This window comes from Sinorhizobium glycinis, assembly GCF_001651865.1.
In the GTDB taxonomy this organism is placed as follows: Bacteria; Pseudomonadota; Alphaproteobacteria; order Rhizobiales; family Rhizobiaceae; genus Sinorhizobium; species Sinorhizobium glycinis.
This window is the reverse complement of record NZ_LPUX01000068.1, coordinates 169,763-282,547: the sequence shown is the minus strand read 5'-3', so window position 1 is coordinate 282,547 and position 112,785 is coordinate 169,763. Positions and strand designations below refer to the sequence as shown.

The 112,785-nt window shown below is 61.3% G+C and carries 86 protein-coding genes, 7 tRNA genes and 3 pseudogenes (1 of these 96 running past the window's edge); 65 read left to right on the top strand and 31 right to left on the bottom strand.

Annotated features, from left to right (window positions below; translation table 11 throughout):
- Positions 1-535, top strand: a 535-nt coding sequence (locus tag AU381_RS27690) for an OsmC family protein (protein ID WP_162273473.1), incomplete at its 5' end; no start/stop codon positions are given.
- A 539-nt stretch (positions 536-1,074) separates the two neighbouring features.
- On the top strand, positions 1,075-1,530 hold the full coding sequence (locus tag AU381_RS27685; RefSeq protein WP_082910400.1) for a YybH family protein: 456 nt from the start codon (positions 1,075-1,077) through the stop codon (positions 1,528-1,530).
- A 655-nt stretch (positions 1,531-2,185) separates the two neighbouring features.
- Here the strand turns inward: AU381_RS27685 and AU381_RS27680 are convergent.
- On the bottom strand, positions 2,186-3,283 hold the full coding sequence (locus AU381_RS27680) for an extracellular catalytic domain type 1 short-chain-length polyhydroxyalkanoate depolymerase (RefSeq protein ID WP_064244782.1): 1,098 nt from the start codon (positions 3,281-3,283) through the stop codon (positions 2,186-2,188).
- Between the two features lie 287 nt (positions 3,284-3,570).
- On the opposite strand from AU381_RS27680, the gene AU381_RS27675 reads away from it, so the two are divergent.
- On the top strand, positions 3,571-4,386 hold the full coding sequence (locus AU381_RS27675; RefSeq protein WP_064244802.1) for a class I SAM-dependent methyltransferase: 816 nt from the start codon (positions 3,571-3,573) through the stop codon (positions 4,384-4,386).
- Positions 4,387-4,599: 213 nt separating this feature from the next.
- A complete protein-coding gene (locus AU381_RS27670; protein WP_064244781.1) occupies positions 4,600-6,417 on the top strand; it encodes a PHA/PHB synthase family protein in 1,818 nt (605 codons plus the stop codon).
- Positions 6,418-6,775: 358 nt separating this feature from the next.
- On the opposite strand, the gene AU381_RS27665 is transcribed toward AU381_RS27670, so the two are convergent.
- From AU381_RS27665 to AU381_RS27655, 3 genes are read right to left on the bottom strand one after another with little or no spacing between them, the layout of a single operon-like run.
- Complete coding sequence (locus tag AU381_RS27665; protein WP_064244780.1) at positions 6,776-9,241, bottom strand: ImcF-related family protein; 2,466 nt, start codon at positions 9,239-9,241, stop codon at positions 6,776-6,778.
- A gap of 32 nt (positions 9,242-9,273) precedes the next feature.
- Entirely contained in the window at positions 9,274-10,149 is an 876-nt protein-coding gene (locus AU381_RS27660; protein WP_082910399.1) for a M15 family metallopeptidase, read from the bottom strand.
- 5 nt (positions 10,150-10,154) lie between these two features.
- Positions 10,155-10,922, bottom strand: a complete 768-nt coding sequence (locus AU381_RS27655) for a PP2C family protein-serine/threonine phosphatase (protein ID WP_064244779.1) — start codon at positions 10,920-10,922, stop codon at positions 10,155-10,157.
- A 119-nt stretch (positions 10,923-11,041) separates the two neighbouring features.
- Here AU381_RS27655 and AU381_RS27650 point away from each other — a divergent pair, with 119 nt between their 5' ends.
- Positions 11,042-11,788 (top strand): OmpA family protein, encoded by a 747-nt coding sequence (locus AU381_RS27650; protein WP_064244778.1) that lies wholly within the window; start codon positions 11,042-11,044, stop codon positions 11,786-11,788.
- A 39-nt stretch (positions 11,789-11,827) separates the two neighbouring features.
- On the opposite strand, the gene tssH is transcribed toward AU381_RS27650, so the two are convergent.
- Positions 11,828-14,548, bottom strand: coding sequence for a type VI secretion system ATPase TssH (gene tssH, locus AU381_RS27645; protein ID WP_064244777.1), 2,721 nt, complete (start codon positions 14,546-14,548; stop codon positions 11,828-11,830).
- A gap of 161 nt (positions 14,549-14,709) precedes the next feature.
- Here tssH and AU381_RS27640 point away from each other — a divergent pair, with 161 nt between their 5' ends.
- From AU381_RS27640 to AU381_RS27555, 18 genes are all read left to right on the top strand, one after another.
- Entirely contained in the window at positions 14,710-16,803 is a 2,094-nt protein-coding gene (locus AU381_RS27640; RefSeq protein ID WP_064244776.1) for a serine/threonine-protein kinase, read from the top strand.
- Positions 16,804-16,903: 100 nt separating this feature from the next.
- Positions 16,904-18,058: a type VI secretion system protein TssA gene (locus AU381_RS27635; protein ID WP_064244775.1), complete on the top strand. Its 1,155-nt coding sequence runs from the start codon at positions 16,904-16,906 to the stop codon at positions 18,056-18,058.
- Positions 18,055-18,591, top strand: a complete 537-nt coding sequence (gene tssB / locus AU381_RS27630; protein WP_064244774.1) for a type VI secretion system contractile sheath small subunit — start codon at positions 18,055-18,057, stop codon at positions 18,589-18,591. The genes AU381_RS27635 and tssB overlap by 4 nt, the downstream gene beginning before the upstream one ends.
- A 3-nt stretch (positions 18,592-18,594) precedes the next feature.
- The gene (tssC, locus tag AU381_RS27625) at positions 18,595-20,103 is read left to right on the top strand and encodes a type VI secretion system contractile sheath large subunit (RefSeq protein ID WP_064244773.1); all 1,509 of its coding nucleotides are present in this window, start codon (positions 18,595-18,597) and stop codon (positions 20,101-20,103) included.
- A 29-nt stretch (positions 20,104-20,132) separates the two neighbouring features.
- Complete coding sequence (locus tag AU381_RS27620; RefSeq protein WP_037382687.1) at positions 20,133-20,582, top strand: Hcp family type VI secretion system effector; 450 nt, start codon at positions 20,133-20,135, stop codon at positions 20,580-20,582.
- Complete coding sequence (gene tssE / locus AU381_RS27615; RefSeq protein WP_064244772.1) at positions 20,569-21,333, top strand: type VI secretion system baseplate subunit TssE; 765 nt, start codon at positions 20,569-20,571, stop codon at positions 21,331-21,333. The genes AU381_RS27620 and tssE overlap by 14 nt, the downstream gene beginning before the upstream one ends.
- A gap of 1 nt (position 21,334) precedes the next feature.
- On the top strand, positions 21,335-23,209 hold the full coding sequence (gene tssF / locus AU381_RS27610) for a type VI secretion system baseplate subunit TssF (RefSeq protein WP_064244771.1): 1,875 nt from the start codon (positions 21,335-21,337) through the stop codon (positions 23,207-23,209).
- Complete coding sequence (tssG, locus tag AU381_RS27605; protein WP_064244770.1) at positions 23,173-24,240, top strand: type VI secretion system baseplate subunit TssG; 1,068 nt, start codon at positions 23,173-23,175, stop codon at positions 24,238-24,240. Before tssF ends, tssG begins: the two co-directional genes overlap by 37 nt.
- Positions 24,234-25,478 carry a type VI secretion system-associated FHA domain protein TagH gene (tagH, locus tag AU381_RS27600; protein ID WP_064244769.1) on the top strand — a complete coding sequence of 415 codons (1,245 nt, stop codon included), beginning with the start codon at positions 24,234-24,236 and terminating at the stop codon, positions 25,476-25,478. Before tssG ends, tagH begins: the two co-directional genes overlap by 7 nt.
- Complete coding sequence (gene tssJ / locus AU381_RS27595; RefSeq protein ID WP_064244768.1) at positions 25,478-25,936, top strand: type VI secretion system lipoprotein TssJ; 459 nt, start codon at positions 25,478-25,480, stop codon at positions 25,934-25,936. Before tagH ends, tssJ begins: the two co-directional genes overlap by 1 nt.
- 16 nt (positions 25,937-25,952) lie before the next feature.
- Positions 25,953-27,287, top strand: coding sequence for a type VI secretion system baseplate subunit TssK (tssK, locus tag AU381_RS27590; protein WP_064244767.1), 1,335 nt, complete (start codon positions 25,953-25,955; stop codon positions 27,285-27,287).
- A gap of 5 nt (positions 27,288-27,292) precedes the next feature.
- A complete protein-coding gene (gene icmH, locus AU381_RS27585) occupies positions 27,293-28,612 on the top strand; it encodes a type IVB secretion system protein IcmH/DotU (protein WP_064244766.1) in 1,320 nt (439 codons plus the stop codon).
- 1 nt (position 28,613) lies between these two features.
- Positions 28,614-32,141 (top strand): type VI secretion system membrane subunit TssM, encoded by a 3,528-nt coding sequence (gene tssM / locus AU381_RS27580; protein WP_064244765.1) that lies wholly within the window; start codon positions 28,614-28,616, stop codon positions 32,139-32,141.
- On the top strand, positions 32,123-32,680 hold the full coding sequence (gene tagF / locus AU381_RS27575; protein ID WP_064244764.1) for a type VI secretion system-associated protein TagF: 558 nt from the start codon (positions 32,123-32,125) through the stop codon (positions 32,678-32,680). Before tssM ends, tagF begins: the two co-directional genes overlap by 19 nt.
- Positions 32,680-33,780: a DUF2169 family type VI secretion system accessory protein gene (locus AU381_RS27570; RefSeq protein ID WP_064244763.1), complete on the top strand. Its 1,101-nt coding sequence runs from the start codon at positions 32,680-32,682 to the stop codon at positions 33,778-33,780. Before tagF ends, AU381_RS27570 begins: the two co-directional genes overlap by 1 nt.
- Positions 33,777-34,799: a beta-ketoacyl synthase N-terminal-like domain-containing protein gene (locus tag AU381_RS27565; protein ID WP_064244762.1), complete on the top strand. Its 1,023-nt coding sequence runs from the start codon at positions 33,777-33,779 to the stop codon at positions 34,797-34,799. The genes AU381_RS27570 and AU381_RS27565 overlap by 4 nt, the downstream gene beginning before the upstream one ends.
- Entirely contained in the window at positions 34,799-35,755 is a 957-nt protein-coding gene (locus tag AU381_RS27560; protein ID WP_064244761.1) for a DUF4150 domain-containing protein, read from the top strand. Before AU381_RS27565 ends, AU381_RS27560 begins: the two co-directional genes overlap by 1 nt.
- Positions 35,755-36,687 carry a hypothetical protein gene (locus tag AU381_RS27555; protein ID WP_064244760.1) on the top strand — a complete coding sequence of 311 codons (933 nt, stop codon included), beginning with the start codon at positions 35,755-35,757 and terminating at the stop codon, positions 36,685-36,687. The genes AU381_RS27560 and AU381_RS27555 overlap by 1 nt, the downstream gene beginning before the upstream one ends.
- A 22-nt stretch (positions 36,688-36,709) precedes the next feature.
- Here the strand turns inward: AU381_RS27555 and AU381_RS27550 are convergent, their stop codons facing one another.
- From AU381_RS27550 to AU381_RS29310, 4 genes are all read right to left on the bottom strand, one after another.
- Entirely contained in the window at positions 36,710-37,060 is a 351-nt protein-coding gene (locus tag AU381_RS27550; protein ID WP_064244759.1) for a hypothetical protein, read from the bottom strand.
- The gene (locus AU381_RS27545) at positions 37,060-37,485 is read right to left on the bottom strand and encodes a DUF6484 domain-containing protein (RefSeq protein ID WP_064244758.1); all 426 of its coding nucleotides are present in this window, start codon (positions 37,483-37,485) and stop codon (positions 37,060-37,062) included. Before AU381_RS27545 ends, AU381_RS27550 begins: the two co-directional genes overlap by 1 nt.
- A gap of 10 nt (positions 37,486-37,495) precedes the next feature.
- Positions 37,496-39,802 (bottom strand): type VI secretion system Vgr family protein, encoded by a 2,307-nt coding sequence (locus AU381_RS27540; protein WP_064244757.1) that lies wholly within the window; start codon positions 39,800-39,802, stop codon positions 37,496-37,498.
- 89 nt (positions 39,803-39,891) lie between these two features.
- Complete coding sequence (locus tag AU381_RS29310; protein WP_082910398.1) at positions 39,892-41,400, bottom strand: radical SAM/SPASM domain-containing protein; 1,509 nt, start codon at positions 41,398-41,400, stop codon at positions 39,892-39,894.
- Between the two features lie 135 nt (positions 41,401-41,535).
- On the opposite strand from AU381_RS29310, the gene AU381_RS27530 reads away from it, so the two are divergent.
- Positions 41,536-43,674, top strand: a complete 2,139-nt coding sequence (locus AU381_RS27530; protein WP_064244755.1) for a caspase family protein — start codon at positions 41,536-41,538, stop codon at positions 43,672-43,674.
- A gap of 28 nt (positions 43,675-43,702) precedes the next feature.
- The gene (locus AU381_RS29305; protein WP_082910397.1) at positions 43,703-44,221 is read left to right on the top strand and encodes a hypothetical protein; all 519 of its coding nucleotides are present in this window, start codon (positions 43,703-43,705) and stop codon (positions 44,219-44,221) included.
- On the opposite strand, the gene AU381_RS27525 is transcribed toward AU381_RS29305, so the two are convergent.
- Together AU381_RS27525 and AU381_RS27515 are read right to left on the bottom strand one after the other, a co-directional pair.
- Entirely contained in the window at positions 44,172-46,433 is a 2,262-nt protein-coding gene (locus AU381_RS27525) for a glycosyltransferase (protein WP_064244754.1), read from the bottom strand. The genes AU381_RS29305 and AU381_RS27525 overlap by 50 nt on opposite strands.
- Before the next feature lie 1,256 nt (positions 46,434-47,689).
- Positions 47,690-48,919: an ROK family transcriptional regulator gene (locus tag AU381_RS27515; RefSeq protein WP_064244752.1), complete on the bottom strand. Its 1,230-nt coding sequence runs from the start codon at positions 48,917-48,919 to the stop codon at positions 47,690-47,692.
- A 229-nt stretch (positions 48,920-49,148) separates the two neighbouring features.
- Between AU381_RS27515 and AU381_RS27510 the strand changes: the two genes are divergently transcribed.
- The 11 genes and pseudogenes from AU381_RS27510 (at position 49,149) to AU381_RS31305 (ending at position 58,035) form a co-directional block, all read left to right on the top strand.
- Positions 49,149-50,387 carry an extracellular solute-binding protein gene (locus AU381_RS27510; protein ID WP_064244751.1) on the top strand — a complete coding sequence of 413 codons (1,239 nt, stop codon included), beginning with the start codon at positions 49,149-49,151 and terminating at the stop codon, positions 50,385-50,387.
- 196 nt (positions 50,388-50,583) lie between these two features.
- The gene (locus tag AU381_RS27505; RefSeq protein ID WP_064244750.1) at positions 50,584-51,465 is read left to right on the top strand and encodes a carbohydrate ABC transporter permease; all 882 of its coding nucleotides are present in this window, start codon (positions 50,584-50,586) and stop codon (positions 51,463-51,465) included.
- Positions 51,465-52,310, top strand: a complete 846-nt coding sequence (locus AU381_RS27500; RefSeq protein ID WP_064244749.1) for a carbohydrate ABC transporter permease — start codon at positions 51,465-51,467, stop codon at positions 52,308-52,310. The genes AU381_RS27505 and AU381_RS27500 overlap by 1 nt, the downstream gene beginning before the upstream one ends.
- Positions 52,307-53,332 carry an SIS domain-containing protein gene (locus AU381_RS27495; RefSeq protein ID WP_064244748.1) on the top strand — a complete coding sequence of 342 codons (1,026 nt, stop codon included), beginning with the start codon at positions 52,307-52,309 and terminating at the stop codon, positions 53,330-53,332. The genes AU381_RS27500 and AU381_RS27495 overlap by 4 nt, the downstream gene beginning before the upstream one ends.
- A 3-nt stretch (positions 53,333-53,335) precedes the next feature.
- The gene (locus tag AU381_RS27490; protein WP_064244747.1) at positions 53,336-54,271 is read left to right on the top strand and encodes a carbohydrate kinase family protein; all 936 of its coding nucleotides are present in this window, start codon (positions 53,336-53,338) and stop codon (positions 54,269-54,271) included.
- Positions 54,268-55,353: an ABC transporter ATP-binding protein gene (locus AU381_RS27485; protein ID WP_064244746.1), complete on the top strand. Its 1,086-nt coding sequence runs from the start codon at positions 54,268-54,270 to the stop codon at positions 55,351-55,353. Before AU381_RS27490 ends, AU381_RS27485 begins: the two co-directional genes overlap by 4 nt.
- Positions 55,354-55,371: 18 nt before the next feature.
- Positions 55,372-55,461: pseudogene (locus AU381_RS31140) on the top strand (hypothetical protein); the annotation flags it as partial.
- Between the two features lie 49 nt (positions 55,462-55,510).
- Positions 55,511-55,712: pseudogene (locus AU381_RS30495) on the top strand (dihydroxy-acid dehydratase domain-containing protein); the annotation flags it as partial.
- 38 nt (positions 55,713-55,750) lie between these two features.
- Positions 55,751-56,725 carry a sulfate ABC transporter substrate-binding protein gene (locus AU381_RS27480; protein WP_199275330.1) on the top strand — a complete coding sequence of 325 codons (975 nt, stop codon included), beginning with the start codon at positions 55,751-55,753 and terminating at the stop codon, positions 56,723-56,725.
- 94 nt (positions 56,726-56,819) lie between these two features.
- Complete coding sequence (gene cysT / locus AU381_RS27475) at positions 56,820-57,512, top strand: sulfate ABC transporter permease subunit CysT (protein ID WP_064244744.1); 693 nt, start codon at positions 56,820-56,822, stop codon at positions 57,510-57,512.
- Between the two features lie 76 nt (positions 57,513-57,588).
- Positions 57,589-58,035 (top strand): TOBE-like domain-containing protein, encoded by a 447-nt coding sequence (locus tag AU381_RS31305; RefSeq protein ID WP_162273472.1) that lies wholly within the window; start codon positions 57,589-57,591, stop codon positions 58,033-58,035.
- 613 nt (positions 58,036-58,648) lie between these two features.
- On the opposite strand, the gene AU381_RS27470 is transcribed toward AU381_RS31305, so the two are convergent.
- On the bottom strand, positions 58,649-62,005 hold the full coding sequence (locus tag AU381_RS27470) for an AAA family ATPase (protein WP_064244743.1): 3,357 nt from the start codon (positions 62,003-62,005) through the stop codon (positions 58,649-58,651).
- A gap of 337 nt (positions 62,006-62,342) precedes the next feature.
- Between AU381_RS27470 and AU381_RS27465 the strand changes: the two are divergent.
- From AU381_RS27465 to AU381_RS27455, 3 genes and pseudogenes are all read left to right on the top strand, one after another.
- Positions 62,343-62,976: pseudogene (locus tag AU381_RS27465) on the top strand (tyrosine-type recombinase/integrase).
- A 476-nt stretch (positions 62,977-63,452) separates the two neighbouring features.
- Positions 63,453-64,433 (top strand): AraC family transcriptional regulator, encoded by a 981-nt coding sequence (locus AU381_RS27460; RefSeq protein ID WP_064244742.1) that lies wholly within the window; start codon positions 63,453-63,455, stop codon positions 64,431-64,433.
- 59 nt (positions 64,434-64,492) lie between these two features.
- Positions 64,493-65,701 (top strand): MFS transporter, encoded by a 1,209-nt coding sequence (locus AU381_RS27455; RefSeq protein WP_064244741.1) that lies wholly within the window; start codon positions 64,493-64,495, stop codon positions 65,699-65,701.
- A gap of 275 nt (positions 65,702-65,976) precedes the next feature.
- On the opposite strand, the gene AU381_RS27450 is transcribed toward AU381_RS27455, so the two are convergent.
- Entirely contained in the window at positions 65,977-66,756 is a 780-nt protein-coding gene (locus tag AU381_RS27450) for a class I SAM-dependent methyltransferase (protein WP_064244740.1), read from the bottom strand.
- Positions 66,757-66,842: 86 nt separating this feature from the next.
- Here AU381_RS27450 and AU381_RS27445 point away from each other — a divergent pair, with 86 nt between their 5' ends.
- Complete coding sequence (locus AU381_RS27445) at positions 66,843-67,298, top strand: Rrf2 family transcriptional regulator (protein ID WP_064244739.1); 456 nt, start codon at positions 66,843-66,845, stop codon at positions 67,296-67,298.
- A gap of 68 nt (positions 67,299-67,366) precedes the next feature.
- On the opposite strand, the gene AU381_RS27440 is transcribed toward AU381_RS27445, so the two are convergent.
- Positions 67,367-68,401 (bottom strand): AraC family transcriptional regulator, encoded by a 1,035-nt coding sequence (locus tag AU381_RS27440; protein WP_064244738.1) that lies wholly within the window; start codon positions 68,399-68,401, stop codon positions 67,367-67,369.
- 379 nt (positions 68,402-68,780) lie between these two features.
- Here AU381_RS27440 and AU381_RS27435 point away from each other — a divergent pair, with 379 nt between their 5' ends.
- From AU381_RS27435 to AU381_RS27410, 6 genes are all read left to right on the top strand, one after another.
- Positions 68,781-69,476, top strand: coding sequence for a glutathione S-transferase family protein (locus tag AU381_RS27435; RefSeq protein WP_199275328.1), 696 nt, complete (start codon positions 68,781-68,783; stop codon positions 69,474-69,476).
- 703 nt (positions 69,477-70,179) lie between these two features.
- A complete protein-coding gene (locus AU381_RS27430) occupies positions 70,180-71,319 on the top strand; it encodes an efflux RND transporter periplasmic adaptor subunit (protein WP_064244737.1) in 1,140 nt (379 codons plus the stop codon).
- Entirely contained in the window at positions 71,316-72,884 is a 1,569-nt protein-coding gene (locus AU381_RS27425) for an FAD-dependent monooxygenase (protein ID WP_064244736.1), read from the top strand. The genes AU381_RS27430 and AU381_RS27425 overlap by 4 nt, the downstream gene beginning before the upstream one ends.
- A gap of 25 nt (positions 72,885-72,909) precedes the next feature.
- Positions 72,910-76,008, top strand: a complete 3,099-nt coding sequence (locus AU381_RS27420; protein ID WP_064244735.1) for an efflux RND transporter permease subunit — start codon at positions 72,910-72,912, stop codon at positions 76,006-76,008.
- A 28-nt stretch (positions 76,009-76,036) separates the two neighbouring features.
- On the top strand, positions 76,037-76,441 hold the full coding sequence (locus tag AU381_RS27415) for a hypothetical protein (protein ID WP_064244799.1): 405 nt from the start codon (positions 76,037-76,039) through the stop codon (positions 76,439-76,441).
- A 65-nt stretch (positions 76,442-76,506) separates the two neighbouring features.
- Positions 76,507-76,833 (top strand): hypothetical protein, encoded by a 327-nt coding sequence (locus AU381_RS27410; protein ID WP_064244734.1) that lies wholly within the window; start codon positions 76,507-76,509, stop codon positions 76,831-76,833.
- A gap of 50 nt (positions 76,834-76,883) precedes the next feature.
- Here AU381_RS27410 and AU381_RS27405 read toward each other — a convergent pair whose 3' ends face one another.
- From AU381_RS27405 to AU381_RS27395, 3 genes are all read right to left on the bottom strand, one after another.
- On the bottom strand, positions 76,884-78,383 hold the full coding sequence (locus tag AU381_RS27405) for a winged helix-turn-helix domain-containing tetratricopeptide repeat protein (RefSeq protein WP_064244733.1): 1,500 nt from the start codon (positions 78,381-78,383) through the stop codon (positions 76,884-76,886).
- Positions 78,384-78,669: 286 nt separating this feature from the next.
- Positions 78,670-78,746 (bottom strand) — tRNA-Arg (locus AU381_RS27400).
- Positions 78,747-78,779: 33 nt separating this feature from the next.
- Positions 78,780-79,085 carry an ETC complex I subunit gene (locus tag AU381_RS27395; RefSeq protein WP_064244732.1) on the bottom strand — a complete coding sequence of 102 codons (306 nt, stop codon included), beginning with the start codon at positions 79,083-79,085 and terminating at the stop codon, positions 78,780-78,782.
- 526 nt (positions 79,086-79,611) lie between these two features.
- Between AU381_RS27395 and AU381_RS27390 the strand changes: the two genes are divergently transcribed.
- The 4 genes from AU381_RS27390 to AU381_RS27375 all read left to right on the top strand — a co-directional run bounded on the left by AU381_RS27390 (position 79,612) and on the right by AU381_RS27375 (position 85,828).
- Positions 79,612-82,221 (top strand): beta strand repeat-containing protein, encoded by a 2,610-nt coding sequence (locus tag AU381_RS27390; RefSeq protein WP_064244731.1) that lies wholly within the window; start codon positions 79,612-79,614, stop codon positions 82,219-82,221.
- 312 nt (positions 82,222-82,533) lie between these two features.
- Positions 82,534-83,289: a response regulator gene (locus tag AU381_RS27385; RefSeq protein ID WP_064244730.1), complete on the top strand. Its 756-nt coding sequence runs from the start codon at positions 82,534-82,536 to the stop codon at positions 83,287-83,289.
- A complete protein-coding gene (locus tag AU381_RS27380) occupies positions 83,286-85,304 on the top strand; it encodes a hybrid sensor histidine kinase/response regulator (RefSeq protein WP_082910394.1) in 2,019 nt (672 codons plus the stop codon). Before AU381_RS27385 ends, AU381_RS27380 begins: the two co-directional genes overlap by 4 nt.
- A gap of 95 nt (positions 85,305-85,399) precedes the next feature.
- Complete coding sequence (locus AU381_RS27375) at positions 85,400-85,828, top strand: globin family protein (RefSeq protein WP_064244729.1); 429 nt, start codon at positions 85,400-85,402, stop codon at positions 85,826-85,828.
- 128 nt (positions 85,829-85,956) lie between these two features.
- On the opposite strand, the gene AU381_RS27370 is transcribed toward AU381_RS27375, so the two are convergent.
- The 3 genes from AU381_RS27370 to AU381_RS27360 form a co-directional block, all read right to left on the bottom strand.
- Positions 85,957-86,033, bottom strand: a tRNA-Pro gene (locus AU381_RS27370).
- A gap of 76 nt (positions 86,034-86,109) precedes the next feature.
- Positions 86,110-86,595, bottom strand: coding sequence for a DUF192 domain-containing protein (locus tag AU381_RS27365; RefSeq protein ID WP_064244728.1), 486 nt, complete (start codon positions 86,593-86,595; stop codon positions 86,110-86,112).
- A complete protein-coding gene (locus AU381_RS27360) occupies positions 86,595-87,173 on the bottom strand; it encodes a cold-shock protein (protein WP_064244727.1) in 579 nt (192 codons plus the stop codon). The genes AU381_RS27365 and AU381_RS27360 overlap by 1 nt, the downstream gene beginning before the upstream one ends.
- Before the next feature lie 193 nt (positions 87,174-87,366).
- Here AU381_RS27360 and AU381_RS27355 point away from each other — a divergent pair, with 193 nt between their 5' ends.
- The 6 genes from AU381_RS27355 (at position 87,367) to AU381_RS27330 (ending at position 90,560) form a co-directional block, all read left to right on the top strand.
- Positions 87,367-87,807, top strand: a complete 441-nt coding sequence (locus AU381_RS27355) for a VOC family protein (protein WP_064244726.1) — start codon at positions 87,367-87,369, stop codon at positions 87,805-87,807.
- Between the two features lie 485 nt (positions 87,808-88,292).
- Complete coding sequence (locus AU381_RS27350; protein WP_064244797.1) at positions 88,293-89,609, top strand: D-Ala-D-Ala carboxypeptidase family metallohydrolase; 1,317 nt, start codon at positions 88,293-88,295, stop codon at positions 89,607-89,609.
- A 171-nt stretch (positions 89,610-89,780) separates the two neighbouring features.
- Positions 89,781-89,856, top strand: a tRNA-Glu gene (locus AU381_RS27345).
- A gap of 249 nt (positions 89,857-90,105) precedes the next feature.
- Positions 90,106-90,181: transfer RNA gene (locus tag AU381_RS27340), tRNA-Glu, on the top strand.
- A 59-nt stretch (positions 90,182-90,240) separates the two neighbouring features.
- Positions 90,241-90,315: transfer RNA gene (locus AU381_RS27335), tRNA-Glu, on the top strand.
- Between the two features lie 169 nt (positions 90,316-90,484).
- A tRNA-Glu gene (locus tag AU381_RS27330) sits at positions 90,485-90,560 on the top strand.
- A gap of 75 nt (positions 90,561-90,635) precedes the next feature.
- On the opposite strand, the gene recJ is transcribed toward AU381_RS27330, so the two are convergent.
- The 4 genes from recJ to AU381_RS27310 form a co-directional block, all read right to left on the bottom strand.
- Positions 90,636-92,438, bottom strand: a complete 1,803-nt coding sequence (recJ, locus tag AU381_RS27325; protein ID WP_064244725.1) for a single-stranded-DNA-specific exonuclease RecJ — start codon at positions 92,436-92,438, stop codon at positions 90,636-90,638.
- A gap of 122 nt (positions 92,439-92,560) precedes the next feature.
- Positions 92,561-93,883 carry a homoserine dehydrogenase gene (locus tag AU381_RS27320; RefSeq protein ID WP_064244724.1) on the bottom strand — a complete coding sequence of 441 codons (1,323 nt, stop codon included), beginning with the start codon at positions 93,881-93,883 and terminating at the stop codon, positions 92,561-92,563.
- A 73-nt stretch (positions 93,884-93,956) separates the two neighbouring features.
- Positions 93,957-95,174 carry an LL-diaminopimelate aminotransferase gene (locus AU381_RS27315; protein WP_064244723.1) on the bottom strand — a complete coding sequence of 406 codons (1,218 nt, stop codon included), beginning with the start codon at positions 95,172-95,174 and terminating at the stop codon, positions 93,957-93,959.
- Positions 95,175-95,297: 123 nt separating this feature from the next.
- Positions 95,298-95,603, bottom strand: coding sequence for an SHOCT domain-containing protein (locus tag AU381_RS27310; RefSeq protein ID WP_064244722.1), 306 nt, complete (start codon positions 95,601-95,603; stop codon positions 95,298-95,300).
- 109 nt (positions 95,604-95,712) lie between these two features.
- On the opposite strand from AU381_RS27310, the gene phaC reads away from it, so the two are divergent.
- The 4 genes from phaC to radC are packed head-to-tail and all read left to right on the top strand — an operon-like array spanning position 95,713 to position 99,950.
- Positions 95,713-97,557 (top strand): poly(3-hydroxyalkanoate) polymerase subunit PhaC, encoded by a 1,845-nt coding sequence (gene phaC, locus AU381_RS27305; protein ID WP_064244721.1) that lies wholly within the window; start codon positions 95,713-95,715, stop codon positions 97,555-97,557.
- A 16-nt stretch (positions 97,558-97,573) separates the two neighbouring features.
- Entirely contained in the window at positions 97,574-98,329 is a 756-nt protein-coding gene (sfsA, locus tag AU381_RS27300) for a DNA/RNA nuclease SfsA (protein WP_064244796.1), read from the top strand.
- Positions 98,323-99,162, top strand: coding sequence for a type I methionyl aminopeptidase (gene map / locus AU381_RS27295; protein ID WP_064244720.1), 840 nt, complete (start codon positions 98,323-98,325; stop codon positions 99,160-99,162). The genes sfsA and map overlap by 7 nt, the downstream gene beginning before the upstream one ends.
- Positions 99,159-99,950, top strand: coding sequence for a RadC family protein (radC, locus tag AU381_RS27290; RefSeq protein ID WP_064244719.1), 792 nt, complete (start codon positions 99,159-99,161; stop codon positions 99,948-99,950). The genes map and radC overlap by 4 nt, the downstream gene beginning before the upstream one ends.
- A 148-nt stretch (positions 99,951-100,098) precedes the next feature.
- Here the strand turns inward: radC and AU381_RS27285 are convergent, their stop codons facing one another.
- Positions 100,099-101,163 carry a magnesium and cobalt transport protein CorA gene (locus AU381_RS27285; protein WP_064244718.1) on the bottom strand — a complete coding sequence of 355 codons (1,065 nt, stop codon included), beginning with the start codon at positions 101,161-101,163 and terminating at the stop codon, positions 100,099-100,101.
- Between the two features lie 186 nt (positions 101,164-101,349).
- Here AU381_RS27285 and sthA point away from each other — a divergent pair, with 186 nt between their 5' ends.
- A complete protein-coding gene (gene sthA, locus AU381_RS27280; protein WP_064244717.1) occupies positions 101,350-102,753 on the top strand; it encodes a Si-specific NAD(P)(+) transhydrogenase in 1,404 nt (467 codons plus the stop codon).
- Between the two features lie 68 nt (positions 102,754-102,821).
- Here sthA and AU381_RS27275 read toward each other — a convergent pair whose 3' ends face one another.
- Both AU381_RS27275 and tig read right to left on the bottom strand, forming a co-directional pair.
- Positions 102,822-103,403 (bottom strand): dienelactone hydrolase family protein, encoded by a 582-nt coding sequence (locus AU381_RS27275; protein WP_064244716.1) that lies wholly within the window; start codon positions 103,401-103,403, stop codon positions 102,822-102,824.
- Between the two features lie 231 nt (positions 103,404-103,634).
- Positions 103,635-105,110: a trigger factor gene (gene tig, locus AU381_RS27270; RefSeq protein ID WP_064244715.1), complete on the bottom strand. Its 1,476-nt coding sequence runs from the start codon at positions 105,108-105,110 to the stop codon at positions 103,635-103,637.
- A 487-nt stretch (positions 105,111-105,597) separates the two neighbouring features.
- On the opposite strand from tig, the gene AU381_RS27265 reads away from it, so the two are divergent.
- From AU381_RS27265 to trmFO, 4 genes are all read left to right on the top strand, one after another.
- A tRNA-Leu gene (locus tag AU381_RS27265) sits at positions 105,598-105,680 on the top strand.
- 866 nt (positions 105,681-106,546) lie between these two features.
- On the top strand, positions 106,547-106,690 hold the full coding sequence (locus AU381_RS27730; RefSeq protein ID WP_064506658.1) for a DUF1127 domain-containing protein: 144 nt from the start codon (positions 106,547-106,549) through the stop codon (positions 106,688-106,690).
- A gap of 412 nt (positions 106,691-107,102) precedes the next feature.
- The gene (locus AU381_RS31300) at positions 107,103-107,246 is read left to right on the top strand and encodes a DUF1127 domain-containing protein (RefSeq protein WP_014328242.1); all 144 of its coding nucleotides are present in this window, start codon (positions 107,103-107,105) and stop codon (positions 107,244-107,246) included.
- An 86-nt stretch (positions 107,247-107,332) separates the two neighbouring features.
- Positions 107,333-108,754: a methylenetetrahydrofolate--tRNA-(uracil(54)-C(5))-methyltransferase (FADH(2)-oxidizing) TrmFO gene (trmFO, locus tag AU381_RS27260; protein ID WP_064244714.1), complete on the top strand. Its 1,422-nt coding sequence runs from the start codon at positions 107,333-107,335 to the stop codon at positions 108,752-108,754.
- Positions 108,755-108,759: 5 nt separating this feature from the next.
- Here the strand turns inward: trmFO and AU381_RS27255 are convergent, their stop codons facing one another.
- The 4 genes from AU381_RS27255 to secDF all read right to left on the bottom strand — a co-directional run.
- Positions 108,760-109,224, bottom strand: coding sequence for a hypothetical protein (locus AU381_RS27255; RefSeq protein WP_064244713.1), 465 nt, complete (start codon positions 109,222-109,224; stop codon positions 108,760-108,762).
- 85 nt (positions 109,225-109,309) lie between these two features.
- Positions 109,310-110,149, bottom strand: a complete 840-nt coding sequence (locus tag AU381_RS27250) for a phytoene/squalene synthase family protein (RefSeq protein ID WP_064244712.1) — start codon at positions 110,147-110,149, stop codon at positions 109,310-109,312.
- A gap of 23 nt (positions 110,150-110,172) precedes the next feature.
- Positions 110,173-110,559: an Mth938-like domain-containing protein gene (locus AU381_RS27245; RefSeq protein WP_064244711.1), complete on the bottom strand. Its 387-nt coding sequence runs from the start codon at positions 110,557-110,559 to the stop codon at positions 110,173-110,175.
- Positions 110,559-112,785, bottom strand: the 3' portion of a protein-coding gene (secDF, locus tag AU381_RS27240; protein WP_064244710.1) for a protein translocase subunit SecDF. Its footprint extends 341 nt past the window's final position; only the last 2,227 of its 2,568 coding nucleotides appear in the window; its start codon lies beyond the right edge, outside the window; the stop codon is at positions 110,559-110,561. Before secDF ends, AU381_RS27245 begins: the two co-directional genes overlap by 1 nt.

Here is a 112,785-nt window from a genome sequence, read left to right as displayed (position 1 = left end):
CTTCGCCGGTCGGATCATTTCGGGGTGGCTGACGCGTTATCTGGCCACCGACGCGCCGCAAGGGACTGCGCCTATCGAACACGTGCGCGTGACGGAAACGGGCGAAGGCAGGTTTCAAAACGCGGTCCAGGCCGGCAGCCATCGGCTATTCGCGGACGAATCCGAAAGCCTGGGCGGGCTCGATTCCGGACCATCGCCTTATGACTTCCTGTCGATCGCACTTGGCGCCTGCACGTCGATGACGTTGCGTCTATATGCCGACCACAAAAAGCTGACTCTCGGGCGCATCGGGGTCGACGTCTCGCACGCGAAGATCCATGCCAGGGACTGCGAAGAGTGTGCCGAATCGGAACGCAGCAGTGGCGCCCGGATCGATCGTTTCGAGCGCGTCATTTTCGTCGATGGCGAGGTCTCCGAGGAGCTTCGCGACAGGATTGCCGAGATTGCCGGCAAGTGCCCTGTGCATCGCACGCTCGAAGCTGTGGCGAAGATAAAAACCGTGGTGAAATCAGAATCTCGAGTGACAGAACGATAGCCTCGACGGCGTTGGCTAAGGACGTTTTACCGATATGTAATGAATATCTTGTGCGGTCTCCACAGAAAGAGAACGATCCCGTCAGAAGTGCCGGCTTCAGGCGTGCATTGCTGTCGCTCAGCAAGCTACTCACCAACTTCCGTTCCCCACCCAGAGCGGCCTACGACGCCGCTACCAAGCGTTGGATTTTAGCCAGTAGAGTGGTCGTTGAGCCGCGATCAGGCTGCTGATCGCCGGTGCGATCGGCTAGTCAATTGTCGAGCGGGTCAGCGAGAGCGCCCAGAAGGTCCCGACACCAATCTTGAGGCCAACACCCTGAAGGTGACCAGCCACATGGCGCCAAGCCTGCTTTTGTTCCATTCGTCGTCCGGCGCCAACTGGCATGGGCTCTGATCCCCCAGCAAAGGGTGCACCCCCCTGAATCTCCAGCAACTTTAGGATCTAACGGCGCCGCGTTGTTTGCTCTCACGAGACAGCCGGTATAAAGTTGTACCCATCGGCCAAGAACAAGTGCCGGAATCGCCCAGGGGAGGATTTCGATGCGCTACTTTCTAGCGTCTTTTTGTTTCATCGCACTCATTATTGGCGCTGGTGAACCTGCCGGTGCCCAGACAGCCCAAGCGAGCATAGAGGCGAACAATGCCGAATTCGTCGCCAAGTTTGCCGCTAAGGATGCGAAAGGCCTGGCTCAACACTATACCGAAGACGCAGTAGCGTTTCCTCCCAACGAGAATCGGGTCGCCGGCCGCGAAAGCGTTCAGAAGATGTGGCAGAGCTGGATTGATGCCGGATTGACCGATCTGACACTGAAAGCGGCGCAGGTCGAGGAGAGTGGCAATCTCGCGTATGAGGAGGGCACCTACTCTATCAAGATTCCCGGCAAGGACGGCAAGACCAGCGAGGAAATCGGCAAATACATTGTCGTATGGAAGAAGGGCGACGACGGCGAATGGCGACTGCATCGGGATATCTGGAATACGAACCCTGCTAAGTAGGGTTCGTGCTCGCGTTGCCGCTCGGCTGCGGCATGCAAACGCTTCCTGCGCGCTACGTCAAAGCGATTTAGAGAGGCGCTGCATCCAGCAGGTTAGAAAAGCGACAGTCTCGGCGTTTCACAAGGGCAGGGTCCGACCCACGCGGTCGCTCGGGTTCACCATCACTCTGGCGCAAGTTGGCGCTTTCTGCGCGTTCAGCTCGTCGCCAGCACTGTGAAAGTTCGGCGATTGTCCACGGGACAGCGGCAAGCCGACTGCAAATCCCTCGCCTTGAAGGGATATGAACCGCAGACCCGCTGAGCCCAACGACAACAGGCGCCGCTGAGTCCGGTTGCCGAGCCTCGTGGGTTCCGCCTCGTGATGCCGTCGAACTTCAAGCCGAAACGCGCGAGATATTTCACAAGACGGTCAGCATCGTTGCTGCTCTTCTTTTCCAGACGTGAGCTTGCGAACAGCGCTCTTCCGGCGGCACTCGCTGTCACATGCTCTCGACAGACCCGAAGAACAGCGCCCAGCTGGGCGACATGCAACCGATCGAGGCGCGCGGCTGCATTAGTGCCCAGAGCTCTTCGATGATCGCGTCAGCATCAGAAACGTCCGCCGACGGTTGCCTTACTGATGGCGAGGCACGGGTGGCTCCAGCAACGCGCCGCTGTCAGCGGATCAGTCCTGCCGAACGAAGTGCCCTTTCGATCACACTCTGAATGTCTCCCTGCCTATCCGGCTGTGATCGGCTGGCTGTATGAGCCGGTCGGGCGGACTTTACGTAGGCAGCTCTTTCCCGCCGGCGCTGGAACGACGGCGTCAGGCCCCATGAGCGCGCTATGTGCAGGGTAGAGGAAATTCCTGCGTCGAGCATATACGGCGCGGTGTGTCCGTAGCCGGATGCGACGTCGAGTGGTGTCCCATGGCCCATGCCGTCTATCCGGTAAAGCTCGATCGCGTCTCTGCCGGATCGATCTCGCCAGGCTAGCCTTTTATGCCTCCCGTCGACCGCTTCCACCAACGAGGGGCTGGAAGGGACGCCATGGACGCCGCTCCACTGAGCGATGACCGCATTGGCGTTCGCCTGTGCGACGGTCCTGTCATTCGTGCCGTGCCACACCGATATCGTCGGCCAGGGACCGGAATGAGGCGAGGCGCCGGACAGCCGCTTTTGCAGGCTTTCCGCATCGGGAATGCCGTGTCCGCGCATGCGATCGAAGGCTTCCGCTACTGATGTAGCCGCGGCATAGGGAAGGCCGGCGATGATTGCGCCGCCGGCAAAAATCTCGGGATGGGCGCAAAGCGCGGCATTCGCCATCGCGCCGCCCGCCGACAGTCCCGTGATGTAAACCCGGCGACGATCGATACCGTGGTCGGCGATCATGGTCTCCACCATCTGCCGTATCGAGTGGACCTCCCCCTGACCTCGGCGAATATCGCGCAGGTTGAACCAGTTGAAGCATAGGTTGGGGTTGTTGGCCTGGACCTGCTGCGGATAGAGGACCGCGAAACCGAAATCCTCAGCGAGTTTCGACCACCCGGATGCGTGATCATAACCGGCAGCATTCTGCGTACATCCGTGGAGGACCACGACCAATGCCGGAGCTTCGGTCAGCCCCTCAGGAACATGGTACCACGCTTCTAAAGCTCCGGGATTTGGACCGAAGCGTTGCAGCCGATACAGCGTGGAGGTTGCCGCAGTGGCGTCGCTGCTCTTACCTGTACGAAATCTGGCAAGTCGCTCTAGTGTATCGGAAAGGGATCGCATGTCGCCTCCTCGCTGTCGCCAGCAGGCGATCATGGGTGCTACGCGGCAGATTTGTCTCTTATTGCTGCATTGCACAATATTCTAGTTCCGCTGCCCTGTCCTTTAAAAATGACGTGTTTTGCACATTTCCGTCGAGACACGGAGGAATGGACACTGATTTCGCTAAGACGGTTTGTGAGTAGATTTTCACCTCAGCTCTCAATGATCGATGCCGAGGATAAGAAGTTCGTTGCTGCTGATGCGGCGGAGAGAGTACCCTCCTGATGCCGGGCACCTTGGAGGAAGCCATGCAACGGGAGCAAATCCGCCTCACCGGCGCGAGGGAAACCTTGCTGATCACACTCCAAGCCAAGGCAGCCGAAAGCGCGATGCCGGATTCGCTGCTGCGCGACCGCTTCGCCGCAGATGCGTTGCAACGTATCGATCAGGGCAGTCGGCATCTTGAGGTTGGTCACGACATGACCATCGGCATCGCGTTGCGCGCCTATACGCTTGATCGCTGGACGGAGGCATTCCTTCAGGGCTGCCCGGAGGCGACTGTTGTCCATCTCGGCTGTGGTCTCGACAGTCGCATCTTCCGGATAGATCCTGGGCCGGGAGTTCGCTGGTTCGAACTGGATTTCCCGGACGTCATCTCCTTGCGTCAGCAGATCTACCCCGACCGTGCGGACTGTGCGATGATTGCCTGCTCGATCCTCGAGCACAGCTGGATTGCGAAGCTTCCCGCGGACAGGCCGGCTATGATCGTTGCCGAGGGCGTTCTGCCGTATCTCAAGGAACACCAGGTTGCGCAGGTTCTGCGACGGATCGCCCGCCACTTTCCCTCGGGCGAGATAGCCTTCGACGCCTATAGCAGTTTCGCAATCCGACTGCTGCGCTTCAATCCGGCGATCCGCGCCACCGGTGCCTGTCTCCATTGGGCGCTCGACGACCCGACAGAGATGGAGCGGCAGATACCGGGCCTGAAGCTCATCGAAGATCGTTCGGATTGGGACGTCGGACAGGTGGCGCGGATGTCACCGCCCGCCCAGATCGCGCTACAACTCTTCAGCACCATCCTGACCCCCTACCGCATGGGGCGCCTGGTTCGATATGGCTTCTGAAACATTCGCACCATGGCCAGACAGCGCCGTGCGCCCACCACATTAAGGAAGCCCGAAAGGCTGACTTGCACGGACCTGACAAGCAGCGCACCATCACAAATAGTAGAACTTCCGTCTGCTGCTCCGATCAGGGACACTTCGTTATTCCACGTCGGCGATCGGGCAGAAAAGCGGCTTCCCGACTGCGGCGGCAAGGCTGAATGGAGTTTCGTGATGAAGAGGTGTGACAGACCAGGTTCGGCCGCAGACTGCGCGGTCAACTCGATAGCGGCTCAGTCGGCGCTGCCATACGACGACGAGATCTCGGGCGGCGAAGCATTCCGGGCGATCGATCGGATGCGTGAGGCTCTAAGCGCAATGGCGACGGGAGGTCTTTCCCCTGCCGCATTGACACTCGCCTTTTTTGACTGGTCGATCCACCTCGCATCGGCTCCGGGAAAGCGCATGGAACTCGCGGATAAGGCAGGGCAGAATTGGGGCCTTCTGCTGACTTACATGGCTGCAGCCGCCATGCGTCCGGACGCGCCGCCCTGCATCGAGGCGCTCCCGGGAGACAATCGGTTCCGCGCGGAAGGCTGGCAAAAGCAACCCTATACAGTCTGGGCGCAGGCTTTCTTGCTGTGCCAGCAGTGGTGGCACAATGTTACGCGCAACGTCCCGGGCATGACACCGCACCATGAGGACGTCGTCTCCTTCACCGCGCGCCAGCTGCTGGACATCTTCTCGCCGTCCAACAACCCCTTTGCCAATCCGGAAGTGATCCACAAGGCGATGGAAACGGGTGGGGCGAACTTCACGCAGGGATTCCGCAACTGGCTCGAAGATCTCGGCGGGATGGCCAGGAAGCACCCTCCGGTCGGTACGGAAGCGTTCCGCGTCGGCGGCGATGTCGCGGCCACGCCTGGAAAGGTCGTCTACCGTAACCACCTGATCGAGCTGATCCAGTATGCGCCGGCGACGGAGGACGTCCTGGCCGAGCCGATCCTGATCGTGCCAGCCTGGATCATGAAGTACTACATCCTCGACCTTTCACCGCATAATTCCCTGATCCGCTATCTCGTGGGGCGGGGCCACACGGTTTTCTGCATTTCCTGGCGCAATCCGACCGCGAAGGACCGTGACCTCACTCTCGACGATTACCGGCGATTGGGAATCCTGGCCGCGCTCGATGCGGTCAGCGCCATCGTTCCTGAACGCAAGATCCACGCAACGGGCTACTGTCTGGGAGGGACGCTGCTAGCGATCGCGGCGGCCGCGATGGCGCGCACTGAGGACCAGCGTTTGGCTTCGGTCACGCTGTTTGCCGCCCAGACGGACTTCTCCGAACCTGGCGAACTGGCGCTGTTCATCGATCACAGCCAGCTGCATTTTCTCGACAGCATGATGTGGCATAGTGGCTGTCTTTCCGCCGATCAGATGGCGGGGGCATTTCAACTGCTGCGCACCAACGATCTCGTTTGGTCGCGCCTCGTCCACGACTACCTGATCGGTACACGCACTCCGATGACCGATCTCATGGCGTGGAACGCGGACCCGACCCACATGCCCTACCGGATGCATGCGGAATATCTGCAGCGCCTCTATCTCGACAACGAACTTGCCGCCGGCCGCTTCATCGTCGATGGACGCCCGGCTCACCTCCAGGATATCTGCGTTCCCATGTTCGTCGTCGGGACGGAGCGAGACCACGTCGCACCGTGGCATTCCGTCTACAAGATACATTATCTCACCGACACCGACGTCACTTTTGTGCTGACAAGCGGGGGCCATAATGCCGGCATCATCTCCGAGCCAGGCCGCCCCGGTCGAGGTTTTCGCATCGGGTTGACACGTGAGATCGATTCCAGCGTCAGTGCGGATCAATGGGCCGCGGCAGCCACATCGAAGGACGGCTCATGGTGGCCGGACTGGGTCGAGTGGCTCGCCGCCCATTCAGCGCCTGACCGGGTGGCACCGCCGGTCATCGGCGCTCCCAAGAAAGGTTACCCCCCGATCGACGATGCCCCCGGCACCTACGTGCATCAGCGGTAAAGCCATCATGCGGTGGTGGATCGGCACCGCCCAAAGCAATCGAAGCTTAATCGCGCCGGTCGCAGTTGCGACCCTTTCTTTTTTTGCGGTTCCCGACGATGACGATACATTATGCGATCTTCTGAGCAAGAACGGAAACGCCGTAATAGGGCTTCTACGCGCCGCTAAGAAGGCAGTGAATTGGACGCACGCGAAGCTGGAGTCAAGATCGCCGTGGGCTGCGTCAGCTTGCCTAGACATCACTTCGATCTAGTCCCCGGAGGTCGATGGCCATGCAGCGGCACCGCCCCGAAATCAGCCGCGTCGTGAATGCCGTCGATCAAGCCGCACCGCAGGGTTAGACTAGGGTAACTCAAGCTCAGAGAGCGAGCGGACAGGTCAAGCCCCGCAGAAGTGCACGCGCGGCTACGGGATTTGCGGTTTTGGCGAAAGATATCTGAAGATAGGCCCGAGCGCCCTTCCCGCGCACATCGACCAGGAAGCGTCGGCCGCCCTCACGTGGGCGCAAACGAGTCCCGTCCAGGAACCGCAAGAGACCCCATGCACCGGGTGCGCCCTTCTTCTCGACCACGGTGCCGTTGTCGAAGGAAATCTCGAAGCCTCGCGTGGGTGAGGGCCCTGGCCAGTTCAACCTCACCGCGTCGCCGGACGTGACGACCGGAGCATGAGCACCGCCGATCGAAATAGTTGCTGCTCCTCTTTGAGCGAGCGCCTCCAGCGTTACCGGTACGTCGGGCGTCGCTCCCTGCTCAAAAAGAGCGTCGCCTACGGCAAGCGCCCTTTGGATAAAGACAGCGCTTTCGGGTGTGTAGCCAGACAGACGCGCTTCCGGCTTCCAGCGCCACGGGGTCGTCGACGTGTCCATCAATTGCGCCAGTTGCGCACGATAATAGCTCCACACGGAGCCGTCCGGCGCGAAGATTCGTGCCACGGCGGCAAGATCCGCGTCGGGGCCATCGAAGAAAGGATACCGGCCACTCACGGCCGCCTGACAGGCGCTCGCGATCTCGGAACCCCATGGTGTCTTCGGTTTCTCCTGTGGTCTCTCTTGGGCTTTCTCCTGAGGGACAGGGTCCGAAGTTGCCACAGGCTCTTTTGGAGCAGCCGTTTGGGCGATTATATCCTCGACTATCTGCACCACAAGAAGTGGAGCTTGCTGCAATGCTACAATCGAGTTGGCGCGCTCCTGAGCGTCCATGAGGGACTTCTTTCCAATTTCGGCATCTGCATCGAGGACGGACAGGGCCACGTTCAACGATAGGAAGAGATGGGAGATGTCCGACATCCGACCCTGTTCAACGAACTGTATGGCCGGCCCCAATGCGGCTGCTATCCGAAGCTGGTTGGCGTGGCTTCGATTGCGGTCATTGCCCCCAGCCTGGCGCCAGGCCTCTCGGATCAGCGCCGAAAGCGGCGAGTTGCTGGCGCTCAGCGCACCGCTGATTACTACGGCGGTAGGTTGATCGGAGAAAGGTCGGACGCGGAGATCACCGAGGTAGTGCGACCATTCTTCCAATGTGCGTTTTTGAAGGAGATCCATTACGGCCTCGGGCGTCGTCGTGTCCTTAGCCGCCAGCAGCGTTGCAGCCTGCGAGTTCGCCCGCTGGATCGCCTGCTTCGCGCCACCTGAGCGCGCATAATTCCATCCAGCCTCCGTAAATAGGCCCAGCACATCACGTTCGGTCGCCAGACCCGAACTGTGGATCAGAATCGAGTCAAGGCCGCCAGGGACTCCCTCTTCAATCGACCATGATGGGAGATCCGCCGTTTCCTCGGCTCGGGTCAGTTCCAGCAAGGCGCGCTCGCTGGCCAAACCTTCAGAAGCGAACAGCCGCGCCTGGGCGACCGTCTCGGGATCCGGAGATGGAATGGCAGGCGGGGCCCTGGACATGACGGCAACATGCTGGGCTAGATAAGCGAGTTCCGGGAAGGTCCGAGTCCGGTCGGCGACCCAGCCCTCCAGAAAACGCGGCTGCCAGTCCGATGTGCCCTTCAGTATCGACCATGCCCGTAGGGAATCGTAGAGCGCATTAGCCTCCCCTTCCGTGGCGAGAGCAACTGCAAGTGCCTCGGCGAGAGGCCCTGCAACGAGTGCATCCGCCGCCTCGCTGTAGCGGCGACGCGCAGTTGCACCAGGATCGATACTCTCAACGTAACGAATAATGCCGAGCGGTGAGCTTGACGCATCCTGTTCAACAAGGCGGACCGCCGCGGCGAAGGCATCGAGCTGAGCCGCGCGCACGGCCGGGGTTGCAGTGATGCCCGTTTCGATAACGCGTTCCACGTCGGGCAATTGCGCCAACAGTTGCTCGCGAAATTGCCATTCGGCCCATGCTGCCCAAGCCGCAATCATCGCGAAGAAGCAAGCAACTCCCAAAAAAACAACGCCGCGATCTGTTCGCGTTCTATGCTGCTCACCCGCCGAATGGGCGGCTTGAACAGCTTCGTTGCAGTGACAGAGGAAACGTGCGAGGTCGCGTTGCGCTGGACCGGCTTTCGTCGCCTCCGCCGCCCGTTCCGCGAGACGTTTTGGCCCAACGCTCCGGCTGATCGGAAACGCGGCGGCAAGCGCCCGCTCCCATCGTCGAATAGGCAGTGCCGGATTGTTGCGTGCACGGGCATCGAGCAAAGTGACGAGCGCGTCGCGTGCGTCCAGAAGCCAGTCCGCCGGGACGCTCCTTCGGCGCGCTTCAATCTCGAATGCAGCCACGAGTGTGCGTGCGGTGGCGGCCAGTTCATTTGGGTCCGGCCGTTTCTCGCTTTCGGCCCGCTTTGCCAGCGCAAGCAGCGGCTGCGCCAGTGCAGGAAGAACGTCCGCTCGCATTCCATCCTGACTGGGCGATCGGGCATGGTCTTTCACAGCTTGCCCTCTGCGGCCCATTTGCGAAGCAGCGCTTCGCCGACCTCGAAATGCATCGAATCTTCGCGACTATAGCCTGCACCCCAGTACCAGCCGGCATCGTTGAAAAACTCTGCAAGCACCACGAGTCCGAATTGGGTGCTGCCATCTCCCATCCGGTCGAGGTCCCTCTTGAGCGTCAGGTCGACGGCTGCCCCCCAGGCGTGCGAGGATACGGACTTGGCAGAACCGCGCACATAACGCGCGCAGAGCGCACCAGCCGTCCCGATCGCAGCATAGATGTCCGGTTCTTCCTTTTTCAGTCGCTCCAATACCTGGTCCAACGAGTCGAGCGCAGGTCTGATCATTGTCAGTCGGAAGTTTCCAAAATTGCGCGTCGCCAATGCTCTGACCAATTTCGGATTGGTGACCGGCTGGCAGGCGGTGGAATAACTGGTTCGCGGCTCGCCCAGGATTTCGCGGAGCACCCCCGGCTTCGGACGGAGGATGCCGTCATTGAAGCGCTTCTTTGCCAACTGCATGGGTTCCGTCAGGGCCTCAGTTTCCTGTGGCGGCGCCATGCCGCCGAATTGGTCCACCGAGAATGACTGCTCTGTCTGAGGTTGGTCGGGTGGCGGCGCTGGCTGCGTGGGCAGAGCAGGTTCAGGGCGGGGGGCGGCCGCCAGTTGTGAAAGCTCTCTCTTGAGTGCGTTCAGTTCGGTGCGCAGCGCCTGAACTTCTCCGTCCTGCCGGGCAAGCTGTTCAGTCAGTCGGTCGATCTTTGCAGCATTGGGATCCGGCTCCGCGTTGCGAAGAAGGTCAGTGACGAATGCAAATGTCGCCGCCGCAAGAATGATGCTCATGCCGATGACGACGGCTGCAATCGGATTCAAGGGCCTCAAGGCGCTGCAGCTCCGTCAATGCGAACCACAACCACGGAGACGTTGTCCGGAGCACCTCGATCGAGAGCGGCGGCGATCAGCCGCCGACAGGCAGCCTCAGGCGTCGATACCGATTTCACGCATGAGGTAATCTCCGCCTCCGCAACGCAGTCGGTCAAACCATCGGAACAAAGAATCAAAACGTCCCCTGGCTCCAGCGCGACCTCGGTCGTTTCCACATCCAGGCGATCGCCAGCTCCGATTGCCCGAGTTACTACGTGAGCTTGCGGATGCTGCCACACTGCGGCGGGCGTAAGGTGTCCGCCATCGATAAGTTCCTGCACAACCGAATGATCGCGTGTAAGCTGCGACAGCTCCCCTCCCCGCAAGCGATAGGCCCGGCTGTCTCCCACCCACGCGATTGTCGCTGCCTGGCCCTCGACGAGCGCGGCCACTGCTGTTGCGCCCATCTGCTCTACATTGGCCGAGGCCGCCCATCGCCGTATCGCGGAATTGGCTTCCTGGAGTGCTCCAACGAGATGAGCACACGAAATCGGTGTGTGCGGGAGCATTGCAAGCTGTTCGATGACCATGTCAGCAGCGACATCGCCATGACCGTATCCGCCCATTCCGTCGGCAACCGCCCAAAGTGTGCCCGAGGGATCAGTGAGAAGGGCGTCCTCGTTGCTGTTTCGCACTTGACCAGTGTGGCTCAGCCCCGCCCCTTCCGGCCTCAGCCGGTTAGGTACACGCGTCGATGAACCGTCCCGCGAATCCTGGGTCATGAGCAGATGAACCCTCTCACTCGCTCCATCGCGAAGCCGCTACCTGAACAGTTGCCCCCCAAGTTATCCTATAGTAATTTTGTAGAAGGCGAAACCTCCTCGTCAAAGGGAGCCTTAAGATGGTGCGCCTGCTGGCAGCGAATCTAACGGTGTTTCTTGCTCTATTCTTCGTCCAACAAAGTGACTTGGCGGCACAGGAACTCACCGATTCTACGCTGAAAGAACGTTTTCAGCGGCAAATCAAGTTGTTCAAGGCTGCAGGGGTTTCAAACCTCGGCGCCACGCGTGGCCTGGTTCTTACCAACCCTGGGACAGATGCAGCGGCCACGCCGGTGGCAATCGAGGCGGCCGGTGAAGCAAAAGTCACTCCGGCATCCCCGCCTGCCGCTCAGACCCAGAGCATCCAGTCCGCTCCCGATGAGAGCGAAGTAGCTCAGCCTCCGGCAACCGCAGCCAAGGAGCCGTCGCCGTCATCGGCAGTTTCGGCCGAGACGACTACCGATCCGCAGATCTATTGGAAGCTGCCGCCTTCTGACCAGATAAATGTGCGCGTGAACTTTGCCTTCGATTCCGCCGCCATCGCCATGGATCAGAAGCCGGCGCTGCGCCAGCTTTGCGGGATCATGAAAGAGATGGACATCAAGCTCGTTCGAGTCATAGGGCACACCGATGCCGTCGGAGGCACGGCCTACAACCAGCAGCTGTCCATGCTGCGGGCGAAGGAAGTGACACGGTTCTTCGCGGACGAATGCCACATCGCTCTCGAACGCCTCGAGGCAGTCGGCGTAGGCGAGCAGTTTCTTCTCAATTCCGAAAACCCGAAGGCTGACGAGAACAGGCGCGTGGAGTTCCAGGCAGTCAGCTGAGAATGCAGGTATAACAAAAGATCATCAGCAAGGCTGCCGCTATTCGAACGCGTAGGTGAAGCCCTCCGCAGATGCGCCGACCGTGACCTTTGTCAGGTGTTTGCCTTCGAGCGCTGAGTTCAAAATGCCTTTACTCAAAGCCGGCAAAAGCGAGTTGGTCAGGATTGCGTCGATCATGCGACCCCCAGATTCAACTTCGATACAACGCGCCTTGACCAATTCCAGAACGCCGTCCTCGATGATGAGCTCGGCGTCATGGCTGTCGCGCAACCGGCGTGCGATTTTAGTGAAGTGATGTCGCGTGATTGCTTCAATCATTGCGTCTGAGAGCGGATAATAGGGCACGACGATAACCCGGCCGAGGAATGCCGGCGGGAACACCTTCAGCAATTGAGGCCTCAGTACGGCATCAAGCTCTTCAGGCGGCCGCCGCATCCGGCCGCCGTCGGTAAGCTTCATGATGGCCTCCGAGCCGACGTTCGACGTCAAGAGGATGAGCGTGTTGCGGAAGTCGATCCGTCGACCCTCGCTGTCGTCCATCATGCCTTTGTCGAAAACCTGGAAGAAGATCTCATGCACATCCGGATGCGCTTTTTCGACCTCATCGAGCAAAATGACAGAATAGGGTCGTCGTCTGACGGCTTCGGTCAGAACGCCCCCTTTTCCATAGCCGACATAGCCGGGAGGCGCACCTTTGAGAGTTGAGACCGTGTGCGCCTCCTGAAACTCCGACATGTTGATGGTGATCAGATTCTGTTCGCCGCCGTAGAGCGCCTCGGCGAGGGCCAATGCCGTTTCAGTCTTACCGACCCCGGAGGGGCCGCAGAGCAGAAAGACGCCGACGGGCTTTTCGGGAGAGCCCAATCCGGCCCGGCTGGTCTGCACGCGCCGGGCGATCGCTTCCATTGCAAGGTCCTGCCCGACGACACGCCCTGCCAGAACGCTCGCTAGCTGTAGCGCCTTTTCGGTCTGGCTTGTCAGCATTCGGCCGACCGGTATGCCTGTCCAGTCCTGTACCACCGAAGCCACGGCATTCCTGTCGACGGAAAGCAGGATCAGCGGCGTTTCACCCTGTAGCTCGGAAAGTTCCGCCATCAGGGTCTTGAGCCGCACAAGATCTGAGTCCCGATCCGCAATCTCTTCATCGCTTCTTGCCCGCGCTGGCTGATCCACAGGGGTAGTTTCCGCAGCCGCGTCCTCGGCCAATGCATGATCGAGTTCAACTCCCTTTCCGCGCAGCCGCGCTCTGAGGTCGAGAATTTCTGAGACCATCGACTGTTCCCTTTCCCAGCGAGCCTTAGCGCCCAGCAAGGCGGATTCGGTTTCGGCGAGAGCGGCTGCGACCTTGTCCTGACGGTCCTCAGTTTCGATGCCGATAGCGCTCTCTCGCGCGATGATCCCTTCCTCGATCTCAAGAGATTGCTTGCGCCGCAGCAGGTCTTCGACTTCCGCCGGTGTGGAGTGCTGCGATACGGCCACGCGAGCGCAGGCGGTATCGAGGAGACTGACCGCCTTGTCTGGCAGCTGGCGGGCGGGGATATAACGATGTGAAAGGCTAACGGCCGTCTCGATAGCCTCGTCGAGAATCTGCACCTGATGGTGCTTCTCCAACACGCCGGCGACCCCGCGCAGCATCAAGACGGCGCCCACTTCATCGGGCTCTTCGACTTTGACCACCTGGAAACGTCGCGTCAGCGCGGGGTCTTTTTCAATGTACTGCTTGTACTCGGCCCAGGTTGTTGCGGCGACCGTGCGAAGCTCGCCGCGCGCCAATGCGGGCTTCAGAAGGTTTGCGGCATCTCCCGTTCCCGCCGTACCGCCTGCTCCGATCAGCGTGTGAGCTTCGTCGATGAAGAGGATAATGGGCGTTTCCGATGCCTGAACCTCATCGATAATTGTCTTCAGCCGCCGTTCGAACTCACCCTTGACGCTCGCCCCCGCCTGCATCAAGCCGATGTCGAGCATTTGGAGGGAAACCCCTTTCAGCGGCGGCGGCACATCGTCCGCTGCAAGGCGCAGAGCAAAGCCTTCGACCACAGCGGTTTTTCCGACGCCTGCTTCGCCCGTCAGGATCGGATTGTTCTGTCGCCGGCGCATGAGGATATCGACGATCTGCCGTATTTCTGGATCGCGACCCAGAACCGGGTCAATTTTTCCGTCGCGTGCACGTCGAGTGAGATCCACTGCATATTTCGCCAACGCAGAGTCACCGCCCGCCTGGCGTCTTTTCCGGGACGGTTCCGGCGTCTCTTCCTCGCGGGCGCTTTCAAGTGATCCAGCAAGCACGTCGTCGAGCCGAGCGACTACAGAATCCGCATCGATCCGATCGAATTCAACGCTAATCTTCGAGAGGAGCCCTTCAAGCACCGGCACCTTCCTGCAGGCTATGAGGACATAGGCGCCACGCACCTCTTCAGATCCGAACTGCAGGCTGGCCAGGCTCCAAGCCTCTTGGATCGCGTGGAAGATGTGATCGGAAAATTCCTCGATGGAGGTCGCGCCATAGGGTAGCTTGTCTATTGCTCTCGCCATCTCGGCCGCAAGACGGCCGAGGTCGACGCCAGCGTCCCTGAGGATCATCTGAAAGTCGTCGCGGTCGACAAGCGTCAGTTGTTCAATCCAGTGAACGAGTTCGACATAGGGATTGCCACGAAGCTTGGCCGCGTCCGCCGCCGCCTTGAATGCGCGCAGGCATATCGGGTTGAGCTTGCCGACCAGTTCCTTGCGCTTGACGCTTGGAGAAGACATGTTCTGCTGCATGTCGGTCGGGCTCCTGCCGGTGATTTTGAATAGGTGCCTCTAGTCTTGGATCACTAGTCACAGCGTGCCACATTATAGTATTCTTGACAAATAATCAGGCGGCGCGTTCTTGGTGAATATTGTGGTAGCTGGTTTCCGTTGGGTGCGTTTGGAGACACCATATGCTCGATCCACTGCCCGGGGACATCTTTCGCAAAGGCCAGGTGCTCAACAACACCTACGAGATTGAGGGCGTCCTGGGCCGAGGCGGGACGGGCGAGGTCTATCGAGCAAGCAACCGCATCACCGGCCGTGTAGTGGCGATCAAGGCATTGAAGCGCGAGTTGTCGGCCAATGCCAGTTATCTCGAGCTCATGAAGCGCGAGGAAGAGATGCGCAGCATCTCGCACGACGCAGTCGTTCGCTATACCGACTGCAGTCAGACCGGCGACGGCCACGTATATCTGGTGATGGACTACATAGCAGGCACCCCGCTCAGCGAATGGCTCGAACGCGGCGGGGCTTCTCCACGAGATCTACTGGTGGTGGCACACCGGGTTGCCGAGGGGTTGGTCGCGACGCATGAGCGCAAGATCGTCCACCGCGACCTTTCCCCGGACAACATCATCCTGCGAGACGGCAGACCGGAAGAAGCCGTCATTATCGACTTTGGCATAGCCAAGGACAGCACCGCAGGTGCCCGCACGATCGTCGGCAATGATTTTGCGGGCAAGTACGAATATGCCGCGCCAGAGCAGATGCATGGTCAGGCGGAGCCACGCTCCGACCTTTATGCCCTCGGAGCATCGCTGCTCGCAACGTTTCGCGGGAGGATCCCGGACGTCGGAAGGAGCCCGGGCGAGGTCATACGCCATAAGGAACGCCGGCTCGATTCCTCTGGCGTTCCAGAACCACTCAAGACCTTAATTGACGATCTTACTCAGCCCGAGCCAGCCCACCGACCGCCAAGCGCCACCGCCGTCGTCAAGGAAATCGCGCGGCTGCTGGAGCCCGGTCTCGGCGCTGCGCAGCAGAAGGGACGCTTCGAAAACGCCACCTGGAGCCCATGGCTCGTCATCCTGCCCCTCGGTGCGCTGTTAGCAATCGCTGGGCTTTGGCTTTTTGGGGCATTTGATGACCTGTCGACGACAACGTTGCCGATTGCTACGCCTTACAAGCTAGTTGCCGGTGTGGACGGACAAGGACGCGCCACGCTCAACGGCTTTGCCCCTGATGCCGACCAGCAAGAGGCAATCCTTTCGAACTTTGCCCAAACGGTGGGCCACGCGCCACCTGACGGCACCCTTACTCTTGCTGACGGCGCTCCGTCTGAACGATGGGCGCAGGACATGACTGCTTTTTTCGCGCTCGCCGCTCCGCTGGACGAGTGGAAGCTCGAAGTTGCTGATCGAACGGTTCGCCTTACCGGACTTGCGGGCGATACCAAAGGACGGGAAGCCGCGGCAGCCCGGTTTTCTGCGGCTGCCGAAGAGGCCGGCTATGAGCCTGTTCTACGTATCGCCGCCGGTCCGCGCGATCTGTCGCCGGATCAACTGAAACCCCTCCTGGTGCCGCTAGAGACCTGCGGGACACTTGCGCTTCTGCCTCCGCAGACGGGTACCTATCCTCTTGGAACGATGGTCTCGATCCGGGGAAATGTCGCCTCCAGCAAGGACGTCCAGGCCGTTCAACAGGCGCTTGCCCCGCATATCGGGGATCGCGAGCTGCGCTTCGACGCGACAGTACTCAACAGCCAGCTATGCGTCGTTCAGGAGCTGCTGCCGGATGCAAGCCAGGGTCCGATGACAATCGTGCTCGGATACGGGGACAGGGCCGAACCAAACATGTCAGGCATCTATTCGGTTGGCGATAACCCGGTTATCGACGTGCTGGCGCCAGCCACGCTTGACGAGGGCTATTTGTGGGTCGCAATCGCCGACGTCACCGGCAACCTTTTTAACATTCTTCCGAATATCAAGAGACCCGACCATGCACTTGCCGACCTCGGAACCGTGTCTGAAGGCATGCGAACCATCCGGGTTGCCTACCCGACGGCCGAAGGTGCAGTCGATCCAGCCAAACTCTCCTTCGCCGTCGACAGCACGTTCGGCAAAAGCCTGATCATCGTTCTGCAGACGAACGAACCGCTTTTCCCCGAGCTTCGGCCTACAACCGAGTCCACCAAGTCGTTTGCCGAAGACTTGCGCGCGGTGATAGCCGCAGGGCGTGTTTCGGTCCTCTCGACCGCCACCCGGCTGATCGATACCAGGAACTAGAACTTCAATCGCCATCGAGTGATGTGGAAATGGAACAGCTTGAAAAACTGTGGTAAAAGTACATTGTGAGGAGAACATTAGTTGGTAACGGGGGGATCTGTTGTTCGACTCCGCTCTCTGGCTAAGTCCACTGAATGACAGTAACCCCTCTGGCGAAAGCTTGCGGAATGACGGGCGATTCCACGAACTGGAACGCCTCATGCAACCTCAAATAGAAATCAGCCGGGACGAGCGGAACAACCCCGTAGCAAGGGCCGAAGTTCCTGTCGACTGGACAAACGTCCTTCGGAAATCGGAGGAACTACGTCAGCACGGGCGGGATCTTCGGCTCCTGGTGATCGTCACTCGAGCCCTTGCAAATGAACAGGGTTTTGCCGGCCTGGCCTCAGGACTTGGCCTGATCGCCCAAACCTTCGACCTGCATTGGGAGACGATGCATCCAGAACTTCGGCCGGACTCCACTCCTCGCGATGCGGCGCTTCGCCGGACCAATGCGCTTCTCCAGCTTCAAAACGACAAGGATGGGTTGTTGGGCGACCTTCGGAGGATGACGTTTTTTGCGCCCCACGGTGTTGGCCCATTCACCGGCCGGGATCTGGAGCGTGGATCGATCGACACCCGAACGGCTCTTGCCGAGGCTGCACCGGGACTAAGCGAGACTGAGAAATCGTCACTCGTGAGCGAGCATGACCGCTTATTGGATCGCATGAGAATTGGTTGCGCGGCATTTGCGGAGCAATCCTCGGCTGAAGCGGCCGAGCTTTTTACCAATGCACGTGCTGCGGCGGCTGCGTTGGGAGAGCTCGAAGCATCGCTCAACCGGCAAATGGGCGGTGATGTCCGCTTCACCTTGTCGGATTTGGGCCGGTTCCTTCAACGCGTGATTTCGACGCTCGAGCGGGCGAGGCCCGGCTCCCAACAGGAGGTCGCAAGCGAGGAAATCGTCGTTCGTGACAAGACACTCGCGCAAACGAGCCCCGTCGCGGAGTCGACCTACACCGGACCTGCGGCAGTCTTTCCGTCGCGACTTGCCTCGCGCGAGGAGGTCACAAGGTGCATCGACCTCGTCATTGACTTCTACGACCGCACCGAGCCGTCGAGCCCCATTCCTCATCTGGCGCGCAGGATCAAACGCATGGTGCCGATGAATTTCCTGGAACTGATGGAGGACCTGGCACCCTCCGGTCTGAAGGAATTCCGGCTCCTGGCCGGGGTGCCAGAAAACAAGAAATCTGGGACGAAAGGTGACCTATGAGCGAAACTAAGGCGAAGGTAATTGAGCGAAACCGGGCGCCTCGCGTCCAGATCGCCTATGAGGTGGAAACATACGGCAGCCCGACAACGATCGAATTGCCGTTTGTGATGGGCGTAATGGCCGATCTCGCCGGCGCCTCCGAGACGCCGGAGGCGCGCAAATCCATACGGGACCGCGCTTTTGTCGAGACAGACGCAAACCGGTTCGGCCGTTTTATGGAAGCGCTCAGCCCTCGCGTCAAAGCGCGAGTGAAGAACACTCTTCCTCAGCCTCCGGGCGAAGAACGCGATGAAGAGCTTGCGGTAGACCTGACCTTTACGAGCATTGCCGACTTCACGCCGGATCGCGTTGCCGAACAGGTTCCGCAGCTTGCCGAACTCTTGAGGATGCGCCGCCAGCTCGAGGAACTGCTCGGCTTCATGGATGGCCGCATCGACGCCGAAAAACGCATCGCCCAGCTCTTAAACAATGAGCCCCTGATAGCAAAGATCGCCGACCAGGCGATCGAAGATAGCAGCAAGTCGGAGGTCTGAGCCATGGCCGAACAGGAAAAAACCGCCGCTGCTGGTGTCGCGGAAGCGGAGGGCGTCGACCTCGGGGAATTCAGCGATCTTTTGGAAAAGGACTTCAAGGTCAAGAAGGATGATAGCGAGAAGCTTCAGGCCCTCGTTCGGAATCTGGCGCTTGCCGCGCGGTCCCGCTCGGATTCGGCTGTCATCTCGTCAAACGCAATCAAGTCAATCAAGTCCTTGATCTCCGGCATCGACAAGCTTCTGACCGAGCAGGTCAACCAGATTCTACATGCGCCCGAAGTGCTCCAGATGGAAGGGACGTGGCGCGGGTTGTGGTACCTCGTCAACAACACCGAGACGGATCAGAAGCTGAAGATCCGCGTCATGAACATTTCGAAGGAAGAACTGGCCGATACCCTTGAGGATTACGAAGGCCAGATGTGGGACCAAAGTCCCATCTTCAAGAAAGTCTACACCGACGAATACTCGATGCTTGGTGGCAACCCGTACGGATGCCTGATTGGCGCCTATGAGTTCTCAAATCATCCGAAGGATGTCGCTCTCCTTCGCAATATGTCCGGCATCTGCGCGTCGGCACACACGCCCTTCATAGCAGCAGCCTCCCCGCGTCTGTTCCGTATGGAGAGCTGGCAGGAACTGCCGAACCCGCAGGACCTGCAACAGATCGTGTCGTCTCCAGCCTATGCGTCATGGCAGTCACTGCGCGAGAGCGAGGACTCGCGCTACATCGGACTGACAATGCCCCGGGTGCTGGCGAGACTGCCTTATGGAGCAGAAACGGTTCCTGTGAAGGGCTTTGCCTTCGAAGAAGAGGTCCAGGGCGACCATCACCGATATGTCTGGATGAATGCGGCCTTCCCGATGGGAGTGAATATAAACCGCAGCCATAAGCTCTTCGGCTGGGGCACCCAAATCAGGGGTGTTGAAAACGGTGGCGCCGTCATCAATCTCCCGGTCCACACTTTTCCGACCGATGACGGCACCGTCGCGATGAAGTGCCCGACCGAGGTTGCGATCGACGATCGACGCGAGGCCGAGCTCGCCAAGCTCGGGTTAATGCCGATACTGCATCGCAAGAACACCGATATTGCCGCCTTCATCGGTGCCCATTCGCTGCAGGACGATGAGACGCGAGCGGGCCGGCTGGTCGACCCGGACGCTCAGGCCAATGAAAGGCTGAGCGCGAACCTGCCCTATCTGTTCCCGGTTTCCCGTTTTGCCCATTACCTGAAGGCGATCGCCAGGGACAAGATCGGATCATTCAAGGAACGCGCTGACATGCAAATCTGGCTGACGGAGTGGATCAATCGCTACGTCCTCGCCAATCCCGCCTTTGCCGATGAAAAGGCCCGCGCAAAGAGGCCGCTCGCGGCAGCCGAAGTCCAGGTTGACAGCGTTGAGGGCCGGCCGGGCTGGTACAATGCCCGGTTCTACCTGCGGCCACATTACCAGTTGGAAGGCATCAATGCTTCGCTCCGGCTCGTATCGGAGCTGCCGTCCATGAAGTCGTGAAAACACCAGAGAGCCGATGGAGGTTATTCATGAAAATTGATGGATTTCTCAAGGTCCCCGACATTACCGGGCCAAGCATCCGGGATGGCCACGAAGAAGAGATTGAAGTCCACGGCGTAGAGTTTGAAATGCAGGCTCCCTTCGATCCCAATTCGTTGTCGAGGAGGGGGCGCGTCAGTTTGGGCATGGTGAATTTCATCAAACACTACGACAAGTCATCGCCGTATCTGAAGAAGGCACTTTTCGACAACACACTCCTCGACGAAGTCAAGTTTTCGGCGCGAAGAACGATCGAAGGCGAGACAAGCGACTACCTGGTCATCACCTTAAAAGACGCATCGGTAACCAGCTATGTCATGAAGCCGAGCGAGGAAGAGCCAGACCTCATCGAGGAGCGCGTCGGCTTCGCTTACAAGAACATCAATTTCAATTACGACGATAAGGACGAGGTCGAGATGGATGTCTATGTCGGCAAGTGACAGCTGGCAAAAGAAAGGATTTGGAAGGGAAGCGAGACCGCCCGGGGGGAACCTTCGGGCGACACGCGAGGCGATCCAGCCATCCTTGTGGGATCGGCTGGTCAATGACCTGCCGGGGCTAAGCTCGGAAATCAAGCAGCTTCGGCAGGCTTTGCAGAACGAATTAGACGGCGAACGGCTTGAAGCGCTGATTGCCGCCGGCATTCGCCAGATCGACGCGGCGACAGATTTGAGCCCCGAGCAAAAGAAGAGCCTGCACCGACTGGTCTCGCTGGATTGGCGCCGGACAGAGCTGGAAAGCCGCGGCGTTGTCGTCTCGACCGATGTTTTGCGTGAAGCGGTTCGGCGAGACATCGAGGCGCTCTTTAATGCACAGCGCTTCGAATCCTCACCACTCTTGACGGAATTCGAGGTCGATCAGGCTGGGGACAACCCTCCTTCGCTCGAGGATTTTCCGGAGGTGCGCCGCAGCGTTGTCAACTATGGCGTGCCCCCCTTTTCCGGCCGCTCGTCTCGCGATTTTGACCGCGACGAACTGGCCACGGAAATCAGAAACGTGCTTGCGGCATTTGAACCTCGGCTAAAGGAAAGCGCGACAAAGGTGACCGTCAGTCTCGGCGACAGGTCCATCGGTCTCAGGATCGACATTGACGCGCTGCTGCTCACCTCGCCGGCGCCGGAACGGTTACGCCTTCGAACCGTGCTCGATCTCGAGAACGGTTCGGCACGCACCGAGCTCAAGGACACCTGACATGGACCGAGTCTTCCTGGAATATTATGAGGAAGAACTCACACATATCCGCGCTCTCGCCGCCGAGTTTGCGGACATGCATCCCTCGATCGCTCGTAATCTTTCCCTGGACACAGTCCCCTGCCCCGATCCCTATGTCGAACGCCTTCTCGACGGTGTGGCCTATCTCGCCGCTCGCACCCGCCAGAAAGTGGACGCGGAGAGCGCACGTTTCTCCCGAAGCGTGCTCGAGAATTTCTATCCCGATCTCGTCTGCCCGGCACCGGCAATCGGCATGGCTTTGCTGAAGCCCGGCCAGCAGGTCCAAACCATGACTGGGGGACATCTCGTCAAGCGTGGGACACGGCTGGTTTCGAGTGCCCGCCCCGGAATCTCGACACGGTGCATCTATACCACCGCACAGGACGTCGTGCTCTGGCCGCTGACGATCAGCTCGGCCACCTACATCCAGGATCGAAGCGCGCTCGCATCGGCGGGGATAGGCTCGATCGGCGGACAATCCGGCGTGGCCGCATTGAGCATCGTCTTCACACGAACCGGCAAAGGCAGGCTCAGCGATTTGTCGCTCGATCGCCTCGATCTTTGTTTCGCTGAAAAGAGCAAGGCACCCTCGCTCTTCGATACACTCTTCGGTGCCTGCTGTGCCACCGGCGCTCGCCCGGAAGGACGCGGTAATCCGCTGAGCGCACTCGCCGAGCCGGAGATGGTCGGAATCTCGGATGAGGAGGCGCTTCTGCCGCGCACGCGCGAAACTTTCGAGGGGTACAGGCTGTTGCGCGAATACTTCGTCGCGCCAGAGAGATTCCACTTCGTGCGGGTCAGAGGGCTGCAGCCGGTCGTCCGTCGCTGTGAAGCTGGGCTCGAACTGGTGTTTGTCCTGCGGCGTACCGCCCCCGAGCTCGCTAATATCGCAGCAACTGATCTCGAGCTTTTCGCGACGCCGATCATCAATCTGTTCGAGCGTAACTGCAACGTCATCGAACTCGATCCGAGGCGCACACGGCAGGTGCTCCATGCCGATCGGACCCGCCCAAGCGATTTCGAGATCTATCGCCCGATCCGGGTCGAAGATGCTGACGTCGGTGGGGCGGACGCCGAGATACCGGCGCTCTTCAGCCTGGGCCAGAATCGGGGGAACGGCTATGTATATTTTACCGAACGCCGCCCGCGGCGACCGAACGAAGACGAGCTGCGCCAGGGGCAAACCCGGACTTCCTACATTGGTGACGATGTCTTCGTGACGCTTTCGCGTCCCGCCCACTCGAAGGCGGCGCGGCCACCGAAACGAATCGAGGTGACGGCGCTCTGCACGAATCGTGACCTGCCTATTTTGGACGACACACCGTCGCTCTCCCTCGAAAGCGGCGATCCGGTCGAGACTATCCGGCTTCTGGGAGCAGTGCGGCCGCCGGTGCCTTCCATTCCAGCCACGCTTCCGGCTGGAGCTGTGGATGCCACGCGAGCTGATGAGCTTGCCTGGAGGCTGGTGGCGCAGCTTTCGCTCAATTTTCTCAGCCTGGCAGAGGAAGGCCGCGGGGTGGACCCGCTTCACGCCATGCTTGAGCTTTACGCGCACCGCGGAGATCCCAGCCTCAGCCGGCATGTCCGCGCGATTGCAAGGGTCGAGTCGAGGTCTGTGATCGAACGCCTCCCCATTCCGGGGCCGATGTGCTTCGGGCGGGGCACCGAGGTCACCCTTCATATCGACCAGTCTGTGCTTGCCGGGCACAGCGCGTTGTTACTCTCCGGCCTGCTTTCGAAACTTTTTTCCCGCTATGCGTCGATCAATGCGTTCGTGCGAACCCGCGCGCGAGTGATCCAGAAGCAGGAGGATGTGCCATGGCCAATGATGCCGGGCAATCGCAACCTGATCTGAGTAAGGACGCCAGGCCACTCCCGACGGAGTTCGACTTTTTCGAGCTCCTCAGGCGCCTGGAGGGGGGCGGAAGGCTCTTCGGCCAGGCTGGGCGACCCGATCGGGAGCCAGCGCGGCTTGGACAGCATGTGCGGCTCGGATTCGCGGTGCAGGACGTCGCAAACGTCGAAATGGCGACTGAAAAGGCGCCAGCCCGGGTTACCGTGACAAATATCGGGTTACTCGGGCCAGAAGGTCCGATGCCTCTCTACCTGACACGTTGGGTGCTGGATCGCCTTTCGCAACGCTGGTTCACAACGGCCGACATGCGTGAGATCAGCGATACGACCTTTATCGACTTTGTGAACATCCTTCAGCATCGAATGATCGCGCTTTTTTACCGCGCGTGGGCGGATGCTCATCCGGCGGTGCAGGTCGGGCGGCCAGGCGGCGGGCGCATTCGCGCGTTGCGGGCCGGATTGGCAGGTCTCGGCCTCAGTGGTCAAGGACACGGTGAGCCCTCCTTGATCAATGAAACCAAGCTACGTCATGCGCCGGCGCTCGCCAATCAAATAGAAGGGCCCGAGAGACTCACTCGGTTTCTTGCTGACCTCTTGAAAGTCCCGGTGCGCCTTCGGGAATTCGTCGGCACCTGGACCGCCATACCGGTAGGGCTTCAGTCCCGACTTGCCAGCGTCCATGTTCGACTTGGCCGAAGCGCCACGATCGGCCCCCGGATATTCCAACGCCAGCAGAGACTAGAGCTCTGCCTGGGGCCATTAACGCTTGCCGACTACATGGCCTTCCTCCCCGGCAGCGAACGGTGCGAAACCCTGAAAACAGCGATCGGGGAGCTGGTGGGATACGGGCTCGACGTCGACGTCAGGCTCGTGCTCAAGCGGGATGAAGTTCCTTCGGCACGTCTGGGAGAAGCGCGGGTCGGGCACACGGCGTGGGTCGCTCCACGGAAAGATCGCGATGACGCAGAAGATCTTTGCATGCGCACGGTCAATGGCTGGCGGCCCGAAATGCTGGAGGCTGCCGAATGCTGATCCTTACTCTCGAGCAATCGCCCCAAATGCAAGCCGTTCGCCAGATGAGCCTCGTCGAGGGCGAGCTTGTCATCGGCCGCAGCGCCGAGGCCGATTGGCGGCTCGACGACCCCGACATGTATGTCTCTCGGGCTCATTGCACGATCGCATGCGTTCGCGGCCAGTATCTCGTGACCGACACATCAAGCGGCGGGCTGTTCATCGACGGCTCCCGAACTCCGCTCGGGGCGGGGAATTCCGCCCCACTGCACGATGGCGCTCGGCTGCAACTCGGCAATTACGTCATCCGCGTCGACTTCCAAGCCGCACCCGCTGAGCGGGTTCCCGAACAGAAGGCATCGCCGCCCATCGGCTTCGAGAAGGACACGTTCTTCTCGGGGCGGAGCGAGCCGTCGCCACCTCCCCAACGACCAGCCGGGCTGCCGGATCCATTTGAACAACCGGCCGATCCGGACGAAGGTGATGCAGTAAAACGCCCACCGATGTTTGACGATCCATTCAGCCTCGACCCGGCATCGACATCGGGCCAACACGAGCAGTCCTGGGATTTTCCCTGGCCGAGCCCACCACCGCAGCCGCCCGTCTCGGAAACCCAGGCCACGGCGATACCCGTCCCGGGACAGCAGGCGAAGCCGGCCCCGACAATGGCGGCTCCTTCCGAACCTGATCTGCGCGAAGCCTTCCTGCGCGGGCTGGGGCTGAGCGCCAGCGAGTTTCCGGCCTTCGACCCGGCCGCCGAGATGGAGAATTTCGGCCGAGAATATCGGATGATGCTTGAAGGACTGATGCATCTCCTGCGCAAGCGTTCCGAGGAAAAGAACGAGGCACGGGTCGTTCAGACAGTAGTGGGAGCATCCGATGTCAACCCTCTCAAATTCCTGCCCACGGTGGACGATGTTATCGCAACGTTTCTAGCCCAGCGCAGCGTCGGCTTCCTTCCTCCACAGGCGGCGATCAGCGGCTCCATCCGCGACCTCGCCCACCACCATGTGAGAACGTGGCGCGGCGTCCAGGCGGCGCTTGCGAGGATGATCGAGCGCTTCGACCCGGCAACACTTGAAGGCGAGCTGAAGTCGCGCTCGGCGTTGGACGCGCTGCTTTCCGGTGGACGGCGGGCGAAACTCTGGGAGCTTTATGAGAACCGCTATCGAGAAATTGCCAAAAGCGCGACGACGCGCTTTCTTGGCGAGATCGGCAGCGACTTTCGGGACGGTTATGAAGAGAGGGAGAACGACTGATGCTGCATCGACGCGATTTTCTTGTGGTGATTGGCGCGACAGGCCTGATATCGGGCTGCATGAGTGGTCCGCCGAAATCCTCAAACGTGACCGTCGCGGCGGTGGGACAGGCAGGCATGAACCTTGCCGCCGACGGCGGGGAGCGTCCGGTCACCCTCTTGATCCTCAGGCTCAAGGATATTGGAAAATTCAACGCTGCGGATAGCTTTGCTCTTCAAGACCCGGCTACCGCACTCGGCGCAGACCTCGTGGGGTCTGATCAACTGACGATCGCCCCCGGCAAGACCGCCTCGAAGACAGTCGCGTTTCCGCCCGAGGCCACCTACCTCGGTGTCGTCGCTCTGTTTCGGGAACCGGGTGGTCGCACCTGGCGAAGAACCGCCCCGATCAAACCGGAATCGAGTGTCACGGCGAAAGTAGTTCTCAACCGCGGCGGTATGACGCTCGCGCTCGCCTGAATGGAGGGCGTTCAGCATGACGGACGCGAATAAGGTGGTATGGCTGGAGGGGCTCTTCCTCCGCACGCAGCATTTTCAGCAGCAGGATCGTTATACCGAAGCCTTGATGCGAGGCGCGCTGCAGGCTGGCCGGCTCCAGACCTTCGGTTTCAGGTCTCTCGCGCTCGATACCGCACAACTCGAAGCCGGACGGGTTGCCCTGTCATCGGCGCGGGGCATTTTTCCGGATGGCACCCCGTTCGCGATACCCGAAACAATGGACGCCCCGATACCGTTGGCGATAACGCGCGACATGGGGGCCGGTGCGGTGCAACTCGCTCTGCCAGTGGAGCCGCCTGGCGAAGCCAGCTTCGATCCTGCTCATCGCGAACCGACCGGAGCGCGATATCGCGGGCGGATCGAGTGGATCCGCGACGCCGTCCATGGCGGCGCCGATGCTGAAGAGATTGAGATCGCCCGACCGCAAGCCCTGCTTTTATCGCCGGCTCAGGCGACGGGCGGCTACACGGCAATGCCTGTGACGAGCGTCAATGGATTGCTGGCAGATGGAAGCGTTGCGGTCGCTGAAACCTTCCTGCCGCCGGCGCTGACGACCGGTGCTGTGCCCTTCTACGGCAAGCTCCTGCAGGAGGTAATTACCGGGCTCGACCGCATTGCAGAGGCGCATGGCAAGATGGTGCTCGGCGGCGCCGGCCGCAGCGTAGAAAATCTGCTGGTGCTCGATCTCGCCAATACGGCTCGACCCCGATTGGCCCACATACTCCCACAGGAAGTCTTTCATCCAGCCGAGCTCTTTCTCGAGCTCAGCGGACTGGCTGGCCGAATGGCGACATATGGTTCAGGCTCCAGGCGACTGACGGAGCTTCCCACTTACGAGCATATGGCGCCCGGGCCGGCCTTTGCTGCGCTGGCAGACACCTTGCGGTCCCTTATCCTGAGCTTGCGTTACGTCGAGCCGAAGTCGCGGGCGCTGCCCGTCGTGAAGCATGCGACCAATGTATGGAAGGTTCGCATAGACAATCCCGAACTGCTGACGACGAGCCGCATCGTTGTACGCGTCGGATGCGATGTCTCAGAGGATACGCTTCGCAAGATTTTTGTCGACCAGGTGACCGTCGGTGCTGCGGACGAATTCGAGGCGCTGTGGAAGTCTCGACTGCCCGGCATTCGCCTCAAGCCTCTTCACTCGCAGCCGCGGGAAATTCCCTATGACGGGGACCGTCTCTGCCTGGAGCTGGATCAGCGCAGCGAGCATTGGGAATCACTTCTTCGTTCGCCGGGATTCGTGATTGGCGTTTCCGGTATTTTGCCCAGCGAGCCGCAAGTAGACTGCTATTCGGTAAGCAGGTAGCGCCCATGGCAAGTGAGGACCCATTCGGCCTATCGGAAGATCAGGGCCGCACGCGTATCCGCCCGCCGCCCGGCGCAATGCGAACCGTTGCGACCGGTCCCTTGACCAGGCGCGCGCGATGCCATCCCAACACGTTGATCAATGCTTTCGCCACGCTCCTGGAATTTGCGCCCGAACTTGAGAATGCCTTGCCACCGGGCAATCCGGAAGCGCTCAGAACAAGGCTGATGGAGGAACTGGTCACAGCGCGCGATGCCGCCGTTGCCGCGGGGGCGAACCTGGCTCGGGCAGACGCCGCCGCCTGGGCCGTCGCTTCGCTTCTCGATGATCTGGCGCTCAACACGCCATGGGGCGGCTCGAGCGCGTGGCCGCGCCAGCCTCTCGTCGTCATGCTCCGTGGAGACGTGGATGCGGGCGCACAGTTCTTTGCCCGATTGGAGGAACTGGAACGCCATCCCGGCCGCGACCGTGAACTGCTCGAGTTGCACTACTTCTGCCTGGCGCTCGGCTTCCGAGGCAAATATCGCGTGCCGGGGCGTGCAGGTGACCGTTCTTTGAACGCTGTGCGCGCGGCAGCTGCCCGCTTCCTGCGGGACGCGGATGGCGAGAGTGCGCCGCTCTCACCGAGGTGGGAGGGCGTCATGGCAGCCGACGAACCTTCCCGCTTCGCCATTCCGATCTGGGTGCTCGCAGTCGTGGCGGTGATGCTTGCGACCGCAATTTACGTGCCGCTATCGATGCGGCTGGGAGCCAAGGCGGAGGAACTGGCGACCCTCGTTCGGTCACTACCGCCGCCGGAGCGGGCCGAAATCTATCGGCCAAACAGGCGCACGCCAGCGCCGGATGCGCCGCCGGTGCAACCGGTCATCTTCGAGCTCTTGCCCGAATTTCGGGCCGCCGCGCCTCCTACTCTTCTCCCGGCGTTGAAGGGCAAAGAAAACGCCTCTTCGGTGACACTCCTGCTTCAATCGAGCAATCCGGAACTTTTTCAGTCTGCACGGGCCGAATTGACGAAAAGCTTCGAACCGCTCGTCGCCTCAATTGCTGCCGTGCTCAAGGATAATGCTGAATTGATCGGAAGTGTTACGATCGTCGGTCACACCGATAATGTTCCACTTCAAGCTACCAATCCCCTGGCAAACAACCAGGGCCTGTCCGAGGCCCGCGCTGCAACGATTGCTGCTTTGCTGGCGGCCAGCGGCGTGCCTGCTGAAAGCCTGCGCTCGCAAGGACGTGCGGCAACGCAGCCCCTGGCGAAGAATGATACTCGCGAAGGCCGGGCCGCCAACCGCAGGATCGAGCTCCTGATCGCAAAGAGGCTCTGAGATGAGGTTATTCCGGTTTCTCTGGGCTGTCCTTACCTCGCGCTGGCTCTGGACTTTCATCGGCCTGATCCTGCTGTCCCTGATCATCTGGATATTCGGCCCTATCGTCAGTGTCGGAGAGAGCGCGCCGTTAGCATCGGAGACGGTGCGGCTGATCGTGATCGGCGTTCTGCTCCTTCTGTTTCTCCTCTGGTGGATCGCGGCGCAGCGCCGGGCAATCCGCGCCAATCGGATTTTCGTATCGGAAATCGCGCCCCAACCGGAAGTGCCGCCGACCCCTGCAGAAGAGGGCGTCGCCGCGGTGGGGGCAAAGTTTCAGGAGGTGATGAGCGAACTGAAGCGTCGCAAGGTCGGGGGCCGGAAGTTTCTGAGGGAAATGCCCTGGTACGTGATCATAGGCCCGCCGGCGACCGGCAAGACCACGGCGCTGCGGCAGTCTGGACTGAGTTTCCCTATCGACCTCACCGACGATTTGCACGGGGTCGGCGGGACCCGCAACTGCGACTGGTTCTTTTCGGAAGAGGCCGTACTGATTGATACCGCCGGGCGCTACGTTCAACAGGAGAGCCAGCCCGAGGTTGACGCAGCCGAATGGCTGGGCTTCCTCGATCTTTTGAAGAAGCACCGGGGCCGTCGCGCCTTGAACGGCGTAATCGTGGCGCTCTCCGTCGAGACGCTTTCGGAAGGCGATGCGGCTATCCGCGCACATGGTCGCCAGATCCGCAAACGACTGACCGAGCTTCAGGAACACTTGAAGATCCGCTTGCCAGTCTACCTGATGCTAACCAAGGCGGATCTCATAAAGGGCTTCGAGACCTTCTTCGGGGGGCTCTCGACGTCCGATCGCGAGCAGGTGTGGGGAGCGACCTTCCCGCCTGGAGCACGCATCGACGGCAGTGACGTCTCACGGGAATTCGCGGCGCTGACCGGTGTACTGGAACGGCGTCTCATTTCGCGTCTCGAAGACGAAGAGAACCTTGCCGACCGGGCGGAGATATTCCGTTTCCCTGCTCAGGTTGAGACCCTTTCCGAGCCGGTGCGCGTTCTGGTCGAAACCGTGTTCGGTGAAAGCCGCTATGCGGAAAGCGCCTGGTTGCGCGGTATTTATCTTACCTCGGCAACGCAAGAAGGGACGGCAATCGATCGACTGACGGCCGCTCTCGCATCGTCCTTCGGCCTGCCGGCACAGCCGGTCTCCCCCATGCCGCGGACCGAGAAGCGCAGCTTTTTCCTGAGGGACTTGCTTTCGAAAGTGATCTTCAAGGAAGCGGGCCTCGGGACTTTCGATCCCGCCGCAGAAGAACGACGTATCTGGATATGGCGCGGCGCCGCTGTGGCCGCAGCCGGATTGGTGCTCGTCGCCGGTCTGATCTTCACGATCTCCTATCGCAAGAATTACGCGGCGCTTGCTGCGCAAGCAGAACAGCTCGAAGCATTGCAATTGCCGCTCACTCCGGTTGCTGCACGTCAGGCGCCACTCGAACCACTCGATCTCGATATGGCGCTCGAGGCCGTCACCGAGGTTTCGAATGCCCATAGCGAGCCGCCGGCTGGAATTGCGGCCTTGATCGGCCCTTCCGCTGCGACCGAGATCAGGCAGGCTCAGGCCGACGCCTATGACCGCACACTACGAAACATATTGGAACCGCGTATGGTCGCGCTGCTCGAAGCAACGATGTGGCGCCAGATCCGCGACCCGGAATTCCAGCTCGGCGCTCTGAAGACGTATCGCATGATGACCGGGCTGTCGCCGATGGACCCCGAATTCGCCGAACAATGGTGGACCGAGCGACTGCCTGAATTCGCGCCCGTGCCGCCATTCCGGACGGAAACGGCCGCCGATCATCAGCTCGCCGCGATCGCCAATATGGCTACGGATCAAAGTCTGATCTCTCCCGATGAGGCACTGGTAGGCGAAGCATTGCGCAGCATCTGCTCGATTCCACTGCCCGTGCGCGCCTATAACGCACTGCTCTCCGATCCGGAGGTCAGGACGCTGAAAGAATGGATCCCCGCGGATCACGTCGGCCCAAATGGCCCGAAAGTTCTCGCTCGCCGCTCGGAGAAGACCTTTAGAGTAGGGATCAGTGGGGCGTTCACGTATGAGGGCTTCCATAACGTGATCCTTGCCAGGCTGGAAGACGTGGCCGCGCAGGCAGCACTCGACCGTTCCGTCTTCGCAGGCGGCTGCTCGGAAAGCGCCAGCCCGTCGGTCGCGTCGCTTGCTCAGGACATCCTCAAGCTCTACTACGACGACTACATCTCGCAGTGGGACAGCTTCCTGCGCGATGTCCGGCTCGCGCCACTGGGAGACCTGCAGACGGCAAGCGAGAATCTCAAGGATCTCTCCAGCGCGGATTCTTCAATGAAGCGGCTGCTGGACGCCATCGTGCATGAGACGGAACTGACCCGTTCCGAGTCCGACGGCGGTGGCAAGGCGCCGGCCGGAGCATCCAAGCTCTTGTCGAAGCTTGGCAAGATTGGCAAGCTTGCCAAGAAAGGCGTGAAGCTGATGCCCACCGCCGGCTCGAAGTCGGAAGTGGATCTCTCGGGCGTATTGGTTGCCGAGCATTTCAAGCCCATCAAGGGCGCGATCGCCGAGGTCGACGGCCAACCTCCAGCACTCAATGATGCAGTCGCGGCGCTTACTGCGCTTTCGAACATGCTGCAGACCGTATCGGCAAGCCCCGATGCCCAGGATGCAATCAAGCGGCAAGGCGGCTTGGCCGAACTCACGGGCGCTGTGGCAAAGCAGGCCTCGACCCTGCCCGACCCGCTCGACGACTGGCTGGCGGGCATCGCCGGGGACACGAGCGGCCTTACAACGGAAGCGGTGACCTCAGAACTCAACGCCATCTGGCGCGCCGACGTCCTGCCCTTCTGCCAGGCTGCGCTCACGAACCGCTATCCGTTCGTTCCTGAGAGCGCAATCGATGTCAACGTCGTCGACTTTGCCCGCATTTTCAGTCCCGGTGGACTGATCGACAGCTTCATAAACAATCACCTGGTCAGCTACATCGACGTGACTCGGCACCCCTGGAAGTGGCGCTCCGACATCCGGCTTGATTCCTCGGCTCTGGCGGCGCTGGAACAGGGTCGACTAATTCGCGACAGTCTTTTCCCCGGCGGCGCCGGACCGATCTTGACCTTTACGCTCGAGGCCAAGGACCTTTCGCCGACCGTTGGCCGCGTGACGCTGAACGTCGACGGGCAAAGCCTCTCCTACTACAACAACCCCACTCGACCGCAGCCGATGACCTGGCCAGGCAAGGACGGCACCGGCGTGATCACCCTTGCCTTCCAGCCGATCGACGGGTCGCCCGAGGTTATGGTCAGCGAGACAGGAAGCTGGGCATTGCTCAGGATGCTGCGTGCGGGGCGTTTGACCAAGACCGAGCTTCCTGAACTTTACAGGCTGCGGCTTGCCGCTCAAGGTCATTACGCGGACTTTGAACTTCGGGCCGCAAGCGTTGCCAATCCCTACGATCTGAAAATGTTCGCGAGGTTTACGTGTCCGACGCGGCTTTGATCCTGCCGGGGTTCTTCGGAAAGCTACCGACGACGGGGGATTTCGTCACGCGCGGCCTGCCCGCCTCGTTCGTTGGCGCATGGGATCGCTGGATCTGCCGACACCTGGTTCATCGGTTCTCGCAAGGTTCGATCAAAGAGCATCCTGTTTTGCGCTTTCTGCTCGGGAGCGAGGCCTTCGGGCCCATGACGAGCCCGATGACGGGCGTTGTTATGGCAAGTGCCGACCGTGCCAGCCGGCCGTTTCCTCTGACGATTGCTGCTGCGCCTCCGGTTGCGGCAAGCGATATTGTGACTGCGGCTGGGGAGTGGTTCGGTTCGTTGGAGGCAGCTGGAATATCAGCGTGCGAGGGTCAACTCGACGGCGACGGCCTCGCCGCCCGCCTGACCTCCCTTCCCTTTCCCGCAATCGCAGCCAAGGGCGATCTGGTGCGGCGCATGGTGTTCTGGGTTCGCGGGTCCAAACCGATCGAGGTTAACCCGGACGAACCCGAATTGACGCTCCGCGAACTCCTTTGCGAAGATCTGAGGTCTGGCTGATGCAGATCTGGAACCAGACCGGCTTTGCGACCGAATTCACGATGGGCATGGACCAGGCCGGGCACGAGTACATCGTCGTCGTCGTCAAGGGGACATTCGACTTTCCCGAGACGCCGGGCGGTCCTGTGCGTAAATCATCCGAGCAGGTGCCGTTGGTGATGGCCGATACTCATACCGGTAAACCGGGTTTTTCGGCCACTCTGTGGGAGACGGACTTCGCCTTCCGCAAACCGCGCTGCGACGTGATCGCTAATGGGTGCGCCTATGCACCGGGCGGACGTCCCGCCGAGCGTGTTCGCGTCGGCATCAAGCTTGGTGAATGGTCAAAGACCTTCGACGTGGTGGGGGACCGCGAATGGCGCGCCCGCGGGCCGCTCTTTGCCGCAACGGCACCGTTGCCGTTCCTGCGACAGCCATTCTCCTACGATACAGCCTGGGGCGGCACAGACCACCTCGATCCTGACGACAAGCTTCCCGCGAGCTATCAGCTCAATCCCGTTGGCACGGGGTGGGCCCGACCAAAGAACCAGCACCTTATCCCCGGACTGAAATTGCCCAACACCCAAGCCATCGGCGAGGACATCCGCTCGCCTTTCGGCGACTACCGGCCGATGAGCTTTGGCCCGATGGGGCGCGGCTGGCCGGGCAGAATTGAATTCGGCGGCACCTATGACCAGAACTGGATCGACAACATCTTCCCGTTCTTACCGCCGGATTTCGACGAGCGCTATTTCCAGATGGCGCCACCCGATCAGCAGATCAGCACACCAAAGGGAGGCGAAGAGGTGGTGCTCGTGAACCTGACCCCCGCGGGCCGCGAGAGCTTTCGTCTCCCCAGCACCAGCTTGCCAATGACGCTGTTCAGGGGGTCTGAGGCGGCCTTCGAGGGCTCGATACCGCCCGACACAGTCTTGTTCGACCTGGAGCACCGGCGCCTTTCGCTGGTGTGGCGGGTCTCGCAGCGGATCCACCGGACAATCCTGGACTTCAGCGAATGCTGGGTTGGGCCGCCCACACGATCCATGCTGCGGGCGCGCGCCACGGGTCGACGCTACATCCGCGCCACTGGGATAGAAGAAATCGAGGACGAAGCGGTTTGAGCATCCCGATCAACATCGTCTCCATCGGCATGGTGACAGCCGTCGGCCTCGACGCCCCCTCCGCCTGCGCGGCGATGCGGGCGCATCTGGACGGCTTTCAGGAGACGCGCTTTCTTGGATCTGGCGGCGATTGGCTGATCGGTGCTCCGGTGCCCCTGCCGCGCAGCTGGATAGGCGAAAAGCGCATGGCCCATCTGGCCGCAGGTGCTATCTGCGAAGCCTTCGAGGCAGCGCCTGAGGCCCGCGACCAGACCGCGGTCATTCTCTGCCTTGCCGAAGAGGATCGGCCGGGCCGCCCTGCCCCTGATGGCGCCCGACTCCTTCGTCGCATTGCGGAGATCGTGGAAAGTTCGCCGCACGGCCGCTCGAGAATCGTTGCCCATGGGCGCCCCTCCGGCCATGTCGCCCTTGAGCAGGCACGCCGGATGCTCGCGGCCAACGAGGCGCCATACGTGATGATCGCCGGCGTCGACAGCTATCTGACGGCGGAGGCCGTTGCTCATTACCTCGCCCATGATCGCCTCCTGACCCCGGACAATCCCAATGGCTTCATTCCTGGAGAGGCGGCAGCAGCCGTGCTATGCACCCGCTCGCAAAACAGCGGATTTCTCCTTTTCGGGCTCGGTCTCGCCCGCGAGCAGGCATTCATCTACAACCCGGGCGACCTGCCTCTACGCGGCGACGGCATGACGTCTGCCTATCGCGCCGCATTCGATGAAGCCTCCATCGAAATGAATCGGCTCGGCTACCGCATCGCCGACCTGATCGGCGAACAATTTTGGTTCAAGCAATCTGCGTTGTCGAGCCTGCGCCTGCTGCGCGGCCGTCATGAATTCCAGGACATCTGGTCGCCCGGAGAAAGCCTGGGCAATGTCGGTGCGGCCGCCGTACCTGTAATGATTGGCATGGCTCTCACCGCCGCCCGCAAGGGCTACGCAGCCGGCCACCCTGTTTTGATCGAAGCCTCCAGCGATTCCGGAGCCTGCGGCGCCGCACTCTTTACGGCGAGGCCCGCCTGATGGGTGACGTCTACGCCAATGGGCTCGAGATTTCCGGCAAGGCCGTGAACGCCAGAACTATTGCAGTCTTTCCTGACGTCTGCTTTACGCCGCCGGAAAATCCCGCGACCCCACCCGGAGTTCCGATCCCCTATCCTAGTTTTGGTTTTGCCTCAGACACTGAAAACGGGACTGGTACAGTCAAGATCGGCGGCCAGACCGTTAACATCAAAAACAAGTCTGATCTGTCGAGAACATCAGGTACAGAGGCGGGTTGCGCGGCCAAGAAGGGCATAATCACGTCAAAAAACACCGGAAAGGAGTACTTTCACTCTTGGTCGAATGACGTCAAGTTCGACGGGGAGCCGGTAATTCGCTTCACCGATCTCGCGACCAACAATCATGCTTCCCCGACCGGCAACACGGTCACATGGCCCCATATGGCCGGGCTGAAAGTCGGTGGTCGGAAGTGTGAAACTCTCCTTAACAAATATCAGATCCGTCTCCATCAGCATTCGAAGGCAAAGTGCCCCCCGGGACACGAGTCCGAGCACTTCGTACGCGTCGGATGTTTTCAGAGCAGCCGTAAAGAGAACAAGTCCTTTACACGGTGGAAGGAGTACGACAACCAGACCGCGCCGTGTATTTGCATGCGCTCGCGAAAGCACAAGAAGGGGGGAGGCTTTCAGAGCGGCTCAGGTAGCAAAAAGGGAACGCCCCACAACCTGAAGACCAATCAAGAGGCCGACTTCTTCCGAAAGGAAAAGAAGCGACGCAGGAAGCCTTCGCTCAAGAATGCGATGGAAAAGTCCCTTGCTGCAGTGGCGAAGAACGAACCCGCAATAAAGAACGCGCCGCCGAAGGACGCCAATGACATAATTGAATGCCTACGGCTTGTGATGATAAATTATCTCCAAGACGTCGTCCGACCCAAGAAGACGCAGACCGAACTGAATGCAATGACGGTAGGTAGGTGATGACGGACGATTCAGAGCCGCGTCTCGAGGATTATTCGCCCGACGAGATCGATGTCGAGGCAATTAGCGCGTTTCACCTCCGACGGGATCTCTTCTGCGCATCGGTTCAGCTCAGTGATCAGAACAATGAGGCGGGACGGTCGTTCCTGGTGCGGATGTCACTCGCCGAGCAGATTCGCTACGAGGTCTTGCTGGAGATCGAGGACCTCATTCTCTCCCATGTCAGCCTGTCCTCGCGCGAACATATCGCATTGCAGGTAGGCGGAACGACACATCACCTCAGCAACGGTACCATTGCAACCGCTGAAGGACCGGAGGCGTTTACTAACAGACTCTGGCATCTGGATGAACACACTGTTTACCTCTACGGGGACGAAGGAACTGTCTGCTTTGCGCGGGGCACCGAATGGGTACCGATCAAAGCGGTAACCACAGCGTTTCTGCGTGCCATGCACGGTCCGGGGCCTGAGCTGATCCACGTGGCGGGTGACCACGGGACACTGCTTCACCTGGATGGATTGCGCTGGCGCCCAATCTCTCTCGGGTTCAACCACAGCATCTCCGCCTTGCAGGTCGCGCGTGACGGCGACGTGTATCTCGGCTGCGAGAACGGCTTCTGCGCTCGCTACGCAAATGAAGAACTCACCGAGATCGCCGGACCAGGGACGCAGATTTACTCGATATGCGAGTTCGCGGGGAACCGATACTGGGGCGATGATGAGTACGGGCTTTACATCCAGAAGGAGATGAAGCTGGTGCCTTTCAGATCACTTGGTTTCGTCTATGCCATGCATGCCACGGAGGCTTTTCTTGTCGCAGTAGGTTGGAAAGAAATTTTCGCGTTTAACGGACGAGAGTGGTCAGGGGTAGAGTTTGGCTATGACGGAAGTCTCTTCGTTCGCCGGATCGATATGACCCGTGAATTCCTCTGAGGATAAAATCTTCGAGCACCTTTCAGTGTCCGCTCCCACGCACATTAATGCTCAAATAGCGCCTTACCCTGCCGAGATCGAGATTGCGTATCCGCAAATCCGGGGGGCCACTCAGCATCCTCACCACAAACAACTCGCCCACTTCCGGAAACTCGGTGTAGCGCTCCTTAGCAATCTCCAATCCCGCCGATCCCGCCACCCTCAATCCGTCGAGATGCGCCTCCAGCCGCTCGACCAAACGCGCCAGCCGAGCCTCGTCCATGTCCGGATTCTCGTCCGGATGCAGCAGATGCCAGTCGTATTGCGTCCACAGGAATGCGGCCATTTCGGCATGCTGTCGGACAATTTCGCGAAGGATGGGTGCAGCCGGCATCAGTTAAGGTTCACCGATCCGCCGCGAATGCGGTTTGCGGCGCTGGCGTGGCTGGTCACATAGGTGCCGCGGATGGTGATGTGACCGTCCTTTTCCATGATGATCGTCGCCTTGCCGCAACGAAGCTCGATGCGCTCCTCTCCAATAATCCGCACGTGCTCTCCATCCCGAACGACATTGATTGTCGAAGTCTTGCGCGCCGGGTCCACGATCCGGCCAACGATCAGTGGCCGTGTCGCCTTTCCATCTTCGAAGAGCAGCGCGACCTCGGCACCAACCATCGCTGATGAAAGGTCGGCCAGGGTGCGCGCAGGCAGTGCGGTTTCGCGAGGATTGCCGGGAAAGACCACGAGCGGCGCGCCTGCCTCAAAGCCCAAGAAGATGCCGATCACTACTCCTTCAATACGCTCCCGTGTATCCGACATCAGATGCCCCTCAATTATGATTGATCTTGCTGCCCTTCCAAACGACCTCGCCCGAAGCCTTGCCGTTGAACTTGCCCTTGGCGTTCACAGTAATATCCTTGCCTTCGATCGAAATTGTGCCGTCTTTCTTCATTGCAATGGCCGCCGAGCCGCACTTGATGACGACGGAATCGCCGGCGTCGATAAGCAGATCCTTTCCTATCTTGATCAGCCCGTCCTCGCCCACCTCGACGGCGCTGCCCTTCGCGATCTTCACCGCCCGGGCGCCCCCAATCTGCGTTGCATCGTCATTGCCGATTTTCGCGCTGCGACCCTTTCCGATCTGGCTTGTCTGTCCGCCGCCGATCTCAACGCTCTGGTCGGCACCAATTTCCCAGCGGTCGGACGCACCGATGTCATGGCTCTGGCTGCTGCCCACACTTACCGACCTCGTCGCGCCAATGGTGTTCATCTGTGCCGCCCCGACAGTTCTAGTTTCCGCGGCTCCGACTGTGTCGATGCGGGCCGCCCCGACTGTTACTGTCTGGACGATGCCAACGGTCTGGGTGTGGTTGGAGCCAATCGTCTCGGTGGAATTCGAGCCGATGCTGATCGTTTCATCCACTCCGACGGTGAGCGAGCGGTTGGTCCCGACCGTCTCGGTATCGTTGGAGCCGATGTTGACCGTGCGGTCCACGCCGACCTTCGTCGTCTTGTTGTTGCCTACGTCCTCATCGAGGTTCACCCCAACAGAATGCTTGGCATTGTTGTCGATGCGGTCCGACTGATCGTGCTGGACCAGCTTGCTTCGGTCATTCTTGATGAGCAGATTATTGTCTTTCTGCGCCTGGAAATAGACTTCTTCCGATCCCGCCTTGTCCTCAAAGCGTAATTCGTTCCAACCTCCGCCGCCGGGCGAGGAATTCGTCTTCAGCCCCGACTGTGTGGCGTTCCCCGGTAGCCCGTATGGGGGCATCTCCTTGCCGTTATAGACCCTGCCAGTGATGATGGGCCGGTCGGGATCTCCTTCAAGGAAGTCGATGATGACTTCCTGGCCAATGCGGGGGATCTGAATGAACCCCCAGCCCGCACCTGCCCAGGTCTGAGAGACCCGCACGAAGCACGAACTGTTCTGATCCTTCTTGCCAAGACGGTCCCAGTGGAACTGCACCTTCACCCGCGCGTACTTGTCAGTGAAGATTTCCTCACCCGAGGGCCCGACCACCGTTGCCGTTTGCGGACCTCGCATGATCGGCCGGGGCGTGACCCGTGGCGGCCGATAAGTGCGGGAAGTCGGCGCGACCTGTAGGCTCGCGCGGAAAGTCTCTTCGCCCGCATAAGCAGCGGGGCGGTAGCCTGGATCAAACAGGCGATAGTCGGCGTGCAGGACGAGATATTCCGTGTTTTGATCCTTGCGGGGGAAATCCTCCAGTTTGAACGTGCAACCCGACGCCAGCCCACGCACCGTGCCGGCGGCGGCGATGCGCTGATGCGCAGCCTGAATTTCCTCGCGACGCACGACGGCGATCGCGTCGCCGCGCCCCACAGTTAGATGAGCACCGGGATGGCGATAATACTCTCCCTTTGCTTCCGCATGAGCAAAGGGCTGCGCCGACTGTGCCATCAGGTCGGCGGCAGGCTTGGTGAAATCGTAGTCCGTATGGGCGTAGGTGCCTGGCTGGACGGAACTGGTCGCCACCCACTCGGTAATATATTCCTGGTCCCGCCTTATCGGTTCGCCTTCGGCGCGGAACTTGACCGTGGCATAACCGGACGCAGGCTTCAGCTTGTTCATGGCATCGGCAAGGATGAGAGTGTGCTCGCCGTCGCCATACTCGAAAAAGTACATGATGCCTTCGTGCTCGAACAGGCGTTGCACGAAGTCAAGGTCAGTTTCGTCATACTGAACGCAGTATTCCCGCGCCTCGTAAGAACCCTGCAGCCGCTTTTCGAATTTGGCCGGCTTGTATTTCGAGAAGATCTCCTCGGCGATTTCCACGACACTCATGTTCTGGAAGATGCGACAATCGGTTGTATTACCCAGCAGCCAAAGCCACGGCCGCACCTCCGCTTCGTAGTATGCGAACCCTTCCTGAATGCGTATCAGGCGAAAATCCGTAACGAGCCCACTGAACCAGCGTTTGGGATCCCCGGCTTCCCCCTCGACCGATATTGGTTTTCCCAGGAGTTTTAGTGGGTCGACGTTCTCGTCGGAGCTGACAAATCCGACGGTGAACGCAAAGCAGCGGCTGATTTCGTCGTGGCCAATGAGATGTGTGAAGGTCAGCGTCGCGGGGTCGAGTGGCGTCCGGACGATTGTCTTGCGATCTTCGGCCATGCGGAGAGTGCCCCCTGTCTCGTGACGCCGGCAGTCTTTAATGATCAATCTACCATAAAGAGCAGCCGCCTCGAAAGATGCATGCTTATCTATACTCGATGGGCGAAGTATCGAAATGGATTGAAATTCCGCCACCAAGAACTGATGTTGGTGCCGAACCATTTCGGCTTATGAGCAATATCAAATACTCTTCTCACGTTTCCCAAATCGACAAAAGGAGAGGAAAGGCGCGGGTCATGGAGCATTGCTAGGAAATCCTGATAGTTAGGATGGCTGGAAGAGCCGATATTCTGACGTCGATATTCCTCCGGCGTGAACGTTCCCCAATTGCGTATCATCAGGAAGTGAACGCCGTCGGCACCCACGCTCTTTGCAAGATCAACGAAATCGGCCATCTCACGGAAATTTCGGGCCTGAACAACAAAATCCAAGCGAAACTGGTCAATCCTGCCTTCCGCGCGCAGCTGTCCCAAAAAGTCGAGGTTGACCAGAAGACTCTTAAAGGAGCCCAACCGCCTGACAACTCTGTATGTTTCGGCCTTTGCGGCATCCACGGAAACCCATATCGAGCTGACGTGGCCTTCCAAACCCAGCTCCTTCCAAGCTTTTTCGTTGCAAAGCAGGCCGTTTGTTTGGATCTGTATGCGCCGCGTCGTCGCGGGAATCTGGGTAAGCCGTTTAAGCACATAACGGAAATGGCGGCTTCCGAAGGGATCGCCACTACCCGTGACTTTAATCTGAACAGCATCTTGCAAGAGGGGCAGTATCTTGAGGTCGAAGTGTCGATCCAGTTGCTCGGACTCCCGATGCCCCAACTGGATCAAATGCGTTCGGCAGGAAGGGCACGAGAGATTGCAAGAGCGATCTTCTGAAAGGAGAATTCGACGCGGCTTGTGGTCCACCACAATTTCTCTCTCAGAGACGCAATGGCGATGCAGGGGAGACGTTAGCTCCTCTTTGAGAGGAAGTGTTCGGTTGACGATCTTTGGACAGTTCGTGCGGCTACAGTGCGAAAAATCTCCATCCAATACGGAACGTCTGATTTCTTGGGCCCGTGACGAGTTCCAGAAATCGTTGGTTTCATCCTTATAAATGGAACCAATTGGTGTTGGCATCCACGCCGAACAGCAGGTATGAACCGCGCCGTTCGCGCGTATTTCGATTTCCTCGAAGGGGTTATTGCAAAAGCGTCCGCGCAGCCATTCGTCAGCTGACAAAGATAGATCGAAGCTCTTCTCAGTGGCAGCGAGCAACAATCGCTGAGCAAAGATATCATGCTGATCGGCGGCGATACTGCGCTCCGCTAGTTCTTTGGCGGCGCTCCAGTTTTCAAATTCGATTGCCAGTAGTCCGGCAACGGCGGCGGCCAACCCATAGGCCTCCCCGTCTGCCAGCACCGCTTCAACGAAGCGATGTCCAAGAATATGTCCAGGACCGTCCGAAAGCGGAAATTCCTGCTCGAGAGCCGACCGCGCATGCTTTTCTGCGCGATTTGGTCCGATTTCGCCGCCTTCTTGGCGCAGAGCTAGGCGGTAACGCTTTGCACGTTCAGATTGTCTTTCCAAAAATCCGGCCAGAAATTCGGTCTGAATGCTCATAGCGCCTCTGGAAATGCCCCCTAGGCTTTGATCCTTTTTCCCGCATGCGAAGCTGCAAAAATTGAATTACTATAACGTCATGTAAATCTTGTCGCTGATCAAGAGATCGAAACCAACAATCAGGCTTACCGGCCAATGACGCACAAAATTTCTTCCTTGCGGCTTAGATGGACTTTCCTGATCCCGGTGGTGGCGCTTTTCTTGGTGGCGTTCTCATCGGCGGCCTACGCGGAACGGCGAGCGGCTGTCGTGGTTGGGAACGGTGAATACGAGTTTGCGCCTCTGGCAAATCCAAAAAACGATTCCAAGCTGATTGCCGCGACGCTGACGGAGCTTGGGTTCGATGTCCTGCTTTTCTACGACGTCAGGAAGGCAGCCGTCGACGACCTCGAAGGTGCAATCCGCGCCCATCTTGTCGGCGCCGACATGGCCATTCTCTACTATGCGGGGCACGCGTTGCAGCATGAAGGGCGAAACCTGCTACTACCCGTCGATGTAAGAACGGGATCGGCGAAGGAGGTTATTGATGACGCCATCGCCCTCAATTCCCTCATCGACATCGTCAAGGACGATCCGGTTGGTGTCAAATTGGTCATCCTCGACGCCTGCCGCAACAATCCCCTCACAGCCCAAAAGGGACTGGAGGAGGGTCTGGCGAATATCGAGGCCGGCGCAGGCCAGGTTCTCATCGCCTTCGCCACAGGCGCCGGCGAAGTGGCTTATGACGGCACGGGCGTGAACAGCCCTTATTCGTCGGCGCTTGCGAATGCACTCCAGCAGCCGGGACTCGACGTTTACGACACATTCAGGACAGTGCGCGGAGACGTGCGCGTCGCCACCAACGGATCGCAGATACCGTGGATCACCGGCTCGATCGAGACCAGGTTTGTCTTTCGACCGGGCGACGTTAAATCGGCACCCGAGGGCTCGGCCGGCAACGGGGAACTGACGCTCGATCGGGTGCTCTGGCACTTCATTCAGGATAGTCCCGACCCGACGGATTTCGAACGCTTCGTGAAGGCATTTCCCACGAGCCAGCTTGCGGCGGAAGCACTTGAACGCAGCAAACTCCAGATTGCGGCCCTGCATGAGCGCGGGCTTTTTGTCACTGGCGCACTTGCTGCGACACCGATTTCCACCGAGGCGCCATTGAGTGCAAAGACTGCAGCCGCTGGTGAGGAGTTTGTTTTTCAGCAGGCCGGCGAGCGCGCCGTAAGCGAGACTTTTCGTATCTGGCCACGCGAAATGCCGGCTACAGTCAGCGGAATGAAAACTCTTGTAACGGATTGCGACCTCTACGCAGCCGATCCAAACGACCCACAACGTGTTGTTCCTGGTGTCACGAACGGCCTCGTGAATGTTCGTGATGGACTGCGAGCCTGTGGCTTCGCTCTGGCTGCAAATCCCACAAATGCGCGTCTGCAGTACCAGTTCGGCCGGATTCTGGAAATAGCCCGACGCTATGACTGGGCAGAACACTTCTATGAACTCGCGGGCGAGCAGCAATACAGCGCCGCACTCGTCAATCTCGGATACATGGCGCGTGTCGGGTTGGGGCGCGAGGTGGATTACAAGCGCGCCTTCGATCTATACATGAAGGCGGCGTCTCTTGGAAATCTCAGAGCAAGGACGAACGTTGGAGCAGCTTACATACGCGGCCAAGGCGTACCAAAAATCCCCGAGGAAGGGATTCTATGGTACAAACTCGCAGCATCAAGCGGCTGGTCGAATGCGATCAATGCTTTGGGCGACAGCTTCCGCCGCGGCACAGGTGTGAAGAAGGATGATGTCGAGGCGACAAAGCTTTACGCCGCAGCAGCCGATGCCGGACAGATCGATGCGATAAGCAGCCTCGGTCGTGCCTATGTCAGCGGCCAGGGCGTGCCCAAGGATGTCAAACGGGGTCTCGATCTGATGCTCCGCGCGACGGAGATGGGCAACCAGTATGCGCCACTTTACGCAGGCCGTCTCCTTCTGAAAGGCGATGGCAAGGTATCCCGCGATACCAAACGCGCACTTTCACTGTTTGAATTGTCGGCTCGCCGGGGCTTTGAGGACGCGTATCTCGAACTTGCCAAAGGTTACGCCCAAGGCTCCTTCGCTCGCGGAAAGCCGGATCTGCGCCGGGCATATTTCAACGCAGTGCTGGCGACCCGTTTCAAGGTCGAAGGGGCGGAGCAAACCAGGACGTCCATTGGCGAAAAACTGGATGATGCCACACGAGAGGCGGTCGAAGGAGAGGTTGAACTATTCGTTCAGCAAAACGGACTTTGAGATTGGTCTCATAAAGACGGGGAGGGCAATGCGCTGGATTGTCGACAGAGCTGGCTGGTACTTTTCGCTAGGCAGGTCCACAAGAAACTCGAGCGCCATCGATTCAGCCGAGGAAGAGAAGAGCCTGCATTATGTCTTCCAAGACCCCACGCTCGAGGCTAATCCCAGGAGCCTGATCTCCGTCCTCGGCGTAATCCCCGATAATATTATAGAGATTATTGATACGGCGGTGCAGGCTTGCAAGGCCCACTCCGAATTTCCAATTGTTGTCCTGTCTGAATTGCGTCTGGACCTGATTGCTTCCCGTTCCGCTCCGTTTGAATTCATTCCAACACGCCAGCACTTGCCTTTGGTGCCCGCGGAAAACTATGGCAGATATGTTCGCCAGCGCTGGGCATTGATCATGGCGAAATGGGACATCTCAAACGAAATTGTGCTGTCATCGAGCATCGACGAATTTCTTGCCAATCAAATAGGAGCCGACATCATCCAACAGATCACGTGCGAGCAATCGAGGCATGCAAAGGCCGGTCAGCGCGAATACTGAAGACAAGCTGCTCGATCACCCTCGCGGCAATGGCCGAACCATTGACGAAATCGAGGCGCGCTGATCGCCGGCGAACCTCGGCCCTGAAGTCATCGGACAGCGCCAGATTGAGCGTTTCATTCACGCGATTCAACTCGGAATATCTCAAGCATAAGCCCAACCCTGCCGACTGGGCATAAGCAGCGCGAAGATGCTGGTCGTCCATTTCAGGCGCTTCATTGGGGAGGAAAATCGAGGGGATTCCCCCAAAGATGCTTTCATGGAAGCTGTTATATCCGGCGTTAGTCACGAGAAGATCGACCGCCGAGAAATATTCCGCCAGGGGATAAAGGCTTCTGCGTGGAACTGTCGACGCATCCTCTTTACAGGGCTTGGCAAGCGGATTGAGGATCTGGACCGTTTGCACATGTCGCCTTGCGAGCCCGGCGAAAATCAGCTCGGGCATGCCTGCGAAGTCGAAATTACGCTGTGAGCCAAGTTGTACTGCGACAGTGAAGTGGTCTGGATTGATGCCTAGTTTGGCGGCGGCTTCGCTCCGGGGCAATCCGGTGCCGGGGTCCAAAAGTAGCAAGGGGGGGACGGCCACCGCGCCAGGCAAATTGCGAGTTGGCCCGTGGTCCTCATCATGGGCAAATTCACCCGGCTCTATTACCATGTCGAATACGTCCTGCGCGTCCGCACTGAACTCATGACCAACGCGCCACAAGGCGCGACGTATCCATATCCAGGCCAAATCACGCCGGCTTTCGGCAACGGCAATCAATCCCGGGAATGGCCTATTGCCATCAAACACCACCGCCGAAACATCGAAGGCTTCCACTGCGCTCAGCAGCTCTTGCGCATATGCCCTGTTCCAACTTGCGTCCGTAACGCCCATCGCCAGGCCGCAAGGGATGTAGTCTACGGCGTGACCTCGCCCGTGGGCCAGGGCGGCGCCGCCCGATCTCGTAAAGAAGATGGTATCCACGTCATCAGACATACGCTCCGCGACAGCCATCAGACGAGTGATGTGTCCCAGTCCTATTCCATTCGTGGCTACGAAAAGTATTCGTCGCCTTGTGCCCATGCGCCTCGGCGGTGAACGGACCAAGTTGTCTTCGGCAATGCTCTCATTCGCATAACTATTAATTATCGTTCGACTGTTCTTCAGGACCGCGACCGTAGGCAGTTCCAGATCATCGTAGAGGCGAGCCATGCGTTCAGGGTACCGATCAATCGCAAATTTCCTCCGGACGAGTTCTCGCGCGGCATTTGATTGCTGGACGTAAGCTTGAGGCGAAGTGATGAACCGCTCGATGACGTTCCCCGTTTCAGCAATATCGCAGTAGGCGGCGCCATCTTCGAAGAGATCCTTAAATGAGGGATCGAGCACCGTTACCAAACCGCTGGCCATTGCTTCCGCGACACAAATACCGAACGCCTCCACCCAATTCTTGCTGTGGAAATAGACGTAAAAGTCCAGGCGACCGAGAAAGTCGGGTACGTCGGTTTCGGTAAAATCACGGATTTCCCAGTTTGAGCCGATCCACTGCTGGACTGTGTCGGGAACGCCGCCAAGGACTCTGATGCTGAAATCAGCCCGGTCCGGATAGGCTGCCCGCAGATCGTCCACACAATCGGGCCACTTCATCGGGTCCCCTCTCGTGTGTCGCCCCAGACTAGCGCAGTCTTTTGGGGCCTTTCTCTGGTGCTTGGGCCATTCGGTGAGGTCGACCATGTTCCATAGATCGCGCCGCAGAAGTGTAGGCCCTTGCCTGCCGAGTCCTTCGAGTTGAGATCTGACTTTCGGACCGACGGGAGCAAAGGCGACGGGAGCGCCGAAAAGGCGATCCAAAACGCGCTCTACGACTGCGAGATCGTATTGCTGAACGCGTCGGCCATCGAATAGAGGATGATGAACCACACACACGACGCGACGAGGCCGCAAACGCACCGGCGAAAGCGGCATCCGTTCAAACACGGCAGGATGATGCGCCAGAAGGATGTCGCAGGTCGCCTCTTCCGATCCGGTCAGCCAAACAATATTCGACTGCTCGATCGCGGCCGCCAAGCGGCTATCGAAGACGCCAACGGGAGACTGTTGATGCCCTAGAAATGGCAGAAAACCACAGCTCAACCCCCAAAGGCTCGCTGCCTTTAATTCGGCTCTTAATGCGCTCGACGTCCCGCCTTGAAAACGTGGATCGGCAGCATGAACAACATCAAAGTGCATCAGCCGACCTGGAGGATGTTTCCAATTCTGAGATAATCATGCGTTCCCCGTTTGCCGCTCGGCATCTCTCACAGAATTCGCAACCGGAGGAGCGTCCAATGCCTAGTAGGCTGTTCGTCCGGACCAAGTCCGCCGATACTTTACCGGCAAGTTTCGTACGGCGACAGGTTGCTTTTGAACCTTTGTCTTCATCCTGCTGACGGCCGAGCCTGCGTAGCAACTACGAGGATACCTCGCGAGGAAAGCCCTATAGGATTCGCGTGTATTTAGCCTTTGTGCTCGGCTCCAGTCCGCAGATTCGGCGGCACTTGGACGTGTGTTCTGACAGTTGCTGGCTTCGGAGGGAAGAGGTGCCGGAAACCGCCATGATGGCACGCACGCGGTCAAAAGGACCGATAGGAGGACGGAAACACGTTTTAAGAACACGAGAACGTCTCCTTCCGATAATAGTTAATTTACCGGTGATAAAACTTGAAAGTTGATAGTATAGAAAAAACTTTCGGATAACAAGCGCCAACCCGTAAGTAACGCCACGAGATGTCTTTACATTGGTAGAACGTAGCTCAGATCAACGCCAGCTTGCCGCTGGCTCAGGCAAGGTTATCCGATCTGGGTATCAAGCACAAGAATTCGCCAAGATTGACGAGGCGTGCACCTCGCCCAGATCAACGGCGGCGACGCAAGTCTCAACCCGATCACGACCTCCAGAGTGGGCTGCATCATCTGGCGCCATGGGTGCACGGCCCGGACTGTTGTGCGACGCGGCTTGACCTGGATCAGCAGCTTTGGACCGATCTTTCCGAGTGGGTCGGCCAAAAATCACGAGGGTCTCATCGCGGCCGTCTGAGACCGCCGTCGCCATCGGCTAACAGATTTGCGGCGGTTTGCTTCCCTCCCCAATTTTCCAATTTTCACGCCGCTGCTGATGCATCATGCAACCTGATCCGCTTCCAGACGATACATTATGCGATCTTCTGTAACGGGCTTTGCGTCAATCCCTTTTGAGCTTAAATCCCCCGCCGAGTGCTTGCTTCTGTCCGCAGTCGGAGCTGGGCCGCTATGGGGTCTGCTGAGGACCGGTTGGCCAATCTTCAGAGGCGCAGTCACCTCGTGCTGCTGATTGCATAGCGGCCTAACCCATCCATCAATTTGGCCAAAATCGCAGCTTCGGGCCGACTGGGCCTATATCGATATTATTTCAAGTAACAACAGGAACACCCGCAAACGGAACGCGGTGCAGCGCCGCGCTGCCGCAATCAAGCCGCACCAACAGCCCGCGTCTTCAGGATCGCCGAAAAACGCGGATCGAAGGTCCGGCTGATCGGTTCCGCGGCCGCACCGATCGCGACCGCCCAGGGGTCCGTGAAGCCCAGTTGCAGTCGCGGCGCGCTCCGCCCCCGCCGCTCGGCGATCGAGGGGAGCAGCGGATGGAGGGCGTCGAGGAGTCGTCGAGCGAGCCCGCGGGGCATGCCGCCGCACAGGATGATCGTCTGCGGATCGAAGACAGTCTCGAGTATCTGGATGGCGGCCCGCAACTCGAAGGCGATGTCGGCAACCCAGGTTGCAACACGCGCCTCCGGCGCGCCGGCGGCGGCGTCGATGCGGCCGTAAAGCTCGGGATCGGCAGGATCGAGATCAAGGATCTTGCAGAGAGAGGCGATCGATGCGCGGTGTTCGAGCGGGGCCCTGTCGGCGTCCGCTCCGCCGGGCGGCCGGCTGAGGATCATGCCGATCTCGCCGGCGTTCCCGTTGGCGCCGCGATAGAGTTCGCCGTTGAGGATCAGGCCGGCGCCGAGGCCGTATCCGAGATAGATGCAAAGGGCGTGGTCCACGCCGTGGGCGGCGCCGACCAACTTCTCCGCCGTCGCCGCGGCCGCCGCGTCGTTCTGCAGGCGCACGTCGAGGCTCGTCCCGATCGAAAGCGCGTCCAGCAGCGGAAAACTCTGCCAGGCCGCCATCATCCAGGGGTCGTCCTGATCGGCCTCAATGCCGAAAGGCCCCGGGATGGCGACGCCGAGGCCGACCAGGCGATCCTTCGACTTCGGCGCGATCGCCTCCAGTTCGCGCCGCGTCTCGGCGATCAGCGCCAGGATGGTCTCGACGCCCTTTGCCGGTCCGCCGGCGGGCAGGTTCGCCTCCTTGCGGGCAAGCACGGTGCCGACGAGGTCGACCGCGATCGTGCGCGTCACATGCCGATCGATCTGCAGGCCGATGGCAAAGGCGCCTTCCGGCACCAGCCGATAGGGTGTCGAGGGCTGGCCGCGGCCCTTACGGACGGCCGCGAGCGAGGCGACGAGCCCATCGTTCTCGAGCTCCTCGATGATGTTGGAGACGGCCTGCTTGGTGAGCGCTGTCGCGCGCGCAAGATCCGCCCGTGAGAGTTGCCCATTCAGCCTGAGGGCATCGATCATGACGCGCCGGTTGTGGGCGCTCGCCCCTTCCTGATTGGTGCCGCTCTTGGCCCGGATCGGGCGAATCTCGTTCATCCGGAAATCCCTCTTGACACATCTAGAATATTGAAGAAGAAATAAGTCAAGACAATTGACTTAATAAGGGGCCGAATGAGCCTCGGGGGAACGAAGCGGCGGCAAGAGCAGCCGCAAACGCTCCGTTTAATTTGTCGACAGCCGCCGCAAGCGGCGGATTTCTGGCATGCGGTGTGCCCGCCCGCGAGCGCGCCGCGAAGACTGAAACGGGTCAGCTACGGAGACGACAATGTTGAAATCCACACGCAACGCCTTGATCGGCGCGACCCTCATCGGCGTCGCATTCACCGGCCATGCCCATGCGGAAACCACCCTCAATGCCCTGTTCATGGCGCAGGCCGCCTATAGCGAAGCCGACGTGCGCGCCATGACGGAGGCCTTCACCAAGGCCAACCCGGACGTGAAGGTCAATCTCGAATTCGTCCCTTATGAGGGGCTGCACGACAAGACCGTTCTGGCCCAGGGCTCCGGCGGCGGCTACGACGTCGTCCTCTTCGACGTTATCTGGCCGGCGGAATATGCGACCAACAAGATGCTCGTGGACGTCACGGACCGGATTACGGACGAGATGAAGAAAGGCATTCTCCCGGGGGCCTGGACCACGGTGGAATACGACGGCAAGCGCTATGGCATGCCGTGGATCCTCGACACCAAGTATCTCTTCTACAACAAGGAGATCCTCGAGAAGGCCGGCATCAAGGAGCCGCCGAAGACCTGGGACGAGCTTGCCGAGCAGGCAAAGACGATCAAGGACAAGGGGCTCCTCGAAAACCCGATCGCCTGGAGTTGGTCGCAGGCGGAAGCCGCGATCTGCGACTATACGACCCTTGTCAGCGCCTATGGCGGCAAGTTCCTCGACGCGGGCAAGCCCGCCTTCACCGCGGGCGGCGGTCTCGACGCCCTGAACTACATGGTCTCGAGCTACACCTCCGGCCTCACCAATCCGAATTCGAAGGAATTCCTCGAGGAGGATGTACGCAAGGTGTTCCAGAACGGCGAAGCCGCCTTCGCGCTCAACTGGACCTACATGTACAACCTCGCCAACGATCCCAAGGAGAGCAAGGTCGCCGGCAAGGTCGGCGTCGTGCCGGCGCCGGGTGTTGCCGGCAAGAGCGAGGTGTCGGCGGTCAACGGGTCCATGGGGCTCGGCATCACCACCACCAGCAAGCATCCGGAAGAGGCATGGAAATATATCGTCCACATGACCTCACAGGAGACGCAGAACGGCTACGCCAAGCTCAGCCTGCCGATCTGGGCCTCGTCCTATGACGATCCGAGGGTGACCAAGGGCCAGGAAGAGCTGATCGCAGCGGCTAAGCGTGGGCTCGCCGCCATGTATCCGCGGCCGACGACACCGAAATATCAGGAGCTTTCGACTGCACTGCAGCAGGCGATCCAGGAAGCGCTGCTCGGCCAGACGTCGCCGGAAGACGCCCTGAAGACGGCCGCCGAAAACAGCGGCCTCTAAATCCGCCTCGATTCGGTCCTGGACGACAGTCGTCCGGGACCGATCTGCCGGCACCCGCATGACGGCCTTGGCCCGATGAGGAAGGCGCAGACGGATTCTCCGCCCGGCATCGCGCTCCAAACAGTTATAGTCTCACGCTTATGATTTTGACTGCTCCGAAATCATCGTGATCTTGAGGCCGCAGAGGTTTCCATTCATGTCCGGTACCTGGATTTCAACGCGCGCGTGGCTGCTGATGTTGCCGCTCCTCGCGGTCATGATTGCCGTCATCGGCTGGCCGCTCGTCGATACCGTGCGGCTCTCCTTCACCGATGCGAAGCTTGTCGGGACCGAAGGCAGTTTCGTCGGCACCGAGAATTTTACCCGGATGCTGACAGGATCGAACTTCTGGCGGGCGCTCGTCATCACGACCCTGTTCGCTATCGTCTCGGTGGCCGCCGAGATGGTGCTTGGCGTCCTCGCCGCATTGCTGCTCAACCAGCAGTTCCGCGGCCGCACGGCGCTGAGAGCCCTGATGATCCTGCCCTGGGCGCTGCCGACAGTCGTCAACGCCACGCTCTGGCGGCTCATCTACAATCCGGAATACGGCTCGCTCAACGCCGCGCTCACCCAGCTCGGCCTCCTCGACAGCTATCGCTCCTGGCTTGGCGAACCGGGCTCGGCCTTGATCGCGCTGATCGTCGCCGATTGCTGGAAGAACTTTCCGCTGGTGGCGCTGATCGCGCTCGCCGCGCTGCAGGCCGTTCCCCGCGACATCACCGCCGCATCGCTCGTCGACGGCGCCGGTCCCTTCAACCGCTTCCGCTTCGTCAGCATGCCCTATCTGGCCGGGCCTCTGCTGGTGGCGCTGGTGCTGCGCACCATAGAGGCCTTCAAGGTCTTCGATATTATATGGGTGATGACGCGCGGCGGGCCGGCGAACAGCACGCGCACGCTGTCGATCCTCGTGTACCAAGAGGCCTTTTCCTTCCAGCGGGCGGGCTCCGGCGCGTCGCTGGCACTGATCGTCACCCTGCTAGTGACCCTTCTCGCCGTCGCCTATGCGGCGCTGCTGCGCAAGGCGGCAGGAGCAGCATGATGGAACGCCAAGGCCCGCTCTTTTCCCTCTTCGTCCATGCAAGCGCCCTGCTGCTTGCCGTGGTCATACTGGCGCCCCTCGTCTGGCTCTTCGTGATGAGCATTTCGCCGGCCGCCGATCTTTCCGCCAAGCCGCTCAAGTGGTGGCCGAGCGATATCGACCTGTCGCGCTACCGCACGCTGCTATCGGCGATCGAGAACAGTACCGGCGCCGCCTTCATCGCCTCGCTCTTCAACAGCCTCAAGGTCGCCGGCATGGCAACGCTTGCGGCAATCGTCGTTGCGGTTCCGGCCGCCTGGGCCGTGTCGCGCACGCCGGCCGTTTCCTGGTCGCTCTATACGGTGATCGCCACCTACATGCTGCCCCCGGTCGCCCTTGCCGTGCCACTCTATATGGGCCTTGCCTATTTCGGCCTGCTCAACTCGGTCTTCGGCCTGGCGCTCGTCTACCTCACCATTCTCGCCCCCTTCACCACCTGGCTCTTGAAAGCGGGCTTCGATTCCATACCGAGGGAGATCGAAAGCGCGGCGATGATCGACGGCGCGCGGCTCGACCAGATCCTGAGGCTCTTGACGCTGCCGCTTGCCGCTCCCGTCATGGCGACCTCGGCGCTCTTCGCCTTCCTGCTTGCCTGGGACGAATTCTTCTACGCGCTGCTCTTCACCTCCGACCTGCGCGCCAAGACGCTCACCGTCACCATTGCGGATCTCGCCGGCGGCCGTGTTTCCGACTACGGACTGATCGCAACCGCCGGGGTGCTCGCCGCCCTGCCCCCGGTGCTGATCGGTCTCGTCATGCAACGCGCCCTGATTTCCGGGCTCACGAGCGGCGGCGTCAAGGGATGACCATGCGTGTTTCAAAAGAGCGCCCGGCCGGGCTCGTCGCGATCGATCGGGAGATGGCGCGCCAGCATGCCGATGCCGTCGCCTCCTACCAAGGGGCCGCCACGCTCGCCCCGCGGATTGCCACATCGCTGAAATCGACCGGGCGGCTTCTCCTTCTCGGCATGGGCGGCTCGCACGCTGTCGGCCGCGCCGTCGAGCCGCTCTATCGCGCGCTCGGCATCGACGCCGTGGCCCTGCCGCTCTCCGAACAACTCGGCCAGCCCTTGGCCGTCGAAGGCAAGACGATTCTCGTCACCTCGCAATCCGGCGAAAGCGCCGAGGTGCTTCGCTGGTTCAGGGAAACGAACGGCGGCACGGCCGACACGTTCGGCCTGACGCTCGAGGAAGACGCCTTCCTGGCGAAAGCGGCGCCGTCGCTGGTCGGCGCCGGCGGCACCGAGCAGGCGTTCGCCGCCACCCGCAGCCTGACGGTGACCTTCGCGCTGCATCTGGCGATCCTCGCCGCCCTCGGCGCCGATCCGGCCGACGCCCTGAACGCACTTAAAGCGCCCGAGACGCCGGCGATCGACGGCGCCCTTGCGGCGCTCGCCGATGTCGGCGCGATCGTCACTTCCGGCCGGCGACTGCACGGCCTCGCCGAGGCGATCGCGCTCGGTCTCACGGAACTATCGCGCCTGCCCTGCTTTTCTCTCGAGGGCGGCCAGTTGCGCCACGGGCCGATGGAGGTGCTTGGGCCTTCGGTCGGCGTCGTGCTCTTCCGGGCGGCGGATGCGACCGCCGGGCTCGTCGCCGCCATGGCGACCTCGGCCGCGGAAGCCGGCTCGCCGGTCGTCGTCTTCGATGCGTCGGGCGAGCCGCCGATCGAAGGCGTGACGACGATCCGCTTCAAGCCGGCGACAGGCTTGGCGGCGATCTTCGCGATGCTGCCGGTGGCGCAATCCTTCATGATCGCCTTTGCAGACGCCCGCGTCGAGAATGCCGGCACGCCGGTCAGGTCCACCAAGGTCACCCGGAGCGAGTAAGAGATGCGCCCGCTTGCAGCCATCGGCAATGTCAATGTCGACCTCATCCTCGGGCCCGCCGAACCCTGGCCGAAGGCGGGCACGGAGCTCATCGTCGAACACGACGAACTGCGCGTCGGCGGCTGCGCCGGCAACAGCGCGCTCGCCTGGGATTCGCTCGGCGTCGACTACGCGATCGCCGCCAATGTCGGCAACGACCAGTTCGGCGCCTGGCTCAAGGAGGCCTTCGGCGAACGGTCGCGCGACTGGCCGGTCGAAGCCGTCGGCACCACGCTTTCGGTCGGCATCACCCACCCGGATGGCGAGCGCACCTTCTTCACCACCCGCGGCCACCTACCGCTCTTCAGCTTCGACGAGGTGCGCGCCATGCTCGACGGGGAACGGCTCAGCGGCGGCCATGCGCTCCTCTCCGGCTCGTTCCTCACGGATGCCCTGACGCTTGCCTATGACGAGCTCTTCGACTGGGCGGACGCGCATGAGATCGCCGTGGCGCTCGATACCGGCTGGCCGCTCGAAGGTTGGACGGAGGCCAACCAGCTCAAGACCGTGGCCTGGCTCAGGCGCTGCCATTGCGCCCTCTTCAACGAGGTCGAGACGACCACGCTCACGGGCTGGTCTGACCCGGCGGAAGCCGCCCGCAGCCTGAAAGACGCAATGCCGGCGGACGCCATCGTCGTCGTCAAGCGCGGCCCCCACGGCGCGCTCGCCCTCGACCGGGACGGCCAGGAATTTTCCGTTGCCGCACCGCGCGTGACGGTCGTCGACACCATCGGCGCCGGCGATGTCTTCAATGCCGGCTTCCTGGCGGCGCTTGCCGCCGACATGCCGCTCGAAGCCTGCCTCAAGACCGGGGTCGCGATCGCTTCCGAAGCGATTTCCACCCTGCCGCGCAGCTACGGCAAGCCCCTTTCGGCCTTCCTTGAGGAAACCACGCAATGAGCGCACTCGAAATCCGCAACATCCATAAGCGCTATGGCCAGGTGGAAACGCTCAAGGGCATCGACATCGCGCTCGAAAGCGGAGAGTTCCTGGTGCTGCTCGGCTCCTCCGGCTGCGGCAAGTCCACGCTGCTCAACATCATCGCCGGGCTTGCCGAACCGAGCGGCGGCGACGTCCTGATCGGCGAGCGCTCCGTCCTCGGCGCCCATCCCAAGGATCGCGACATCGCCATGGTGTTCCAGTCCTACGCGCTCTATCCGAACATGAACGTCGCCCGCAACATCGGCTTCGGCCTGGAAATGCGCAAGTCACCGGCGGCCGAGCGCGAGAAGGCGGTGCGCGAGACCGCGAGATTGCTCCAGATCGAAAACCTGCTCGACCGCAAGCCGAGCCAGCTCTCCGGCGGCCAGCGCCAGCGCGTCGCGATCGGCCGGGCGCTGGTGCGCAACCCGCGGGTCTTCCTCTTCGACGAGCCGCTGTCGAACCTCGATGCCAAGCTCAGGATGGAGATGCGCACCGAGCTCAAGCGTCTGCACCAGATGCTGAAGACCACGGTCGTCTACGTGACCCACGACCAGATCGAGGCAATGACACTCGCCACCCGCATTGCCGTCATGCGCGACGGCCGCATCGAGCAGCTAGGCACGCCGGAGGAGATCTACGACCGGCCCGCGACGCTCTACGTCGCCGGCTTCGTCGGCTCGCCGCCGATGAATATTCTCGACGCCGAGACGACTGGAAACGGCCTGAAGCTTTACGGTTGCGACGACATCCTTCCGCTGCCGCCCCGTTTCGAGAGCGTCGCGCCGGCGGGCCGGCGCGTGAAGGTCGGCATCCGGCCGGAAGCGTTGCGGCTCGCTGCAACCGATACGCCGGGAGCGAGGCTGACGGCGCGTGTCGAGGTCGTGGAACTCACAGGGCCGGAACTCGTGACCACGGCCGCGCTCGGCGGACAGCGCATCACCGCCTGCCTGCCACCGCGCACGGCGCTCACCACGGGATCGGCCCATGCCTTCACTTTCGACGAGACGGCATTGCATCTCTTCGATGCCGAAAGCGGCCGCTCGCTGCTTTCGGGGTGAGAAGCTCGATCCCCGGACCTGCTCGGTGCCTATTACTGTCGAGTACCGGCGAGCCATGTTGAAGCCGGATTAAGGATCGGGAATCTTCATTCGCCGTGGCCTGAAGAGGGCAATCGGAGACTCACGGGAGCGATTGCGGCATACCATTTTACCCCCGCTAACCGGCTGCGCGGCGATCCCGGCAGCCTACCGCGAATGCGGCCAGATGGCCTTATCGCACCGGCCGCCGCGCGGTTGAGGTCGTACTGGAAGACATCAAGCCGTCCGACATCCTGACGCGCGAGGCATTCCTGAACGCGATCAAGGTCAACTCCGCCATCGGCGGCTCGACCAATGCGCAGCCGCACCTGATGGCAATAGAGTGAGTGTTGCCGGCCTTGTTGCCGGCGCTATAGAATTGAGCTCTCTCGCATATTCCGCACCGGCCTCGGCCGCTGACATCGAGCTGCTCAACGTCTCCTACGATCCGACCCGCGAGCTTTGGCGGGATGTGAACGAGCACTTCATCCCAATCTATGAAAAGCAGACAGGGAACACGCTGACCATCAAACAGTCGCATGGTGGTTCGAGCACGCAAGCGCGTGCCGTCATCGACGGCCTTGAGGCCGACGTTGTCACTCTCGCCTCGTATCTGGACACCAACGCGGTTGCGAAGAGCGGTCTGATCAAGGAAGGCTGGATCGATCGCCTTCCCAATCGCTCGCTCCCCTATACGTCCACCATCGTGTTCGTGGTGCGCAAAGGCAATCCCAAGGGAATCAAGGACTGGCCGGACCTCGTAAAGCCCGGTATCGAAACCATCACCCCGAACCCGAAGACCTCGGGCAATGGCTATCTCAGCTTCTTCGCTGCATGGGGATCTGTCGTCCTGCGCGGTGGATCGCATGACGATGCCGTGAAATACGTGACGAACCTTTACAAGCAGGTTCCCGTCCTCGATTCCGGTGCCCGCGGTGCCACGACCACCTTCGTCCAGAAGGGCATTGGCGACGTGCACGTCGCCTGGGAGAATGAAGCTCATCTTGAAGTTGCGGAGGCGAAGGGCGAGCTTGAGATCGTCAACCCGCCGATCAGCATCCTCGCCGAGCCGTACGTGGCCGTGGTCGACGACAATGTCGACCGAGCGGAGGGTCATCGAGAGGCAGCCGAAGCCTATCTCAAGTACCTCTACACCGATGAGGCTCAGGAACTCCTGGCTAAGCACTTCTACCGGCCGACCAACGAAGCAATCCTGAAGAACTCCATCGGCAAAACCTTCGGGGAGATCAAACGGTTCCCGATTACCGAAATCGCCAAGGACTGGCCGGACGCCCACAAGCAGTTCATCGGCGAGGGCGGCGTGTTCGACACGATCTATAAGCCCAAGCAATAGGCTGGGCAGTTCAGAAGTGTGAAATGGTCGGGCCTCGCGTCCGAATGCTTTCCGGCGCGAAGCCTGTTCACGAGAACGGAAGGGGCTGGGATCTATGGCAAGCGCAAACCGAAGAGTGCTGCCCGGTTTCTCATTGACCTTGGGCGACACCGTATTTTACCTGAGCATCCTGGTGCTCATGCCGATCACTGCGGTCTTCTTCAAGGCAGGCACCCTTTCGCTCGAGGAGTTCTGGGGAGCCGTCTGGACGGAGCGGGCGCGCGCCGCCTACCTGCTGACGTTCGGCGCCGCCTTGGCGGCGGCTGTCGTCAACATCATCCTGGGACTGCTGATTGCCTGGGTCTTGGTCCGGTATGAGTTTCACGGCAAGAAGATCATCGACGCGCTGGTGGACTTGCCCTTGGCGCTGCCCACTGCGGTCGCGGGTCTCGTCTACTCGGCGCTTTACGTACCGAACGGCTGGCTCGGGCAGTATCTGGTGCCGCTCGGAATTCACGGCGCCTATTCCCGTTTCGCCATCGTCCTCGTGCTCGTATTTGTCGGCCTGCCCTTTGTGGTCCGGACGGTGCAGCCGATCCTCGAGAATCTCGATCCGGAGACGGAGGAAGCCTCGGCTTGCCTCGGGGCGACACGTCTGCAGACGTTCTGGAACGTCATCCTGCCCACCCTTTACCCTGCCCTGATCACCGGATTCGCCCTCGCTTTCGCAAGGGGTGTCGCGAATACGGTTCAGTTGTCTTCGTCTCGGGGAACAAGCCCTATGAGACAGAAATCGCCGCAATCCTGATCGTGGCACGCCTTGAAGAGTTTGCCTATGGCGAAGCGACGGCCATCGCTGTCGTACTGCTCGTCATCTCTTGCGGGTGCGAGCAAACGCAGCAGCCAGCATTCCAGCGACGATTCAGCGCGTAAACTCTGCCGGGCCCACCGTTCAGCTTGAATTGGCGCGGGTCGACGATGGCACTCCGCTGACTGCGGAATTGAGCAAGGAGGAGAGTAGCGAACTCAATCTAATGACCGGTGCCACGGTTTACGTGGAACTCACGAAAGTTCGTGTCTTTGCCGAAGATGAATCACTCCAAGAGGCCGAGGAGGGCGCTCCCGATTCCGCTGAGAGCGGAGGTACACCGTCCGTCGCCACAGTTTCTGGCCTTCTCCCGAGGTGCCCAGCTAGGGAGGCAGTGCCCGCACCTCCACCCGCGGGCACTGCTTTTGACGGCTATGGGCAATCCGCTGTTCGTCGATTGAACTGGCTATGGAACTCTCGGCAGCACGATTCCGTCCGGCGACGTCCACGCTTAAGTCTATGAACGGCAGCATTGCGCCCCAAGTCAGACACTGAGCAGAGCACGGTGGCATCCCAGGAGCGGACATGCATAGATGCCGCCGAGCTGCAGGTTTGCGCCAAATGCGGACCTTGCTACTGGAGGCCGCGAAGGTCACGATCCGACCAAGCAGGCATTCCACTCCCGGCTCCTAGTCCTCGTCCAGCGGGCGAGACGACGGTAGATATCAAGATCACAGAAGTGGGCCACGGTGGAGCTTGCGCGAGGTTGGTCTCAAGCCTATCTCAGCGGGGACGGCCACACAGCCAGAGCGCGATATGTCTGCCTTCTGGTTTGCAATTGACGTAGCCCAGGACTGTCGCAGCCACGGCCGTGACGATCTTTTTCGTTCAACTCGTTCGGGGGAAAATCACTATGAAATGGCTACGGGAAGATCTTGGTGGTTTTGACTTCGGCTACCCCTAGTAAATCTGTGTTGGAGCGGGGGGCCGCTTTTGACGTCTGCGGTCGACCCATCCGAGCCCTTTGAGGAGCTCAGCTCCTCAATTTAGAGAGCCAATAATCGCCGGACAGAAAAGGGACAAACGAAAGGAAGTGAGGATTTGACCGGTGCGATCTCGAAAGGTTGCGACCGCGCCTAACTCAGGCGGGCGAGCAGTGCCTTGGCATCGACGAGGTCGCCCGTCTCAAAGCCTTCTGTGAACCAAGCATAGACGGGGGCAAGAAGGTCTCGAGCCTCATCGTTGCGCCCCTGGTCGAGGTACAGGCTGGCAAGGCTGGTCGCAGCTCTCAACTCCGTCGATTTCGCACCCTCGGCGCAGGCCATCGTCAGCGACTTTCGAAACCACCTCTCGGCAGCGCCGCCGCCGGGCGATTCCATGCGCGATAAGAGTTCGCCCTTGGTGCGGAGTAGCTCGGGCACTTGATATTTCGAGCCTGTCTTGGCGGTGATGTCGAACGCGTGCTCCAGCAAGATCAATCCTTTATGTGCCTCGCCGAGCTGCCCATGCGCTTGCGCCAGGACGCAGAGTCGGAACGCCATGCCCATATCTGCGCCGGTGGCCGTAACGGCTTCAACCGCTTCACGCATTTCCCGGATGCCCTGTTCCAATTCCCCCTGTTGGGCGAGCGCCCAGCCAATGTTGAACCGGGCCACCCCGGCCATGAGCCGCAGGTCGAATTTTGTGGCTATCTCAAGCTGCTGTTGAGCCAATTCGCGGCCTGCCTCGGCTTCGCGCCGCAGGAGACGGAGAAAGGCCAAGTTACTCAGCGCGGTGGCGATGCTCACGGAATGAGATACGCAGTTGGCCAACGCCAGCGCCTCTCGAACGCGGTCCAGAGCCTGGTCGGGGTAACCGCGGATCCAGAGAATCTCCGAAAAGTAGTTCCTGCAACAGACGCCAGGGTCATGACCCGTATAGACATAGGTGAGGCGATGATCCCGCTCGCGATCGTAGGTCGCAATCCCCCAGCTTGCGTGCTCCTCGGCGGCCTGATAGTCCCCGAGGAAGAGTTTGCTCGCCCACAACTGATGATGCGCCTCGATGAGAAGGTCCAAATCATTCGCCGACTGAGCGATTTGCAGACATCGGCGGCCGAGGTCATCTGCCTCTCGCAGGTGGCCGGATATCAGTTGGTATGAGGCTTCTCCGCGTACCGCAACGAAGAGCTCTTTGATATCGCCCAGTTGATCGCAAAGCCTGCGTGCCGCCGAGAAGGCGTGCAGAACCTCCGGAGCGCCCCAGCCTTTGACAGCCATGGCTGCCACCCCCATGGCGTTCTGCAAATGAATCTCGCGTCTTAATCGGACCTCGTTGCTGGGCAGGGAGGCGACCACTTGCAATCCCTTGCCGAGGTGGGCCAAGGCTTCGACATTCGCCGACCGCTTCAGCGCCTGCTGCCCTGCCTTCAGCCAATAGTCTCCGGCCCGATCGGCAAGCTCGGCGGCCGTATAGTGGTGCGCGAGCGTCTCAGGCTCGTTCTCGGCGACTTCCCGGAACTGCGCCTCCAGCGTCGACGCAATTGCCGCGTGGATCTGTTGCCGTCGGCTCTTGAGCAGACTTTGATACGCCGCGTCCTGTATAAGCGCGTGCTTGAACGCGTATGTGGCCTCCGGCGCGACACCGTCGCGCAAGACGAGTTCGGATTGTTCGAGCTTGAGAAGATCGGTCCAGAGCCCCGGCTCATCACTTCCGACGACGCCGGTGAGCAGCCGGTGGTGGAAGACGCGCCCGATGCACGCACCGATCTGAGCCACATTCTTGGCCGAAGAGAGCCTGTCTAGGCGGGCCATCAGTGAATCCTGCAGCGTCGACGGAATCGCAAGCGACGGTAGCGGACCGTTCAATCGGTAGCGATCGCCAGCGTCGACAAGCAGGTCGGACTCAAGAACAGCTTTAGTCAGTTCTTCGACAAACAGTGGCACCCCCTCCGTGCGAGCCAAAATCTGGTTTTCGACGTCGGAAGGCAGGGCCTTGCCTCCGGCCACCCCGTCTATGATCGTTGCGCCCTCATCGCGCCCAAGACGGCCAAGTGAGATCGCCGTCACGTGTGGTAGTCCCAGCCAGGTCGGCCGGAATTCCGGACGAAGGGTGACGATCAGAAGCACAGACAGGTCGTGCAGGCGCTCGATGAGCAGGTCGAGCCATTCGGCTGTCGTCGGGTCGATCCAGTGCGCATCCTCGACCACCATCACAACGGGCCGTGACGCTGTGATACCTTCAAGCTGTTGGATGAGGACGCTTAGCGTGCGAGCTTTCTGCGCCTGCGGGCTCAGCTTCGTCGTCGCATATCGGCCCGTGATGTCGATCGACAGCAGAGCAGCAAGAAGTGGGCCCGCTTCAGTTGTGTCCGAAGTCGATTGCAGCATCGATGCTTCGAGCTTGTCGAGCTTCGCGCTCGTGCTGTCGCTCGGTTCAAGTCCGGCAGCGCGCTCAAGCTGCTTGATCACCGGGTAAAGTGCGCTGTTCACGTGGTAGGGTGAACAGAAATAGCGCAACCGTGCGTGCTGCTCCGTGCTCAATCTCTCTTCCAACGCAGCAATCAGCCGCGACTTGCCGATGCCCGGTTCACCTGACACCATCGCCGCCTGACCTTTTCCTGTCCGAGCCTGCTGCCAGCGTTGAAGCAGAAGGTCGAGTTCCTCGGACCGCCCCACGAGCGGCGTCGCGACGCGGTGCAGCGCATCGAACCGGCCCTCCGCATCGGACTCGCCGATGACGCGCCAGGCGGGAACGGGAGCTTCAAAGCCCCTGAGCTGCTGGGGACCGAGATCTATCATCTCAAACAACCCGTCGACCAGCCGGTGCGTGACGTCGGCGATTGCGACGGTATTTGGCTCGGCCAGGGCCTGCAAGCGTGCCGCCAGGTTGGGCGTTTCGCCAACGACCGCCTCTTCCTGGGCGGATCCTTCGCCGATCAGATCGCCGACCACAACCAGGCCGGTGGCAATGCCGATACGGACCGCAAGGGGTGTGCCGAGCGGCGTGGTCAGGGTCGCAGTCGCCGTCGCTGCCGCCAGGCTCGCCCGCACTGCCCGTTCGGCATCGTCCTCATGTGCCGTTGGCCAGCCGAAATAAGCGAGCACGCCGTCGCCCATGAGCTTGGCGACGTACCCCTCGTAGCGTCCAATTTCCATCGACACCGCACTCTGGTAGCCACGGAAGACGTCGCGCATTTCCTCCGGATCGAGCCGCTGTGACAGCTCGGTCGAACCCACGAGGTCGATGAACATGACGGTCAACTGCCGCCGCTCGGCTTCGCGTCCAGAGGGCGGCCCCGTGGCCGACCCGGATCTCGCCGACGACGTCGTCTCGTCACCCAAGGCGGTGATCGCCGCCAGAATCTTGCGACGCGGGCCGACGGGCAGGCCCAGCTCCTTTAGGTCGTCTTCACTGATATGGCGAAGCGCGTCGAAATCAATTTCGTTGGCGCTGAAGGCCTCTGTGTACTTGGCTAGCCCAAGGCGGGACAGCCAAGAGGCAATGTCTGACATGACCACTACCTCGCCGTAGGCGAGTATACCATGGCCGTTCCGCGTCAATAAGCACTCTGGCGTTAGCAACGGTTGCGTCGCCCAGAGCCCGCGGATAGCGTCATATGCGCCAGGACGGACGCGAGTCTCGCTTCGACCCGCTACCGCAGTCGAGAGCAGCGGAGCTAAAGGTCGTCTTTGGCATGGCCAATTTCAGACCTTGGCATCGGGCGGCCATGTGTCCGGTTTTCGTGTTGCACCTCCTAGCAGCGGACGGTCGGCAGTCGGCCCCCCACCTCCGGAAACCCATCGCGTACGGGTTTTCCTTACGGCCAATGGTGGCCGAAGGAGAACTCAGATGGGTACCGCACAATATGATCCTGCCGCGCTGGGCCGACCGGCATGGAACGCTGGCCGGAAAGTCGGCGTCAAGAAGCCCCTGAAGCAGCGCCAGATTTGGGCAATTCGTTTCTTCCTCGATAGGGAGGGGCGCAATGCGAGACCGAGCGCTGTTCGATCTCGCGATCGATAGTAAGCTACGAGGCTGCGATCTGGTTAAGATCAAGATCGGAACCCTCGTCAGCGGTCAGGAAATCCGGAGCCGCGCGATGGTTATCCAGCAGAAGACCAGTCGTCCGGTACAGTTCGAGATTACGACCGAAGTCAGATCAAGCCTGCTCGCATGGCTTGAACGGAGAGGCGGAACAATTGACGACTATGCCTTTCCAAGTCGAGTCGATCATGCCGACCATCTCAGCACTCGCCAGTATGCCCGATTGGTCGATGAGTGGGTGACGGCGATCGGGCTACGTCGCGAGGACTATGGCACACACTCGCTTCGACGCACGAAGGCCGCGATGATCTACAAAGCGGCGGGCAATCTTCGTGCGATTCAGATCCTGCTCGGGCACACCAAGATCGAGAATACAGTCAGGTACCTCGGTGTGGACATCGAGGATGCGCTGGAACTGGCGGAGCATACAGAGACTTGACGTTGAGCGGCTCCGCACCGAGCGGGGCCGTGCGTCGCGGCGCGAGCGGCCCTCGTACGAGAAATGAGGGAGTAGCTAGGCGCCCCTTATCGGTCATAGAGGCAGTTATCACCGCTGCCCGGAAGGAGCCGTTTGATGCATCGACATTAGTGTCCGACTTCGCGTCGGATAAGCGACTCAACTAACGCGGAGTTGCATCTGCCGGACGGCGGACATTGCCTTCCGAATGGAGCCCTGGTGGGCTTCTTGTTCCGTTGGGAGCAGGGCTTCTGACGGAGGGTACGTGCCATCGGCCTTCCCCGCTGCCTCCCCATGCGGCCAAAACGCACGGGTACGTCCGGGCGTCAGCTAGGCCGAGACATTGGACTTCCACAAAGGAAAAGGGTCAGTTGCCCATTGCCAATGATGACGCCGAAGGCGGCCATGGCACAGATGCCTTACTTGCATGCCGGACGCCTGGCATATAAATTGGCCCAATGCTTGATCGTTCATCCCAATCTCCGCCACATATTCCTACGGACGCACTAAGCGAAGTTCTACAGGACTTTCGCCTAAGTGGGGTCAACTACGGCCGTTGTGAGCTACGCCATCCATGGAGCATCGCCTTTCCGCAGCAACAGCTGCTTCGCTTTCATTTCGTCAGTGAGGGGCCATGCTGGGTCCATACCGAAGCCCAGGGATGGCAGGAGTTACAAGACGGCGATCTGGTGTTGTTGCCACAAGGTGCCGAACACCGACTGGCCAGCAAGCCTGATGTTGTCGGGGACTCGCTTAAGAGCTGTCACGTCACCAAGTTGGGGGGCAATGTCTGCGAAGTGGTGCATGAAGGAACAGGAGCGACGAGCACCCTGTTCTGCGGTTCCATGGCTTTGGGTGCGAATGCCCTCAACCCTTTGATCGCTCTGATGCCACCGATCATCAAGGGCTGTGATGTTGCTGGCAATGATCCGATCGTCGGCCCCCTCCTCGCCGCCATGACGGCAGAGGCGTCGCAGCCCCAGATAGGCAGCGCCACGGTCTTGTCACGCATGGCGGACGTCCTCGTCGCGCGGCTTATTCGCTGCTGGGTCAATTGCAGCGGAGCCTCGACCAGCGGCTGGCTCGCCGCGATCCGTGATCCTCATATCGGTCGTGCGCTGGCAGCCATGCACCGAGATCCCGGCCATGACTGGACGCTTGAGACCCTTGCTGGCGTGGCAGGTCAATCGCGCTCGATCTTCGCGGAACGCTTCAGCGCCATTTTGGGAGAAGGCGCGGCACGCTATCTCGCCCGTCTGCGCATGCAGCTTGCACGAGAGCTACTCGGTCAAAACATGTCGGTTGCCGAGGTCGCTTCTCAACTGGGCTATGAATCTGAAGCTTCTTTCGCTCGCGCCTTCAAGCGCATTACCAGCGTTTCACCTGGCGTTGTGCGCCGCACCATTTCCGGACGAACGGTCATAGAATTCGGACTTTAGGGTACATTTTATCCTGAAAGACTCCGCTATGAAGACCTCCAAACCTTGGAGGTACTTCAATGACGGACACAACATCACAGCTTGACGGCCCCGCGATTGGCCTCGATTCTGCCGTTCCGAGTGCATGGAGCCCCACTACCTGGCTTGCCGTCATTTCAATGGCAGCCGCAAGCTTTGCGCTGGTGTCAGCTGAATTCCTGCCGGCAGGCCTGTTGACGCCAATGGCGCGTGACCTTGGCATCAGCGAGGGAACCGCCGGTCAGGTTGTCACCGCCACCGCGTCTGTTGGCGCGGTGACGGCCTTGTTGAGCAATGTTCTCATCGGCAAACTGAACCGGAAGACTGTCCTGGTTGGCCTAAGTGCCTTGGCTATCGGCTCCAATCTTCTGGCCGCGCTCGCGACCGATTTTTGGCTATTGTTGTTGGGCCGAGCCGGGCTGGGCGTGGCGCTAAGTGGTTTCTGGGCGCTTTCAGTTGCCGTCGTGGCGAGATTGGTTGGAACCAATGCGACAGGTCGGGGCATGGCTATAGTCACTCTCGGCGTCTCTCTTGCCACCATCGCGGCACCATCGATGGGTGCTTTGATCAGCGATTGGCTCGGCTGGCGTGCCGCCACAGGCATGACGGCAGGGCTCGCAGCGGTTGCGATGCTGCTGCAGATACTCAGCTTGCCGACACTACCCGCAAGCGCAAGCAACAGTCTTTCTGACGTCTTCCGGCTGACGAAACGGCGCACTGTTCAGCTCGGAATGCTTGCCATCCTCTTGCTGATGACCGGACATTTTGCCGGCTCGGTCTACGTGCGACCCTTCCTCGAACAAGTGACGCTCCTTGGCACGGGGCCGATTGCCTTGGCGCTCCTCGGGTTTGGCATCGCCGCTGTGATCGGCAATGTCGCCGGCGGCCGACTGGCAGACGCCAATATCCGCATGGCACTCGCTGTCACCGGCGTATTGATGGCGTTTGCGGCGCTTGCTCTCGTACTCTGGGGTGCACATAGCGGCATCGCGTTTGCCCTGGTTACACTTTGGGGTTTAGCTTTTGGGATGGCTCCGGTGGTATTGCCTACTAACTTGTCCCGGGGCGCAGGGAATGCCTTGGAGGCTGCTGGCAGCTTGATGGTCGTTTCGTTCCAGGTCGCCATCAGCATGGGTGCGGTGTTCGGCGGCTACATCGTCGATCACCATGGCGCTTCCGGGCCGTTGATCATTACCGCCGTCTTGGCGGCATCGACCATCGTCCTGGCGTTGCTGCAGCCCCGCAGGTGACTCTTAGGGCCCCAGCGAAGGTGAGCAGAAGAGGCGAGATCTCAGGTGTCCGGGAGGCCGGGTGAGGCTAAATCCGGGACATGGCGATGCTTTCTCGTTGCGGCGAGGAGCATCGACCGATCGCCCATGACCGCAATCACAACAATCTGGATTGAGGGGCGCTGCAGATCGGCGCTCACGAACGGCGCGGCAAGTTTCCGCCTCAAATACGTTATTCAGGACGACTCGCCACCATCTTGAAAGCAGTCATCCGTTCAGCCGCCGCCGCAAAATGTTCAGCGGCGCGCGACACCGATCAGTGCGGTAGATGGTATCGGCAGAACCGCTCGATCGGCAGCAATTCTGCGTACCTCGGCGACGACTGCCGCTTTCTCCTGATCGGAAAGGCTAGTCCAATCCGGAGACATGCCAAACAATGTGTCGGGCTCGTTGAGTGTCGTGACCTCAAGTTCATATTCATATATTACTTGATCGATCTGCGGATCCCGATAGCCTGCATCGATCAGTTCCTGCGCGAAATCCTTCGGATCGTTTAGCGCCTGGACGGCTTCCGGCATCGCCACGCTCTGAAGGTCAGGAAACAGCGTCTGGCGGATCTGGGTCAGCAGCAGAAACGTCGCCGCGCCACGGCTCTGCCAGGTTGCGACCACACCATATCCACCCGGACGAGTCACTCGCGCCATCTCGGCGAGGCCCTTGCGCCAGTCGGGGAACATGATCACGCCGAATATCGAGAAGACTGCGTCGAAACCGGCGTCAGGAAGGTCGAGCTTCTGCCCATCCATGACGCGCGCCTCCACATTGGGCAGTCGGGCAGCCGCGATGCGGGTGACCATGCCGGGCGAGAAGTCGGTCGCGAGCACCTGAGCGCCCGTGCGCGCCGCAGCCAATGCCAATGCGCCAGTGCCGGCCGCGACATCCAGGACTCGAGCCTCCGAGGTCAGCGGCACGCGTGCCAACGCCGCTTCGGCATAGCGCGCAGTGAAGGGGTGCGCGGACTTCTCGTAGTGCCGAGCGGCAGTATCCCAATGATCGGGGTTCTCAAATTCACGCATGTCACGCCTCTACGAATCATGTAACATTTAATGTAACGTGAGTTGCCGATGCTGCCAATCCACTCCACCTTGCAAAGGATGAAACCGTGCGCAACGACAGCCGTCTTTCCCGCATGCTCCATGTGTTGCTCCACATGGCACGTCACGATGGACCTATGACGTCCGAGGTGGTCGCGCGCATGCTTGGGACCAACCCGGTGGTCGTCCGCCGTACGATGGCAGGCCTGCGTAAAGCGGGTTATGTGCGATCGGAGAAAGGGCACGGCGGCGGTTGGTCGATCGCCATGGACCTGACGAAAGTGTCGCTGCTCGATGTTCATCGGGCAGTGGGAGGTCCGCGCATCTTCGCCATCGGTAGCGAGCATGCCAGCCCCGACTGCGCCATCGAGAAGGTCGTCAACGAGGCGGTCGAAGGCGCCATGCGTGAGGCTGAGGCATTGTTGATCGGCCGTCTCGGGGAGGTCAGCCTGGCGGAACTCGCCAAACGCTTCGACGTGCGTTGTACTGGGGCGATTGAGGCGCGGGCGCCGAAGCAAACCTAAGCATACTAGCAGACGGGATACATTTTAGGCGGTCCGCAACGCGTCCAAACCCGGCCGTTGATCTCTGCTTAACTGCCGTCCGAAACAGCCATTGTCGATGGGGACATGATCCGACGCCAGTGGCCGGGCGTCATGTTTTCCCACTCACGGAACGCGCGATAGAACGAATTGGTGTCCTGGTATCCGAGCAGGAAGGCCACTTCCTCTATGTCAATCGAGGGATCGGAGAGAAGCTGGGAACCGAGTTCCTGTCTGGCTTCGGTCAGAAGAGCACGGAATGTCGTGCCTTCCGCGGTAATACGCCGCTGGAGGGTGCGCTCGCTCAGCCCCAGTTCGTGCGCCACGGCTCCAACATCCGGGCGCCCACTGGCCATGGCGCGCTTCAAAGCGCCTTTTACCAGCTCACCGAGTGTGGCCTGCGCCTCAATCTCACGCACTGCGGTTGCCAGCGCGGGGGTTAGCATCAGGAGCAGTTCGGGGTTGTGCCCAGGAAATGGCAGGTCGAGGTCCGGCGCATTCAGCACCATGCGATCACGTCTCGCCCCGAAATGGATCGGACAGTCGAAGAAAATGCCGTGCTTGTCCGTTCCGGGATTTGGCCGCCGCAGTTCCACCGAGATTGGCCGCAGGTGACGGCCAGTGCCGCGTCGGCCGAGTTCCAGCAAAAGAGCAAAGCTTGCGTCCACCGACAGGGGCGGCTCCGGTTCGGTGCCCGCAGGCCACTCGATCGTCACGGACACTTTGCCGTCGCGCTCCTCGAAACAAAGGCGGTCAGGGCTGCACAGGCGGTTGAAGCGGGCCATCCGCGCCATACCGTCCCGAAAGTCGACAGCGTAGGACGCCACCAGAAATGCAAGCTTGTGATTGGCGGTGCTGGTCTCGCTCACCATCCTGATGCTGAAGGCGGGGTCCTGGGAGAGCGCCTCTATGGCATTCCAGATTGCGAAAAACTGCGTCGTGCTGATGACCGCGGAATTGTCGAGATGAAGCGTCGCAGGAAGCCTGGCATGTCGCAGGACCGCTGAAGGCCGCAGTCCCAGTTGTTCCAGCGACTGCCAGAATGGCCTCGGCAATTTGCATCGGTCAGAAGGCACTTTGGTCATGGCTATCTCTCTTTACTCCAGTTGGAGATCGCAGGTGGCGGAATGGCCCACGGCACGTCTTGCCCTGCGGGGGCATAATGCCATCGGGCAAATCGCACCGCGGCAATTGCGCAATGCACATCTCGGGCCTAGCGCCCGGCGTACGGACGGGGCAAGTGCTTACATACTGTCGGGCGTATACGGTAGCGATCTTGGCGCTTTTCGCAAGTCTGTTGGCGCCGTCTGCTAGTGCGCGCACTGCGTTCTGTCCTTATCTTCTGCTCCTGTGGTGCCGATGTTGAACCCTGCACCCGGCAATAGCGAAATTTCGACCCGGCAGCCCTGCAACATCGCAAGCAAGGGAGCCGATCCAGATAACAACAGCCATCAATCAGGAGATTTGAACGTGACGCTCACATTTTACACCAATCCCAATTCCCGCGGCCGCATTGTACGCTGGATGCTGGAGGAAATCGGCCAGCCCTACGAGACGGTGGTCATCGATTACCAGAAGGCCAGCGCATTCGACGAGTGGGGCGGGGCGGCTCTTGAACGACCGGTGTCTGGCGATCCCAATGACGAGCGGGTCCGCTTCTTCACGCAGGTCAATCCCATGGGCAAGGTGCCTGCGATCGTGCATGACGGCCACGCCGTGGCCGAAAGCGGCGCAATCATCGCCTATCTCGCAGAAACCTTTCCGCAAGCCGGTCTGGCGCCTACCCCGGAAGAGCGTGCCGATTATTATCGCTGGATGTTCTTCGCCGCCGGTCCGATCGAACAGGCCGTCACCAATCACCGCGCCAAATTCGTGCCAGCGCCGGAGCAGGAGTTCTTCTTCGGCTACGGCAGCTATAAGCGAACGCTGGATGAACTGGAACGCGCGGTCCAGGCGCATCCTTTCATCGCAGGCGACCGGTTCACAGCTGCGGACATCTATATCGGCTCGCATATCGGCTGGGGCCTCGGCCTCCAGACCCTACCTCCGCGTCAGGCGTTTCTCGACTATATCGGAAAACTGGTGAACAGGGACGCTTTCAAGCGAGGCGTGGCCAAGGACGAGGAATTGATAGCGCAAGCTGCGGCCCGTGCCGCATAGGCATGTCGCCTTCACGCCCGGGTTCGGAGAATACCGTCTCCAGCATAGCTGCGCCCGGGAGGCAGGCTGAAATATCCGGCAATACCGCGCCGCACGCATGAGACCCCGCTTGAGCTACTCCTCCGGGCAACCGCATGCGTGCGCCTCAAGTGGCTCTGGATTTACTCCGGCCGTTGACACGTGGAGGGTTTGAAGCTGCACACGCGAGCGGCGACCCGGAGTCGGAGCATACCGTCAGCCTTTCCCGTGTGAATGGCCGCACTCCCTCAAGTTTACCTGACAGCGGACAGTCAGCAGTCGGCCCCACTCACGACGTTCGACGTGATGTCCACAAGCGTCCGAAAAGCCCGCTTTTCGGCCGTGCAGTTTGCCCGCAGCGATCGGCGCGGTTGAGCCCTGAACGGTCAATCAACTATCTTCTGCAAACGACCGCTCTGCGCTTTGGTGCGGACCTAATGCGTTCACTCTGCCGACCAGTGCCTTCGCTGCCAGGCGCGCTTATTGGCATTCCCGTTGTAACCGCCCTCCTGATGCCATTCATGAAGACATCAGATTTTTTTCAGAATCCGATCGGGATTTTGGTCCTCTCTTCCGGCGATAACTGATGCTGCGAGGTGCACAGGGCGCTTCAGTAATCAGATCACTTAGGTTGTAACGCCGGAAGGGCAATGACCGGCGACAGTCTCTCTTTGGGGGTTCGAACATGCCGAATAACCTCACCACAAGCCGCCGTTCACTGGTCCTTTCCACCGTTGCGCTTGGCCTTGCCTCGGCGGGCTTCGTTGGCTGGTCCACGGCAAGCAGCAGCGACGGCGGGGTAGTTCCGAGCGCCGATCGCGGGCGCGAGATACGCGTTGTCAAGACGCTCACTATCGAACCAAAGGCAATGCCCACCCACCACAGCGCCGTTGGCGAAATCCGCCCACGAAGCGAGAGCGAATTCGCCTTCCGCGTATCCGGCAAGCTCGTGTCGCGGCTGGTGGATGTCGGGATGACGGTCAGGAAGGGCGACGTCCTCGCCCGCCTCGACGATCAGGACTACCGCAATCGCCTGAGAAGCGCCAAGGCAGACCAGCAGGCGGCAGAGGCCGCCGTCGTTGAAGCGCGCGCGAGCGAGGTCCGAATCAGGAAACTGCTGGAACAAGGATACACGACGCGCGCCAATCACGATGCTGCCTTGAAAAACCTGCGTTCGACCGTCGCCAAGCTGGAGGCGATGAAGGCAGCCTTCGACATGGCCAGGGATCAGCTCGCCTATACCGAACTCCGGGCCGATTTCGACGGCATCGTCACCACCGTTGGCGCCGAGGAGGGCCAGGTCGTCAATGTCGGGCAGATGGTGGCACGGGTCGCCGATCCGGCCAACAAGGATGCCGTCTTCTCGATTGCCGAGGCGATGTTCGCGGCACACCCGGCCGAGAGGGCCGGTGCTCGGGTCAGCATCTCGCTGCTCAGCAATTCGTCCATTGCCACACTCGGCTTCGTTCGCGAAGTCGCGCCTATGGCGGACGCGGCGACGCGCACCTATCAGGTCAAGGTAGCGCTGCAAAATGCGCCCGAGGCGATGCGGTTCGGCGCCAGCGTGGCCGGACGGGTGGAGCGCACGGGCGATCCGGTCGTCACCATTCCCGGCAGTGCGCTGTTCGATCTGCGTGGCGAGCCGGCAGTGTGGGTCGTAAGCGCAGACGACACCGTCGCGCTGAAGCCGATCGTCGTTGGCCACTACGAGACCGACCGCGTCGTTGTCAGCGACGGTCTGACCAAGGGAGACATTGTCGTCACGGCCGGTGTCAACCGGCTGCGTGACCGGCAGAAAGTCCGCATCGAAGGAGATGGGAAATGAACGCTCTCGATACTGAAGTCCTGATCGTCGGCGCCGGGCCGACAGGCCTGACGCTCGCCCTATGGCTCGTTCGCCTGGGCGTCGACATCCGCATCATCGACAAGTCGGCCGCGCCCGGCGAAACGTCGCGCGCCCTTGCCGTGCAGGCTCGGACGCTGGAATTTCACCGGCAGATCGGCGTTGTCGATGACGTGCTCGAGGCCGGCATCCGTCTGGAGCAATTGACCGCCCGCACGCCTGAGAAGGTGAGCGCCATCATCCCCTTGAGCAGATTCGGCGAAGGCGTCAGCCGCTATTCCTATGCCTTCGCACTGCCGCAGGACATCCACGAGCGCGTGCTCGTAGCTCACCTCGAGGAAGCCGGTGTCCTTATCGAGCGGCAAACCGAGCTCGTCGCATTCGAGGAAGAGGACGGCGGCGTGACCGTCACGACTAGTCGCGAGGGGGTCAAGAAGGCCTTCAGGACCCGCTACATCTGCGGCTGCGACGGCGCGCGCAGCACGGTCCGCTATTCGCTCGGCATCGGCTTTCCCGGCGGCACCTACGACCAGTCCTTCTATGTCGCCGATGTCGACGGCGACGGGGAGGTAACGCAGAACGGCATGGACGTCTGCCTCGGCAGCTACGGCTTCGCCCTGATCATGCCGGTGCGACAGACCGGCAGTCTCAGGCTGATCGGCGTGGTCCCGGAGGCGCATGAACGCGACCCTGTCATTACTTTTGAAGCCATTCGCCCCGAAATTGAGCGCAACACCGGCATTGCCATCAAGGCACTCAACTGGTTCTCGACCTATCGCGTGCACCATCGCGTCGCCGACCGGTTCCGCGTTGGCCGCGCTTTCCTGCTCGGAGATGCCGGCCACATCCATAGCCCTGCCGGCGGCCAGGGGATGAACACCGGCATCGGTGATGCCGTCAACCTCGCCTGGAAACTCGCCGCCGTGGTGCAGGGCCGCGCCGCCGCCTCTCTGCTCGACACCTACGAGACAGAACGGCTCGCCTTTGCCCGCGTGCTGATCAAGAGCACCGACCAGGCCTTCAAACTCGTATCGGGCCGCTCCTGGCTCCTTGGCCTATGGCGGCGCTACGCAATGGCAAAGGTGATCTCGGCGATCACCCGCACGAAGATCGGCGCCCGTGCCTTCTTTGCGCTCATCTCGCAGACCGGGATCAGCTATCGGAAGAGCGCTTTGAGTTCCGGCCGCGCCGGTGCTGTCCAGGGCGGTGATCGGCTGCCATGGGTGCCGGTTGGAGAAAGCGACAACCACGCCAGCCTCGCCACGCTCGACTGGCAGGTCCACGTTTATGGCGAAATCGAACCGGAGTTCAGGGTAGCCAGTTCGCTTGCCGGCATCCCGCTTCACCATTTCGACTGGAGCACCGCGGCGGCGCGGGCCGGCTTGGTCAGGAACACGGTCTATCTCGTGCGGCCGGATGGTCACGTCGCGATCGTCGCCGGGCAGGACGCAACCGTCTTCGAGCGCTTCATCGAGACCTTTGCAATCAAGCCGAGACCCATCGAACACCGGGCCGTCGAACGGTCGAGCACACTGACTGCCGTCTAGCCCTGATTACCGAGGGAGGATTATCATGACGAGGTTCAACCTTTCCGACTGGGCGCTGCGCCACAAGAGCATCGTCGTCTATTTGATGGTCTTGGCCGCACTTGCCGGCCTCTGGGCCTATTCGACGCTTGGCCGGGAAGAAGACCCGGCCTTCACCATCAAGACGATGGTTGTGAAGACGCTGTGGCCGGGCGCCACCGCGGTCGACACCGTCGCACAGATCACCGACCGCATCGAGAAGAAGCTGGAGGAGCTACAGAACCTCGACTACGTCAAGAGCTACACCAAGCCTGGCGAATCTGTCGTCTTCGTCAACCTCAAGGACACGGTGCCGGCGGCCGAGGTGCAGCCTCTCTGGTACCAGGTCCGCAAGAAGATGGACGACATCAAGTCAACGCTACCCTCCGGCGTGATGGGTCCTTATTACAATGACGAGTTCGGCGACACCTATTCGCTGATCTATGCGCTGACCGCGGACGGCCTATCGCATCGCGAGCAGAAAGACCTGGCGCTCGCCCTCAGGGCGGATATCCTGGAAGTGCCTGACGTCGCCAAGGTCGATCTGATCGGCCAGCAGGACGAGAAAATTTATCTGGAGTTCTCGACGCAGAAGGTGGCGGCGCTTGGCCTCGACGTCGGCACCATCTCGCAGGCGCTGCAGGCGCAGAATGCACTGACACCGAGCGGCACCGTCGATGCCGGGCCGGAACGCATTGCGATCCGCGTTTCCGGCGAGTTCACCTCGGAAGAGAGCCTGAAGGCGATTAATCTCTATGCCGACGGCAAGTATTTCCGTCTCGGAGATGTCGCGGAAGTCAAGCGCACCTATTCCGACCCGCCGCAGCCGCTTTTCCGCTTCAACGGACAGCCGGCGATCGGCATCGCCATCTCGATGAAGCTGGGCGGCGACGCGCTCGCGCTGGGCGAGCAGATAAAGGAACAGGCCGAGGATTTGCGGCGCGACCTGCCGCTCGGTGTCGAGCTTTCGCTGGCTGCTGATCAGTCGCGCATCGTCGAGGAATCCGTTGGCGAGTTCACCAAGAGCCTCGCCGAGGCGGTGGCGATCGTGCTTGCTGTCTCCTTCCTCGCCCTTGGTTGGCGGCCGGGCATCGTCGTGGCGGTCGCCATTCCCCTGGTGCTGGCGATCACCTTCGTGCTGATGGATTACTTCGGCATTTCGCTGCAGCGCATTTCGCTCGGCGCCCTGATCATCGCATTGGGTCTTCTCGTCGACGACGCGATGATCGCGGTCGAGATGATGATCTCCAAGATGGAGGAAGGCTACGACCGCGTATCCGCCGCCACCTACGCCTATACATCGACAGCGTTCCCGATGCTGACGGGCACTCTAGTGACGATTGCCGGCTTCGTACCTGTGGGTTTCGCCAAGAGCGGCGCCGGCGAGTACTGCTTCTCGCTCTTTGCCGTCGTGGGCATCGCGCTGATCGTCTCATGGGTTGTCGCCGTGCTCTTTACGCCGCTTACCGGCGTCGCCCTCCTGCCGGAGCGCATCGCGACGCATGGCGCTCACGAAAGCTCACGCATGCTCCGCTGGTTCCGTCGCGTGCTGGAGCAGTCGATGCGGGCCAAGTGGATCGTGATCGGTGCCACGGCCGGCCTCTTCGGACTTGCAGTGGTGGCGATGAACTACGTGCCGCAGGAATTCTTCCCGAAGTCCGACAGGCCGGAAGTCATGGTCGATCTTACCCTGCCCCGCACCGCCTCCATCGACGCGACGCGCCACGTCGTTGACCGCGTGGAAGAGATTCTGAAGAAGGATCCCGACATCGACCATTGGACCTTCTATGTCGGTCAGGGCGCGGTGCGGTTCTATCTGCCTCTCGACGCGCAACTTGCGAACGACTTCTTCGCCCAGGCCGTGGTCGTGACCAAGGGGGCCGACGTTCGCCAGGGCGTGATCGATCGGCTGGAGGTGGCGCTCTCCGCAGACTTCGACGATGTGATGTCGCGCGTGACGCCGCTCGAAATGGGCCCTCCCGTCGGCTGGCCGCTGAAGTTCCGCGTATCCGGACCCGACATGGACGCGGCGCGCAGCTACGCGCAGGAGTTTGCCCAGGTCATCGGTGCCAACCCGCATGTCCGCAACATCAACTACGACTGGAATGAGCCGGCCAAGGTGATCAAGGTCGAGGTCGACCAGGACCGCGCGCGGGCGCTCGGGATCAGTTCGCAGCAGCTTTCGGAAGCGATCAATGCGGTACTAAACGGGTCGACGATCACGCAGATGCGCGACAGCACCTACCTGATCGACGTTGTCGCGCGAGCCGTGCCGGAGGAGAGGGCGAAGCTCGACACGCTTCGCAACCTGACCGTCACCGCCTCCGGTGGGCGGCGCATCCCGCTCGCCCATGTGGCCACCCTCGCCTACGCAACGGAGCCGCCACTGATCTGGCGCCGCGGCCGCGTGCCCACAGTCACCGTCCAGGCCGACGTCACGCCCGGCAGTGACCCGACCGCCATCGTTGAGGCACTCGACTCCGATATCAATGCCTTCGAAGGGCGGCTGCCGCATGGCTACCATGTTGCGCTCGGCGGCGTGATGGAGGACAGCGCCAAGGCGCAGGCCAGCATCTACGTGGTCTTCCCGATGATGCTACTGCTGATGACCACTGTGCTGATGGTTCAGCTCAAGAGCTTCCAACGCCTCGTGCTCGTGTTCACGACGGCACCGCTCTCCCTCATCGGCGTTGCCGCGGCACTGCTTCTCTCCGGGGCTCCGATGGGCTTCGTCGCGATCCTCGGGGTGATGAGCTTGATCGGCATGGTGATCCGCAACTCGGTGATCCTGATCGCCCAGATCGACCAGCACATCGCCGATGGCGAGGAGCCGTGGTCGGCGGTGATCAGCGCCACGGAACACCGGCTGCGGCCGATCCTGCTGACTGCCGCCGCGGCGATCCTCGGCATGATCCCGATCGCGCCGACGGTATTCTGGGGTCCGATGGCCTACGCGGTCATGGGCGGCCTGGTGGTGGCGACGCTGCTCACCCTGGTTTTCCTGCCGACGCTTTACGTCGCCTGGTTCCGGATCAAGGCGCCGCAGCCATCGGAATCGCGTGGGGCCATCGAACAGCCGGCGCCCATGCCGATCTCGGCTTACTGAGTGAAACGCACTTCGAAGGAACATGAACATGCTTGCCTACAGACATTTCGTCCTGCGCTTCGACGCGGCTTTCCTGCTCATCGCTTCGACCGGCGGTCTGGCGGTCGACATTGCGGGTTCCTTTTTCGCAAGAGGGCCGGAAGCGCTGCTCCTGGACGGGGTGCCAGGTGCCGCAATAGGCTTCATCGAAGCCCATGGTCTTGCCTTCATACTCGGGGTGATGCTGTGGCGAGCGGAGAGCGCCCGCAGTTGGCACGTCGTCGGGGCCGTGGTGCACCTGCTGCTCGGCACCGCCAATTTCCTGTTCTGGCAGTTCTTCACTCTGACCGGAACGCTTGCAGCAGGGTACGTGACGACCAGCCTGCATGGCTTCTTCGTCTTCGGCCACCTTTGCGCTCTCAACGCCATTCGATCGGAGGTACCCGCTCACTGATCCGCGCTCAACCCGTGCGAATTCATTGCCGGAAGCAAACCTGCCAACCCAGAAGGATAACTTCAATGACTGCACTGAAACTTCATGCCTCCCGCGCGCTTGGGATCGCCATCGCGCTCACAGTTGCGTTGATCGATCTGACAGGGTTCTCGCCCGCCTTTTCCTTCGTAGGCAGCGCCGAAGCCCGCATCGGACGACCCTTGACGCCGGTAAGCGTTGCCGGCGTCGCCCGCCGCACCACGCGCCGCGTGATCCGACGCACCGCCGTCACCGTTGCGGCACTCCCGGCCGGCTGCGTCTGCACATATGTCAACGGCGCCCGTGTCTGGCGCTGCGGCAGCGCCTACTATCAACCATACCGCGGAAGTTATGTGGTCGTCGTGTTCGATTGAAGTGATGCGCGGCGGTAGCGCTCAACGGACCTGCCGGAACGATGCTGGCTTCAGGTACTGCCGAGAGCCAGCATAATTCCGTCGGTCAGATGCTCGGCATCGCCGCGGTGCTCGAAGGGTATGCCGCTCCTGGCATAGTCGAGCGGGAAGAAATTCGGGTCGCGTTCCCTGGCTCTGGCAAGCTGCTGCCGTGCGTCCTCCATCCGGCCGAGCTGGGCATAGCAGGCCGCCAACCGCGTCGATATCCATGGCGCCGGCCGCGTCGCCATCTCGAGCGCCTCAGCCGCGGGTCGATATTCGCCGATCAGGTAGAGTGCGAGGGAGCGGTCGTACTGGCACCAGTGCGGCTGTAGCGGATCGATGCGGATAGCCCGGTCGAGCCAGCCGAGCGCGTCGACAGGACGTCCGCGCATCGTCAGAACGTAGCCCATCTGTTCGATCGAGTCGGCGTCATAGGGATTGAGCGTCAAGCCGATCCTGAGATGACGCTCCGCCGCCTCGTGCTCGCGCATGTAGAGTCTCACAAGGGATTGAACGCGCCGGCACGGCGACTGATCGGGCGCGAGCGCAACGGCACGTTCAACGAGATCATGCGCCTCGGCCAGCACGGCCGGGCTCGCGCGGCCGAACTCGGCGATGACGATGCGCGACAGAGCCAGGTAGGCAAGGCCGAGGCCGTAATTCGGATCCTTGGCCAAGGCTGCGAGGAAGAGGGTTTCCGCCCCCTGGAGATCGCTCTGAGCCGGATCGCGCAGCAGGGCCAAGCCCCGCAGCACCAGTTCATAGGCGGCAAGGCTGGTGACGGGCTTCCGAATGGCCTGCTGCAGCCCGGCATTGTCGACGCGCGCCACCAGGCGGCCGACAATCGCTTCGATGATATCGCTTTCGGCAAGGAAGAGACCGGTCCCCTCGGTCACGTAGCGTTCGCCCCAAAGCTGGGTTCCGTTGGACGCATCGGCGAGACTGACGGCGGCGACGATGCGGTCGCCATGCCGATTGACCGAGCCCTCCACCACATAATCGGCGCCAATGCGCGCACGGATCTGCTGCCATTCCGGATAAACGTAGGAAGCGAAGGAAAAACTCGAATTGCGCGCCAGCACCGTGAAGGTTCCGAAGCGTGCAAGACCGTATATGATGTCCTCCGCGAATCCATCGACGAGCGCGTCGTCCGACGGATTTCCGCTGTCGTTGCGAAAACGGAGGACCGCCACGATCGGCTGCCGCGAGAGGTCCGGCAGTTCCTCGGATCCGACAGCCAGCATGTAGCCGCGTTTCGACACCGTCCGGATCATGTTCTCGCCCAGCGTCTTGCGGATTTCGCGAATCGATTGGGTCAGCGAATCCTCGGTGACGAAGATCCCGGGCCAGGCTGCGTCCATTAGCTCGGATTTCGGAACCACGCGTCCTGTATTTTCCGCAAGATGGGCAAGAATCGTATAAGCTTTGGGCCGCAGGAAGACAGGCTCGGCGCCCCGCCGAAGCGTGCCTTGGGCCAGGTCCAGCGTGAAGCTGCCGAACCGGAAAACTGAGACGGTCGATTCCGGCATGCCGATCCCTCAACTGACAAAACGATACTCCCAAATGGCAACGGACGTCAGACATAAAGCGCGTTGACTGACCGGCCGCCGCTGACGGCTTTGGTCACCCCGCGAGAAGTCAGTGGAGTCGGTGGCCCTACACCCGACAAATGCCCTCATCGCAGCAACGGCTAAGCCAATCCTGGCAAACCACGAAGGTGAAGCGCGACAGTTTCTTCCCCGATGGTCCTGAGCATCCGGCGGGGACGGATCTCCTCGTCCGCTGCAACAGCATAAACGCGTCCTTGAGTTAATTTGGCGACCCCTGCAGGACTCGAACCTGCGACAACCTGCTTAGAAGGCAGGTGCTCTATCCAGCTGAGCTAAGGGGCCGTTGGGCCGGTCGCCCGGGCCTTGCCATGGACCTCAATGGGTCCAGGGCTGCATCCGATTGAAACGGAAATTGTCCGAATAGGACACATTCTTGCGCGTCGCGTCCTTCGGCGCGATGACGCGGTATTCGATGCCGTTGCGTTCCGCATAGGCGATCGCCTGCTCGGCGGTTTCGAAGGTCAGCCGCAACTGCTGACGCGTGTCGCCGGAGCTTGTGTAACCCATGATAGGGTCGATGGTGCGCGGCTTTTCCTGATCGAACTCCAGCACCCACAGATGCGTCTTGGCCTTGCCGGACTGCATGGCTGTCTTCGCGGGACGATAGATCTTCGCGGACATTGCTTTCAAACGGCTCCCGTCTCTCTCCCGCGCATCACCCGAATGCGCGAAGTCGCTGTCGTATCTCGGACTTTGAGCATGGTCTATCCCGGATCGCTTGCAAAACCGCAAGACTCATGCCCTGCGAGGCAGTTTCTGCCCCACGCTGCATCTTCCCTTAGCGCAGAATGATCTAAAACGGAATGACTTCCGACAGGAAAATACAGCTTTTTCAAGCGCGTGCCGCGCGTAGCCAAGATGACGGGCGGGCACGATTTCCTGCTCTCGAAGGCGCCCGGTCGCGGGCTGCCTGCTGTCTTCGGCTGGATAGCAAAATCAGAGAGTTAAAGGAGGCAACACAAGGCTCCGGACTTCAGCTAACCTCGAATGTGCATCTAGGCAGAGACGCACGCGGCTGTAGGCTTCGGCGCGGCTTCCCCACTCGCCGCTGAAACAATTGAAACAAAAATCCCGTCCCGCGAACCACGACTGAAACGATCATTTCCTATCGATGTTCCCATCAAACGATCCTCAAGGGAACACGATCATGACTGTCAACGTAATCTCCGGAGCCAACACCACCCAGATCAATGCCACCATCGACACCAACCAGTGGCTGTTGGCGGAGGGCGCGACGCTTGCCGTGAACGGCTCGGCATTCAACGCAATCGGCGATGCCGACCACCGGGTGATCCAGATCAACGGCCAGGTGATTGCCGATGCCAGCGGCGACGGCGTGACGCTGGGCAATCCGGATGACGTTTCTCAAGCTAAGCAGAACACGGTGACGATCGGGAAGACCGGCAGCATTGCCGCCGATGATACTGGCGTCGAATTCTACGCCAGCTCAAGCCAGCTGAACAATCACGGCCAGATCGCCGCCGCCTATGGTCTTTATGGGTCCGGCACGAATACCCAGATCGTCAATACGGGCAGCATCGCGGCTATGCACACCGGCATATATGTCGACGGAAGCGGGACGAACATAGAGAACTATGGTGTCGTCTCGGGATCGCAAAGTGCGGCTGTCGTCCTCATTGGCGGCAACGCAAATGTTGTCAACGAGGGGATGCTGTCGAGCAAGGCGATGACCTCAACGATGCTACTCCTTGGCGGTAGCAACTTTGTCGCCAACGGCGGCGTCATCTCGAACCCCAACTATACTGCGGTCAGGTTCGATTCCTCGGCGGGCGTCAGCAACGAACTGCAGAACTCTGGGCTGATCCGGTCGGGCGGGGCGAACGTCAGTGCCATCTCCGGCGGCGACGGCGTGGAGTTGGTCTACAACTCCGGCCGGATCGAGGGCGCGGTCGTGCTCGGAGCGGGCGATGACCTCTACGACGGCCGCGGCGGCGAGATCACAGGCGAAGTAGCGGGCGGCCTGGGTGATGACACCTATGTCGTCGACGACGCGTCGATTGCCCTGGTCGAGACTGCGGCAGGCGGGTTCGACACGGTGCGCTCGACGGTCTCCTTTGCACTCGGCAGCGAGATCGAAATTCTCACGCTGATCGGCAGTGGCAATACGGATGGCATCGGTAACGAACTCACCAATTCGCTGACCGGCAATGCGGGCGACAACCGCCTCTACGGCGAGGAAGGCGACGACCTGCTCGAAGGCGGGCGCGGCGCCGACCGCTTGAGCGGCGGCGAAGGGACTGATCTCGCAACCTATGCCCACGCCGCTTCGCGCGTCGTGGTCGATCTCACCAAGGGGACCGCCAGTGGCGGCGAGGCCGAGGGCGACACCCTCATTTCGATCGAGCAGCTGATCGGCTCGGGCTATGACGACACGCTGGTCGGCAATGCCGCCGCCAATTCGCTCCGGGGCTGGAACGGCAATGACACGCTCGAAGGCCGCGGCGGTGCCGATACCCTGACCGGCGACGACGGCCTCGACACGGCGAGCTATGCCGCCTCGGCTGCCGCCGTAACGGTCAACCTGACGGCCAACACCGCAAGCGGCGGCGACGCGACCGGCGACGTACTCTATGACATAGAGAACCTGACCGGCTCGGCCTTCAACGACGCCCTCACCGGTTCGGCCGCCGCCAATGTGCTCAAGGGTGGCAACGGCAACGACACGCTCGAAGGCCGCGGCGGCGCCGACGTGCTCAACGGCGGCGCCGGCATCGACACGGCGAGATATGCGGCTTCCGCCGCCGGCGTCACCGTCAACCTGGCCACCAACACCGCCAGCGGCGGCGACGCGGCCGGCGACCAGTTCGTCGCCATTGAGAACCTGTTGGGCTCGGCCTTCAACGACGTCCTCACCGGTTCGGCTGCCGCCAATGTGCTCAAGGGCGGAAACGGCAACGACACGCTCGAAGGCCGTGGCGGTGCCGACCTGCTCGACGGCGGCGCCGGCATCGACACGGCGAGCTATGCCGCCTCGGCGGCGGCCGTCACCGTCAACTTGACCGCCAACACCGCAAGCGGCGGCGATGCCGCCGGCGACAAGTTCGCCGGCATCGAGAACCTGTTGGGCTCGGCCTTCAACGACCTCTTCACCGGTTCCGCCGCCGCCAACACGCTCAAGGGCGGCAACGGCAATGACACGCTCGAAGGCCGCGGCGGCGCCGACCTGCTCGACGGCGGCGCCGGCGTCGACACGGCGAGCTATGCCGCCTCGACCGCCGGCGTCACCGTCGATCTGACCGCCAACACAGCAAGCGGCGGCGATGCGGCGGGCGACAAGTTTTCCTCGATCGAGAACCTGAAGGGCTCCGGCTTTGCCGACAAGCTTCTCGGCTCGGCCGGCGGCAACCGCCTCTGGGGCGGGGCCGGCGATGATACGATCGACGGCCGTGCCGGCAACGACAGCCTGACCGGCGACGCCGGCAACGACAAGCTGATCGGCGGCGCCGGTCTCGACACGCTTTTCGGCGGCACCGGCAATGACGTGTTGACCGGCGGCGCGGACAAGGACGTCTTCGTCTTCAAGACCGGCTCGCAGGCCGACCGTATCGCCGACTTCCTCGACGGCACCGACAAGATCGATCTCGCCGGCTTCGATGCAATCACCGACTTCGCCGACTTGAAGGCGAACCACGCCGTCCAGTCCGGCGGCGCCGTCGTCATCTCCTACGGCACCGACAAGCTGACGATCGACAACTTCACCCTCGCCAAGATGGACGTCTCCGACTTCCTGTTCTGACGGCGGGCCTCCAAGCAGCCCCTGCCTGCTGCAGGCCCCGGCGGTCTCCGCCGGGGCCTCTGCACCTGCCAGGTCCGGTGTGGGGCAACCGGCGGCAGCGACCGGCAAACAATGGAACCCGTCTGATCGACCTGCGGGGCCTTTTCTTGTTGCTTCGCTTATGGCTCTGAAACGTTTCAGGTCTCTTCGCGTGGTGCATTTTGTCCTATGGTTGCGCTACGGCATTACACGCGTTACACGTGAACCGCTAATAAACATGGGGGCGCGTCCGGCAGCATCACCGGGTGCAATTCAGGGTCTCAAGGATATCGAATGTCTCCAGGGTCAGAACCGACATTGCCGCGCGTCATCGTTGTCGATGACGAGCAGGACTTGCGCGATATGGTCGCCGACTATCTGACCCGGAACGGCTTTGCGGTGCGCACGGCTGGCGGCAGCGCTGCACTCGACCGCGCGCTTGCGACGGAAGAGGCAGACCTCATCCTGCTGGACGTGAACATGCCCGACGAGGACGGTTTCTCGATTGCACGTCGGCTCGCCGGCACCAGTAACGCAGCGATCATCATGCTGACGGCGGCTGACGACGTTGTCGACCGGATCGTGGGACTGGAAGTCGGTGCAGACGACTACCTGTCCAAGCCTTTCGACCTGCGGGAATTGAAGGCGCGCGCCCGGGCTGTGCTGCGCCGCAGCCGCCGCGCCGTGCAGCCCGTGAACGGAGGAAGCGGCCAGGCGACACCTAACGGCATGAGCCACGTGCCCTTCGGCAAGGCCTTAATCGATCTCGATGCGCGCTGCCTCGTGCAGCCCGACGGAACGCGCGAGACTTTGACCGCGATGGAGTTCGACCTTATCGACGTGTTTCTCCAGAATCCGCATCGCATCCTGACCCGGAACCGGCTGCTCGACCTGGCGCACAGGCGTGACAACGATCCCTTTGACCGCAGCATCGATGTGCGCGTCACGCGCATCCGCAAGAAAATCGAGGCCGATCCGTCGAAGCCGCAAACGATCAAGACCGTGCGCGGCGCCGGATACATCTTCACGCCGGGAAAGGACAGGGCATGAACCCGCCAATCGATATGCGCGAGCTTGTGCGCCCCGTCGGCAGCGAACCGGACCCGACCCTCCCCGTCACGGATCGGCGGCTGCTGAAGGCCCTGTTCGACACGGTGCCCGACCGCGCGGTTTTTATCGATTGCGATCTCTGCTACCGCTACGTCAATCCCGAATTCGTCGCCTTCATCGGCAGACCGGAAGAGGAAATCATAGGCGAGAGCGTCGGGCAGTTGCTTGGCGAAGAGGTTCTCCAGGCCTATCTGCCGATTCTTGAGCGATTGAAGTCAGGCGGCAGCTTCAACTGGGAGGGATGGGTGGACTTCGGCAGGCGCGGCCGGTTCTATGCCCAGGAATCCATCACACCCTACCGGATCGATGGTGGTCCGATCCTCGGCTACATCGCCGTCGCACGCGACATGACCCAGTTGAAGCTGCGTGAGCAGGAACTGGCCGAGCAGGTAGTCCAGCAGCAGGCGGCACAGGCCTATCACGCGGCCGTCGTCGCTTCGGCACTGGACTGTATCGTCGTTATCGACGAGGAAGGGCTCGTCACGGACTTCAACCCGGCCGCCGAGGCGGTGTTCGGCTATGCGCGGGACCAGGCGATCGGCAGGTGCATCGCCGAACTGATCATTCCGGAGCAATATCGCCGGGCCCACACGGAGGGATTGGCATCCTATATCAGGACCGGCAACAGTCGCGTTCTCGGGCGCCGGATAGAGCTGGCGGCGATCCGGGCGGACGGGAGCGAAATTCCGATCGAACTTGCGATCACGGAGGTATCGCTCCTCGGCAAGCGGCTGTTTGCGGCGCACATCCGTGATCTCACCGAAAGCCGGCAAGCCCGGGCCGAGATCGAGCGGCAGCGAGAGGCGCTGCACCAGAAGGAGAAGCTCGCAGCGCTCGGCTCGCTCCTGGCCGGTGTCGCGCACGAGCTGAACAACCCGCTGTCGATCGTTCTTGGGCAGGCGATGATGCTGAAGGACAAGCTCGGTGGCGGCACGGTGGGTCCCGAGCAAGTCGCTGACCTGGCGCAGCGCAGCGGCAAGATCGAGGCAGCGGCAAACCGCTGCGCTCGTATCGTACGCAGCTTCCTGGCCATGGCACGCCAACGCAAGGTTGAGCGCCGCCCGACGGCGCTGTCGCGCGTCGTGTCAGAGGCGCTGGAACTGTTGAGCTACAGCCTTCGCAGCTCGGGTATCGTCGTGGAGACAGACGTGCGGGTGGACCTGCCGCACGTGTTGGTCGACAGCGACCAGTTGCATCAGGTCCTTGTCAATCTGATCGTCAACGCCAACCAGGCGCTCGAGGAGCGCCCGGCGGCCGAGCGGAAAGTCCGCATCAGCGCCCGGCACGACACAATGGCCGGTACGCTGAGGCTTGACATCTGCGACAACGGCCCCGGCGTTCCGCACGCCATCCGCTCGCGCATATTCGATCCGTTCTACACGACGAAGTCGCAGGGTGCCGGCACCGGTATCGGCCTTGCCGTCTCCCGGGGACTGATGGAGGCCAACGGCGGCACGATCGAGGTCGGTGACAGCGGCTTCGCCTCCGGGGCAAGATTCACGATCACCCTTCCGGTAGGCGACGAAGAACAAGGCGCTGCGCCGCAACCCGGCGGTCCGACAGAGGCGTCCGCTGCGGTCGATGTGCGCGAACCGGTTCTCATCGTCGATGACGAGGAGGAGATCGCCGCACTGCTCTGCGACCTTGCCGGGGATCTGGGCTATGCGACCATATCGGCCAAGAGCGGGGAAGATGCGAAAACGAAGATCACCGCACAGGCGGGGAGGATCACGGCGATCCTGTGCGACATCCGCATGCCGGACGGCGACGGTCCCTCGCTCTACGACTGGCTGACGATCAACCATCCACGTCTCGCCGACCGGATCTGCTTCGTCACCGGCGACACGTTGGGGCCCGCCGCGGGCCGCTTCCTTGCCCGGTCGGGTTGTCCCGTGATCGAGAAGCCGTTCAGCCCGGAAGACATCCGCCGCGTGCTCGCCTCCCTGCCGCGCTGAAACAATTGAAACAAATGCGTCCTGCAACGAACTACGACTGAAACAATGTCCTGCGAGTGTCCTCCAGCAACACACCGGAATGCAGGAGAGCAGACATGCAGGAACAGGATATCATCTTGCTGGAAACGAGCTTCGCCGAAGTCGCGAAGGTGAAGGAGGACGCGGCAGCGCTGTTTTACGAGCGGCTGTTCGTCAACGATCCCGCACTGCGGCCGATGTTCGAGCACGCCGACATGCGCGAGCAGGGTCGGAAGCTCATGGCGGCGCTCTCGCTCGTCGTCGGCGCGCTGCGCCGGCTCGACGCGATGATCCCGGCGCTGGAGCATCTCGCGGTCAAGCATGTGGAATATGGAGTGCGGCATGCACATTACGCCACGGTCGGCAAGGCGCTGATCGAGACACTGTCGCTCTTCTTCGGGCCCGTATTCACACAGGAGATGCGCGCAGCCTGGACAAAAGCCTATGACGTCGTGTCGGGCACGATGATCGCCGCCGCGGAGAGGGCGGGTACTGCCGAGCGATGACCGTCGAACACGCTGTCGGTCAGCCGGCGAACACACCAAGCCGAAGCTGCTTGCTCCCACAATGCTTCCACAAGGGAAGCTCCGGGTGATTGCGTAAGCAATAAAATGTAGGGATTTCAGTATGCTGATGGTCGGAGTGGAGAGATTCGAACTCCCGACCCTCTGGTCCCAAACCAGATGCGCTACCAGACTGCGCTACACTCCGAACCGACGAAGGCGGAGATACACACTTCGCCTTCCACCTGCAACAGCAAATTTGGTCATGCCGGCGTAGCCGGGCTTCATCGCGCGCCCGCCGGAATCCGCGCACCCGTGATCCGGTCGCCCAGCCTTATCCCGAGCCGTTGCACCGTTCCGGCGTTGAGCTCGAGCACGAAGGCGACCGGCTCTTCCGAATCGATGATCGCTTCCGACAGGGGAACGGCGTTCTCATGGATGGTTCGAACGGTGCCTTCCTCGGCGATGAAGAGCATGTCGAGTGGCAGATAGGTGTTCCTCATCCACATCATCACCCGCCGCGTCTCGCCGAAATCGAACAGCATGCCATGGTCCGGCGCCATCTGGCGGCGGTGCATCAGGCCCTGTTCGCGCTGGTCCGGTTCGACCGCCAGCTCGACGGTCAGGTCATGGACCCGCCCCCCACTGGTGAGAAGCCGAAGCTTGCCTCTTTCGAAGGAGACATCCGCGGCCAGCGACGCAACGGACACCGACAACAAAAAAAGCGCCGCAAGGGCGCTTCTCGCAAGAATGTCACGAAACACGCGCATCAATGCGACCGGTTGGTCGGTGTCGGGCCGTCCGGATGGATTTCAGCAGCCATCAACCCCTTCTCCCCGTCGCCGAAACGGCACAGCACCACCTGGCCGGGGCGAAGTTCCGTCAAGCCGAAACGGCGCAAGGTTTCCATATGCACGAAGATATCCTCGGTGCCCTCCCCGCGCGTCAGGAAGCCAAACCCCTTGGTACGGTTGAACCACTTGACCAGAACCCGTTCCAAGCCACTCGTCGGCGTGACCTGAACATGGGTACGTACCGGCGGGAGCTGCGAAGGGTGAACCGCGGTCGACTGGTCCATGGAGAGGATGCGGAAGGCCTGGTAACCGCGATCGCGCTTTTGCACGAGCGCCACGACACGCGCCCCCTCGAGCACCGTCTGATAGCCGTCGCGCCTGAGGCAGGTGACGTGCAGCAAAACGTCCTGCATGCCATTGTCGGGAACGATGAAGCCGAATCCCTTGGCGACGTCGAACCACTTGATGACGCCGGTGATCTCGATGAGATCAAGAGCGTCATTGCCCAGGCCGTCATTCTCGATGACGCCTTTTGAAGATGTTCTGTCCGCCATTCTCCCAGCCCCTCGTTACGCGCAACTCTCGATACGGTTAACTGATTCTTATGGACCAGAATAACATCGTCCCGCCGCGCATGCGCAAGTCCCTCGACATAAATTGGCCGGGGTCATTTATGGGGCCGCAGGCTTGCCTCTGGCTTGCTCTCACTTAAGTATACGCCATCTTCTGCGAAACAGGGACAATCCAATGCGCTATCTGCACACGATGGTTCGTGTAAAGAACCTCGACCAGGCTCTCCATTTCTACTGCACACTCTTCGGGCTGCAGGAGATTCGCCGGTACGAGAACGAGAAAGGCCGCTTCACGCTCGTCTTCCTCGCCGCACCCGGCGACCTCGACCGCGCCAAAGCGGAGGTGTCGCCCTGCCTGGAACTCACCTACAACTGGGACACCGAGGACTATAGCGGCGGACGCAATTTTGGTCACCTCGCCTATGAGGTCGATGACATCTACGCCTTTTGCAATCATTTGATGGACAACGGCGTGACGATCAACCGACCGCCCCGCGACGGTCACATGGCCTTCGTCCGCTCGCCCGACGGCATTTCGATCGAGATCTTGCAGAAGGGTGAGCACCTTCCGGCACAGGAACCCTGGGCCTCGATGGGCAACACCGGCTCCTGGTAAGCCTCGCGCAACCCGGAGCGCCCATGGTGCGGATGTGCGACCGGTACCGCAATGGTTCCCCCGATCGGAGACGACCCGGGGACAGCACAATGCGGCACTTCAAAGTGGTACAGTGAGCTGGCGCGTCCGAACGCGTGGCGCTGTAGACCGGTTCGGCACGGCGCGAAGGACCGAACTCGAAGATCGATCGAGAGGCATCAAGGCCCGGCCAAAGCGCCGGGCCTTCGCATTTGGTTTTGGTCGGAAAGGTTAGCGCCAGTTTACAAATCGCGCGGCATCTACTAATTTCCGCGCCATAGTTGAAACGGGGCTATGCTTCGCAATCGTTTGCGGCACCTGGCTCTTTACTTGGCCTGACCTTCCCGTGGCGGGATAACTTCTCGCCGCGAGAGAAAAGTTGTCTGTTCCGATCAATGTTCGGAACTGGGACTTGATGCATGTTCACGGGCGATTCCGGGACATGCACGGAAAGCGGGGATAAGACGTTGCAACAGCTGGATTCGAAACGCGCGCTTCTTTCGGTCGGGCGCGCCGCGGCGTTCTCCGTATCACTCCTTGCTCTGGCCAGTTGCGTCTCGGCAGTGGCGGACAGCGAGGGCGCCAATCCGGTCGAATCACAGCAAGCCGTCGCTCCATCCAGCGCCACGACGCCGAACTCCGAAGGCGGGCTTCCCGCCGAACAGGCCGCCGCATCCGGCGCCGGCACAAACGCTCAGCAGCAAACAGAGGATCCGGCTGCCCAAGCGGACACGAGCGCTTTGCAACAGGGCCTGGCGATGCAGAGCACCGGCCTCAACGCCACATCGTCGAGCATCTACGGGCAGTCGCCTGTCACCGGGACCGTGCCATCGAGCGGAACACCAGCCGGCGTCGATGCCCAGCCGGGAGTGAACGCAGCGAATAGCAGCCTTTTCAGCGGCGCCCGGCCGGCTGCGACGCCTGTCTTGCCGGATCAGGAAGGCGCGAGCAACGCAATTCCGACAAGGCCCGGGGCGGAAAACGCTCCAAGCGTGGCAGACCTTCCTTCCGCCGTTCCCTTGCCCACGAGCGCGCAGGCGGCGCGTACCGGTGAGGTTTCCGCTCCTCTGCAGGCGGTCGAGGTCGCATCCGCCGGGCAGGTGACGCCGCCCGTGGCGGAGCCCGCCCAGCCCACTTCCCCCGGTGACGACGAGGAGAAGGACCCGCAGCGGACAGGCAGGAGCTGGACTCTCGCAAATCTCTTTGCCGCCAAACGCAAACTGAAGCTTCGCAACAGCAACGAAAGCGACGCGGGCGCCGGGGAGAAGCGGACCATCACGACCGCGAATGCGCCTGAGCCTCAGGTCGCCTCCCTCGCCTACACGGCGCTGCCGGGTGTCAAATTGAATCCGCTGTTCAACCTGGAGCACGCCGACCACGCGGGTGAAGAGGATGACGCGCCGGTCGAGGTAGCCAATCTCTCCGGTCTCGCCCGCCTGGCGCCAAGCGGCCTTATCCTGCAGACCGAGAGCGTGGAAACCGGCTGCTTCAAGCCCGCTCTCATGGAGATGCTGAAGAGCGTAGAGAGGCATTACGGCCAGAAGGTGATGGTCACGTCAGGGCTTCGCCCGATCAAGGTCAACCGCAAACGCCAGTCCCTTCACACACGTTGCGAAGCGGCCGACATCCAGGTCAAGGGTGTCAGCAAATGGGATCTCGCCGACTATCTGAGAAGCCTGCCCGGCCGTGGCGGCGTCGGCACCTATTGTCACACGGAATCCGTGCATATCGACATCGGCCGGGAGCGCGACTGGAACTGGCGCTGCCGCCGCCGCAACGGCTGAGGAATGGCCCGCTTGGGCGATGTCATTTTTCTGAGAAAAAGTGAGATTTGCCGCTTGCGGGAATCCGAAGCGCTCTCTATAAGCCACCTCGTCTTGCAGCGCCATGCGCCGGTTCCGGCGGACAAAGGTTGCTGCAAAACTTGACTCGCACGGACCCAAAACCGTGCAGAGGCGCCCATCGTCTAGCGGTCTAGGACGCCGCCCTTTCACGGCGGAAACACGGGTTCGAGTCCCGTTGGGCGTGCCATTCTCCTTCTCCAATACTTGCGGATACTTGGGCATTGTCCCTCTCGGCATGCTTATGCTTGTGCACGACAAGGGCCTGAGGCTGTGCTCTTAAAAATCACGCAGAAAAATCAAAAATACTGCTTCGGGTGACTTGCGGGAATACCAGACCCCCTCTATAAGCCACCTCGTCTTGCAGCGCCGCGCGGCGTTCCGGCGCGCGAAGGTGGCTGCAACACTTTGACTCGCACGGTTTGAAAACCGTGCAGAGGCGCCCATCGTCTAGCGGTCTAGGACGCCGCCCTTTCACGGCGGAAACACGGGTTCGAGTCCCGTTGGGCGTGCCATTTTCCTCCTCTTTCCCATTTCATCTTTTTCATAGTATGTTGCTGAAGCTTCGGCTTAGGCGCCCATCGTCTAGCGGTCAGGACGCCGCCCTCTCACGGCGGTAACACGGGTTCGAGTCCCGTTGGGCGTACCAAATTTTTCTCCACCATTTTCCCAAAGAAAATCGAACTTAGGCGTGCTCGGTCACTTGCGGGAATCCAAAGGCGCCTCTATAAGCCACTTCGTCTTGCAGCGCCGTGCGTTCCGGCGCACAAAGGTCGCTGCAACACTTTGACTCGCACGGGGTTCAAAACCGTGCAGAGGCGCCCATCGTCTAGCGGTCTAGGACGCCGCCCTTTCACGGCGGAAACACGGGTTCGAGTCCCGTTGGGCGTGCCATTCCAGCGTTTTCAGAAATTCCTTCAATTGCATGGTGCAAACCACTGACGCGGCTTGGTAACTTGCCTCGGCGAATCAATTGGCCTTCGCTGCGTCCGTCACACGCAGTTGCACCCGGCGCGATCCTTGCCAGAGATCCGCCGAAACCGAACCGGCGACATGAACCGTCGACCCGCGATTGCCGAGCAGGAAATCGCCGAGCGGCGTTTCCGTCGCCCGGAAGGCGATGCCGTCTATGCGGCTGCCGTCATGGCCCTCGAGCGTCACCTTGACATGATTGGCGCCGACTTGGCGGCTGTCGCGCAACCGATGCTGGGGAAAGGCGAAGACCGGTTGCGGATGGGCCGAGCCATAGGGACCGGCCTGGTCGAGAAGGTCGACGAGGTCGAGCGTCGCCCCTGCCGCTGCCAGCGCGCCGTCGAGCCTGAGCGTTTCCACGGCGACAAGATCGCGTACCGCACTCTCGGCGCGCTCCTCGAAGAATTGGCGCAACCGGCCTAGCTTGGCCCGCTCGACCGTCAGGCCGGCGGCCATGGCATGTCCGCCGCCTTTGACGAGAAGGCCATCGTCGACTGCCGCGCGAACCAGCCTTCCCATGTCGAAACCGGTGATCGATCGGCCGGAGCCCGTCCCCCGGCCGCTCGGATCGAAGGCGATGGCAAAGGTCGGCCGGCGGAATTTCTCCTTGATGCGCGCCGCAATGAGGCCAACGATGCCGGGGTGCCAGTTTTCCCTGGCGGTAACAATCACGGAGGCCCCCTCGCCCGTGCCGTATTCCGCCAGCACCTCCGCCTCCGCCTCGGCGAGCATCGCCGCCTCCATCGCCTGCCGCTCGCGATTGAGCTCGTCGAGCTGGCTGGCGATCACTTCGGCCGCCATCGCGTCCTCGAGGGTCAATAGCCGGCTGCCGAGCGCGGCATCGCCGATCCGGCCGCCCGCATTGATGCGCGGTCCGATCAGGAAACCCAGATGATAGGGCGTGACCGGGCCACCGATCGCGGCCTTCCGCAGAAGGGCCGCCAGGCCGAAATTGCCCATATGCCGCGCGGCGATCAATCCCTTGACCACATAGGCACGGTTCAGCCCCTTGAGCGGAACGACGTCGCAGACCGTTGCAAGCGCGACGAGGTCGAGCAGGGCCAGCAGATCGAATGAGGCGGCACGCACATCGCCCTCAAGCCGCAGAACCCGCAATGTGTTGACGAGCACCAGATAAACGACGCCGGCGGCGCATAGGTGCCCCTGCCCGGATAAATCATCCTCGCGATTCGGATTGACGAGCGCATGGCACGGCGGAAGGGTTGCGCCGACCTGGTGGTGATCGATGACGACCACGTCGATCCCGCGCTCGGCAGCAACGGCGAGCGACTCATGGCTGGTCGAACCGCAGTCGACGGCGACGATCAGACCGGCACCGTTGCCGATCAGCTGCTCGATCGCCTGCGGGTTCGGCCCGTAGCCCTCGAAGATGCGATCGGGAATATAGATCTCCGCCTGGACACCGAAATGGCGGAGGAACCGCAACATCAGCGCAGAGGAGGCTGCGCCGTCGACGTCGTAGTCGCCGAATATCGCGACCTTGTCGCCGCGGCGAATGGCATCAGCGAGCCGCTCCGCGGCCTTGCGGCAATCGGTCAGGACATCCGGATCTGGCATCAGCGCGCGAAGCGTCGGGTCGAGAAATCGAGCCGCGTCGTCCAGACTGACGCCGCGGCCTGCCAACACCCGTGCGATGAGCTCCGAATAGCCGTGAACCTGGCTGATCGCCAAAGCGCGATTCTGTCCGGCCTGATCGAGGCGCGACACCCAGCGCTGACCGCTGATCGAGCGTTCGACGCCGAGAAATGCCCGCTCTATCGGATCCGCCAATACGTCCATGCTGCCTGTCCACCCGAAGTCCCTCCGTTCTTAACGAAGATTTTAAGGCGGAAAAACAGGCAGGCCGGGCGCTCCGGCCTGCAACAGGCACGCCGGAGCGGTTTCTCAACAGATTTAACGGATCACCAGTCCTTGGGCCGCTCGATGCGGATCACCTGCGGTTCGCCGACGAGATAACCCTCGCCCTTGATCGAGACGATCGCCTTGCGCACGGCGGCTTCGTGGGTCGCATGCGTTACCAGAATGATCGTTTTCGGCTCCGCAGGATCCGCGTAGTGCTTCGAATGCTGCATGATCGATTCGAGCGAGATGTCGTTTTCCGCCATATGCCGGGCGATGTTAGCGAACACGCCGGTGCGATCGACGACTTTCAGGCGGATGAAATAGCCGCCCTCGTGGCTCTGCATCCGGGCGCGCTTGTAGGGTAGCAGGGCCGTGGTGGGCCGTCCGAACGCCGGGACGTGCTGGGCGCCCGGGCGGCTCTTGGCGATATCTGCAATGTCACCGAGCACCGCCGAGGCCGTCGCATTGCCGCCGGCGCCGGGGCCAACCATCAGCAATTCGCCCAGAATGTCGGACTCGACCGCCACCGCGTTCGTCACGCCGTCGACCTGTGCGATGACGGAATCATAAGGCACCATCGTCGGATGGACGCGCTGCTCGATACCGCTCTCGGTGCGCTGCGCCACGCCGAGCAGCTTGATGCGGTAGCCAAGGTCGGCCGCTGCCTGGATGTCCTCGATCGAGATATTGGTGATACCTTCCAGGTAGATGTCGTCGGCGGCGATCGCCGTGCCGAAGGCGAGGCTCGTCAGGATCGAGAGCTTGTGGGCGGTATCGTTGCCCTCGATATCGAAGGACGGGTCCGCCTCGGCGTAGCCAAGGCGCTGCGCTTCCGTCAGGCAGGCTTCGAAGGTCAGCCCCTCCTTCTCCATCTTGGTCAGGATGTAGTTGCAGGTGCCGTTCATGATCCCGTAGACGCGCGAGACCGTGTTGCCCGTCAGGGACTCGCGGAGCGCCTTGATGACCGGGATGCCGCCTGCGACCGCCGCCTCGTAGTTGAGCAGCGCGCCCTGTTCCTCGGCGATGCCCGCGAGCTCGATGCCGTGCTTGGCAAGCAGCGCCTTGTTGGCGGTAACCACATGGATACCGCGCTCGAGTGCCGCCTTGACCGACGAATAGGCCGGGTCCCCGGCCCCGCCCATCAACTCGACGAAGACGTCGATATCCGCTTCGGATGCGAGCGCCACGGCATTCTCGAACCAGGCGGTCTTCGAAAGATCAACGCCGCGGTCCTTGCTGCGATCCCGGGCCGCCACGGCAACAAGCTCGATCGGCCTTCCGCATGTCGTTGCCAGCATCTCATGACGTTCCTTGAGAATCCGCACGAGCGAGGCACCAACCGTCCCCAAGCCCGCAATGCCGATTTTGAGGGCATCTGCCATAGCAAGTTCCTAACATGTAGAAGGCGCCCCGCCGGTCTGGCGGGGCCATATTGCGCGAAAGTCGGCGCTGTTCTTACCGATGTGCATTCAGCGAGACGACATTGTGCATCGTCTCATCCGCCGTCGACAGGAAGCGCTTGATGTTGCGCGCCGCCTGACGGATGCGGTGCTCGTTCTCGACCAGCGCCAAGCGGACATAGTCGTCGCCCTGCTCGCCGAAGCCGATGCCGGGCGCCACCGCCACATCTGCCTTCTCGACGAGCAGCTTGGAGAACTCCAGCGAACCGAGGTGGCGGAACTTCTCGGGGATCTTCGCCCAGGCGAACATCGTCGCGGGTGGCGGCGGCACTTCGAAGCCGGCCTTGCCGAAGCTGTCGACCATCACGTCGCGGCGGCGCTTGTAGATGTTGCGTACTTCGGCGATGTCGCTGCCGTCGCCGTTGAGCGCCTGCGTCGCAGCCACCTGGATCGGCGTGAAGGCGCCGTAATCGAGATAGGACTTCACCCGCGTCAGCGCCGCGATCAGCCGCTCGTTGCCGACGGCGAAGCCCATGCGCCAGCCGGGCATCGAGAAGGTTTTCGACATCGAGGTGAATTCGACCGTCACGTCGATCGCGCCCGGCACCTCCAGCACCGAAGGCGGCGGATCGTCGTCGAAGTAGATTTCCGAATAGGCGAGATCAGAGAGCACGATAATGTCGTGCTTCTTCGCGAAGGCGATGACGTCCTTGTAGAAATCGAGCGTCGCGACCTGGGCCGTCGGGTTGGACGGATAGTTGAGGATCAGCGCCAGGGGCTTCGGGATCGAGTGCTTCACGGCGCGCTCGAGCGGCGGGAAGAAGCTCTCGTCCGGCTCTACCGAGATCGAACGGATGACGCCGCCGGCCATCAGGAAGCCGAAGGCGTGGATCGGATAGGTGGGGTTCGGGCACAAAACGACATCGCCCGGAGCGGTGATCGCCTGAGCCATGTTGGCGAAGCCTTCCTTCGAACCAAGCGTGGCGACGACCTGCGTCTCCGGGTTGAGCTTGACGCCGAAGCGGCGGGCATAATAGGCCGCCTGGGCGCGGCGAAGCCCCGGAATGCCTTTCGACGAGGAATAACGATGGGTGCGCGGGTCCTGGACGACCTCGCACAGCTTGTCGACGATCGACTGCGGAGTGGGAAGATCCGGATTGCCCATGCCGAGGTCGATGATGTCAGCACCGGCGGCTCGCGCGCTTGCTTTCAAACGGTTGACCTGTTCGAAAACATAGGGCGGCAAACGCCGGACTTTATGAAACTCTTCCATCTCCAGACCTCATTTGGCGCGCGCTTTTGCGGGCCTCTCGGCAATCGCTCAACATGCGCGGGGTGAATGGCCGTCATTGCGGCTATTCAACGCTTTGCGGCCAAATCACGAGAAAGGCAAGTGCTAATTCTCGATCTGTTTCAGCGCTTCGGCCCCGTGCCGTTCGGCAAGCAACTGCAATTCCTTCAGACGGCGCTGATACTCCGCTTCGGAGATGGCGCCGGATTTGCGCTGAGCTGCCAGCGCCGTCAGTTGCCCCTGCATGTTCACCGCATCTTCGTCGGTCATCTGCTGCATGGCGGCAGGCTTCTGCCCGTAGACCGAAGGATAGCTGGCAAGATCGGCCGTCGAACTGCATCCGGCAAGCATGCCTGCAAGAATCAACCCGGAAATCCGGGAAAGCGAACGCTGGTTTCCGACGACGAGCATGCTGGCGATGACCTCTGCTTTTAAGGGGCGACGATGCGCTAGCCCTTGTAATCATTTTCGGGCAGAATGTAAAAATACAAAACAAACAACGTGCTGTGGAGGACGCCGGGTGACATCAGACAAGGCCGAGGACACCACGGGCAAGGGCGGCTATTCGGGATTCGATCCAAAATCGGTCGAGCCTTATATCGTCAAGGACCCCCAGAACCTGGCCATCAACCTGGCCCGCGCCGTCGAACAGATGGGAAAGGCGGCGTCCGCGTGGTTGGCGCCGCGGGAGGCCGGCGAGAAAAAAGACACCTACGCCGAGCCTGTCTCCGACATGGTCAAGACTCTCTCCAAGGTCTCCGAATACTGGCTTTCCGATCCGCGTCGGACGCTGGAAGCGCAGACGCATCTGATGGGAAGCTTCTTCGACATCTGGTCGCGATCACTGCAGCGGATGGCCGGTGACAGCGTCGCCGAATCGGAGAGCCTCCAACGCAACGACAAGCGCTTTGCAGACGAGGACTGGGTGAAGAACCCATTCTTCGACTTCATTCGCCAGGCCTATTTCGTGACATCCGACTGGGCGGAGAACATGGTCAAGGATGCCGAAGGGCTTGACGACCACACCCGGCACAAGGCGGCCTTCTATGTCCGCCAGATCTCCAGCGCGCTCTCTCCCAGCAATTTCATCACGACGAATCCGCAACTCTACCGAGAAACGGTGGCAACAAGCGGGGCCAACCTCGTCAAGGGCATGCAGATGCTCGCCGAAGACATCGCCGCCGGGCGCGGCGAGCTGCGGCTCAGGCAAACCGATACCAGCAAATTCGCCATCGGCGAGAACATTGCGATCACTCCCGGCAAGGTGATCGCGCAATCCGATATCTGCCAGGTCATCCAGTATGAAGCGAGCACCGAAACGGTGCTGAAGCGGCCGCTGCTGATCTGTCCGCCGTGGATCAACAAATATTACGTGCTCGACCTCAACCCGCAGAAATCCTTCATCAAATGGGCTGTGGACCAGGGCCACACGGTCTTCGTGATCTCCTGGGTCAACCCGGATGAGCGCCACGCCAGAAAGGACTGGGAGGCCTATGCCCGCGAAGGCGTCGGTTTCGCACTCGACACCATCGAACAGGCAACCGCCGAGCGCGAGGTCAATGCGATCGGCTATTGCGTCGGCGGCACTCTGCTCGCCGCCACCCTGGCGCTCCATGCCGCCGAGGGCGACGACCGGATCCGTTCGGCGACGCTTTTCACCACCCAGGTGGATTTCACCTATGCGGGCGACCTCAAGGTCTTCGTCGACGACGACCAGATAGAGCTGCTCGAAGCCAATATGAGCAAGACCGGCTATCTCGAAGGCTCCAAAATGGCTACCGCCTTCAACATGCTTCGCGCGTCCGAGCTGATCTGGCCCTATTTCGTGAACAACTATCTCAAGGGTCAGGATCCCCTGCCCTTCGACCTGCTCTACTGGAATTCCGATTCGACGCGGATGCCTGCCGCCAATCACTCCTTCTATCTGCGCAACTGCTATCTCGAGAATAAGCTCGCCGAGGGCGAGATGGTGCTTGCCGGCCGCAAGGTGTCGCTCGGCGACGTGAGAATCCCGGTCTACAACCTGGCGACCAAGGAAGATCACATCGCGCCGGCGAAGTCCGTCTTCCTTGGCAGCGGGTCTTTCGGCGGCAAGGTCACCTTCGTTCTCTCCGGCTCCGGCCACATTGCCGGCGTCGTCAACCCGCCGGACAAGGGCAAATACCAGTTCTGGACGGGCGGACCGCCGAAGGGCGATCTCGAGACATGGCTGGAGAAGGCCAAGGAAACGCCAGGCTCCTGGTGGCCCCATTGGCAGGACTGGGTGGAGCGGCTGGACAAGCGGCGCGTTCCCGCCCGCAAGGCCGGAGGACCGCTCAACTCCATCGAGGAAGCGCCGGGCTCCTATGTGCGCGTACGCGCCTGAGACGTGGACACGCATTGTGAACTTCTCCCGCCCGCTCGTTCCAGCGACGCTCCTCCAGCGTTACAAGCGCTTCCTCTTCGAGGCAGACCTTGCCGATGGGACGCGGATCACCGGCTCCTGCCCGAATACCGGCTCGATGCGCGGGCTGACGACGCCGGGATCGGCGGTCTGGCTGTCGGAGCATGACTCGCCGACGCGCAAGTACCGCCACATGCTGGAGATCGTCGAGGCGAACGGCACGCTTGTTGGGATCAACACCGGGCTGCCGAACCGGATCGCCGAAGAAGCGATCGCCGCCGGACTGGTCAGCGATCTTCACACTTATGAAACGCTCCGCCGCGAGCAGAGATATGGGCGCAATTCAAGAATCGACATTCTGCTCAGCGATCCGGCAAAAGGCCTTGCCTATGTCGAGGTGAAGAACGTCCATTTCAGCCGCGCCAAGACGTTGGCGGAGTTTCCGGACAGCCCAACGCAGCGGGGCGCCAAGCACCTTGACGAGCTTGGGGACATGGTCGAAGCGGGACACCGGGCGATCATGCTGTACCTTGTTCAAAGGAACGACTGCGGCGTCTTGCGGATATGCCGCGACCTCGATCCGGTTTATGCTCGGGCATTCGAGCGAGCCGCTCAACGCGGCGTCGAAGCCTATGCGATCCGATGCGCGATATCGCCCTTCGAGATCGTGCCGGCCGGAGCGATGATAGTGGACGAACCGGTCCTTGCTGATCTAAGAAAACCGCCTGAAACATCGAAAGTCTTGGAATGGTAACTTATATCGAGGCCGGCGCTGCCCCCTACAAGAACACCGGCGTCATTCGTCTCTACGGACCGGATGGATTCGAAGGCATGCGCAAGGCCTGCCAAGTGACGGCACGCTGCCTGGACGAACTTGCGTCAAGGGTGCGGCCGGGCGTGACGACCGAAGAAATCGATCGCTTCGTCTTCGAGTTCGGCATGGACCACGGTGCGCTGCCCGCGACCCTGAACTATCGCGGTTACACCAAGTCGTCCTGCACCTCGATCAATCACGTCGTCTGTCACGGCATACCGAACGACAAGCCCTTGCGCGACGGCGATATCGTCAACATCGACGTGACCTATGTGGTCGATGGCTGGCACGGCGATTCAAGCCGGATGTACCCGGTCGGCGAGATCAAGCGCGCCGCCGAACGCCTGCTGGAAGTCACGCACGAATGCCTGATGCGCGGCATAGCGGCTGTCCGGCCCGGCGCCCGCACCGGGGCAATCGGCGAGGCAATCCAGACCTACGCGGAGTCGGAGCGCTGCTCGGTCGTCCGGGACTTCTGCGGCCACGGCGTCGGCCGTCTGTTCCACGATGCTCCGAACATCCTCCACTATGGCCATGCCAGCGAGGGACCGGAACTGAAAGAGGGCATGATCTTCACGATCGAGCCGATGATCAATCTCGGGCGTCCGCACGTGAAGGTGCTCTCGGACGGCTGGACGGCCGTGACCCGCGACCGCTCGCTTTCGGCCCAGTACGAACACACGGTCGGCGTTACCGCGAACGGCTGCGAAGTTTTCACGCTCTCACCGGCCGGCCTTTTCATGCCGGGGGTCCGCGCACTGGGGAACGCGTGACGAAGCCGCCCCATTTCCCCGAACCGAACGCAGGTGAGACCACCGACGAGCGGCAGTTCTTCGCGCAGCAGAAGACACGGAAACTCGACAAGGTGCCAACGCTGGGCGGCACTGCCGAGGCGCACTATCACGGCCACCGCGATCGGCTAAGGACTCGCTACCGCGAACAGGGCGATGCGGCGCTCGCCGATTACGAGATCCTCGAGCTCATTCTGTTCCGCCTCATTCCCCGCCGCGACACGAAACCGATCGCCAAGGACCTTCTCGCTCGCTTCGGCACGCTCGCCGGGGTCTTCGGCGCGCCGCAGCACCTGTTGCAGGAGGTCAAAGGTGTCGGGGAGTCGGTGGCGCTCGACCTGAAACTCATCGCGACCGCAGCGCAACGGACGCTGAAGAGCGAGTTGCGCAACAAGCAGGTCCTGTCGTCCTGGAGCGCCGTGATCGACTATTGTCACGCTGCAATGGCACATGAAACGAAGGAACAGTTCCGCATCCTGTTTCTCGACAAGCGCAACACGCTGATTGCCGACGAGGTGCAGCAGCAAGGAACGATCGACCATACGCCCGTCTATCCGCGCGAGGTCGTCAAGCGGGCGCTGGAGCTTTCCGCCACCGCCTTGATCCTGGTCCACAATCATCCATCAGGCGATCCGACGCCGTCGCGCGCGGATATAGACATGACGAAGCTGATCGCGGAGGCCGCCAAACCGCTCGGGATCACCGTCCACGACCACGTGATCATCGGCAAGGACGGGCATGTCAGCATGAAGGGGCTGCGGTTGTTTTAAGGCGCGTCGTCTCGCCTACAGCGCCGCGCGTCTTATGAGACGCGCAAAGGTCGATGTAGCACTTTGAATTGCTGCATGTCTTTGTCCTTAAATCGAGGTCGATTTAAGGAGACATGCAGTAGCGCGCCAGAACCGCTCCGCCCCGCTATCAAAGCCAGCGCGCACGCCGGAAGAACCGATAGAGCGTCACGCAAAGCCCGAAGATCACCGCCAACACGACGAAATACCCGTAGCGGAAGTGCAATTCCGGCATGTCCTCAAAATTCATGCGGTAGATCCCGGCGATCGCCGTCGGCACTGCGAGGATTGCCGCCCACGAGGCGAGCTTGCGGGAGATTTCCGTCTGCTCCGACTGGCCGATCATCAGGCTTGCCTCGAAGGTGAAGGCCAGCACCTCGCGAAGCGCGTCTATGTCCTCCTGGACGCGGCGAACGTGATCGGTGACATCGCGGAAGAGCGGCTGCATTGCCGCGTCCATGCCCGGCAGCTCGAGATGCTCGTGGCGGCGGCAGACATCGACCAGCGGAACGACGGCATTGCGCAGCTTGAGCAGATTGCGCCGCATCAGATAGAGCCGCTCAATATCCGCCTTGGCCAAGCGGGAGCGCAGCAGACGGTCTTCCAGTTCCTCCACCTCCGCGTGGATCGTCTCGACGACCGGCATGTAGTTGTCGACGATGAAGTCGAGGATCGAATAGAGGATGTAATTCTCGCCGTGAGCGAGCGCGGCCGGGGAAGACTCGCAGCGCTGCCTGACCGCCATGTAGGACGTCGACGCGCCGTGCCGAACGGAAACGACGTAGCCGCGGCCGACGAAGAGGTGTGTCTCGCCGAAGGCGATCTCCTCTTCGACCATATGGGCTGTGCGGGCCACGACGAATATCGCATCGCCGTAGATTTCCAGCTTCGGACGCTGATGCGCCTTGCCGGCGTCCTCGATCGCCAGGTCGTGCAGGTCGAACTGCTTCTGCACCTGCCGCAACAAGTCCCGGTCCGGCTCGTGCAGGCCGATCCAGACCACGACGTTGTCGCGGCTTCGCCACTCTCCGGCCTCTTCGATGCGGATGTCGCGAAGGCGCCGCCCGTTCTGGTAGACGGCGGCCGCCACGACGCCGGGGCGGCCGCTCGACGTCCCTTCGTCCGCATGCCCGCTGCCATCGCCGTGGGGGGGCTGGGAGCCGTTCGCCTGACCATTCATCCACTCGAGCGTCATGCCTGTCCGTCCTCCCTCTCCCGCCGCCGAATGCGAGCAGCATAGCGATATTTGGTACTGGACGCATCCAGGACAGATCGTTGCGGCATTGCTACTTCATCAAACCGTCCGATTGACGATATAGATGTCCCTGCGCGAATTTTGCCGCATTGCAAAACGATTCTCGCTTGGCTCAGGGGAACGTTCATGAACCAGTTCGATCTTATCGTCGTCGGCAGCGGTCCCGCCGGACGCAGAGGCGCGATTCAGGCGGCCAAGCTCGGCAGGAAAGTGCTCGTCATCGAGCAGGGCAAACGCGTCGGCGGCGTCTCCGTCCACACCGGGACGATTCCATCCAAGACGCTGCGCGAGACGGCACTCAACCTCTCGGGCTGGCGCGAGCGCGGCTTCTACGGCCGTTCCTATCGGGTGAAGCAGGAGATCAGCGCCGAGGACCTGCGGCAGCGCTTGATCATCACGCTCAACCACGAGGTGGAAGTCCTCGAGCATCAATTCGCGCGAAACCGGGTCCAGCACATCCGCGGCAAGGCGAGTTTCGTCGATCCGACCACCCTTGAAATCATCAAGGATGACGGCGAGAGCATGCAGGTTTCGGGGACCAGCATTCTGCTTGCCGTCGGCACGAAACCCGTACGACCGGATTACATACCGTTCGACGGCAAAACCGTCGTCGATAGCGACGAGCTCCTCGATATCGAGAATCTGCCGCGTTCGCTGGTCGTGATCGGCGCCGGCGTCGTCGGCATCGAATATGCAACCATCTTCAGCGCGCTCGACACCCAGGTCACGGTGATCGACCCGAAGGCCACCATGCTCGACTTCATCGATAAGGAGATCGTCGAGGATTTCACCTATCAGCTACGGGACCGCAACATGAAGCTCAATCTCGGCCAGAAAGCCGAGAAGGTGGAGCGGCTCGATGACGGTAAGGTTATGCTTACACTCGACAATGGCCGCAAGATCACCACGGAAATGGTGCTGTTTGCCGCCGGCCGCATGGGAGCAACAGACGCGCTCAATCTCGGGGCTGCCGGTCTCGAAGCGGACAGCCGCGGGCGCCTGAAGGTCAATCCGGAGACATTCCAGACTGCCGTAGCAAACATCTATGCAGCGGGCGACGTCGTCGGCTTCCCGAGCCTCGCCTCGACCTCGATGGAACAGGGCCGCGTCGCGGCGCGCGTCGCCGTCGGCGCGATTGCCAAGGAGCCGCAGAAATACTTCCCCTACGGCATCTACGCCGTGCCGGAAATCTCCACCTGCGGGCTTTCCGAAGAGGAGGTCAAGGAACGCGGCATCCCCTATGAATGCGGCATAGCCCGGTTCCGCGAAACGTCGCGCGGGCACATCATGGGGCTCGATGCGGGCCTGCTGAAAATGATCTTCTCGCTGAAGACCCGGCGACTGCTCGGCGTGCACATCATCGGTGAAGGCGCCACCGAGCTCGTCCATATCGGTCAGGCGGTCCTGAACCTGAAGGGCACCGTCGAATATTTCGTCGAGAACACGTTCAACTACCCGACGCTTGCGGAGGCCTACAAGATTGCCGGGCTCGACGCGTGGAACCGGATGGGCGAGATCAAAGCCGTGTAGGTCTGGCATAAGCGCAGTTGCGGGACCCACCTTTCGGCACTGAGCTCGAGCCAATACGCCGGCATGGATCAAACGCGATCCAGGAACTCAAGCACTCGGATGGTGAGGAGTGTCGTCGCATCCGCGTCATATGACGGGAGCGAGCTGTCGGCGAAGTAGTGCTGATCGCCGGGGTACAGGAAAAGCTCCGCGTCCTCGGCCTTCTCCACGATCTCGCGCGCGGCGTCGATGTCGCCCTCGCCGACGAAGATCGGGTCGTTTTCCATGCCGTGAATCTGGACCGCGACGCCGTCTGGCCAAGGTCCGAAGGCGTACTCGCCGCTGATCGGCAGACAAGAGTAGAAGAGCAGGGCTCCGCGGGCTCCGGGCCGTGTCTGTGCCAGCTTCTGCGCCGGCAGCACACCGAACGAGAACCCGGCATAGACAAGCTCGGGAGGCAGTTCGTCGGCGACGCGCACGCCGCGCTCCCGCATGTCGTCGAATCCGATCTCACCGATGTAGGCAAGACCCTCATCAATGCTCTGGAACGTGTGTCCGTCGAACAGGTCCGGCGTGTGCACGATGTGACCGGTGGCCCGCAAGTCGTCGGCGAACGCGCGCACACCCGCGGTCAGCCCCTGTGCATGGTGGAACAACAAGACCTCGGCCATACGTAGCCTCCGGTGGGATGGTCGGGCGCACGTTCTGCCACCCTACAGCTTCATCGCCTCGCCGGGAAGAGTGCGGAGACGTTACAGAAACAAAGAACGGGAAGATGGGGCCAGAACAGCGCTTGCGCTCTGGCCACGGCCTTGCGGTCAGGCCGCCGAATTCGGCGGCTTTCCTTTTGCCGATATGAAAAGGCCGCCCGGAGGCGGCCTTGAATGTCTGGAGGGTGCCGATTACTCGGCGCTGTCGTCCGCGGCCTTCTTCTTGGCCGGAGCCTTCTTCTTCGGAGCTGCGGCTTCTTCGCCTTCGCCGGCTTCGGCCTTCGCAGCCGCCTTCTTCTTGGCGGGCGCCTTCTTGGCCGGCTTGTCTTCGGCTTCGTCCTCGGCCATCAGAGCTTCCTTGGAGACCGTCTTGTCGGTCACCGAGACTTCCGAAAGCAGATGGTCGACGACCTTCTCTTCGAAGAGCGGCGCGCGCAGCGAAGCGGCGGCGCCGGGCGTGTTCTTGAAGTAGTCGAGGATCTGCTTTTCCTGGCCGGGGAACTGACGCAGCTGCTCGAACAGCGAGCGCTGCATTTCGTCGTCGGTCACCTGGACGCCGGCCTTTTCGCCGATTTCGGAGAGGACGAGGCCGAGGCGAACGCGACGCTCGGCGAGCTTGCGGTATTCGGCGCGGGCTTCCTCTTCCGTGGTGTCCTCATCGGCGAAGGTCTTGCCGGCCTGCTCGAGGTCGGTGTTGATCTGGCGCCAGATGTTGTCGAATTCGGCGCTGACGAGGCGCTCGGGCGTTTCGAACTGGTAGAGCTCGTCGAGCTGGTCGAGCAGCTGGCGCTTGACCTTCTGGCGGGTGACCGAGCCGTACTGGCCTTCGATCTGGCCGCGGACGATTTCCTTCAGCTTGTCGACCGATTCGAGGCCGAGCTTCTTCGCCAGCTCGTCGTTGATCTCGATCGGAGCAGCGCCGGCAACATCCTTCACGGTGATGTCGAAGGTTGCTTCCTTGCCGGCGAGATTGGCGGCCGGATAATCGGCCGGGAAGGTGACCGTAATCGTCTTCTCGTCGCCGGCCTTGACGCCGACGAGCTGCTCTTCGAAGCCGGGGATGAAACGGTTGGAGCCGAGAACCAGTTCGGCGTCCTCGTCCTTGCCGCCGTCGAAGGCAACACCGTCCACCTTGCCGAGATAATCGATGGTGACGCGGTCGCCATTGGCTGCCTTGCCTTTCTTCGACTCATAGGTGCGGGCGCTTTCGGCGATGCGCAGGATCTGCTCGTTGACCTCGTCCTCGCCGATCTCAACGACTTCGCGGGTCACCTTGATGCCGGTCGCATCCTTGAGTTCGATCGCCGGGATGATCTCGTAGGCGAGCGTGAACTCGAAATCGGCTTCGGCCTTGAGGATCTTGTCGGCTTCCGCCTCGTCCTCGGTCATGGCGACTTCAGGCTGCGTGGCCGATTTTTCGCCGCGGCTCGTCAGGATTTCGGTCGGCTTTTCGCGAACGATCTCGTTGACGAGATCAGCCATGATCGACTTGCCGTAGACCTTCTTCAGATGCGCAACCGGCACCTTGCCCGGGCGGAAGCCGTTGATGCGGACACGGTCCTTCACCTCGGCCAGACGCTCGTTCATCCGAGTTTCCATTTCATCAGCCGGGATTACGACCTTGAGTTCGCGCTTCAGCCCTTGAGCGAGCGTTTCGATAACCTGCATGTTCAAACCTTCACTTCACGTTGACAGTGCTCTTGCGCCGAAAGGTCTGGCGAGCACTTGAGCCGATCCATTTGCCGGGAGTGGCTTTACGCAATTCCGCAGCCGTTTTGCAAGCAAAATGGCATTCTGCCCGCCCTCCTTACCGTCGAATACCGACATCTGGCCGGGATATTGACCCGATGCGATTGGAAGACTGATCCTGTCTCAGACCAAATCACCGCCACGCAATGTCGATCGACGCGCCAGTGAACCCAATCACTTGTCATGACCGCCACGTCGCTCTCGACAGGGCATCACGACGTCATGGTGTATTTCGCGGTGTCACGGGCGCCAAATACACCCGATAGGCGGCGAATGGCAAGCATTTCCGGTGCGCTGCGCCGGCCGCGTGAGGTGTCAGCCAAGGCAGAGCGTCCCCGTTCGTCTCCGCGCAAAGGCTTGCCAAAATGCCCGTCATTGTTCTACAGGCTTCGCAAGCACCTCCGTTGCCCGGTTGGTGGAATTGGTAGACACACTTGGTTTAGGTCCAAGCGCGAGAGCATGGGGGTTCGAGTCCCTCACCGGGCACCATTTTCAACACCCTGCGGATGCAAGAAGCGGCGAGTTCTCCCCCCCGCAAGCGCGGATTTGCGCGAGATGCAGATCTTCCATGCTGATATCGCACACCACAAAGGCGTTCGGCCCCACTATATTCAAGATATTAAGAGGCGGCGGTGAAGAAACAAAGCCGCCCGCGGTTGGTCTGCCGCCGGGACGTCCGGAAAGACCCGAAGCTCGACGGAATTCGAAGCAGCGTATTCCTCCTCCCAGCGCTGTTTCGATAGGATTGGCAACACTCCTCCTCCCGGTTGCCAATCACCTTAACGACGCCCGCCGGACCTCCTCCCCCGGCGGGCGTTGGTCGTTTTCGCGACTGCGAACGCTCTTCACGTTTCTGGGGCCACGCTGAGCGTGGTTGCACAGTATTGAAGCATTTCTGCCAGGCAGCCGTTCCAGTCATGCAACAGGCGCATATGTGCAATTCCGCAGTGTCCCTATACAAATTAGGGGTGCGAGCCTATCTTCAGATCATCGATCGGGCAGCGCACTCCTCCTCCCAGCGCTCCCGATACGGATTGGCGACACTCCTCCTCCCAGTTGCCAATCAGAACAGGCAACGCCCGCTGGATCTCCTCCCCCAGCGGGCGTTGTTTTTTGCGCCTCGCGATCAGCATTTCGATCTTTGCCGCCACACCTGACGCGGCGTCAGCACGCCCCGTCAGAACCCATAAGTTAAGACTGGATTAACGGCCGGCAGAGGATTGCAAAACCTGCATGGGTGCGATGCAGCATCGTCTCTGTTCTCGGAGCTCAAATCGATTATATTCCTGGCCATAAGATGGATGGCCAGCAAGAGAGATGGAGCGCTGGCGAACGACCCTGAAAGGAATAGGATCATGAACCTCGCACGTTCTTTCAACAATTGGCGCAAGTATCGTCAGACCTGCAACGAGCTCGGCCGCATGAGCGACCGTGAGCTGAATGACCTCGGCATCGGCCGCGCTGACATTCCCTACGTTGCTCGCAAGGCTGTCAAGTAAGCGACAGATAGCTGCTCTTTGTAACGCCCTCCGGCCTCGCCCGGAGGGCGTTTTTCGTTTGCCTGCCTGCTGCATGTCTCCTTGAAGTTAGTCCGTTCGGCACACCCATTTCGCACCGCAAGATAGCCGACCGAGAAGCCTTGTTCGAACAGCCCGCGTCCCAAGCGCAGTGTCCGTGAAAACCGCGGCGAAACAACGCGCTACAGCGACAGGATTGGCGGTAACCGCCGCTTGAAAGATGATGCATTTTCGGGCTCCGCCGATCCACTGCACAGCAAATCATCGATGCAGTGCACAAATGCATAGCAGATGCATTTTCTTTGCACTCCACCTTCCAATTAGACAAGCGTATAAGAACCTCAACGACGCAGACAAAACGCTGTCGCGACAAACCGATCTGAGGAAAACGACCATGAACCCCATTCGTCTTGCAAAAAGCTGGATCAATTACCGCCGCACTGTCGCCGAACTCGGCGGCCTGTCCAACCACGCGCTGAGCGATATCGGCATCACCCGCTACGATATCCGCAACATCGCGGCTCGCTCCTTCCGCTAAGCGGAACGAGACCTCTACTTCAAAGACGGCGCCCGCGGGCGCCGTTTTTGTTGGAAGCGCGGGATGGCTGTGGTAGGAAGCCGCGCATGAACAAGACTACCTCTCCCTATTCGCCCATCCACGTCATCGGCGGCGGGCTTGCCGGCTCGGAGGCCGCCTGGCAGATCGCCGAGGCAGGCGTGCCGGTCATTCTGCACGAGATGCGCGGCGTGCGCGGCACCGACGCGCACAAGACCGACGGTCTCGCCGAACTCGTCTGCTCCAACTCCTTCCGCTCCGACGACGCAACCAGCAATGCCGTTGGCGTGCTGCATGCGGAAATGCGCCTGGCGGGCTCGCTCATCATGCAGGCCGCCGATCGCAACCAGGTGCCGGCCGGCGGCGCGCTTGCGGTCGATCGGGACGGCTTCTCGCAGGCGGTCAGCGCTCAGATCGAAAGCCACCCGCTGATCTCTCTGGTCCGGGAGGAAATCAGTGATCTGCCGCCGAGCGAATGGGACCTCGCGATCGTCGCCACCGGTCCGCTGACCGCTCCCGCTCTCGCCGAGGCGATTCGCCGCGAAACCGGCGCCGACGCGCTCGCCTTCTTCGATGCCATAGCGCCGATCGTCTACACCGAGACGATCGACATGGATATTTGCTGGCACCAGTCGCGCTACGACAAGGTCGGCCCCGGCGGCACGGGCAAGGACTATATCAACTGCCCGATGACGGAGGAGCAGTACAACGCCTTCGTCGATGCGCTGATTGCCAGCGACAAGACCGGCTTCAAGGAATGGGAAGGCACGCCTTATTTCGATGGCTGCCTGCCGATCGAGGTCATGGCGGAACGCGGCCGCGAGACGCTGCGTCACGGCCCGATGAAGCCAATGGGGCTCACCAATGCCCATAACCCTTCGGTGAAGCCCTACGCCGTCGTGCAGCTGCGCCAGGACAATGCACTGGGCACGCTCTACAACATGGTGGGCTTCCAGACCAAGCTGAAATACGGCGCCCAGACGGACGTCTTCCGGATGATCCCGGGCCTCGAGAACGCCGAATTCGCCAGGCTCGGGGGCCTGCACCGAAACACCTATATCAACTCGCCGACTCTTCTAGACCATTCGCTGACGCTGAAATCCCGCCCCGGTCTTCGCTTTGCCGGCCAGATCACCGGCTGTGAGGGCTACGTGGAAAGTGCCAGCGTCGGGCTTCTCGCCGGGCGGTTTGCCGCTGCCGAGCGCAAGGGCGAAGCGCCGTCGCTGCCGCCGGCCACGACGGCCTTCGGCGCGCTCCTCAATCACATCACCGGCGGGCACATCGTTTCCGACGACGAGCCCGGCAAGCGCTCGTTCCAGCCGATGAACATCAATTTCGGCCTCTTTCCGCCGCTGGAGCCGGGCGCCCTCACCAGGCCTGAAGGCGCCAAACGCTTCCGCGGCAAGGAAAAGGCGCTCGCCAAGAAGCAGGCGACGGCGGCACGAGCGCTCGGTGACTGCGCCGACTGGCTCGGTCGCGAGACCGCATAAGCGTTTCAGTCGATCGTCCCAGCCGCCGCACTGCCTTCCGCCGGTGCGTCGATCTCGGATTTCGGGTTGAAGCTGCCGAGCAGCCAGAGCGAGACCTCGGCCGCCTCGGCGGCCATTCGAAATTCGAAGTTATTGTCCAGATAGGCGAAATCCGGGAAATGGACGATTAGCCCCTGCCCGCTTTCGGAGTTGTTCACCCGCAGCTTACCGGGATGAATCACGTGGCATACATAGTGCGTGCCGTGCGACTGGATGAAGCCAGCCTTGCCGTGATGCAGACGAAGAAAAATGGCCTTGCCGTCAATGGTCGAATGCAGTGCGCGGATTGCCTCATCGGGAAAGGCGCGGCCAAACTCGACCATCGCGGAACCTGTGTCGGGGTTGTCGGCGTCGCGCTCGGCGCGCGCATTCATCCAGACATAGAACGCACCGACGACCGCAATCAGAGCGATGAGCATCAACCAGAGCATATATCCGTCCCTTTCGGACGACAGAATTCCGTGAGGCTCAATCTTTATCGCTCGAGGCTTGCGCCAGCTTGAACAGGGACATCCGTCAGAAACGGCGGCGGCGGCTTGCGCGCCACATCCGCCATTGCCGTTGCCACTGGGGCGGCTGGATCGAGTGCTTGAGGATCCGGGCTCCGGCAGCCTCGGCACGATCGAACACCGGCTCGGCGAGAGCGACGGGGATGAAGGCCGGGAAATTCTTAGGAGAGATTGAATTCAAACTGTTGCGCGCCTTGGCGAGGTGATCCCGGCCGAGCCCGCAGAGCGCGCGAACGGCCCTGCCGATCGCGGCCTCGTCGCGCCCGTCAAGCAGCATCTCCCTGTCGAGCCCGGTCGCGCGCAGAAGGTCGGTGGGAAAATAAACCTGGCCCCGCCGGGAATGGATCGGCAGGAGCAGCAACAGGCCGGCGATCGTCTGCGCGACGCCGGCGTGGCCGGCAGCATCCGCAGACTGTGCAGCACTCGTCGGGTCGAGAATCAATGAGGCAAGCTGAATGAGTGCGGACGCCGTCTCGCCCGCATAGCCCTCTAGCGCCGTCGTGTCCTCCATCGGATCGTCGTAGAGATCGAAAAGCCGCGCGTCGATCATGTTCTGCAGAACGCCAACGGGCAGACGATGCTCGTCAATGCTGCCGAGGAGCGCCCCCGCCAGCGGGTGGCCCTCACCCCCCGATCGGTTTTCCAGCAGGTCACGCCACCATTGCAGCCGAATTTCGCCGGGGAGCGGCTCGTGTACCACGTCGCGAATGCGGGCAATCTCGGCGTGGAAGGCGTAGAGACTGGCAAGTGAATGCCGTTTTTCCGGGGGGGCGAGCAGGCATGCAAGGTAGCGATCGCGATCGGTATCCCGCAGAGTCGCGAGGATCTGGGCATCGGGCTCTTGCACGCTGGGATTCCTTCGATAATCGGTCACACCGCAATCAGTGCTGCGGCGACGGCGCGTGATTCTGCCAGCATGACGTTGTAGGTGCGGACCGCTGCGCCGGTATTCATCGGATCGGACGAGATATTGGCGGCTCTCAATGTTGCTTTCAGATCTGCCGGCAAGGGTCTGATTTCACGCCCGGTTCCGACAAGCAGGACCTCGATCGCTTGCGCTTCGTCAAGCACGCGCCGGAACTTCTCGATCGTCAGCGGGTCGCCCTCGGCAACGTCCCAGCCATAGATGCCGGATGGCAACATCAGCACCGATCCGCGGTGCGACATGTCGGCGAAGCGAAAGCCGCCGTTGCCGTAGGCGTCGATCGGCGCACGTCCCGGGAAGTGCGCTTCGCGCATTTCGATTCCCTTTGCCATCAGGCCGCACCCGTTGCGGTGTCCTGCGTCGTCGTTCCGCGTCCTCCCAACGCCCCGCCGAGGCGATTGTTTCGGCGGTTGAAGAGAATGAGCACCGGCCCCGCGATATAGATCGACGAAATCGTCCCGATGACAACGCCGAAGAGGAGCGTGGCGCTGAAGGACTGCACGAGGCGACTTTCGCCGAACAGGTAAAGCGCAACGAGGGCCAGTGCCGTCGTCATGGCGGTGAGCACGGTACGCGACAGGGTCTGGTTGATCGATGTGTCGATCAATACCGAAAGCGACATCCGCTGATAGCGCGCCAGGTTCTCCCGGACGCGGTCGTAAATCACCATCGTATCGTTCAGCGAGTAGCAGACGATCGTCAGAAGCGCAGCGAGGCTGGCGAGATTGAATTCGATTCCGGTCAGCACCAGGAAGCCCATCGTCAGCAGCACGTCGTGCAGCGTGGTGATGACGGCGCCGGCAGCAAACTTCCAATCGAAGCGCAGCCAGACATACAGGATGATGGCGAGTATCGCCGCGGCGACGGCGAGCGTGCCGGCGCGGGTCAGTTCTCCGGAAACCGCCGGGCCGACGACCTCGACTCGGCGGAAGGTGTAGTCGTCCTCGAGTTCGGCGCGAACCAGCCCCATTGCGGTCTGATCGGCGTTGTCGCCCGCCTCCTGTGAAGGGATACGCAGCAGGATATCCCGCGCCGAGCCGAGTTCCTGAAGCTGAACCTCCGCGAGGTTCAGCTCGTCAAGGCGGGCGCGGAGGTCCGCGACGTCGGCAGTGCCTTGCTTTGCCCGGAGTTCCAGGAGAGAACCGCCCTTGAAGTCGGCACCCATGTTGAGGCCGAGGCTCACAAGCAAGACGAGCGAAGCGAGCGAGAGCGACGCCATCAGGACGAAGACCGGGTTGCGCAGCGCCATGAAGCGGATATCGGCCTCGGCAAAGAAGCCTGTGCGAATGCCCCTTGGCAGATGTTTCGGCCGGCGGCGGCGATACCATCCGCGGATAAGCCGGCGCGTCAGGCTGTGCGCCGTCAGGATGGTGGTTACGCTGCCGATCGCAAGCGTCGCCGCAAATCCTCTGATCGCCCCGGTGCCCAGCAGGAAAAGTATGGCGCCCGCAATCAGCATCGTCAGGTTCGCGTCGACTATGCTCCTCAATACGCGCGAAAAGCCGTTGTCGAGCGCTTTGCGCAGGGGTTCGCTGCTGATGCGCGCCTCCTCTCGCAGCCGCTCGTAGATGAGCACATTCGAATCGACCGCGACCCCGATCGTGAGAATGATCCCTGCGATCCCCGGCAACGTGAGCGTGATTCCCAGGAGTGACAGCACCGCGACGATGAGCACGACATTGACGATCACCGCAATCACCGCGACAAGGCCGAAGAAGCCGTAGAACCCGACCATGCAGGCGGCGACCGCGGCTGCTGCGACCACTCCGGCCGCAAGGCCGTTCGCAATGGCGTCCGTTCCGACTTCCGGGCCGACAGTGCGCTCTTCGATGACCGTCAGCGAGGCGGGAAGCGGCCCGGCTCGCAGCAGAGCGGCGAGATTTTCTGCGCCCTCCTCCGACAAGTCGCCGGAGAGCCTCACCATATCGCCTTCAATGACGTCGCCAAGCGCGGGCGTCGAGACCACCTGTCCGTCGAGCACGATGGCGAATTGTCGCCTGGAAGCGGATTGCAACAGCGACACGAGCCGCTGGGACGCGTCGGCCGTCAGCTTTATATCGACGACGGGCTCACCGGTCTTCGGATTAAGCCCGGGTTGCGCATCGGCGAAGTCCCGGGCGGAGGCGAAGGCCTGCCTTTCGACGAGATAGGGAACCGGCGGATCGTCCAGCGAATAGAGTACCTCCGATGCGGCGGGCGGCCGTGTGTCGAGGGCCTGCTGCGGCGGCATCGATGGATCGAGCCAGCGGAAAGCGACGTTGCCGCGCTGGCCCAGGAGGTCCTTGAGCCGTTGCGGATCGTCTAAGCCGGGAATCTGAATGCTCAAGCGGTCGTTGCCGCGGCGCCGGATCACCGGCTCCACCGCCCCGACCTCTCCGACGCGACGGCGCACCGCTTCGATCGCCGGGGTGAGTGCGGCGGACAGCCGGAAATCGATGCCTTCATTGGTCAGCCGAAGCCGAAGCGGCTCCTGTGCCGGAGTTTCCTCGGCGATCAATTCCCGGACGCTTCCGGCCTGGTTGGGCGCTTCAACCGGCGCGGTCAGGACGCTGAGGGCC

Coding starts and splice junctions, on each gene's coding strand:
- AU381_RS27395 (WP_064244732.1), bottom strand. CDS start 79,085: ATGTCCGCGAAGATCTATCGTCCCGCGAAGACAGCCATGCAGTCCGGC.
- AU381_RS27360 (WP_064244727.1), bottom strand. CDS start 87,173: ATGGCGGACAGAACATCTTCAAAAGGCGTCATCGAGAATGACGGCCTG.
- AU381_RS27555 (WP_064244760.1), top strand. CDS start 35,755: ATGACGGACGATTCAGAGCCGCGTCTCGAGGATTATTCGCCCGACGAG.
- AU381_RS29305 (WP_082910397.1), top strand. CDS start 43,703: ATGCGCTGGATTGTCGACAGAGCTGGCTGGTACTTTTCGCTAGGCAGG.
- AU381_RS27540 (WP_064244757.1), bottom strand. CDS start 39,802: ATGGCCGAAGATCGCAAGACAATCGTCCGGACGCCACTCGACCCCGCG.
- AU381_RS27675 (WP_064244802.1), top strand. CDS start 3,571: ATGCAACGGGAGCAAATCCGCCTCACCGGCGCGAGGGAAACCTTGCTG.
- cysT (WP_064244744.1), top strand. CDS start 56,820: ATGGCAAGCGCAAACCGAAGAGTGCTGCCCGGTTTCTCATTGACCTTG.
- AU381_RS27545 (WP_064244758.1), bottom strand. CDS start 37,485: ATGTCGGATACACGGGAGCGTATTGAAGGAGTAGTGATCGGCATCTTC.
- AU381_RS27460 (WP_064244742.1), top strand. CDS start 63,453: ATGCTTGATCGTTCATCCCAATCTCCGCCACATATTCCTACGGACGCA.
- tagH (WP_064244769.1), top strand. CDS start 24,234: ATGCTGATCCTTACTCTCGAGCAATCGCCCCAAATGCAAGCCGTTCGC.
- AU381_RS27730 (WP_064506658.1), top strand. CDS start 106,547: ATGAACCTCGCACGTTCTTTCAACAATTGGCGCAAGTATCGTCAGACC.
- AU381_RS27620 (WP_037382687.1), top strand. CDS start 20,133: ATGAAAATTGATGGATTTCTCAAGGTCCCCGACATTACCGGGCCAAGC.
- AU381_RS27470 (WP_064244743.1), bottom strand. CDS start 62,005: ATGTCAGACATTGCCTCTTGGCTGTCCCGCCTTGGGCTAGCCAAGTAC.
- AU381_RS27415 (WP_064244799.1), top strand. CDS start 76,037: ATGCTTGCCTACAGACATTTCGTCCTGCGCTTCGACGCGGCTTTCCTG.
- AU381_RS27685 (WP_082910400.1), top strand. CDS start 1,075: ATGCGCTACTTTCTAGCGTCTTTTTGTTTCATCGCACTCATTATTGGC.
- AU381_RS27490 (WP_064244747.1), top strand. CDS start 53,336: ATGCGCCCGCTTGCAGCCATCGGCAATGTCAATGTCGACCTCATCCTC.
- AU381_RS27255 (WP_064244713.1), bottom strand. CDS start 109,224: ATGCTCTGGTTGATGCTCATCGCTCTGATTGCGGTCGTCGGTGCGTTC.
- map (WP_064244720.1), top strand. CDS start 98,323: ATGGTAACTTATATCGAGGCCGGCGCTGCCCCCTACAAGAACACCGGC.
- AU381_RS27515 (WP_064244752.1), bottom strand. CDS start 48,919: ATGAACGAGATTCGCCCGATCCGGGCCAAGAGCGGCACCAATCAGGAA.
- tssF (WP_064244771.1), top strand. CDS start 21,335: ATGGACCGAGTCTTCCTGGAATATTATGAGGAAGAACTCACACATATC.
- AU381_RS27510 (WP_064244751.1), top strand. CDS start 49,149: ATGTTGAAATCCACACGCAACGCCTTGATCGGCGCGACCCTCATCGGC.
- AU381_RS27320 (WP_064244724.1), bottom strand. CDS start 93,883: ATGGCAGATGCCCTCAAAATCGGCATTGCGGGCTTGGGGACGGTTGGT.
- AU381_RS27385 (WP_064244730.1), top strand. CDS start 82,534: ATGTCTCCAGGGTCAGAACCGACATTGCCGCGCGTCATCGTTGTCGAT.
- AU381_RS27655 (WP_064244779.1), bottom strand. CDS start 10,922: ATGACCCAGGATTCGCGGGACGGTTCATCGACGCGTGTACCTAACCGG.
- AU381_RS27450 (WP_064244740.1), bottom strand. CDS start 66,756: ATGCGTGAATTTGAGAACCCCGATCATTGGGATACTGCCGCTCGGCAC.
- AU381_RS27245 (WP_064244711.1), bottom strand. CDS start 110,559: ATGGCAAAGGGAATCGAAATGCGCGAAGCGCACTTCCCGGGACGTGCG.
- AU381_RS27640 (WP_064244776.1), top strand. CDS start 14,710: ATGCTCGATCCACTGCCCGGGGACATCTTTCGCAAAGGCCAGGTGCTC.
- AU381_RS27355 (WP_064244726.1), top strand. CDS start 87,367: ATGCGCTATCTGCACACGATGGTTCGTGTAAAGAACCTCGACCAGGCT.
- tssC (WP_064244773.1), top strand. CDS start 18,595: ATGGCCGAACAGGAAAAAACCGCCGCTGCTGGTGTCGCGGAAGCGGAG.
- tssG (WP_064244770.1), top strand. CDS start 23,173: ATGGCCAATGATGCCGGGCAATCGCAACCTGATCTGAGTAAGGACGCC.
- AU381_RS27375 (WP_064244729.1), top strand. CDS start 85,400: ATGCAGGAACAGGATATCATCTTGCTGGAAACGAGCTTCGCCGAAGTC.
- AU381_RS27530 (WP_064244755.1), top strand. CDS start 41,536: ATGACGCACAAAATTTCTTCCTTGCGGCTTAGATGGACTTTCCTGATC.
- AU381_RS27650 (WP_064244778.1), top strand. CDS start 11,042: ATGGTGCGCCTGCTGGCAGCGAATCTAACGGTGTTTCTTGCTCTATTC.
- AU381_RS27495 (WP_064244748.1), top strand. CDS start 52,307: ATGACCATGCGTGTTTCAAAAGAGCGCCCGGCCGGGCTCGTCGCGATC.
- trmFO (WP_064244714.1), top strand. CDS start 107,333: ATGAACAAGACTACCTCTCCCTATTCGCCCATCCACGTCATCGGCGGC.
- sthA (WP_064244717.1), top strand. CDS start 101,350: ATGAACCAGTTCGATCTTATCGTCGTCGGCAGCGGTCCCGCCGGACGC.
- AU381_RS27560 (WP_064244761.1), top strand. CDS start 34,799: ATGGGTGACGTCTACGCCAATGGGCTCGAGATTTCCGGCAAGGCCGTG.
- tssJ (WP_064244768.1), top strand. CDS start 25,478: ATGCTGCATCGACGCGATTTTCTTGTGGTGATTGGCGCGACAGGCCTG.
- AU381_RS27405 (WP_064244733.1), bottom strand. CDS start 78,383: ATGCCGGAATCGACCGTCTCAGTTTTCCGGTTCGGCAGCTTCACGCTG.
- AU381_RS27440 (WP_064244738.1), bottom strand. CDS start 68,401: ATGACCAAAGTGCCTTCTGACCGATGCAAATTGCCGAGGCCATTCTGG.
- AU381_RS27310 (WP_064244722.1), bottom strand. CDS start 95,603: ATGCTCGTCGTCGGAAACCAGCGTTCGCTTTCCCGGATTTCCGGGTTG.
- AU381_RS27425 (WP_064244736.1), top strand. CDS start 71,316: ATGAACGCTCTCGATACTGAAGTCCTGATCGTCGGCGCCGGGCCGACA.
- AU381_RS27670 (WP_064244781.1), top strand. CDS start 4,600: ATGAAGAGGTGTGACAGACCAGGTTCGGCCGCAGACTGCGCGGTCAAC.
- AU381_RS27420 (WP_064244735.1), top strand. CDS start 72,910: ATGACGAGGTTCAACCTTTCCGACTGGGCGCTGCGCCACAAGAGCATC.
- AU381_RS27500 (WP_064244749.1), top strand. CDS start 51,465: ATGGAACGCCAAGGCCCGCTCTTTTCCCTCTTCGTCCATGCAAGCGCC.
- AU381_RS27365 (WP_064244728.1), bottom strand. CDS start 86,595: ATGCGCGTGTTTCGTGACATTCTTGCGAGAAGCGCCCTTGCGGCGCTT.
- tssH (WP_064244777.1), bottom strand. CDS start 14,548: ATGCAGCAGAACATGTCTTCTCCAAGCGTCAAGCGCAAGGAACTGGTC.
- tssM (WP_064244765.1), top strand. CDS start 28,614: ATGAGGTTATTCCGGTTTCTCTGGGCTGTCCTTACCTCGCGCTGGCTC.
- AU381_RS27570 (WP_064244763.1), top strand. CDS start 32,680: ATGCAGATCTGGAACCAGACCGGCTTTGCGACCGAATTCACGATGGGC.
- AU381_RS27505 (WP_064244750.1), top strand. CDS start 50,584: ATGTCCGGTACCTGGATTTCAACGCGCGCGTGGCTGCTGATGTTGCCG.
- AU381_RS27430 (WP_064244737.1), top strand. CDS start 70,180: ATGCCGAATAACCTCACCACAAGCCGCCGTTCACTGGTCCTTTCCACC.
- tig (WP_064244715.1), bottom strand. CDS start 105,110: ATGCAGGTTATCGAAACGCTCGCTCAAGGGCTGAAGCGCGAACTCAAG.
- AU381_RS27285 (WP_064244718.1), bottom strand. CDS start 101,163: ATGACGCTCGAGTGGATGAATGGTCAGGCGAACGGCTCCCAGCCCCCC.
- icmH (WP_064244766.1), top strand. CDS start 27,293: ATGGCAAGTGAGGACCCATTCGGCCTATCGGAAGATCAGGGCCGCACG.
- AU381_RS27390 (WP_064244731.1), top strand. CDS start 79,612: ATGACTGTCAACGTAATCTCCGGAGCCAACACCACCCAGATCAATGCC.
- AU381_RS27380 (WP_082910394.1), top strand. CDS start 83,286: ATGAACCCGCCAATCGATATGCGCGAGCTTGTGCGCCCCGTCGGCAGC.
- tssB (WP_064244774.1), top strand. CDS start 18,055: ATGAGCGAAACTAAGGCGAAGGTAATTGAGCGAAACCGGGCGCCTCGC.
- AU381_RS27455 (WP_064244741.1), top strand. CDS start 64,493: ATGACGGACACAACATCACAGCTTGACGGCCCCGCGATTGGCCTCGAT.
- AU381_RS27550 (WP_064244759.1), bottom strand. CDS start 37,060: ATGCCGGCTGCACCCATCCTTCGCGAAATTGTCCGACAGCATGCCGAA.
- AU381_RS27410 (WP_064244734.1), top strand. CDS start 76,507: ATGACTGCACTGAAACTTCATGCCTCCCGCGCGCTTGGGATCGCCATC.
- AU381_RS27680 (WP_064244782.1), bottom strand. CDS start 3,283: ATGCGATCCCTTTCCGATACACTAGAGCGACTTGCCAGATTTCGTACA.
- AU381_RS29310 (WP_082910398.1), bottom strand. CDS start 41,400: ATGAGCATTCAGACCGAATTTCTGGCCGGATTTTTGGAAAGACAATCT.
- tssK (WP_064244767.1), top strand. CDS start 25,953: ATGACGGACGCGAATAAGGTGGTATGGCTGGAGGGGCTCTTCCTCCGC.
- AU381_RS27275 (WP_064244716.1), bottom strand. CDS start 103,403: ATGGCCGAGGTCTTGTTGTTCCACCATGCACAGGGGCTGACCGCGGGT.
- AU381_RS27665 (WP_064244780.1), bottom strand. CDS start 9,241: ATGCGAGCGGACGTTCTTCCTGCACTGGCGCAGCCGCTGCTTGCGCTG.
- AU381_RS27485 (WP_064244746.1), top strand. CDS start 54,268: ATGAGCGCACTCGAAATCCGCAACATCCATAAGCGCTATGGCCAGGTG.
- recJ (WP_064244725.1), bottom strand. CDS start 92,438: ATGGACGTATTGGCGGATCCGATAGAGCGGGCATTTCTCGGCGTCGAA.
- AU381_RS27525 (WP_064244754.1), bottom strand. CDS start 46,433: ATGCACTTTGATGTTGTTCATGCTGCCGATCCACGTTTTCAAGGCGGG.
- tssE (WP_064244772.1), top strand. CDS start 20,569: ATGTCGGCAAGTGACAGCTGGCAAAAGAAAGGATTTGGAAGGGAAGCG.
- AU381_RS27315 (WP_064244723.1), bottom strand. CDS start 95,174: ATGGAAGAGTTTCATAAAGTCCGGCGTTTGCCGCCCTATGTTTTCGAA.
- AU381_RS31300 (WP_014328242.1), top strand. CDS start 107,103: ATGAACCCCATTCGTCTTGCAAAAAGCTGGATCAATTACCGCCGCACT.